Genomic DNA, 115,343 nt, shown 5'->3' on the forward strand with positions numbered 1-115,343 from the left:
GAGTTCGGCAAGATACAGCTTCCTGGTCAGGAAGGCAAGACCATCGCTCCATTCAACGTAAACAAGGGCGAGGCTTGATCTATAGGCTAATTACGGATGCGCCAATCCCCGTTGATGGCGGATGGATGGCATCGCGGAAAAAATAATGACGGATGCGCAGTAGAGATGATACTCGATGCGCATCCGTCTTTTTGTTTGTTTGTCAGCAAGGCTGGCGGTTATTTGCCGATATCCAACTTCCAGTTGCCGTCCTCATCCTTGCGGAGCTTGATGTCGTCGGTGGTCTCGGAGCCGTCGCCCATCACTATCTTCATCTTTACTATGGCAGTCTTGCCGTCCTCTGAGATCTCCTCGCTCAGAGCTTCGTATGACTTGATGCCGTCCTGCTTCTCAAATTTCTTCGTTGCCTTGTCCTTCATCATGGCTACGAGCATCTGCTTCTCGTCCTCAATCTCCTTCTTGTCCTTGCCCTCTTCCTTCTTCTGATAGATGAGGTCCACATATCCCTCGTAGTCGCCCTTCTGGATGCAGGCAATTGACTTTTCGGCAACCTTGGTAGGAGTGTTGCTGTTGCATGATGTCATCACGAGTGTCAGGATAAGGACACCTAAAATTGTCATTAGCTTTTTCATAATTGTAGTTGGGTTTAGTTAATAATGTTATTTAAATAAATAGTGTTGTCATCGTTCGTTCCTTTGATGCTGTTGTAACTTGTTCTCTTTTGAGAATGTCGTCACTCGCTCTTTTGTGGATGTCGTCATCGTTTGTTCCTTTTGCCGGTGCCGTCATTGTGTGTCCTGGAATGTGACGATTCTCTTCAGCCTGCGGCATCTGAGAAAGTCGGAGGGGTAGATGACGTGGCTGAATTTCACTCCCGGCAGTATTGCGTCGTGGCGTATGCCGTTGGTGATGTCGATGCCGCATTTCTGGTATACATGTGCCACGAGCTGGCTGCAATACATCTTCGTGGTGTCGCTGTCGTTGTAGTCGTCGTCGAAGAGCGTGCCCCGTTTGTATATCCCGTAGGCAAGGCGGGCGCTCTTCTCTGCCGTTTCCCTGTCTCGGTATCTCAGCACGCATCCTTTTGATGCCCTGATGGTGGAGAAGAAATCCTCAGGCCGCTCCATCTTTACCCTGTCAACGTCGCCCTCGAAGTCCGGTTCGTCGGGTACGGCATGTACCACCATCTTCCTGCCGCATGAGTCAACGATGATGCCGCAGTGGGAGAAGTCTGACCCGCCGTCGGCTATTCTCACGGCGCGGCTAGTGAGTCCTGTTCCTTTGCGCAGCACTATGTCGCCCTCTTCAAGAGTGGTGCCGGCAGGCATGATGCAGTGAGCCTTCTCGTCTTTCTTGCTGCATGCTGTCAGGATACAGACAATTACAAATGTCAGTAGCCCGAATTTCTTGGGTATTGATAGAAGTGCTTTCCTCATCAGCTTGCTGTTGGTTTCTGCAAATATACGCAATAGTCGGAAATAAACAAAATTTTTACACCTTATTATATATATAGGAGCGAAAAATAACTTTCTGAAGTGTTTGCCTGGGTGTTGTACCTATTTTTTTTGAAGCCATATCATCGGTGGTCGCTGAAAATGCAATATAGTCTGAACTTTTTCTTGAGACGTTCTGACTATCAGCTTTTGTCTGTGCCTTTTCCGTTTCGCCTTTGATGGCGGCTAAGGTGTATATGTGTGACGTGTATCTGTCGGCAGGACGTAGATGTTTTTTAATTTCTTCTTATTCAGCTTGTTATATTGCGTGTCTTAAGTCATGGTTTTGTTCTTGTTTTGCGTTACAAAACGTTAATAAAGTATATATCGTGTAAAATTATGAGTGTAAGAAAAGTTGTAAGACTCCATTTATTAGGTAATATAAAAAAAAGTTCCTACCTTTGCAACCCAAATTGGTCTTATGGCTGAGACCGTATTGTAATATCTTGATAATAACAAAATAATAAATATAAAATTAAAAATTAAAAACAATGCCTACAATTCAGCAATTGGTAAGAAAAGGCAGAAGGGTGCTTGTTGACAAGAGCAAGTCTCCAGCTTTGGACTCATGTCCTCAGCGTCGTGGAGTCTGCGTCCGTGTCTACACCACAACCCCTAAGAAGCCTAATTCGGCAATGAGAAAGGTTGCCCGTGTTCGTTTGACAAACCAGAAAGAGGTGAACTCTTACATTCCAGGAGAGGGACACAACTTGCAGGAGCACTCAATCGTGCTTGTTCGCGGTGGTCGTGTTAAGGACCTTCCTGGTGTGCGTTATCACATCGTTCGTGGTACTCTTGATACCGCAGGTGTAGCTAACCGTACACAGCGTCGCTCTAAGTATGGTGCTAAGCGTCCAAAGCAGAAGTAATCATAACCGAGAGGTTTAAAATCTAACATTTTAATCGTTTTGCTGGAGAATTGTTATAACAGGTTGAGTAAGCGGCTCAAGAGAGAGCACTGAAGAACATTGACAGCCCCAAGCAGAATTTATTTTCAAAACAAGAAATGAGAAAAGCAAAACCAAAGAAACGCGTGATCCTTCCGGATCCAGTTTTCAACGACCAGAAGGTCTCTAAGTTCGTGAACCACTTGATGTATGACGGAAAGAAAAACACCTCATACGAAATTTTCTACAAAGCATTGGATACCGTAAAGGAGAAGATGTCAAATGAGGAGAAGTCTGCCCTTGAGATTTGGAAGACTGCTCTCGACAATATCACTCCACAGGTGGAGGTTAAGAGCCGTCGTATCGGTGGTGCTACCTTCCAGGTGCCTACAGAGATTCGCCCAGACCGCAAGGAGAGCATCTCTATGAAGAACATGATCGCTTTCGCTCGCAAACGCGGCGGAAAGTCAATGGCTGACAAGCTGGCTGCAGAGATCATGGATGCTTTCAACAACCAGGGTGGTGCCTTCAAGCGTAAGGAGGACATGCACCGTATGGCTGAGGCTAACCGTGCGTTCGCTCACTTCAGATTTTAATTTTTTGATAAGGTAAAAAAGAATCATGGCAAAGCAAGATTTACATTTGACCCGCAATATCGGTATTATGGCTCACATCGATGCCGGTAAGACAACAACTTCTGAGCGTATCCTGTTCTATACAGGTAAGACTCATAAGATTGGTGAGGTGCATGACGGTGCCGCTACAATGGACTGGATGGCACAGGAGCAGGAGCGTGGTATCACCATTACCTCTGCTGCTACTACCTGTAACTGGAACTATGCAGGCAAGTCATACAAGATCAACTTGATCGATACTCCGGGACACGTTGACTTCACCGCTGAGGTGGAGCGTTCACTCCGTGTACTCGATGGCGCTGTTGCTACATACTGTGCAGTAGGTGGTGTTCAGCCACAGTCTGAGACCGTATGGCGTCAGGCTGACAAGTATAATGTACCTCGTCTGGGTTACGTGAACAAGATGGACCGCTCAGGTGCTGACTACTTCGACGTACTCCGTCAGATGAAGGAAGTGCTGGGTGCCAACCCTGTTTCTCTCGTAGTGCCTATCGGTAGCGAGGAGACTTTCAAGGGCTTGATCGACCTTATCAAGATGAAGGCTATCTTCTGGCACGATGAGACAATGGGTGCTGAGTATGAGGTAGACGAAATTCCTGCTGACCTCAAGGACGAGGCTGAGGAATGGAGAGGCAAGCTGGTTGAGTCTGCTGCCGAATTCGACGAGGCTCTCATGGAGAAGTACTTCGAGGATCCTGATTCTATAACAGAAGAGGAACTCATGGCTGCTCTCCGCAAGGGTACTCTCGCAATGGAGTGCACACCGGTTCTCTGTGGTTCTTCATTCAAGAACAAGGGTGTTCAGACTCTTCTTGACTATGTTTGCGCATTCTTGCCATCACCACTCGATACACCGAACATCGTGGGTACTAACCCTGATACAGGTGCAGAGGAAGACCGTAAGCCATCTGAGGATGAGCCTACATCAGCTCTTGCGTTCAAGATCGCTACCGACCCATACGTTGGTCGTCTCGTGTTCTTCCGCGTATACTCTGGTAAGGTGGTTGCTGGTTCTTATGTATACAACACTCGCTCACGCAAGAAGGAGCGCGTTAGCCGTCTGTTCCAGATGAACTCTGCTAAGCAGATTCCTATGGAGATTATCGACGCTGGTGACATCGGTGCAGGTGTAGGTTTCAAGGATATCCGTACTGGTGATACTCTCTGCGACGAGGAGCACCCAATCGTACTCGAGTCAATGACATTCCCTGATCCAGTGATCGGTATCGCTGTTGAGCCAAAGAGCCAGGCTGACGTTGACAAGCTCGGTATCGGTCTCGCCAAGCTCGCTGAGGAGGACCCAACCTTCACAGTACACACTGACGAGCAGAGCGGTCAGACTGTTATCTCTGGTATGGGTGAGCTTCACCTCGACATCATCCTCGACCGTCTGAAGAGAGAGTTCAAGGTTGAATGTAACCAGGGTAAGCCTCAGGTTAACTACAAGGAGGCTATCACCAAGACCGTTAACCTCCGTGAGGTTTACAAGAAGCAGTCTGGTGGTCGTGGTAAGTTCGCTGACATCATCGTAAACGTTGGTCCTATCGACGAGGACTACAAGGAGGGCGGACTCCAGTTCATCAACGAGGTTAAGGGTGGTAACATTCCTAAGGAGTTCATCCCATCAGTACAGAAGGGATTTGAGAACGCAATGAAGAACGGTGTTCTCGGTGGCTATCCTATGGACAGCTTGAAGGTAGTTCTCGTGGATGGTTCATTCCACCCGGTTGACTCCGACCAGCTTTCATTCGAAATCGCTGCTCTCCAGGCTTACAAGAACGCTTGCGCTAAGGCAGGTCCAGTTCTTATGGAGCCTATCATGAAACTCGAGGTTGTTACTCCAGAGGAGAACATGGGTGACGTGATCGGTGACTTGAACAAGCGCCGTGGACAGGTAGAGGGAATGGACGAGACTCGTTCTGGTGCCCGTATCGTTCGCGCTATGGTTCCGCTGGCAGAGATGTTCGGTTATGTAACAGCTCTCCGTACAATCACTTCAGGTCGTGCTACAAGCTCTATGGAGTATGACCATCATGCAGCTCTCTCTAACACTATCGCCAAGGCAGTGCTCGAGGAAGTTAAGGGTCGTACAGACCTCCTGTAAAAAACACATATTAGAGAGAGAGGACGCCATTTAGCGTATGACTCTTAATTGACGTGCCTCTCTCTTTATTTCTTATATTATTAATTTCAAAATTAAAAATGAGTCAGAAAATCAGAATCAAGCTGAAGTCTTACGACCACAAGTTGGTTGACAAGTCAGCAGAGAAGATCGTGAAGGCAGTAAAGGCTACAGGTGCCATCGTTAGCGGTCCTATTCCATTGCCTACACACAAGCGTATTTTTACCGTTAACCGCTCTACTTTCGTTAACAAGAAGTCTCGTGAGCAGTTCCAGCTCAGCGATTACAAGCGTCTTATCGACATCTACAGCTCAACAGCAAAGACCGTTGACGCCCTGATGAAGCTTGAGTTGCCAAGCGGTGTAGAAGTAGAAATCAAAGTATAGTTTAATTTTTTAATATTAATTGAAATGCCAGGATTAATTGGAAAAAAAATCGGAATGACATCCGTTTTCAGTGCCGACGGTAAGAATGTACCGTGCACTGTTATCGAAGCAGGTCCTTGTGTTGTAACTCAGGTAAAGACCGTTGAGAAGGACGGTTACCAGGCCTATCAGTTGGCTTACGGCGAGATGAAGGAGAAGAATACCACTAAACCTATGCTCGGCGTATTCAAGAAGGCAGGTACAACACCAAAGAGACACTTGGCCGAGTTCAAGTTTGACGAGGAGTACAACCTCGGTGACACCATTACGGTTGAGATCTTCAACGACACAAACTTCGTTGACGTTGTAGGTACCTCAAAGGGTAAAGGTTTCCAGGGTGTCGTTAAGCGTCACGGATTCGGTGGTGTAGGACAGTCTACTCACGGACAGGACGACCGCGCCCGCAAACCGGGATCTATCGGTGCTTGTTCTTACCCAGCAAAGGTATTCAAGGGAATGCGCATGGGCGGACAAATGGGAGGCGACAGAGTGACAACTCAGAACCTCAAAGTGTTAAAGGTAATTCCAGAGCACAATCTTATTCTCGTTAAGGGAAGTGTAGCTGGTTGTAATGGTTCAACCGTAATAATTGAGAAATAATGGAAATTAGCGTATTAAATATCAAAGGTGAGGACACTGGAAGAAAGGTTACGTTAAACGAATCAATCTTCGGAATTGAGCCTAATGACCATGTTCTTTATCTCGATGTAAAGCAGTACCTCGCTAACCAGCGTCAGGGAACAGCAAAGTCTAAGGAGAGAAGTGAGCATGCTGGTTCTACACGTAAGCTCGGACGTCAGAAAGGTGGCGGCGGCGCACGTCGTGGTGATATCAACTCACCTGTACTCGTTGGTGGTGGTCGCGTATTCGGTCCTAAACCACGTGACTATCGTTTCAAGCTGAACAAGAAAGTTAAGTCTCTCGCACGCAAGAGCGCTCTTTCTTACAAGGCTCAGGAGAATGCTATAGTTGTTGTTGAGGACTTCACTTTTGAGGCTCCAAAGACTAAAGAATTCGTAAATGTTGCTAAAAATCTTAAAGTTGACGGACGTAAGACTCTCTTGGTTTTGCCAGAAGTAAATAAAAACGTATATTTGTCAGCTAGAAATTTGCAGCGTACCGAAATCATGACTGCTTCGGCCCTCAATACTTACAAGGTTTTGAACGCTGATGTTCTTGTCGTGACTGAAAATTCGCTCAAGGCAATCGACGGAATCTTAACAAAATAAATTAATAGGAGACAGTAAATTATGGCATTCATTATCAAACCATTGGTCACTGAGAAGATGACTAAAATTACAGACAAGTCTTCTGTTGAGAAAACTTACAAGGTAAAGGGTGAGACACGCACAAAGAAGGCAGAGGCTAAGTATGGCTTCATCGTTCGCCCAGAGGCCGGTAAGCTCGAGATTAAGAAAGAAATTGAAAGTCTGTATAACGTTACAGTAATTAATGTAAATACGCTTCGTTACGCTGGTAAGCGCTCAAGCCGCTATACAAAGGCCGGACTCATCAAGGGTCAGAAGAACGCGTATAAGAAGGCAATCGTTACTCTGAAAGAGGGCGATACAATTGATTTTTACAGCAATATCTAAAATAAAAAATGGCAGTACGTAAATTTAAACCGGTTACACCGGGTCAAAGACACAAGGTTATTGGCACGTTCGAGGAGATTACTGCATCCGTGCCAGAGAAGTCTCTCGTTTACGGTAAACGTTCTACCGGCGGTCGAAACAACACCGGTAAGATGACTGTCCGCTATCGTGGCGGCGGTCACAAGAAGAAGTTCCGTATGATCGACTTCAAACGAGAGAAAGATGGTGTTCCAGCTGTAGTAAAGACAATTGAGTATGATCCAAACCGCTCGGCTCGTATCGCTCTCTTGTTCTACGCAGATGGAGAAAAACGTTACATTATTGCTCCCAATGGACTGCAGGTAGGTACTACCCTGATGTCTGGTAAGGATGCAGCGCCTGAGATTGGAAACACTCTCCCGCTCGCTAACATCCCAGTAGGTACAGTGATTCACAACATTGAATTGCGTCCTGGACAGGGTGCCCTGCTCGTTCGTTCGGCTGGTAATTTTGCTCAGTTGACTTCTCGTGAAGGCAGTTATTGTGTTATCAAACTCCCTTCTGGCGAGACTCGTCAGATTCTTAGTGCTTGTAGAGCTACTGTAGGTAGCGTAGGTAACTCGGACCATGCTCTTGAGTCGTCTGGTAAGGCAGGTCGCTCACGTTGGCTTGGTCGTCGTCCACACAACCGTGGTGTTGTAATGAACCCAGTTGATCACCCAATGGGTGGTGGTGAAGGACGTCAGTCTGGAGGTCATCCACGTTCACGTAAGGGCTTGTATGCTAAGGGACTCAAGACAAGAGCTCCAAAGAAGCATTCTAACAAGTATATTATTGAAAGAGCTAAGAAATAATCAAGTTAATTAGAGTAAATTATGAGTCGTTCATTAAAAAAAGGTCCGTACATTAACGTATCGCTCGAGAAGAAAATTCTCGCTATGAATGAAAGCGGAAAGAAGAGTGTCGTTAAAACATGGGCTAGAGCATCAATGATTTCCCCTGATTTTGTGGGTCACACTGTTGCAGTTCATAACGGAAATAAATTTATTCCTGTTTACATTACCGAAAACATGGTCGGCCACAAGCTTGGTGAGTTCTCACCAACACGTCGTTTCGGCGGACATGCTGGTAATAAGAAATAACAGGCAAACCATTGTAAAAAGAAATTAAAATGGGAGCAAGAAAAAAAATATCGGCTGAGAAAAGAAAAGAGGCCTTGAAAACAATGTACTTTGCGAAGCTCAATGGCGTTCCTTCTTCTCCACGCAAAATGCGCTATGTAGTTGACATGGTTCGTGGCATGGAGGTTAACCGCGCCCTTGGAGTTCTCAAATTCTCTAACAAGGCTGCAGCTGCAGACGTAGAGAAGTTGTTGCGCTCTGCTATCGCAAACTGGGAAACAAAAAATGACCGTAAGGCTGAAGACGGTGAACTTTATATCTCTAAGGTCTTCGTTGACGAGGGCGTTACAATGAAACGTATGAGACCGGCACCACAGGGCCGTGGTTACAGAATCCGCAAGCGTAGCAACCACATCACTCTGTTTGTTGATGCCAAAACTAATGATGAAAAATAATATAGTAGAATGGGACAGAAAGTAAATCCAATAAGCAACCGTCTTGGTATCATTAGAGGTTGGGAGTCAAATTGGTTCGGTGGTAAGAACTTCGGCGATAATTTGGTAGAGGATACCAAAATCCGTAAGTATCTTAACGAGCGTCTGGCTAAGGCTAGCGTTTCCCGCATCGTCATCGAGCGTACTTTGAAGCTTGTTACCATCACTATATGCACAGCCCGTCCGGGTCTCGTCATTGGTAAGGGTGGTCAAGACGTTGACAAGTTGAAGGAAGAGTTGAAGAAACTCTACGACAAGGAGATTCAGATTAATATTTTCGAGGTTAAGAAGCCTGAGCTTGACGCATCAATCGTTGCTAATAACATAGCAAGACAAGTTGAGGGTAAGATCGCTTACCGTCGTGCTATCAAAATGGCTGTTGCAAACACTATGCGTGCAGGTGCTGAGGGTATCAAGGTACAGATCACTGGCCGTCTGAACGGTGCCGAGATGGCACGTAAGGAAATGTACAAGGAGGGACGTACTCCTCTGCATACATTCCGCGCTGACATCGACTACTGTCAGGCAGAGGCACTCACAAAGGTTGGTCTGCTTGGTATCAAGGTTTGGATTTGCCGCGGCGAGATTTACGGCAAGGTAGATCTCACACCTAACTTCACACAGGAGAAGTCTAATGGCGGACGTCAGGGTGGCAAGCCAAGAGGTAACCGTAAGAGAAACAATAACCGTTAAAGTTAGAAACAAACATGTTACAGCCTAAAAGAGTAAAATACAGAAGACCTCAAGATGGACGTGGTAATAAAGGCAACGCTCACAGAGGTACACAGCTGGCTTTCGGATCATTCGGTATCAAGACACTTGAGGCAAAATGGTTGGATAGCCGCCAGATAGAGGCTGCCCGTATCGCAGTCAATCGTTATATGCAGCGTGAGGGTCAGGTATGGATCCGCATTTTCCCGGACAAACCAATCACTCGCAAGCCTGCTGACGTCCGAATGGGTAAAGGTAAGGGAGATCCAGCAGGATGGGTAGCCCCTGTTACTCCAGGACGCGTTCTTTTCGAGGTTGAAGGCGTTTCTTTTGACATAGCAAAGGAGGCTCTTCGTCTCGCAGCGCAGAAATTGCCTGTTAAGACTAAATTTATTGTTAGACGTGATTTCGATAAAAACGCTTAATTATGAAGATTAAAGAAGTAAAAGAACTCGAAACCAAGGACTTGGTAGAGAGAATAGAGTCAGAGGTTGCAAAGTACAATCAGATGAAACTTAATCATGCGATCACTCCTCTAGAGAATCCATCTCAGATTAAGTTGGCACGTCGTGACATCGCACGCATGAAGACAGTACTCCGCGAGAGAGAACTTAACAAATAACAATGGTCCAGATGGAAACAAGAAATTTAAGAAAGACAAGAACGGGTGTCGTTATCAGTAACAAGATGGATAAAACCATTGTTATTGCCTCTAAGTTCAAGGAGATGCACCCTATATATGGTAAGTTTGTCCAGAAGACAAAGAAATACCACGCTCATGATGAAAAGAATGAGGCTAACGTAGGTGATACAGTCCTCATTATGGAAACTCGTCCTTTGAGTAAGACAAAGAGATGGAGATTAGTTCAAATAATTGAAAAAGCTAAGTAAATATGATACAAGCAGAATCAAGACTTACTGTATGTGATAACAGCGGCGCCCGTGAGGCTTTGTGCATCCGTGTGCTTGGTGGAACACGCCGCCGTTATGCAAGTGTTGGTGACGTGATCGTAGTTTCTGTAAAGAACGTCATCCCGTCAAGTGATTTGAAAAAAGGTGCAGTATCTAAGGCTTTGATTGTTCGCACAAAGAAGGAGATTCGTCGTGCTGATGGTTCTTACATCCGTTTCGATGACAATGCTTGTGTTTTGTTGAACAATGCTGGTGAAATCCGCGGTAGCCGTATCTTCGGCCCTGTTGCCCGCGAATTGCGTGCAGTCAACATGAAAGTCGTTTCTTTGGCACCTGAGGTTCTTTAATATTTAAAGTAAGAGATTAATGAATAAGTTACATATTAAGAAAAACGATACAGTCATCGTTCTGGCCGGTGAGGACAAGGGCAAGACTGGTAAGGTGCTGAAGGTACTGGTTGACAAGCAGCGTGCTATCGTAGAGGGCGTGAATATGGTCTCTAAGAGCACAAAGCCAAGTGCTAAGAACCCTCAGGGAGGTATTGTAAAGCAGGAAGCTTCTATACATATCTCTAACTTGAGTTTGATAGATCCTAAGAGTGGCAAGGCTACTCGTATTGCAATTAAGATGAACGATGAGGGCAAGAAGGTCCGCATCGCTAAAAAGTCAGGGGAGGAAATCAAATAATGAATACAGCTGAATTAAAAACCGTTTACGCAGAGACAATCGCTCCTGCACTCCAGAAACAGTTCAACTATTCTTCTAAGATGCAGATTCCTGCCCTCAAGAAAATCGTTGTAAACCAGGGTCTCGGAGATGCGACACAGGACAAGAAGATCATTGATGTCGCTATCAACGAAATCACTGCTATCACTGGTCAGAAGGCAGTAGCAACATATTCTAAGAAGGATATCGCTAACTTCAAGCTTCGTAAGAAGATGCCTATCGGTGTTATGGTGACATTGCGTCGTGAGCGCATGTATGAGTTCCTCGAGAAACTCGTGCGCATCGCCCTTCCTCGTATCCGCGACTTCAAGGGTATCGAGAGCAAGTTCGACGGCCGTGGTAACTACACACTTGGTGTTACAGAGCAGATCATCTTCCCGGAGATCAACATCGACTCTATCGACCGCATCCAGGGTATGAACATCACTTTCGTGACATCTGCCAACACGGATGAAGAGGGTTATGCTTTGTTGAAGGCTTTCGGCCTTCCTTTCAAGAACGCTAAAAACGATAAATAAGATATGGCAAAAGAGTCAATGAAAGCTCGCGAGGTAAAACGTGCCAAACTGGTGGCACGTTATGCCGAGAAACGCGCAGCGTTGAAGAAGGTTATCGCAACTTCTAACGATCCTGTAGAGGCATACGAGGCAGCTCGTAAGTTGCAGTCTATTCCAAAGAATGCAAATCCAATCCGCTTGCACAACCGTTGCAAGATAACAGGTCGTCCAAAGGGTTATATCCGTCAGTTCGGTCTCTCTCGTATTCAGTTCCGTGAGATGGCTTCTGCAGGACTCATCCCTGGAGTTAAGAAGGCAAGCTGGTAATAAGCAGTTTCAATTTTTTAATATTGTCGGGGTAGGCCCGATTAATTAAACATTTTATATAATGACAGATCCAATAGCAGATTATCTAACGAGGTTGAGAAATGCAATCATGGCTCATCACCGTGTTGTAGAAGTTCCAGCTTCTAACTTGAAGAAGGAAATCACTAAAATCCTCTTCGAGAAGGGATACATCCTTAACTACAAGTTTGTAGAGGATGGTCCTCAGGGTTCTATCAAGGTTGCCTTGAAGTATGACCCACAGACTAAGGCAAACGCAATCAAGTGCCTTAAGAGAGTTTCCACCCCAGGTCTTCGTAAGTACGCTGGTTACAAGGAAATGCCGAGAGTTATCAACGGATTAGGTATTGCAATATTATCTACATCCAAAGGTGTAATGACTAACAAAGAGGCTGCCGACCTGAAGATCGGTGGTGAGGTTCTTTGCTACGTATATTAATTGGAGGATTGAATATGTCAAGAATAGGTAAATTACCAATTAGTATTCCAGCTGGAGTTACAGTAGCTCTTAACAACGGCGTTGTAAGTGTAAAGGGTCCTAAGGGTGAGCTTTCACAGAAGGTTGACAGCTCAATCATCGTTAAGATAGAGGATGGACATGTTGTTCTTTCTGTTGACGAGAACAGCCCTGTTAACTATAAGCAGAAAAATGCTTTCCACGGACTTTACCGTGCTTTGATCCACAATATGGTTGTTGGTGTAAGCGAAGGTTATCAGAAGGTCTTGGAGCTTGTAGGTGTTGGTTATCGTGTTTCAAACCAGGGAAACCTCATCGAGTTCTCTCTTGGTTATACACACCCAATTTTCATTCAGCTTCCTAAGGAAGTTAAGGTTGAGACTAAGTCTGAAAGAAATCAGAATCCTATCATAATTCTTGAGTCTTGTGACAAGGAGTTACTGGGACTTATCTGTGCAAAAATTCGTTCTTTCCGTATGCCTGAGCCTTATAAAGGAAAAGGTATCTTGTTCAAGGGTGAGGTTATCCGCAGAAAGTCTGGTAAGACAGCTGCAGCTAAGTAACTTTAATAATTTTCGATTATGACAACTAATAAAGTAGAAAGACGAATTAAGATAAAATACAGAATACGTAAGCGTGTCAACGGTACAACCGAGCGTCCACGTATGAGTGTTTTCCGTAGCAATAAGCAAATTTACGTTCAGATTATCAACGACCTGACAGGCACTACACTTGCCTCTGCTTCATCACTCGGACTTGAGGCTATGCCTAAGAAGGAGCAGGCTGCCAAGGTTGGCGAGCTCGTAGCCAAGAAGGCTATCGAGGCTGGCATCTCTAAGGTGGTTTTCGACCGTAACGGTTATCTCTACCACGGACGAGTTAAGGAGTTGGCTGATGCAGCACGTAAAGGCGGTCTAATTTTTTAATCGATTATGGCAATGAATAAAGTAAAAATAAATAGTGACGTTGAGTTAAAAGACAGATTGGTTGCTATTAACCGTGTTACCAAGGTTACCAAGGGTGGCCGTACTTTCACCTTCGCTGCAATTGTCGTTGTTGGCGATGGAAACGGTGTCATCGGTTGGGGTCTTGGCAAAGCAGGTGAAGTTACTGCTGCCATAGCAAAGGGTGTAGAGTCTGCAAAGAAGAACCTTGTAAAGGTTTCTCTTCTCAAGGGTACTATCCCTCACGAGATCGAGGCTAGCTTCGGTGGTGCAAAGGTATTCCTTCGCCCAGCAGCAGCCGGTACCGGACTTGTAGCAGGTGGTGCTATGCGTGCTGTATTGGAGAGTGTTGGTATCAAGGACGTTTTGGCTAAGTCAAAGGGCTCTTCCAACCCACACAACCTCGTAAAGGCTACTATCGTTGCATTGAGCCAGCTGCGCGATGCATACACAGTGGCACAGACTCGTGGTATTTCACTTGATAAAGTATTTAACGGTTAATAAAGGAGAATTTTTATGGCAACAATAAAGATCAAACAGATTAAGAGTAAGATCGGTGCTCCAGTTGACCAGAAGCGCACTCTTCAGGCGCTGGGCTTGACAAAGATTTCACAGGTTGTAGAGCATGAAGATAATCCTACTATCCGCGGAATGATTAGAAAGGTACACCACTTGGTAAGTGTTGTTGATTAATTACTCGTAACATTAAAAAAAGAACAATTATGAAATTACATAATTTACAGCCAGCTGAAGGCTCTACACATTCACGTCGTCGTATCGGCCGTGGTACAGGTTCTGGACTCGGTGGTACTTCTACTCGTGGACACAAGGGTGCCAAGGCTCGTTCTGGTTATAAGAGAAAGATTGGCTTCGAAGGTGGTCAGATGCCTTTGCAGCGTCGTGTTCCTAAGTCTGGTTTCAAGAACATCAACCACAAGGAATACTTTTCTGTAAACCTTTCTACTCTTCAGACTTTGGCAGAGAGCAAGAACCTCACTAAGATCGGTCTTGCTGAGCTCAAGGAGTTCGGAGTAGTAAAGGGTAGAGTACTCGTTAAGATTCTTGGAAACGGCGAGTTGAAGGCTAAGCTCGATGTAGAGGCAAACGCTTTCTCTAAGACTGCTGAAGAGGCAATCAAGGCAGTTGGTGGTAACACAACTATAATCTAAGTAAATGAAAAAGTTTATTGAGACACTGAAGAACTGTTGGAAGATTGAGGATCTGCGTCAGCGCATCCTCATCACGATCCTGTTCGTGGCGATTTATCGTTTCGGCTCTTTCGTAGTGCTTCCTGGTATTAACCCTGCAATGTTGGAAAAACTGCAGAATCAGACAAGTGGCGGTTTGATGTCACTGTTGGATATGTTCTCCGGTGGTGCGTTTTCTCATGCTTCTATTTTCGCATTGGGAATAATGCCTTACATCTCAGCTTCTATCGTTATGCAGCTGCTTGCTGTCGCTGTGCCTTACTTCCAGAAGATGCAGCGTGAGGGCGAGAGTGGCCGCAAGAAGATCAACTGGTACACACGAGTATTGACTGTGTTCATACTCGTGTTCCAGGCTCCTTCTTATCTGATGAACCTCAAGGCGCAGGCTTACGGAGCTTTGGCTCCTGGCCTCGACTGGGGATCTTTCATCCTCACAGCCACTATCATCCTTGCAGCTGGTAGTATGTTTGTTCTCTGGCTCGGTGAGCGCATCACTGACAAGGGCGTCGGCAATGGTGTTTCTCTTATCATTATGATCGGTATCATTGCCCGTCTTCCACAGGCTTTCATTCAGGAGACAAGTTCTCGCTTTACCGCCATCACAAACGGTGGTCTGGTAATGTTCATCATTGAGCTTCTCATCCTCTATCTTGTGGTTTGTGCTGCATTGCTCCTCACCCAGGGCACTCGAAAAGTTCCTGTACAGTATGCTAAGCGTATTGTCGGCAACAAGCAATATGGTGGCGCTCGTCAGTATATTCCTTTGAAGCTTTTCGCTGCAAACGTTATGCCTATCATCTTTGCTCAGGCTTTGATGTTCATTCCTCTCGCAGTGGTTCAGTATTCTACTGATGCCTCTAACGAAATCATCCGTTCTCTGATGGATCACCGTAGTTTGCTGTACAATATCGTGTTCGCAGTGCTTATCATTGCCTTCACATATTTCTATACAGCCATTACATTGAATCCTACTCAGATGGCAGAGGATATGAAACGTAATAATGGTTTCATTCCTGGCGTTAGGCCTGGTAAGGAAACAGCGGATTACATTGAGACGGTGATGAGCCGTATCACATTCCCTGGTTCTTTGTTCATCGCCTTCATTGCAATCATGCCTTCACTGGCAGCGTTGCTCAACGTGCAGGATGGATTTGCACAGTTCTTCGGTGGTACTTCTCTTCTGATTCTCGTAGGTGTCGTTATCGATACACTGCAGCAGATCGAGAGCCACATGATGATGAGACATTACGATGGTCTTCTCAACTCAGGACATGTTCGCGGTCGTAACGCTGGCGTTTCCGCTTACTAAGCACTGTGCAGATGAAAGTTTTTCTGAAGACTGAAGATGAAATTGAATTAATGCGTAAAGCCAATCAGTTGGTGTCCCAGACACTGACTGAATTGGCTAAACGTATAAAGCCCGGAGTAACTACTCTATACCTTGACAAGGTTGCTGAGGAATTCATTCGTGACCACGGAGCAATCCCGACGTTCAAGAATTTCCCGAATCCCTATGGCGACCCGTTTCCGGCTAGTATCTGTACTTCCGTTAATGACATTGTGGTTCATGGAATACCAAGTGAAGATACTGTTCTCAAAGATGGCGATATCATCTCCATCGATTGTGGAACATTGCTGGATGGCTTCAATGGTGACTCTTGCTACACGTTCTGTGTAGGTGAGGTTTCCGATGAGATAAAGCTACTGTTGTCCACGACAAAAGAAGCTTTATACAAAGGAATCGAGAATGCGGTAGCCGGTCGTCATCTTGGCGACATCGGTTCTGCCGTTCAAGACCATTGTGAGAAAAAAGGTTATGGAGTCGTAAGGGAGTTGACGGGCCATGGCATAGGAAGAGAGATGCACGAAGACCCCCAGGTACCCAACTATGGCCGGAGAGGTAACGGCATCCTGCTGAAGTCAGGAATGTGTCTTGCCATTGAGCCTATGATTACGATGGGAGACCGCAAGATTGCGATGTTGCCCGACCATTGGTCTATATGCACTCGCGACGGAAAGCCGGCTGCTCACTTCGAGCATACCTTGGCAGTGAGAAACGGTAAGGCAGAAGTTTTATCTTCGTTTAGTGAAATAGAAAAATTAGAAGCAAATTATTAAGTTATGGCAAAGCAAGCCGCAATTGAGCAAGATGGAACAATCGTAGAGGCACTCTCTAACGCCATGTTCCGCGTTGAGTTGGAGAATGGTTGTCCTATCACAGCCCACATCTCAGGAAAGATGAGGATGCACTACATCAAGATTCTTCCTGGTGACAAGGTAAAGGTGGAGATGAGTCCATACGATTTGACCAAAGGCAGAATAGTATTTAGATACAAATAAACTATAGAGATATATGAAGACAAGAGCATCATTGAAGAAACGTACACCCGACTGCAAGATCGTTCGTCGTAAAGGTCGTCTGTTCGTTATCAACAAGAAGAACCCTAAGTACAAGTTGCGTCAGGGTTAAAAAAGGGTTGGCACCCTGATTGTGAAGTCAGTCGTGTCGCTTTATTAACAAACAAATTTATTTATTTTATCATTTAACACAAAATGGCAATAAGAATTGTTGGAGTAGATTTGCCCCAGAATAAGCGTGGCGAAATCGCATTGACTTATATCTACGGTATAGGTCGAAGTAGTTCAGCAAAGATATTGGACAAGGCTGGTGTTAGCCGTGACTTGAAAGTCAACGAGTGGTCTGACGACCAGGCAGCCAAGATCCGTGAAATTATCGGCGCTGAATTCAAAGTAGAAGGTGATCTCCGTTCAGAGATCCAGTTGAATATCAAGCGACTGATGGACATTGGTTGCTATCGTGGAGTTCGTCATCGTAACGGTCTTCCAGTACGTGGTCAGAGCACAAAGAACAATGCTCGTACACGTAAGGGAAAGAAGAAGACTGTTGCAAATAAGAAAAAGGCTACTAAATAATAATTAGAGTTATGGCAAAGAAAACAGTCGCAAAGAAAAGAAATGTTAAGGTTGACGCTCTCGGACAGTTGCATGTTCATAGCTCCTTTAACAACATTATCGTGTCATTGGCCAACAGCGAGGGTCAGATCATCTCTTGGTCTTCAGCTGGTAAGATGGGCTTCCGTGGTTCTAAGAAGAACACTCCTTACGCTGCTCAGATGGCAGCAGAGGATTGCGCCAAGGTCGCTTTCGACCTCGGTCTTCGCAAGGTGAAGGCATACGTTAAGGGTCCAGGTAACGGTCGTGAGTCAGCTATCCGTGCTATCCACGGTGCCGGCATCGAGGTTACAGAGATCGTAGACGTTACTCCATTGCCACACAACGGATGTCGTCCTCCAAAGCGTAGAAGAGTTTAATCAAGAAGAATACCCAATCTGCCTTGCATCGCAAGTGGTTTTTTCTGGCGATGCAGGGCATCAACAAAGATTTTTTAAATATTATGGCTAGATATACAGGTCCGAAATCAAAAATTGCGCGTCGTTTTGGTGAGCCAATCTTCGGCGCAGACAAAGTTTTGTCTAGGAGAAACTTCCCTCCTGGACAGCATGGCAACAATCGTCGCAGAAAGATGTCTGAGTACGGTGTCATGTTGGCAGAGAAGCAAAAGGCTAAATACACCTATGGTGTACTTGAGCGCCAGTTCCGTAATATGTTTGAGAAGGCTGCAAAGGCTGAAGGTATCACCGGTGAGGTGCTGCTCCAGAACCTTGAGTGCCGTCTTGACAACGTAGTATTCCGTCTTGGTATAGCTCCTACACGTGCAGCTGCCCGCCAGCTCGTTAGCCACAAGCATATCGTAGTTGATGGCAAGGTTGTTAACATACCTTCATTTGCCGTTAAGCCAGGTATGGTTGTTGGTGTTCGCGAGAAGGCTAAGTCTCTCGAGGTTATCGAGACAGCGCTCGCTGGCTTCAACCACAGCAAGTACCCATGGATCGAGTGGGACGAGAACACAAAGAGCGGCAAGTTCTTGCACAAGCCAGAGCGTGCTGATATTCCTGAGAATATCAAGGAACAGTTAATCGTTGAGTTGTACTCTAAATAATCATTAAATTAATGGCGATATTAGCATTTCAAAAACCCGACAAAGTTGTAATGTTGGAGGCCAATGACAAATTCGGCAAGTTCGAGTTCCGTCCTCTTGAGCCAGGCTTCGGTGTTACCATAGGCAACGCGTTGCGCCGCATTCTGCTTTCCTCCCTTGAGGGTTATGCCATCAACACCATCCGCATAGCTGGTGTTGAGCATGAGTTCTCCTCAGTTCCTGGAGTTAAGGAGGATGTAACTAACATTATCTTGAATTTGAAGCAAGTAAGATTCAAGCAAGTAGTAGAAGAATTCGAGAACGAGAAAGTTAGTGTCACCGTTGAGAATTCCACAGAATTCAAGGCTGGTGATATCGGTAAGTATCTGACTGGATTTGAAGTGTTAAACCCTGATTTGGTGATTTGTCATTTAGACGCAAAAGCATCAATGCAGATAGACCTCACTATCAACAAAGGCCGTGGCTATGTTCCGGCTGATGAGAACCGTGAGTTCTGCACCGATGTCAACGTAATTCCAATCGATTCAATTTACACCCCAATCCGTAACGTGAAATATGCCGTTGAGCCATATCGTGTTGAGCAGAAGACCGACTACGACAAGCTCCTCCTTGAAGTCACTACGGATGGTTCCATTCACCCGAAAGACGCACTTAAAGAGGCTGCCAAGATCCTGATTTATCACTTCATGCTGTTCTCTGACGAGAAGATCACTCTCGAGAACACTGACGTTGAGACAAACCAGGAGTTCGACGAGGAAGTTCTCCACATGCGCCAGCTCCTCAAGACACGCCTTGTAGACATGAACCTCAGCGTTCGTGCCCTCAACTGTCTGAAGGCAGCCGACGTAGAGACACTCGGCGATCTCGTACAGTACAACAAGACAGACCTCTTGAAGTTCCGCAACTTCGGTAAGAAATCGCTTTCTGAGCTTGATGATTTGCTCGAGAGTCAGAATCTGTCGTTTGGAACCGATATTTCTAAGTACAAATTAGATAAGGAATAATATCCGCATACAGGCGAAGGAGCCATCCGGCTCCTCCTGCCGTTGCGAAACTCCTTAAAACAAGAAACAAAAAATGAGACATAATAAAAAATTCAACCATCTGGGTCGTACTGCTGACCATCGCAAGGCAATGTTGACAAACATGGCTATCTCCCTGATCAAGCACAAAAGAATCACTACGACCCTCGCAAAGGCTAAGGCCTTGAAGAAGTTCGTAGAACCTCTTATCACACGTTCAAAGAACGACACAACAACATCACGCCGTGTAGTTTTCCGTTATCTTCAGGACAAGTACGCTGTTACTGAGTTGTTCAAAGAGATTTCTACTAAAGTGGCTGATCGTCCAGGAGGATACACACGTATCATCAAGTTGGGCATCCGTAAGGGTGACGCAGCAGAGATGGCATTCATCGAGCTGGTAGACTATGATGAGAACATGGCCAAGACTCCAAAGGCAGCTGCCAAGAAGACTCGTCGTAGCCGCAAGGCTGCTCCAAAGGCAGAGGCTCCAGTAGAGGCACCTGCAGCAGAGGAGGCAAAGGCTGAGGAAGCTAAGGCAGAATAATTCTCCGAATATATCTCATAGGAATTAATCCGTCCCATCTCGGGGCGGATTTTTTTGTACGCTTACCCCAGATATTTATGCCGTTTGTTCCCATCGTGTTGCCGTTTGTTCCAAATCGGGGGAAATGACGTTTTCATGAGTGGCGGTTATTCTCTATTTTTGTAGTGCAATTCATATACGATTGCACAGCAGAGATAATCAATATTATGTTAACATCAATCCCCTAAAAACATTTGTGGATTTGACTAAAACAAGGAGAACAAGAACATGAACAAGAAATTTTTCGAGTATGGCAAGTCATTCAGCAGGATGGGAATGGCAGTAGTAGCAGCACTTGCACTTACAGCAGGTTTCGCATCGTGCGGTGATGACGATGATGAAGGCGGATCGGCTACACCCAATACCGAGTCAGGCGTTCTAGAGACCACTTCAGGTAAGAAAGTGAGAGTGACAGGTGCCGGCAACCTTACATATTCCTACAACAGCGACGGCACGCTGGCATCCTTCGGTTATGGCAGCCATCCGTATGAGGCAAGCTACAACCCATTCACCTTTACACAAGACAACTACGGCAACGGCTACAAAGATGTCAGCGTGGTCAGCAACATCCGTACGAATGGTAGCGGATACATCACTGGCTGCACCGAGAAATACGACTACGAAAGCTCCGACTCAGAGGAGCATGGTTCGGGCAGCGTCAGCGTGAGCTATAACGGCAATGGCAACGTTACGAGAATCAAGGGCAGCGGTTCCGGATATTACATCGAGGATGGAGAAAAGGAGAAATACAGTTCCTCATTCGATTATTCCTTCACATGGAGCGACGGCAAACTCTTGAAGGCAGTCTACACATTCGTTGAGGATGGTGAGAAAGATATCGAAACCTTGGTATTCGACTATGATGATGCCGAGGCAAACGTAACGCTCCAATACGTGCCTAACTTCCTCAACGAAGAGTCAGACTCGTTCCTCGCCGGCCTGTTCTTTATCGGTTATGTAGGCAAGGGCCCGTCATACTTCCCGACCGGTGTAGACTACACTATGAAAGATTATGAAGGCACAGAGAACAAATACTACAACCTCACATATTCACTGAATTCAGACGGCACCGTATACCGCTACGGAGGAATGGAAAGCGGTTATATGTCATATTCCAGCGTCAGCGGAACCACGCCACGAAGCGTTTCTATGGCTCCTGCTGCCTCAGACAAAGTGAAGAGAAGCATCTTCAGTAGTATCCACAGAAGATTCATGAACAGATAACCCCCGACTATCAAGCAGGTTTATCCCTTATGCCATATAATCCCGGCCTTCCAATGCGTAAGGTCGGGATTTTTCCGTCTCTAATCGCCAGGAAAGCCCCAAACAGGTGTCATTACCGGTATTTGGCTCCACTTTTATCAAAAAAAATGAATTTCCTTTGCCTCTCTCAAAGCTTTCTTATAACTTTGCCCAAAGTTTTGCGCCAGACTGTTCTGGCTGTTGTTTAACCTATAAATCTGAAATAAGAATATGCCATTTACGAACAATGTCATGATTGTCCGTCACAAGCTGTTGACCGAACTTGTGAAGCTATGGAAAAATGACGAATTAGTAGACCGCATTGACCGTCTGCCTATCCAATTGAGTCCCCGCCGTTCAAAACACGAAGGACGTTGCTGTGTACACAAAGAGAGAGCAGTATGGAGATATAAGTCACTTCCGTTGTTGGGCATGACGATGGAAGACGAAACCGACGAGCTGACACCTCTCTCAGAATTTGCTTTCCGTGCCATGAAGAGAGCCGGCAGCGGTGCTCCAAGAGAAGATATCCTTACCGTTATCGACGAGGCTTGTTCATCCTGCGTTCAGATCAATTATGAAATCACCAATCTGTGCCGTGGATGTATCGCCCGCCATTGTATGACCAACTGTCCCAAGAAGGCCGTCCATCTGAAGAAGAACGGACAGGCATTCATCGACCACGATGCTTGTATCAGCTGTGGTATCTGTCACGACAGCTGCCCATACCATGCCATCGTATACATACCCGTTCCTTGCGAGGAGTCATGTCCGGTAAAGGCAATCAGCAAAGACGAGCGTGGCGTAGAGCATATCGACGAGAGCAAGTGTATATACTGCGGAAAATGTCTCAACGCATGTCCGTTCGGCGCCATTATGGAGGTATCCCAGGTATTCGATGTGCTCTATAGAATCCGTAGCAAGAAGAAGCTCGTTGCCATCGTTGCCCCTGCAATCCTCGGCCAGTTCAAGGCAGAGAAAGACCAGGTCTACGGTGCACTCCGCGAGATGGGCTTTGCCGACGTCATCGAGGTGGCACAGGGCGCCATGGAGACCGTAGAGCGTGAGGGCCACGAACTGCTGGAAAGACTAGAAGAAGGCCAGCCGTTCATGACCACCTCTTGCTGTCCTTCATACAAGGAGATGGTGAAGAAACACGCTCCCGACATGGCGAAATACGTTTCCGACACCCGTTCGCCGATGTATTACACCGCCCGTCTGGCAAAGCAGCAGCATCCAGACGCCGATGTAGTGTTCATCGGTCCGTGCGTTGCCAAGCGCAAGGAAGCCCAGAGCGACGAAGCTGTAGACTTCGTTCTCACATTCGAGGAAATCTCTTCCGTGCTCGACGGACTGGGCATCGACATGGGCACAACCGCTCCATATAGCATGGCGGTGCAGTCGGTGCGCGAGGCACATGCTTTCGGAGAGTTGGGCGGCGTGACAGGCGCCGTGAAGGCATATCTCAAGGAGAAAGCCGAGTCATTGCAGGCAATCCAGGTTTCCAACCTGACAAAGAAGAACATCGCCATGCTGCGAGCTTACGGCAAGTCAGGAAAGGCTCCTGCCAAGTTCATCGAGGTCATGGCATGCGAGGGCGGATGTATCACCGGACCTTGCGTCCACAATGAGCTGAAAGCCGGAAAGCGCCAGTTCGACAAGGAATTGGGCAAGGAGACAAAGACCTATGATGATATGGATTGACAAACTACGCAGAGACCATGCTCTCGCGCCAGACGAATACCGGCAGCTGCTGGCAACGACAGACACCGATGCCGTGGAATATCTGCATCGGCAGGCGCGGGAGGTGGCTCTCAGGCAGTTTGGTCATGACATCTATATACGCGGACTGATAGAGGTGGGCAACCGCTGCCGCAACAATTGCTACTATTGCGGCATACGGGCAGCCAACATGTCGGTGGCGCGTTACGAACTGACAAAAGAACAAATCCTGACCTCTTGCCGGGAAGGCTATAAGCTGGGCTTCCGCACTTTTGTATTGCAAGGTGGCGAGAAGTCTGGCTCTTATGCTATGTGGGAAGACGTGGTCAGCGAGATACGCCTCGCCTATCCCGACTGTGCCATCACGCTCTCGCTGGGCGAGATGACGAGGAGCGAATACGAGGGACTGTTCCGTGCCGGCGCCAACCGCTATCTGCTGAGGCATGAAACATATAATGCCGACCATTACCGCAGGCTCCATCCGGAGTCTATGTCAAGAGAACACCGGCTGCAATGTCTGCAATGGCTCAAGGAAACCGGCTATCAGACCGGCACCGGCATCATGGTGGGCAGCCCCGGACAGACTCTGGACCATCTGGTGGAGGACATCTGTTTCATCCGGCGTTTCCAACCGCAGATGATAGGCATCGGACCCTTCATACCCCAGCATGACACACCCTTCAGGGATTGCCGTCGAGGAAGTGCCGACCTCACCCTGCGCCTGCTCTCCATCTTCCGCCTGATGTTCCCGTCGGTGCTGATACCGGCCACTACGTCGCTCTCCACACTCCTGCCCGACGGCAAGGCCCGGGGCATACTGGCAGGAGCCAATGTGGTGATGCCAAACCTCTCGCCGGCGGCATACCGCTCCAGCTATGCGCTCTACGACAACAAGGCGGCGATGGGCACGGAGGCAGCCGAAGGGCTGGCCCTGCTGAAACAAGAATTGGATAAAATCGGGTATCGTATATCTACGGCTCGTGGTGATTTTAAATGAATAATGACATGGACAAGATCTTTAATCCTGCCTCCGGTGAGGCAGAAGAGTTTATCAACCATCAGGAGATTCTCGATACGCTGCAATACGCATCGGAGCATAAGAACGATCGGGAGCTGATAGAGAATCTGCTTGAGAAGGCGGCGAAATGCGGCGGACTGACCCACCGTGAGGCTGCCGTGCTCCTGGAGTGCGACGTCCCCGATCTGGTAGACCGCATCTTCCATCTGGCAAAAGAAATAAAGCAGCGCTTCTATGGCAACCGCATCGTGATGTTCGCACCGCTCTATCTCTCCAACTATTGCGTGAACGGCTGCGTATATTGTCCGTACCACGCCAAGAACAAGACCATACCCCGCCGCAAGCTCACCCAGGAGGAAATCAGGCGAGAGGTCGTAGCCCTGCAGGATATGGGTCACAAGCGTCTGGCGCTCGAAGCCGGCGAAGACCCGCGCAATAATCCTATAGAATACATCCTGGAGTCTATCCGGACCATATACGGCATCCATCACAAGAATGGAGCCATCCGCCGCGTCAATGTGAATATCGCCGCCACCACGGTGGAGAACTACCGCCGCCTGAAAGACGCCGGCATCGGCACGTATATCCTCTTTCAGGAGACATACCACAAGAAGCACTACGAGGAACTCCATCCCAGAGGTCCCAAGAGCAACTATGCCTACCACACCGAGGCTATGGACCGCGCCATGGAGGGCGGCATCGACGATGTGGGCATCGGCGTTCTCTTCGGTCTCAACCTCTATCGCTACGATTTCGTGGGCCTCATGATGCACGCCGAGCATCTGGAGGCAAAGTTCGGAGTAGGTCCACACACCATCAGCGTGCCCCGAATCTGTCCGGCAGACGATATCTCAACAGAGGACTTCCCCGACGCCATTTCCGACGAGATGTTCGAGCGCATCGTGGCCGTCATCCGCATCGCCGTTCCATACACCGGCATGATCATCTCCACCCGTGAGTCAGAGGCCGTGCGCCGCCGTGTGCTGGAGCTTGGCGTGTCGCAGATCAGCGGCGGTTCGCGCACCAGCGTGGGAGGCTATGCCGACTCAAAGCCGGAGCATACCGAGCAGTTTGACGTCAGCGACCATCGCTCGTTGGACGAGGTGGTGGGCTGGCTGCTCGATCTGGGACATATACCGAGCTTCTGCACCGCCTGCTATCGCGAAGGACGCACCGGCGACCGCTTCATGTCGCTGCTCAAGGCCGGACAGATAGCAAACTGCTGCGGACCGAATGCCCTGATGACGCTGCAGGAGTATCTCGAAGACTATGCCTCGCCTGAGACCCGGGCGAAGGGACAGCAGGAGATTGCCAAGGCGTTGGAGCATATCCCGAACCAGAAGATAAAGGCGATTGCCACGAAGCGGCTGGAAGAGATAAAACAAGGAAAGAGAGATTTCAGATTCTGACATAGATATGGAGAATACACCACATGTTTCCCGCTTGCATATAGCCCTCATCGGACTGAGGAATGCCGGCAAGTCGTCACTGCTCAACGCATGGTTGGGACAGGAAGTGTCTATCGTGTCCAGCGTTGCCGGAACTACTACCGACGCCGTGAGGAAGGCTGCCGAACTCCCCGGACTGGGGGCTTGTGTGATTATCGACACACCGGGATTTGACGACACCGACCAGCAGCTGGGACATCTGCGCGTTGGCAAGATGCAGACTGCCGTGAAGCAGGCCGACATCGTCATCCTTGTGGCTGTCGGACCAGTGCTCACGCCGGAAGAACGGGAGTGGGCTTCTTGGCTCAAGCTCAAGAAAACCCCCTGGCTCCTTGTCCTGGGCAAGGCAGACACCATGGAGGATGCAGAACAGGCGGCAGACCGTCTGTCCGGCGAACTGGATGTGCCTGCCGTGGCTGTCAGCGCCTTGCGCCGCAGCGGTTTCTCCAGACTGATGCAGCTGCTGCTCCAGCTCCTGCCGCCCGATTTCGGCAAGGAGACCATCACGGGCAGTCTTGCCGCTGAGGGCGACAGGGTGTTGCTCGTGATGCCACAGGACAAGGAGGCGCCGAAGGGACGCCTTATCCTCCCACAGGTGCAGACCATACGTGAACTGCTCGACAAGCGGTGCATCGTTTCCTGCTGCACTCCCGACAAGCTGGCTGCTGCTCTCGCCTCGTTCCGTGAGAGTCCACACCTGATAATCACCGATTCGCAGGTCTTTCCGCAGGTGTACGGACAGAAGCCTGCCGACAGTCGGCTGACATCCTTCTCCGTGCTCTTCGCCGCCTACAAGGGCGATGCCGTGGCGTTGAAACAGGGAGCGGAGAGCATAGCTCGGCTTACAGACCGTTCTCATGTGCTGATAGCCGAAGCCTGTGCCCATGTGCCGGCGGGCGAGGATATCGGCAGGGTGAAACTGCCGCGCCTGTTGCGCAAAAGGGTGGGCGAGGGCCTTCAGGTAAGTTTCGTCAACGGGCGTGATTTCCCCGAAGACCTCTCGCCATACGATCTCGTTATCCATTGCGGCGCCTGCATGTTCAATCGCCGTTATGTGTTAGACCGCATCCGTTCCTCACAGTCACAAGGTGTGCCCATCACCAATTATGGCATGGCGATAGCCTATCTCACCGGCATCCTGCATAAGATCGACTTTGCAGGATAGTCTGTTGGAAATTAGAAAAAACTTGATTTCTCCAGAAATTGTCAGATTGTCTGGTTTTAGCTCTAACGCATTGATGCTCTGGTGGTTATCGACCAGACAGTTGTTTTGGATTGTCTGGACAATTCGTCTCCCTCAAGGGTGGAATGTCATTTGTCCACCAGTTCCACGAGGAATTCGTTGCCTCGCCATGTTCTCCTCGACGTCATTCCGGGCAGCGCCTTCAGCCGGCGGCTGAGTGTCGTGAGATTGGTAGAAGCCATTGCCGCCGCACCCGCCTTCTGGCGCAGATGCTGAAATATCGCCACCGTGGTCATATACTCACCCCTGCCGTTCTCCTTGCCGATGCGGAAATACTCTTTGAAGAAATCCTCCGCCGCCATCGTGCGCTGAAACCTGTCGTTGCTCATCGTCAGCAGCTCCGTTTCCAGTTTGTCGAAATACCAGCGGCGCCCGCTCTCTATCTCGCTCAGTGCCTGGGCATAGAGCTGGGTGTAGTCTATTGGCGTCGCCACGTCGATGGGCCGGTTGAAATCCACACAGATGAAGCGGCGGCTCCCCGACGGGTCGCTCAGCACATTATGCATGTTGCTCGTGGCGATGAACGATGCCCGGCGCGGCAGTTCCTCGATGGCAGTTCCCCACGGGCGCTTCATCTTCACCGCCGGCAGTTGCACCACATTCTTCAGAAAACCCTCCTGCAGCTTCGGCGAAATCTGGTTGAACTCGTCCAGATTGATGAGCAGCAGTTCCGACATCGCCCTCAACACCTGCTTCTTCTCTGCCAGCTGCAGACTGTCGCAATATCCCCATTTCAGTTCCGGCGGCAGCAGCCGGCGGCAGAACGTGCTCTTGTTGAAACCCTGGTCGGAGATGAGCAGCGGCACGTTGCTGTTGCCATACAGCTCCCCCGTCTTGCCCGTCCATTGCGCCACCATCCCCAGAAACCACGTGTGGAATCTCTCTCTCCACTCCGGGTCCTCCGTCGGCACCGTGTCGGCAAGCCTGCCGATATGGTCGTTGCCGTCCCAGCGGCCCTCACATTTGGCGAGGAAGTCGCCGATGGGGTCGAAACATCCGATGAAGTCAGACCCCACATAGTTTCTCACGTCATTAAACCCCACGGCGATGCCCGCCAGCTGCACCTCCAGCGTGATTCTCTTCAGTGCCCTCATGTCGAGCATCAGAAACGTGCCGTTGCCGTCCCTTTCCATATACTCCGTGCATTCTGTCACCGTGTTGTATCTCAACACATACCTCCGCCTGATATGCTCCACCATCCTCACCACATGTGAGCACCTCGTCGGAATCCTCTCCCCGGTCTCATTCTCCGTGTTCGTCACTTCCGTTTCCTCACTCGTTTGAGTACTGTTCATTCTCTCAAACCACTTCTCCGAGGTCTTGGCTGATATCCTCAACCTTCCTCTTTTGTTTGTTCTTATGCTTTTTGTTTTCATGGTATTGTCTGTTTTTTTAGCCAAATGGCCGATTTGGAATTTTAGTCTGTTTTGGTTCAGAATTGGGCACGGTGCTTGCCCAACATGGGCAAGGTGCTTTCTCAATAGGGGCAAGCAGCTTGCCCCGGTTGGGCATCTTTCCTGTCCGTTTCGTGCCCATTATTTATTCAAAAAGCTGACCATCTCTTCGTAGAAGTCAAACTCCACGTCGTCATACCCATAGTCGGCGAAAATCCTCTTTATCTTCTCCTGCTGGTTTTCCGTCAGTTTCCACGCCCCCGAGTCGTATCTCGAAAAGTCCCTTCTGTTGCTCATTGTCTTGATGATGTCGTGGCGTATGGCCTTATAGTCGCATGCCTTTACATTGCCGAGAGCCTTTTTGAATCCCCATGCCACCTTTATCTTCTTCATCTTATGAAACAGTTTGCATCCTTCCACCGGATTCGTGGTTGGCAGGATACATTTCCCACACAGGTCCTTCTGTTTCATCTTTCTGATGACATGCCATCTCGTGCATCTCTTCTTTATCTCGCAGTTTTCGTTCAAACAATGAACCCAATTGTACGGTGTCGTGAATTCTCCCTTCACGAAATCCGAATACTTGATCTCATAATGCATACTCAATGCTTTTTAAAAGTTTATGATTATATTATCCCGGTCCTTTGTTCAGCCCTGATGATTGATCAGAGCTTGGCGAGACAGTGATGCAGTCGTGCGCGCTTCGCTCCATCCCGTTTCCGCTTTCCGGTCCGTATGCCTATAAAATACGGTCCATTTTCCCCTCATGTCATATTCCATCCCCTTCCATACGATTAATTCTTCTTATTCCCCAACCATCCAGACAATCACCCGATGGTTTTCGCTATGCAAAAAATGCGGAAGCGTCTGAATTACAGATACTTCCGCATTGAAGACTAGATGGTTGACGGTTTTTTGAAAAAAGTGGATTAATTGGATATTATGACCGATTAGGGTTGAAACGGTCGGATTATCGGTCGGATTTCCGGTCGGATGATGGATATTCCGGTCGGATTATATTCCACATACTCTAATTATAGTCGAACAACTATTTCTCACTATCAATGCACTCTGTCTCTGCTGTCAGGGATAGCGCCACCACTTCCAAATCCGAAAATCTGGGAACAGAACCACGATGTGGAACATTACCCGATTCGTTGACGAGATTTTCAGAGAATTGCTTGCATATCTCAAGTATTTTGACGAATTTTGTATAAAGGTTGTACATACGATGGTTTGAACTTAATGTTTTGATCACCACTAAGTTGCTAAAAATCAGTGACATGTACAACCTCTTACTCATATTTATCAACTTGAATTAATTCCGCCAACGGGTATAAATTAGTTTTTTTGACAGACGCAGATTTAATAGAGCCTGACATTAAATTTCTACAGAAACCATAAAGTATCCGATTTAAAGCTGAAATACATAATAAGAAAATTATTATCAAAGAATATGACAGAGCAAGAACTACTACAAATGCGTGACTTGGCAGAGGATGGAAAGTTACAGTTTAAGGAGCGTGCGAATGATCGATATGACATAAGTTGCGAGATAGTGGCTTTTTGCAATTCTCGTGGTGGACAACTTGTCATAGGCATAAATGACAGGACGGGGATAATCAATGCTCTGTCATATCAAGAATTGCAGGAAACGACAAATCTGCTGACAAATATTGCATCAGAAAATGTTATTCCCAATATACTAATAGGAGTGGAGAATGTTCCAGTGAAAGGTGGTGGAGTTGTTGTCGCCACAATTCCAGAAGGTAAAAACAAACCATATCATGACAACAAGGGGATTATATGGGTGAAGAATGGTGCAGACAAACGTAAGGTGTTTGACAATTCAGAACTTGCAGAGATGATGAGTGAGTGTGGTAACTTTGTACCAGATGAGGCAGCTGTACCTAATGCCACTATTGATGATTTGGATGCAGATACTATCAAGCTTTATCTAATGAGCCGCTTTGCACCGGTATTTAAAGGGAAAGACATCGATGAGTTGAATATGAAAGATTATTCGCTTGATGCAATGGCCGAAACCATTATAAAAGGAACAACCATCGAAAAATTGCTCAGAAATCTACATTTCATCCGTCCGGATGGCAAAATTAATGTAGCGGCAATGCTGTTATTCGGCAAATATACGCAGCGTTGGCTACCTGTTATGACTGCAAAATGTATCAGCTATATCGGTAATTCTATTGGTGGTACACAATTCCGTGATAAAATGCATGATATGGAAATTGAGGGAAATCTGCTCCATCAATTCCGTACCATTATGAATTTCTTTACTCGCAATCTGCGTAAGGTTCAGGTCGAAAAGGAATTCAATTCTATTGGTGAACTGGAAATACATTACGAAAGTCTTACCGAGTATGTCGTTAATGCACTTGTACACCGCTCGCTGAATATTAAGTCTCCGATTCGTATTTTCATATTTGACAATCGTGTAGAAATTCACAGTCCAGGAACTTTGCCAAATGGGTTGACAATTGAAGATATAAAAAACGGCACATCAATGCCTCGTAATATGTTCTTGTTTACGAATGCCAACTACCTGTTACCCTATACCGGAGCAGGAAGTGGTGTGCGCCGTGCGCTTGAATACAATCCAAATACCGCTTTTTCCAATGGAGTAGAAGACAAAGAAATCACTCATGCCGCCAACGAATTTGTTATTACCATACCTCGCGAAAGTAACCAAGTTCAAGCAGAAAGTAACCAAGTTATGATTGCTAATGAGCGTAAAAGTAACCAAGCTAATGAAAAAAATAACCAAGTTCAAGTAGAAAGTAACCAAGCTATGATTGCTAATGAGCATAAAAGTAACCAAGCTGATAAGAAAAGTAACCAACCTCGTATGAACTTGGTTACTCGTAAACTGACAAAGAAGGAAGAGGATATTAGAAACTTTTGTTCCGTACCGAGGACTGCGCAGGAAATTATGGATAGGTTGAAAATTTCCAATCAATCTAAAAATCGGCAGAAGTATATTACTTCCTTAATAGAGCTCGGTGTTCTTGAACGTACTATTCCCGAAAAACCCAACGACCCAAATCAGAAATATCGTCGCAAAAAAATAACTACATAACAAGAATTTAACTTGCCGGTAATTTGCTGGCAAGTTAAAAACAGCGCAAATCTTGACTATTATTTGTGATTATTGCTGTCTGGTAAAACTTCAAAGAGCATAAATACCTCAGTTCGGGATTAAAAGTCCCTCCCCCTAACATCCACGGCTACATTCTTAATTTGAGCATGCGACCATTTGGTCATCCACGCGAAGGCGGATGACTAAAGGTCAAGATTTCCACAACAAATCAGGAGGGATGATCGGAACAGGCTCAACTGCTTCGTGTCCTCAATGGTATATCCTGAGAGCGCAGATGGCTTGTTGCCAAAGAAGCAGTTGGCTCCCAGGGCGGATATCAGTTTCATGATGAAATTCGAAACGGAACGAATAGCGTGAATGTACTATCTCCCCCTCATGTCATATTCCATCCCCTTCCATACGATTAATTCTTCTTATTCCCCAACCATCCAGACAATCACCCGATGGTTTTCGTCATGCAAAAAATGCGGAAGTATCTGAATTACAGATACTTCCGCATTGGCGACCAGATGGCTGACGGTTTGAGAGAGAAAAATTGCTTATTCGGGTAATTTGCAGTACATTATTCCCGTCTTGAAGTCGAGAATCCATTTGTGTCTATACATGAAAGAAGAAGACAGCATTCCGGATATCGGTGGCAATTCCTCCCCTTCAGAGTCCTTTAAATTTTCCATGATATGAGGAGGTTCATCAATCACCTGCACATTGTCCTCGTAAGAACAGAGTTTAGGATCGTCTTCTGTTCCGCCAACACTCAACAGACTGAATTCCACATTTTTGATTGTCGTTTTTATTTGTCTGTTGTTGAAAAGGGTGATAATCCCATTACTTATGGCGTTTCCATTAGGCAACCCGGCTTCATCTATCATGTGGCTTGTCATGACAGTCTTGTCCGCACCCGAATCGACAAGCATTATGAATTCGTTTTCTCCGCTGGAAATGCCCACCACAGGGATACCGTAGTTCTTGAACCCATACTCCATGGGGAAAAAGAATTCGCAGTTGTCGGGGTGGGTGTAAGTGCCGTCAGAGGTATAGAGCATTTCTTTGGCGTAGTCCAGAGTGAGTTGGTGTCTTATTAACCTGTTGGCGGAATTAATTTAGTGCATACTTAATTCTGCCAATGGGCTTGTCGTTAATGAAGTTTACGTATTGCAGAATGGTAAGTGCACTAATTTTGCCAATGATTCTGGCAAACAAACCATTCGTTATTTTCGCGTAGTTCCTGATGACCAGAAACTGGTCTGTAAGTTGTGAGAATATTGTCTCAATCCTCTTTCTTGCCTTTGCAAACGGGATGAATGTCGGTTTCCAGTCCTTTTGGTTGAGCCGATACGGACACTCCAGTCTTATGTGTGCGGTTTCGAACAAGTCAAGCTGTACGTCAGCTCCAATATACCCTTTGTCACCATAGATGCTACAGTCGTGATAAGTATGTTTTACATCCTTCATATAATGGAGGTCAGCCACACTTGCCTTTGACAGATCATAGGAATGGATAACTCCACTTAACCCACAGAGAGCGTGTAACTTATAACCAAAATAATACGTATTCTGCGAAGCACAGAAGCCGAAGTCGGGAGCTTGCGAGAAATTTCCGGTACGTCCCATCTTGCAACGTTTTCCTCTTGCAACCCTACAAACCTTTATCGGCTTGGAGTCAACAAAGAATTGTTCCTCTCCGCCATCCATTTCCATGGCAATCCTCTTGCGCAGTTCCTCACACAGGCCTGCCGTTTTCTTCCTGCGGTCATTGAACTGTCTCCTTGATATGAGATTGGGAATGTTGTCCTTGTATTCTTGCAATTTATAGTCGAACAACCACTTCTCACTATCAATGCTCTCGGTCTCTGCCGTCAAGGATAGCGCCACCACTTCCAAATCCGAAAACTTGGGAACAGGACCACGACGTGGAACATTACCCGATTCATTGACGAGATTTTCAGAGAATTGCTTGCATATCTCAAGTATTTTGACGAATTTTGTATAAAGGTTGTACATACGATGGTTTGAACTTAATGTTTTGAGCACCACTAAGTTACTAAAAATCAGCGATATGTACAACTTTTTACTCATATTTATCAACTTAAATTAATTCCGCCAACGGGTCTTATTAAGAATTTGCTGCCTACGATGCCTATCATTCCCACAAGTATCTGGTCGAAGTCTGATGCCTCACTCACATAAAACACGTCGCTGAACTCTTGATTGTTGCCCATCTTGAAAGTGAAGTCAACAGCATAGCACTCATTGCTCTCTCCTTTAATTGTGCTTATATGTTTGCTGTCACCCTTTCTGACAGCAGAATCATCCAGTAAATCCATTACGGATTTGTTGAGGATACAATCGAAAGAGCCGGTGTCAATCAGTATTATGCCAAAATAGACGTTGCCGTCTTTACCCTGAAAAGCTGCTTTTATGAGGGGTGAATTATTCGTTTTCAATGTTTTTAGTTTAGTTTCAAATTTCATTTTTTCCATATCGTAGATTTTTTTGTTTGATATTGAGGGTTTTCCTTTGGATAGAGGGGAAGCCTTGGGGGATATTGTTTTTGATTCTTTGGAACCAGATAGGTTGTGGCATCACGTATCCTTCAGGCAAGTCCTTCGTCAAACTCTTGCTTCTTGATTCGCATTATCAGATAGCTGACGGACTTTGGCGCTTTCTTGCGGGTGTACTTCAATAGATTGTCAAACTCTTCTTCTGTCATATCCGAATTGAATGCCTCTATCAGTTCGCTTTCTCTCGTAGAATCGAGCATGATGGATTTGCGCTTCATCAGCATGCGTAAGGCATGAATGCCACGGTCGTATTTCGGTTTCGCTTCAACCAGTTTCCTCATCAAGTCGAGACCGGGTTCGCCGATGTGCATTTCGTTGAGCATGGCAATATTGTAGAGCACCTTGGCATCAGGGGTCGCCATGTCGAAGACATCTCCCATTAGAACGTTCACTTCGTCAGCTTCGTTGTATCTGCCTGACATTGCCAATGCACGGGATTTCACGTATAGGGCTTCCTGACATAGATGCTTCTGAAGAACTGTATCCGCCAACATCAAAGCCTGTTCGTATTTTCCGGCATAGAGGCTGAGCAATGCCGCCAAGAACGTTGCTGGCCAATGATTGGCTTTTAACAGTTCTGTTGGAACATTCTCTATGCTTCCCATCAGAAAATCATCGCATACTACTGTGTCGAGGAATCTTTTGGCTTGCAGCATCGCCTCCTTGATATCTCCAGCCAGAGCCTTCCTGTTCACCAATAGCAGGTATTGCCTGGCGGCTTCGTCGTAGTCGTTCTGCTTGAGTGCCGCATATACTGCTTTGCCGCTCTCTATCTCGTTGTTTATGAGATGCTCGTCGTTATACCCACTGGCATAAGCAAGAATTTCACGGTTTGTATACGCATACTGCGGTATGACATCTTTGGAGAGGAACAGTCCGTCCAATGTCCTCACTCGGCTCAATGCTACATACAGCTGCCCTGCAGCAAAGAGACCATGGCTAAGGTTCAGCGACATCTTGTCGAATGTCATGCCTTGGCTTTTGTGTATGGTGATAGCCCATGCCAACTTCAGTGGATATTGTGTGAATGTGCCTGTGACATCCTTTTTCAGTTTTTGCGACTTGTGGTCATATTCGAAATCTACAGAATCCCATGAGGTGCAAGGCACGGTGTAGGTGTTGCCGTTGTTGAGACAGACGTGGATCTCGTCTTTCGTGAGTTTCACCACCTTCGCAAGTGTGCCGTTAGCCCATCGCTTAAGCTGGTCGTTGCGGGTGAACATCACTTGTGCGCCAACCTTAAGATGAAGGTTCAGATCTACAGGCAGTCTCTTGTCGTCGAACTTCCCTGAAACGGTTCCCTCGTAGACGAATTCCTCAGCATCAATATCAGAAAGACACTTGTGGTTTATCTCGCTGGCGGTCTTGTTGAGAGACGTCAGTGTGATGACCATTCCATCCTTGGCTTCAGGCTGCACCACGCGGCGGTTGAGATTCATGATGTTCTCAGGTGTTACCTTGTTCATGCGTACATTTTCAAGGATATGCAGAAATTGCTTGTCGTCATCCTGTCTATACACCTTCTGAAATTCAATCTTCACCATGCGCATGTTTTTTATGGCATTGGCTTTATAGAAGAAGAACTCGTTGGTCTGATAGATGTCGTGCATCAATTCCCATTCTGCTCCCTGTCTCACTATTGGAGGCAGCTGAAACATGTCGCCAACGAAGATTATCTGTTTGCCTCCGAAGGGCAATGTGGTGCGCAGAGTCTTGCGCAGCGTGTAGTCGATGGCATCCACTATGTCGCATCTCACCATTGACACCTCATCGATGATGATGGTGTCGGCATGCAGGAGCGTCAGGATGCGGGCCTCATTCAGTTTTCCACAGGTTCCAGGAGGACATACTTCCATCGGAAGACCGAAGAAGGAATGTATGGTGTCGCCGCCAGCCAAGATTGCGGCGACTCCGGTAGGAGCCAATGTTATAAACTGCTTGTCAACCATCTTCTGAACGTTGCGTAGAAAGGTGGTTTTGCCGGTTCCTGCACGTCCTGTGAGAAAAAAACTGCTGTTGGTGTTGGCAATTAGCTCGTAGGCGAGCATCTGCTGCAGGTTTTGGGGGTCTATCTGTATATTCTCCATATTATTTTTGTTCTATTGCTGGTAATATTTGTGTAAGGCGAGTATTGAAATCTGCATCAAGGAAACTCTTGTAGCATTTGCCGATCAGACTTTTTGCCTGTATCTCGATTTCTGCTGCCGGTACTGATGTGCGTTGTGATTTCAGTATGCCTGCGAGGTAATCCTTGACCATCCTTTCTGATTCCGCGCGTATGAACTCTTCGTTTCTGTGCACCTTGTCATAGTCTCGCTTCTGTATCAACTCAAGCTTCTTTCCGTTGAAGGCATATATCTCAATGCTGTCAATGTAGGTCCAGTTGTGGTAGAGTCCCACTTTCTCCACTATGACTATGCGGTCGCAGAAACGAATTCCCCGATAGTATCGGTTCCCGTTCCCACTTTCATATTCGTTACAGATGAACATCTTCTGTCCATTGTCCCATGCCGGAACGCTGGCTCTCTGATTGCCGAAAGTAGGTAGTATGCTGTCAAACAAGTTTTTGCTTATTGCCTTTGCTAATGAAGCCATGTTTTTTCCTTTCTTTTAAGGTTTTGTGAATTAGTTCTCGTTTACTCTCTTTCTGTGAGGGGCAGATCATGCAAGCATTTTACGCTGAGTCTGCTCAATCATCTCTTTTGAGAAAGATAATATCTGATGCTCGCTGATTCGCTGCCCGAGAGCTTTTGCCTGTCCTATGAGGAAGTCTTTTAGCATGAGAATGCTTTGCTCTTTGGCAAAGAACTCAGAGAATACTCTCCAGTTGTATCCTCCCCATGATTTCTGGGCAATGATTCTTGCCTTTTTGCCGTCCCATCCAAACAGTGTTATACCGTTGAGGAAGGTGTGGGTATGTCCTTGGCCGATGTTGTAGTACACTGCAAGACGGTCGGAGATACGGATCGCCTTGTAGTAGGTGTTGCCGGCGGCACTGGTGTAACCACAGGTCAGAAACACGTTCTTCTCTGGATTGTATGTTAGAGAACTTCCCGAAAGGGCTGGTAATGCCTTGGCGGCAATGAGTGCGAGTGTTGTGCTCATAGTCGTTTGTTTTTTTGTTTAGCGGAATAGGCCGCCACCTCTGTTGTGATGAAGAAATAATGTGTAAACAAATCCAACTCTCTCGGAATTACGATGCAAAGTTATAGCATTTTTATCGTCCTACCTAAGTCTTTCAAAAGTGTATTGGTTCCTCAGTATTTGGAACCAATACGATGTCCTATGTTAGACTATGCAGCAAACCTTTTCTTGCGGATAGCTTCCATGCAACGACTTGTGCCAGTAATGGAAATATGTATTGAAGTGAGGTCTTCTGTGCGACCAAATTTCTTGTGGTTTGCCTGAGCCTGACGCTTCTCGACGATTCGCCTTAGTATGCGGTTATGAATGCTCGGTGACTTCGTCTGGCTCTTGATGCTGAGGTTGAGAAGAATGCCGTCAAGAACTTCTATCTCAATCTTCCTTGTGATAGTATCACACACATATTTTGCTGATGCTGAGCGGTATCGTGGAGTGTGCTCCACCTTCTCCCTGCTCTTGTTGACCTTACGGCGTGCATTGGCTTCTGCTTTCTTGTTCTTCATAATCTGCTTTTGGCTTGCTTTCTTGTTCATAGTGTCCTTGCTGTTGTTTGTTGCCTGTTTCATAGTATGCTGATTGTTGTACCCCACAAACGATTTGCAGCGTCAACTCCGAGGTGGTGTCGAAGTTTGACGCTGCAAAGGTAATACGTTTCTCGCTAATAAAATCAAGTGGTCATGAGTATATTGGTTCCTCTCAATTTGGAACCATTCCGCTATTCATTCTTAGGGTATAAGTCAGATAAAGCACGCACTCGTTGTGCCATTTCATCACGTACAGATTCTGGTGAAATAATCTCCAATCCTGCCCCCATCTGAAGTATGCGTCCGTAGAATTCGTTGTTTGGCTCTACATCAACAGAGAACTCTGCATACTCTCCATCGTCATATATGCCAAATGGCTTAACAATGGTATAAGTCTGATGAAGAGGCTTTGTATCCATCAATTTATAAATATATAATGAACGCGCGCGAATGACTACATGCTCTTTCTTGGCATCTATCTTATGGCTTACGCCCACAATGTCCTTGAAGAACTCGTCATAGAAATGCTTTGGTGCTGGCACATATTCTACTTTTGACCTTTCGCGAGGTCTTGACTGAATTCTATCAAGAGCTATATTGTAGCCATATTCTGGTTCTCTTCCCTCTACATGACCGAACAGATGCCATCTGCCATTATATTCCTTCAGGTACTGAGGATGGAACATAAGTGTAACTTCTTCCTCATCAAATGGTTTGTAGTCAATCTCCAACACCATTTTGTTCATGATGGCTTCATACAACGATGGCAGATACTCTATGTTGGTCAGAATACGGTCAATACTTGCGCTTATTACCTGTTCTCCCTTTTGTCGCTTCGCTTTCATATCCAACAAGTCCTGGCAATCCTTGAAGAAATACTCTAACCATGACTTAGGAAAGAAACCGGCAGAATCTTGACAGAACTTCCAATACTGACGAAGATTATTGATAGCCTTTGCATTTCGCATATCTGCAAGAGGATCGTTGTCCTTGCCTATGTAACGGAATCGCCAGTTCTTATTATTGCCGTCTTCCTCGAAGCAGTCGTCAACATTCTTATTGTGGACACCCAGTTTCTCGCGGATGGCTTTCTTTACGATACAAACGGTCTTCTTTAGTTCGCCATAACCATCACAATTGGATAAGTTTGCGGGTAGCTCTTCTATAGAGCATCCTAACCTTTCAGCCATAATATCTGCATTAGTAACCCATCGGCGACTCATCAGCCACCGATAGGTTATTATAGCGAATTCGGCCTTATAGCTCTCGCCATCAAAGAGATTCTTTCTTGCCATTTATCTAGCGAACAATATAGGGCTGTAACGATATCATTTATGTTATCTGATAGTTACGTTTAATGCAATTTTAAATCTAGGGTTGTTAGAATCTGAGCTGACCACAAACTCAACTTCTGCGCCATCATATAAATTATCGATAGAAGATCTTACCTCATAGAAATATTTCCATTCCCCGGAAGATACAACTACACGATTTCTTGCGGCATCATATATTCCAACTTTCAATTGATCCGTTAGTAACTTTCTATCGCTTTCATATTTCTCTGGCGTAACTTTATTGCCATTTTCCCATTTAGCTATGTACTGAAGAATCTCGTCACAGTATTGTTTTCCTAGATTTATTTCTTCTTGGGTGAGTATTCCCGAGTTGTTGTGAGCAAATGGTCGTCTTATCTGAATCAATTTATCAAACTTCCTGGCCCATCCATAGAATGGATTAACCTTTTTGTTTAATCTTTGTGATTCTTCTATGTCTTCTTGTGTTTCTGTAAATACAGTAGAGAACCATAAGTTCCAGTATTTTTTGATAAACTGATAATATATATGGCCAGTTTCTGTAAAATCTATGGGCGAGGAAGTATGGTTATCGATATTAAGATCTTTATTCTCTTCATATCGAGTTTTCATCTTATCCCAATTTGCAAGCCATGTAGGATCATTTTGATTATCATTCTCTATTTCTTGAATCCAATGTTCTCCGTATCTGTTTTTGACAAAGAATAAGATGATTTCTCTAAGTTTGTTTTCAGTCTTTCCCCATAAAGGCCAATAAGGTACATCAAGGAAGTACTTAGTGTAAAATAATTTGGTGAAAAAATCTCCAAATAGCACATAAGACAACCTATCTTTCTCATAATCATTACAGTTTAGATGCAGTAACTTAGCCTTGGATTCGAAAGATATAAGATCAATTATTCCAAAATTTAACAGTCGATCTAATTGCTCCGCCCGAACATCCATAGGAGGACCAACGACCAATTGTATTGTAGCATTTATCAGTTCATCTCGTTTCAATATATCTATTATCTGATTGAATTCTGCATATATCTTCATTTTGAAATCCGAAGAAAACAGATCGTCAATTTGTTCGTTAAACAAATATTGAATACAACATAAATCCAAGAAATAAGGATGTGAGCCAACAATTTTAATAATGTTATTTTTTATGTCTTCGGGAATTGGAACTACAGAATCAAGTCTCGTCCAATAAGAGTTCATATCCTCCTCATTAAACAAGCCTAAGTACAGGTGTACAAAAGTCCCATGGAAATTAGATATAGCACCATCCTTTGATTCAATCTCCTCTATAGATTTTCTTGAAGTTGTTACAAAACTAACTCTAGCCTTGGGATTTATGGATAACTCTCTTAATAACTGGAATGTCGCCAATCCAAATATTTTTTGCGTGTGATCAAACTCATCCAAAATAAAAATAACCCCGAATTCAGCTTTTAAGCATAATTTTCTGAAGAATTTCTTGAAGATGTTGGCATTTTCAACAGGACTTTTATCTGCAGACAACATAGCTCCATACTGGCAAAGTTCATTTGTGTACACAGAGTCTAATTGAGAGCAGCAGGATTCTTCAGAAATAATATCTTCGATTTCTTGACATGTCTCATCTACCAATAGTTTGATATATTCAAATTCACTGGCAACACTTGCTGATTCTATGAATACAGGGATAAGCTTATAATCACCGACTAAACGACTCCTGTCTGTCATTAAACATTCCCAAACAAGGCTGGTTTTCCCGACACGAGGCATTCCAATTACAGAGATATTTCCATGACCTTCGACAACTCGATTCCGAATTTGTCTTAATGCGTTGGTTCGACCAACAAATCTATCGCCAAAAACTATTTTTCCAGTTCCTTTAAAGAGGCTGTTTCTGGTGTCTTCTTTTTTAATATCCATTTTTGAAATAGTTTAACTTGAATTCTATACATTCCTTCATTGATCTCAATAACTTCTCTCATCTCGAGGTTACGCAATATGTCAACGACAACGTTTTCTTCGCCATCAAGAAGTTCTTCTTTATAATAATTGACAATGTCGTGCCTTGTGCAGTATTCGGTCGTTTCTGTAAGTTTTGCAATTCTATACAAAACTGCCAAAATCTTAGTATCTTTAATTTCTCCAAATTCTAGAGAATCGCCACCACTAATCAGGTTGTCAAATTCCGAATCAGACATTGTTTGCACAAGTCTGTCTGCTACTTCTGATACATCCGCTGTAGTTGCTATAATGGCTTTCTTCTCATGCATGTAGTCGACCAAAGAACCACAAAGCATTTGTATATAATACGGATTACAAGCAGTATAATTTAAAATCAGTTCTGCTGCACCTGAAGCATATCTTGAATCTCCGTTCTCATCACGAATAGGTTCTATAATTAGTTTCAGGGCGTCTGTTTCTTTTAGGTAGGTTAAACGTTTTTTCTCTATGATTTGAAATGCATTTTTTGCATATGGCTCATTTTCAAAATACGGAACAACATCTTGGCCTACCAAAACTGCAGAGAATGTGGATTTTGGATCTTGAATAATACTCTTCCATTGTTTCATTATGGAGTCATCTATTCTACCTTGCTTAATGTAACTATAAATATATGTAAACTCATCAATCATAATTACAATGAGTTTATCTTCCCAACCGGCTGTAGCTTTACATGCTTGTTTGAAAGATTTCATATATTTTTTGAAGGTCAGCATTGGATTCGTAGGATTCTCGCTTTCGAACGATGAGATTGATTGTGGAAGTTCAAATATTGGAACTTCACCATCATAATCCTCTAAATCCTCCTGAATTTGATATAGAATCTGATAGTAGAAAGTGACCTCTCGCAAATCTGCAACTAAGTCTCCCATTGAAAATCTTGAGCAGAATGCGCCATTCTCTGTAAGCTTATTTTGCAACCAATAGAGTACAGAAGATTTTCCACTACGTTTCTGACCATAGAATATAAGTTGCTTTGAAGGCGAAGATAACATCACATTTACATAATTTTCTATGTCTGTATCTCGGCCAAAGAACATCCTTGGGTTAGTGACAGCATCACCAGCATTATAAGGATTCACAAAATCTTTATATTCATTTTCAGAGTAAAAGCGAAGAGCCAAATCGTTGGTTATTGTTTCGTCAATATTGTTTGAATTCTCATATGTACATGAAACGGTAATAGTCGCAGTCTTCTCTTTGACAGCCTGCTCACTAACTTTTACCTTCATGTGGAAAATGACGGGTTTGTCTCCACCTCTAACAATATCTGTATGAGTGTTTTCTTCGTTGTTAATGTAACTGACATCGTCAGAGTTGACTATCGACATGGAGATTCTACTGATAGGGGAAGAATCTTTATCATTTGATAAAGCAACCTGGAATGAAACGACATTGTTTCTATCTATTAATACAGAATCTCCTTGTAAATCAACAGTAACCTTTGGCTTACTTGTTATTACAATATTTTGCCATGCCTCCTCCAATAGATCATAGTAACGATTGATAAGAGGTAAAAGAGACTCGTAGGAAACTTTAGTTGGGTATCTTGATATTGCATCTTTTAATATCAATATCATTCTTTTTGCATCTCCGTAGTTGTCTTGTTTGCTAATATATCCTTGGGCAGAAATAAAAGCATCAATTTTTGGTATTAATTGCTTGAAGACCTCATTAATTCTTTCCTTATCTTTGTCAAAAATAGTTATATTTTCTGACTCATTTTTAAGTGAAACCGTACTGCTATTAATCTTTGACAATGTTGCATACGAAATTCTTGATAAATACGAATTGTTCAGACTTTTTTGAGCGGCATAATATTCATCTCTTAATTCACGCCAAACTTGACCAAATGACTCTAAAGAAATTGACTCGGTAACCCCAGTTCTTGACAATTCAACAAAACGGTCAATTGCAATTCTTCTCAATTGTGGTTCATTGTAGATTTCTTCTACAATTTTATTACATATATCCTCATTATATATTGAAGGCTGAAGAAGGATCTCGTCCCAATGATAGTCATTCTTGTCATTCACATGAAGTATCAACTCTTTAAGATCTTCCTTGAGGCGTTCGTTTATATTTTGTTCGGGCAGTTTTCCAAAAATATCGTCTCTTCTATGAGGAATATATGTTTCAATGTATTGAACGAATTGACGTCTTACCGCTGACCATGACGCAGCCAATGAAAACGATTCGTTGAAATAGAATCGGACTACATCCCATTGTATATTATTAGGATCCTGAAGCATAGTTACTCGCGCCATGTCATTACAATATAGCGCAAAATCTCTTTTGTCAAATGCTCCATCGTTAAGGCGCATTGATATTTTTATCTTAGTAAGCAAATATTGAGAACGTCGTAGTGAGTCAGAATTAATACCAGGGTCATTCTCGATATGATTGACAATTTTCTTATATGTAGATTCGCTATACAATCTTGTTTCGTCACCCAGAATATAATTTTCAACACCGAAGAAATCTTTATATTGATTAATTTTGTCTTGCAAATATGGACTTATAGGGTTATCAGATGCTTCAAATATATCAGCCAGAAGGGTTTTTACATCAACATTTGAAATAATCTGCTCGTGAATTTTTTTCGCATTGACGTTTTGTGAATCAATTTTAAGAACTTGCTCTAGAACGCTAAGCGCATCTTCCTTTCTACCCAAAGCCAATAAAGCAATTGCTTTCTTGTTCAGGAATAGCACTTTTTGAGAAGGCACTTTAACACGAATTATCTTATCAATTACTCCTAGGAACTTTTCATATTCTTGCAATACATAATATGAACTTTCCAAGGAATTATAACTTGATTGATCTTTTGGCAGTAAATAAGCATAATCAGAAAGGAACTTTTTGCCAGCTTCTCTGTACATTTCTGCTTGCTTAATTCGCTCTGGATGTCCTTGAATATACTTTTTTCCGCATAAGGAGCAATAGAGTGAACTGATATCCTTCACCAAAGTAATTGATTTCTGGCATTTAAATGCTTCCAAATAGTGAGACAAAGCTTCTTCATGCTTTTTTTCATTAATTAAGTCTTTGGCTTTTTTATATTCAACATTAGCTTTCTCTGCCTTTTCTTTATTGGCTTTGCTTGATTCGTTATGTTCTTTTACCTTGTCCTCTCCCGAGGTTGCGATTTCTTCTATATCTTTGAGGTTTAAAGGCTCCGTAACAGAATGTTTTGTCCTTTTAGTGATGTTTGTTTTAATTTGTGACTGTAGATAAATCGCATCTTCATTAGTAGGATAACAACTAATAATAACCTCCAGCAAATCGTATGCGCTCTGCTTAGTTTTTACATCATCCACGAGTTGATCGGCAAGTGCGAGTATCTGACAAATAGGTCTTGGTAGACATATGCCAATTGCTTTGGGACCTTTTGGACCATTAATTTTAATATACGAAACATGCACTCCCACCAAGTCTTCCATATCATATAATTGATCATCACAGATATCATCTGTTGAGAACCAAATTTTAGATTCAAGATTTTGATCCCAAATCCATCCATAATCCTTCAAGTCGTCTGTAACGAAACCTGAAGCATAAACACATACATTGTTGTCTTCTTCGGATGCAAACGATTTTGCGGAGCGTTCAATAGCTTTATCGCATTCTATTGTTGGCTGATCTTGAAGAGCCAATGTCCATGGATTGTTTTTGTGAACCGCTTTACGCACACCACCTTTTGGGTCTATAGCTTTTATATCTACATACCCTTTCACGAATGTTGGTTGATTCTCTTTTTGTATAATTGAAGATTTCTTCTCGTCTACATGTACAGCATCTCTTATTCCATGTTTTGGATCAGCTTTGTCTAAGTCAACAAAACCTTTGATAAAGGAAGGCTGAGTGTTCTGAGATTCGTCTTTTTTTTCTGGGCCTTTCACTTCTGGTGACTGCAGTGTTTCGTCAGAAGAACTATTTTGATTTGATGCAGATACAACACTAGGGGAAGAAATACCTATTGGTGGTATGCCCTCTTCAAAATCTTTAATATTTTCTTCAGAAATAGAAATCGGCTTTCGGCCTTCTTCAAATGGCCGAATCTTTATTCTATCCTCTTTGAAATCCATAATATAGCCTTCCTTAATGCCAAGGCTACATACAATACGAATAGGATCGCCGATACAATAATCCTCTCTTATTGACTCAATGTTGTTCATATTATCGATTGTTTGGGATATAATCAACTAAAAGTTCTCTAATGTTAATTTTTAATAAATCCGAAATCTTTGCCAGCGTCTGCAAATCGGGTTGTGTGGTGTTGGTGCACCACTTGGAAACCGTTACGGGATCCTTCCCTAATTGGCCAGCAAGCCAGACACCAGTTTTACCAGCATCAGCCAATGCTCCTTTAATTCTATTCAGATTTTCCATGCAAATTTCTTAATGTTTGATGTAAAGATACTGAATTATCTCGGATTAAATGGGGATTATTTGTGAATATTTTATGAAATAAGTAGTTTTTTGTGTTTTGTTAAGGAAAACAGCCCCCTTGGTAACTATTCAGCGATAGCATTGCACCTTAATCCACGATTGAAATATACTGCAAGAAGACCTATAAAAAGGCAAAACAAAGTGTCTCTATTTCTTGCGTATGTGGGATATTTTTCGTATCTTTACACCTGTGAAAGAGAAAGTTACGGACATATCAAAAGTGCTGCAAGACATGACGGCAGAGATGCGGTTGATGCGTGAAACATCAATCAGCAATATGCTGAGATTGCCAAACTGAACCGTAACATAGAAGCTCTGAATCGTCAACTGCGCAAGAAGAACGAAGAAAATGCAAGACTTAAAGAGTGTCTGTCCAAATACGAGAAGCCCAAGAAGAATTCCGGCAACAGCAGCACTCCGCCAAGCAAGGAGACTATGAAAGACGAGATAGTCAGAAGGACAAAAAGTCTCCGCAAACCAAGTGGAAAGAAGCCAGGTGGACAGGAAGGTCATGACGGGCACAAACTATCCTGCTCTCCTTCGCCAGACGAGACAATTGATGACACGCCTAACTATTGCACTAATTGCGGTGGCACGCTCGCAGACGCAGAGCGTGTGCTTGACTATGTAACGCAGGTAATCTCAATTCCAGAACTGAAGCCGGTAATCAAGGAGATACGTCACTATGTGATGATATGCAAGAATTGTGGCGGACGTATTCGTACCGCACCAAGACGCAAGTCTAACGATGTGGTCTACGATGCAAGCGTAAAGTCACTTGTCGTGTATCTCAGTGTCGTGCAATTTCTTCCATACGGCCGTATAGCAAGTTTTTTGCGTGAGGTGTTCGGGCTTGCTCCGAGTGAAGGTTCGCTTGTGAACTGGGTGAAGGAAGCGAAAAGAAACGCACAGCCTGCCATTGAAAAGATTAAGGAGTATATCATGTCGTCAAGTGTTGTCGGTTTCGACGAGAGCGGATGCTATTGCAACAAACGTCTTGACTGGGCATGGATAGCGCAGACAGTTTACTACACCTTACTCTTCCGTGCTGACGGCAGAAGCTCAGAAGTATTGACGGACAAGTTCGGCGACAGCCTGGAACGAATGACAGCCGTAACAGACCGCCATAGTACATACTTTGCACTTCAATTCCTCAACCATCAAGTTTGCATGGCACACCTGCTGCGAGAGTTGCAGTATTTGTCAGAATTGAACGACAAGCAGGATTGGTCCGACAAGATAGCAAGCTTGTTCCGTGAAGCCATACATGAGAGAAACTCGAACCCATCTGCGATAATACCCAAGGCATTGTGGATGGAACGCTTAGACAACCTTCTCAAACTGAATATCTGCAATTTTGGCAAGAAGTTTGAAACACTCAAGAAAGGATTGATAAAATGTCGTGACTACATATTCAATTTCCTTGAAGACCCAATGATACCATCTGACAATAATGGAAGTGAGCGTGGAATACGTAAGTTGAAAATCAAGTTGAAGAACTCCTGCACATTCCGTTCTGATTTTGGGGCAGATGCATTTCTTGAATTACATTCAATCGTTGAAACAGCTAAGAAACGCAACAAGACTCCGTTCAATGCAATTCAAGCCTTATTTGAGGCTTGATACCCCGCCATGCCCTTTCGCTGAATAGTTGCTTTCTCAAATTGCAAAAAACTTGAGACCGTTACTTTTAAAGGCATTTTGCCATATGCTGGTTCTGGTATATTTGACGAATGTTTAAACCTAAAGGAAATACATATTCCTAGAGGTAGCTTGGAGCATTATATAAAAATCATGCCATTTTATAAGGATAAGTTCGTGGAAGAGTGATGATAATGGCAGTTATGTAAAAAGAACTTGTTTGTTCTTATTATTCATATTATTGCTGTCTGCTAATACTTTTTTTGAGCATAAAGTAGGAGGATTCCTCACTTGGAAGTCCTTTAAGTTACTTTTGTTGTCTTGGACAATCCCCATAGTCTGGCATAGGAAAGTGTCTTTATACAAATTTTGCAGGTCGTTTTTTGCTGTCAGTAGCAGACAAGTGATAATGATTCCTATGAGTATATTGGTTCAGTACTCCTCAGTTCTTCTGTTTGCAGAATAAGCCTGTTTAAACAGGCTTATTCTGTAAACGGGTGTTTAGATGTTGATAATCAGGTGGTTGGAGGTGTAATTTAATTCTGAGAGGCACGGATTTGGGACTCTTTGCTTCTTATTATGCATTGGAAAAGGGCTGAAAAGGGCTGATTTTGCAAAATAAGCTTGTTTTTATAAGCTTATTTCCACAAAATTTGCAGATTAAGAGAAAATAAGCTATATTTGTAGCCTAAAATGCGATTGTTATGGAGTATACGGCAATTTTGGAGAAGCAGATATTGGGGAGATTGAAAGTTGACAATCCCTGGTGGACAGAAGGAAAGGTTCCATCTTTTTATGGAAAGATGAGTCCCAGACTATATCTTGATATCTTTTATCCCTTGGTGAAGGATGTCGACATTCAACGTGCTATTATATTGATGGGACCTCGGCGAGTAGGCAAGACCGTGATGATCTATCATTCGATAAAAAAGCTGATAGACGAAGGGGTCTCACCGCAGAATATCATTTATGTGTCGGTGGAAACTCCGATATATAACAATATTCTTTTGGAGCAATTGTTTAATCTGGCATGTCAGATTCTTGGCAAGGAGAAGGGCAAGGAGCAGTTTTTTGTCTTTTTTGACGAGATACAATATTTGAAAGACTGGGAGATAAATCTTAAGTCTTTGGTGGATACATACCACAATGTGAAATTTGTGGCATCTGGTTCTGCAGCTGCAGCACTCAAGAAGAGCAGCAATGAGAGCGGAGCCGGGAGGTTTACTGATTTCAATCTGCCGCCATTGCTTTTCTTTGAGTATATCCATCTGCGCGGCTATGATATTATCATGCGTGAATCCAAAGTGGAGTGGGGCGGCATAGAGAGTTCTGTATATGATTCCATTGACATAGGCCAATTGAATGAGCTTTTTCTGGATTATATCAATTTCGGAGGTTATCCAGAGGTGGCTTTCTCTGCTCGTATTCAGAAAGATCCCAGCCAGTTTGTGCGTCATGACATTGTTGACAAGGTCTTGTTGCGCGATTTGCCGAGTCTTTACGGTATTTCCGATGTGCAGGAACTTAATTCCTTGTTTACTATGATAGCTTATCATAGTGGGATGGAGTTCTCGTATGATGGAATGTCGAAAGAATCAGGGATTAAGAAGGAAACCATTCGTAGGTATATACAATATCTGGAGGCTGCTTTCTTGATAAAAGTGGTGAATAAGACCGATGATACGGCAAGGAGGTTTCAGCGCCAGACCACGTTCAAGATTTATCTGACGAACCCCTCTTTGAGGTGTGCTTTATTTGAGCCGGTGAAGATGACAGATGGAAATATCGGTGACATGATAGAGACGGCTGTTTATTCACAGTGGATACCGCGCGATGAGCGTATCGCATATGCAAACTGGAAAATAGGCCGCACTCAGGGAGAGGTGGATCTGGTAGGTATTAATGATGCCTTGCAGAAGCCAAGTTGGGCGGTGGAAGTGAAATGGACTGACCGTTTCTTCGACAGACCCTCAGAATTGTCTTCGTTGAAGTATTTCATGGAAAAGAATCATTTGTCTCAGGCCTTGGTCACAACTATAGGGCAGAGAGGCAGGAAGGATATGGATTTCGGCACACTGCATTTTATTCCGTCAGCCTGCTATGCCTATACTGTTGGCGAAAACACTTTGCGACAGGCGAAGAGAAGCTTTGGCTTGTGATATCCGTTAATGAGATTGGCGTGTTGCTTATCTGAAAATCCCCCAAAATCCAGTCAAGCTCTGATGAACGATTCTGGGTAAACGGTATAAACAAGGATTATATTCTAAAGAGTTAAAATCCGAGCAGGCTCTGATGGCAGATTCGGGGAAAAGCAGGACAAACAGAGATAAAAACAATAAAATCAAGATAAAAATATGACAAAGAAAAGCCTTCTTATCAAAGACACTACGGTGGATGAACGAATGGCAATCGTGAAGGAGTCGCTTAACTTCTGCGACGGTGATTGCGATGGAGTGGATATGGATGACATGTATGACGACTATATCTTCGGTCGTCGTGAACTTGCCGATATCAATCTGGAATTCAGTCGGAAACATGCCGGTGAGGTGGTGCCAAGCCGTCCTTCGGCACCTCGCGGCTGCATGGGACGGTAACCATTTGCATTGGCATGAAAAAACGGATTGTCTGGAGCGTTGTTGGCTTCGGACAATCCGTTTTTTTGTTTCAATTAAGGCTTTGGGGCTGAACTTCAAATGGTCATCAAAATTTGTTTTGCTAAACTCCACCTCGCCCATCAACCCGATTCTGACTGAATCACTTTATAGTCGTTTCATACACCGTTTCGGGGTCAGCCTTGCCGAAGTCCATGTCACGGTAGGCTTTGGGGAGGTCAGACATGTCGAGGGTTATCTCCTTGTTTACGGGGCGGTCGGGGTCGAGCAGGGAGTGGGAGAAGAGCCAGTCGTAGGTCTTGCGCATATAGAAGAAGCGTGCCGGAGCACCGTGGTTGGCGCCCTGCAGCCAGGTGTAGCGCAGACGGGAGTCGTTGCCGGACTTCTCGAGGTCGTTGACCACCGATTTAGACTGGCTTATGGATACCGCCCTGTCGGCAGTGCCGTGGATTATCCAGAGGGGCAGCTTGCCGAGCGGCGTGCGGTCTTTCTTCGAACAGCCGCCACACATGGCGAGAGCCGCCGCCACTTTGTCGGGATATGTGCAGGCGAAGTCGAGAGTGCCATATCCGCCGAGACTCATTCCGATGACATACACACGGGTGGAGTCGCAGGCATAGTTCTGTTTCGTCCATTCCAGCACGTCGTTTATCTTCTTCGGATTCCACGCTCCGCCGGGGTTTTGCGGCACCACCACCAAAGCGTCTACCTGCCTGCCCTTCACTATGGCGTCGAGCGGTCCGTAGCGTCTAACCCTGTTCAGGTCTCTTCCGCAGAGGCTCTGTCCGTGCAGGAATATTATCACCGGAGTCTCGTTGAGAGTGTAGTAATATTCCGTTGGGGTGTAAACCCAGAAGTTGTAGCCACCGGGTATGGCGTCTTTCACGGGGCGTATGAAGTCGTATTGTGCTTTAGTCTGTAATGATGCCGACATGATGAGCGTCAGCATGAAAATGATTCTCCTTATTATATTTGGCATGTCTTTATGTTTTGTTCTAAGAGAAAACGCAGATGAGTAGTGGTTTATTGTGTCGGGAGGGGTGTAATGTGGTGTTGTTATTGGAATTTTGGGTAGGAAACGCAAGATGCAAGTAGAAAATAATGACCGGTTTATGTTAAAAACAAAAGAATTTTTATTAATAATGGTTACAAACACCTTGTCTGTCCGTTTCTCAACTATAAGGAAGAATACAATTATTTTAAAATCTATTTTTATGAAGACAAGAAAGATGTATAATTCAAGTGCCAACTTGAAAAAGATGTCCATCACGCTTGCTCTGTCCTCTGCAATGCTTTGTCCTGTGGCAGCCAATGCCGCAGGCAACGGAAACGTTGCCCCTTCTCCACAAGCTGTTCAGCAAAGTGGGGTAGTGAAAGGTAATATTGTTGACGAGACAGGACTGCCAATGATTGGTGTTACCGTTATCCCTATGGGACAGACAAAGAACGGTACTGTTACAGACCTCGACGGTAATTTCACCTTGAACAACGTTTCGGGAAAGGTGACTCTTGAAATTTCATACGTTGGATACAAGACCCAGAAGGTGCAGGCCACCGTCGGCACCCCATTGTCGCTCAAGATGGTTCCCGAGTCAAACCAGCTCGACGACGTTGTCGTTATCGGTTTCGGTACCGTTAAGAAACGCGACCTCACCGGTTCGGTAGCCTCAGTGAAGTCAGACGTCATCCTTCAGACCCCTACCACCAGTGTTGCTTCAGCCATGCAGGGCCGTATCTCAGGCCTCGACATCAACGGCAGCGAACTCCGCATCCGTGGTAACCGTTCAATCAGCGGTGGCAACTCTCCGCTTGTGATCATCGACGGTGTGCAGGGCGGCAGCATGAGCGACCTCAACCCTAACGACATTGAGTCTATCGACGTGTTGAAAGACGCCTCCTCAACAGCCATCTACGGTTCGCAGGGAGCCAACGGTGTAATCATCATCACCACCAAGAAGCCGGAAGCCGGCAAGATGTCAGTGTCTTACGACGGTTACGTCACGGCAGCCTTCCGTCCCGACCGCGCCGACTACCGTTCGCCAAGCGACTACTACAACACCCGTCGTCTGGCAGCGCAGAACGCCGGACTCTGGAGCAGCGAGGCCGACGACCAGTCGCTCTTCTCAAGCAACGAGGCATACGCAGCCTATAAGGCAGGCGCATGGACAAACTATGAAGACCTCATGCAGAAGAAGACCACATGGAGCACCAAGCACACCGTGACCCTCTCTGGAGGAACAGAGAAGACGGCAGCCCGTTTCTCTGTGGGCTATGCCAACGACGGCGACAAGTGGAAGAAGAGCGGCGGCACCGACCGTTACACCCTGCGTGCCAACATCGACCACAACTTCCACAAGTGGATCAGTGCAGGAGTGACATTCCAGCTTGCCCATACCCGTTCAGAGTATTCACCATATATGAAGGCAAAGAACACCGGTCTTGAGCTGGGTTCACCTTATGGCGTATACAACAATGAAACCGGCGAGTACAGCATCGGCAACGATCTCGTGACATATCCGCTGGCAGCCGACGACTATGTTAACCCGCTGATCGACCGCATTGACGGCGACAGATACAAGAAAGAGACCTACGCTACAAACGTAGTGGCAAACGGATACTTGGATATCCACCCGATTGAGGGTCTCTCATTGCGCTCGACACTCAACACCCACATCACCAACTCCTCTTCAGGCGACTTCATTGCCGAGAACCACTCTACGCTTATCGAGAGCGGCAAGACAAGAAGCCAGTCTAACATGTCGAAGGGTTCTTCTACATACGTGGAGTGGAACAACGTGTTGACATACAACTTCAAGAAGCTCCTTCCGGAAGACCATCACCTCTCACTGACATTCCTCACCACATGGGGAAAGAAGGTAGCCGACAATCTGAGCGCTACATCTAATGGCCAGACACTGGCAAGCAACCTGTGGTGGAACATGGGCAGCAACGACGGCGGTGAGGGCGCCCTCTCACACTCAAGCTATTATCAGCAGGCACAGAACTTCTCTTATGCCGGCCGTGTGATGTACGACTGGAAAGGCCGTTACCTCTTCCAGGCATCCCTCCGTCGTGACGGTTCTTCAAAACTCGCTCCGGGTCATCAGTGGGAATGGTTCCCATCAGCAGCCTTTGCATGGCGTATCTCCGACGAGCCTTGGATGAAGCAGACCAAGTCATGGCTCGACGACCTGAAGCTCCGTGCCACATACGGTGTGTCAGGTAGCCAGAGTGTAAACGCATACGCTACATGGAGCGGTGTTACCTTCGCCGACTGGAGCTTCGGATTCCAGGATACACAGGCTAACCGCTACTTGCTCGGTGTCGTTGACAACGGTTACTACAAGATTGCCAACAAGACCACGAAGTGGGAGCGTTCAGCATCCTTCGACCTCGGTTTCGACGCAGTGCTCCTCAACAGCCGCTTGAACATCACCTTCGACTGGTATTCACAGAAGACCACCGACCTCCTTCTGCAGCGCTCACTGCCTACATCAGCAGGACAGGACGGTAAGTATGCCACTATGGTGAACATCGGTTCAGTGAAGAACCACGGTGTGGAATTCTCTATCAACAGCCGCAACATCGTGACAAAGGACTTCACATGGGGTTCTACACTCACATTCTCAGCCAACCGCGAGAAGATCGACGAGCTCTACGACAATCTGAAAGAACTGCAGACAGGTACAGAGAAGGAGACACAGACCTATATGGTAGGTCATCCTATCCACTCATACAAGACATTCAAGTATCTCGGCATCTGGACCACCGACGAGGTGAACGCCTGGACCGACGAGACAGCATACTACAAAGACGCAGCCAAGACACAGCGCTTCCAGGCTGGTGACATCAAGGTTGCCGACCTCGACGGCGACCACGTGATCGACCAGAACAAGGATATCGCTTATGTAGGTTCCACATCACCGGACTGGTTTGCTGGATTCAACAACGACTTCCGCTACAAGAACTGGGACCTCTCAATCTATTTCTATGCTCGCTGGGGACAGTGGGGCGAGAGCAAGGTGGCAAACTTCGACCCTTCTACCGGTGGCATCTACTCTAACTTCGACTACTGGGTGGCAGGCACAAACGAGGGCGGCTCTCTGCCGGCACTCTACAAGGGCCGCAAACTCTTCGACTACGTTGGCTACCAGAGCCTCTCTTACTGCGACAACTCATTCATCAAGCTGAAGAGAATCTCGCTCGGCTACACATTGCCACGCACAGCATTGAAGGCAATGGGCGTAAACAACGTGCGCATCTATGCCACAATCAACGATCCTCTCTACTTCGTGAAGAATGACTGGCAGAAGCACTTCGATCCAGAGGGCAACCAGCGCAGCGTAACCGTTGGTCTTAACGTAAACTTCTAATCACCGTCAATAAAGGAAACAAAATGAAGAATTTCAATAAATATATTATCGCGGCACTGCTCGGCGGAACGACGATGGGATTCACCTCATGCTCGCTCGACGAATATAATCCAAGCAATGAGGGTGCCGACGCGGTCTTCGTTACCGAGAAAGGTATGGAGAACCTCGTGAACCAGATGTATTACAACTTCCGTTGGAAATTCTACGGACGTGAGGACCCTTGCCTCTATATGGAGGGATCGGCCGACATCTGGCAGAACATCGGATCAAACTACGACTACGGTAAGCAGCTCACACGCTGCGTAGACCTGCAGGGCGACCGCGGACAGTTTGCCAACGTATGGAACCGTGTCTACGACAACATCAACGTCTGCAACACCATCATCGGCAGACTCGACGACTGCAAGGAACTGTCGGCAGACAAGAGAAGCGACTTCGAGGGCGAGGCAAAGTTCATGCGCTCCTACTGCTACTGGTGGCTTACTGAGTTCTTCGGCGACATAGAGCTCAAGCTCACTGAAACCAAGGACCCGGAGTTCACAGCCAAGCGCACCGACCGCAAGACAATCTACGACGAGGTGATCATCCCCGACGCCAAGTTCGCTGCAGAGAACCTGCCTGTCACTCCTTATGAGGGCAACGTAGGTCGTTCTACCAAGAAGGCAGCCAAGGCACTCCTCGCACGTGTTCTTCTGACCCGTGCACAGTATGAGGAGGCAGGAAGCGACGCTCAGAAGGCTTTCTATCAGCAGGCCCTCGATGCAGCCCTCGATGTGATAAACAACAAGGCAGCTCTCGGAATCAGAATCTATGACACTTACGATGAGATATGGCAGGCAAAGAATAACAAGACGAACACCGAGTATCTGTGGGTGGCTACGTTCTCATCAGTATCTTCACTGAATGCCGACTCCAAGCCAAACCGTCTGCACTCATACTTCTCTCCGAAGCTCGTGGGCAACGCCGGTATCCAGAACACACAGACATCGTTCGACTATCCGGCAGAGTCAACACTCCTCATGCCTACATATTATTTCATGAACCTCTGGGAGGATTGGGACGCTCGCTACGATGCCGACTTCCAGGAAGCCTTCATGAACCCGTCGAAGTATCCTTACAAGTGGAAAGAGGCTGAGGCCAACAAGTATAACCAGCCAGAGCTCAAGGACAAGAAATCAGCAGTGAACGACACTCTGCTCTATTTCACCCGCAAGCACATCAGCGACGAGACAAGCCGCAACTATGCCACTGTAGACATCGACGAGCTGTACGACACAGGCAACGTGAACGCTTATGGCGGCGCTCCTCTGCGCAACTACAAGACCGATGCTGCCAACTACGACTCCAAGACTTCGCAGTATATCGCCGCTTCATTCCCACGCTTCAGAAAATACCGTATCTGGGATGGTGATGAGAACGGAACTATTCTCCTTATGGACCAGAAGGCAAACCAGAAGGCAAGCCATGCCGACGTGCCGGTAATGCGCTATGCCGAGATGCCTCTCATCGCTGCCGAGTGCTATATCGCCCTTGGCAATCCGGGTGCCGCTGCCGACATGATCAACAACGAGATCCGTACGGCACGTGTAGTGAAGGCTGGCCACAGCCTGAGCGAGGCACAGGTGAATGCGTCACAGATGACAATCGATTGGATTATGGATGAGCGTGCCCGTGAGCTTTGCGGCGAGTGGCTGCGCTGGTTCGACATCAAGCGTGTTTACTCTCCACAGGGCAAGTTCGCTTCCACCATCATCGGCCGCAACCCGAGTATGACAAAAGACGACTGCATGCAGGAGTATCATGCCCTACGCCCGATTCCAAACACATTCCTCGACAAGCTCGAGAATGCGTCAGAGTTCGGTCAGAACCCTGGATACAATCCATATACGAAATAATGGCTGACGAGGAATTCCTCGTTGACTAGTAAAAAAATGCGGAGTGTCATGGTTACAACACTATCGGCACTCCGTCTTTTATTTAAATATAAACAAAGGACTATTTAAAAATTAAAGATTATGAAGAAAATTCTACTTTCAGCAATCGCCCTTATGGGTATGGTTTCAGCCAGCGCACAGGAGGCTACAACTCCTTACATCCTTTCTCAGGTTGAGGCAAACACTTATGCCGTTACGATGACAAACGATGAGATCACTGCCGCTTTCGATGCACAGTGGGTTGCAGACGCTTGGAATATCGGTGCCGCTCTTCCGGCAGGAACAGTGATGTTTGAGAACGACGACCTCGTCATCACAGCTGCCGTTGACAAGACTCCAGTATATACCGCAAACGGAAAGCTCTCTCAGATCAAGAAGGAGAATCCTGGTTATACTGGTTATGTTAATGCCGGTTCTACATTGGCTCAGAACAACTGGGAAGAAGGCATTACCATCCAGGACATTGCAGAGGTTAAGGCAAGCAACCATGGTATCGTTGCCGTTACACCTAAGAAGGCAGGTGTGTTGAGCTTCGGTGTTTATGCCGGCAACAACAGCCGTGAGATCGGTATCTACAAGCTCGCTACCGATGACGAGAAGGCAGAAGGCGAGTTCGGAGCAATGATCGCAACGAACAACTTCCGCAACGATGGTGAGAACGGAACCGTTGAGAATGCTCCAGCTTTTGTTGAGGCTCAGGTTGAGGCAGGTCGTCAGTATGCTTTGCTCGCTGGTGGCAACAAGAACCTCTGTCTGCATCAGATCAAGTTCGTTGCCCAGGGTGGTAGCGTTGACGGCATCAGTTCGGCAGAGACTACAACCGTAAAGAACATCACTGCCATCTACACACTGGCTGGCGCACAGGTGAGCAGCTTGCAGGACGGAGTGAACATCGTGAAGTATAGCGACGGCACATCAGCAAAGATCGTTAAGTAACAATCTCTCAATATGGACAATGTCCACACCGATTAGCGTATCGATGAAAAAACAACTCCCGTCAGGCATTTCGTCAGGCGGGAGTTTTTTTCGTCCTTCCTTTGAACTTGTCAGGGAAAATGCTATATTTGCAAAAAATACTTGGTTTATGACGAACGATGGTATAACGATACAAATGATTAGGGAAACGGCAAGTAAGATACTTCCCGTTGATGCCCGTGTAGTCCTTTTTGGGTCACGTGCAAGAAATACCGCACGTGAAGATTCCGACTGGGACTTGCTGATTATATTGAATAAAGACCGTCGCAGCGTGTCTGATATAGAAAAGTATGCATGCCCATTCATGGAATTGGGCTATGAGAACAATGAGGAGATAAATCCTGTCGTTTATACCCAAAAAGAATGGGATGAGCGTAAGTTGACTATGTTTCACCATAATGTAGAAAGAGAGGGCGTAGATTTATGGCATTAGATATAGAGTCTCAGAAAGAAATTGTCAAATATAGAGTAGAAAAGGCAGAAAAATAATACCCCTCCGGAGACCCAAATCTCAAAAAAAACTACTATAAACAAAACAATATGCTAAAGAAAATCAGAAATGCCGGTATCGCCGCTTTGGCGCTATTGGCGTTGCAGCCAGCCTATGCTACCATCGAGGGCAGTCTCGACCCCACGTCGGTAGTGGCGCAATGGAGCAACTCATCAACCTATCCGAAAGTCATCGACATTAATTTCAGCGACGCCACATGGCCCGACACCTGGAAGGGAGAGACAGGAGTAGACTGTCCCGACTTTGCCAAGGGCGGTTATGTCAATGCCGTGTTGAAAGTGGGAGCCAACAGCGGCACAGCCGTGCAGTATCCGGTGCTCTTCCACAACTGCACTTTCGCCACCAAGAAGTCATACAACGGTTTCGCCGGTGCCACGGCAGCCTTCTGCCGACAGTATTACCTCGGTCAGAACAAGACCGGCAACAGCACCGCCACATACAACGACTGGACCGTTGCCGGCCACACGCTCCATCTCGAAGACAACATCACATACGACGCCTCCGGCAACCCCAACTATGGCGAGGCAGGCTTCGTCCAGATGTGTCGCGACGCAGCTATCACAGATGCCGCCGGCAACAAGGTGTCGCAGCACGGATGGATAGAGATAGACCATATACCATACGTAGACCGTGTGCAGTGGTCGTGGTCGTCAACCTCCTGGGGCCGTGGCATAAAATGCGACTATAAGATTGGCGACGGCGAATGGAAACCGCTCGTATGGATGGGGTCAGAGAAACACAAGATGGGATGGACCGTCTTCTCCGACCAGGGCTATTTCATGGAGAACGTCATCAACGCCTCCGACGTGTCGCTCCGCTGGAGAGTGTGGGACGGCGAAGACCTCAAGAATCCCGTGCAGGTGGATGCCGACGGCAAATGTCCTTTCACCACCTCGCTCAACCCCTACGCCCAGATGCAGGCGCCACGCGTTCACAAGATACAGATTTTCGGCAGCGAGATAACCGCCGAACAGGCACAGTATGCCACAGACCATCCCGTATCTGACGTAGGCACCCTCTCCGACCTCGGCGGAGGCAGCGGTGAAGATGGTGAGACCGTCGCTCCCGACGACAATGCCGCCGTGGTGATATCCACCGTGGCACAAGACGGCACCGGCGACTACACCAAGATACAGGATGCCATCAATGCCATTCCCGAAGGTTCGCGTGGCATCATATACATCCGTCCGGGAGTGTATGAGGAGAACGTCTATGCCGGAAGGAAGAGCACGAAGAACAAATACTTCTCTCTCATCGGCGAAGACAAGCAGACCACCATCCTCACCTCTGGCGTAAGCCGCGGAAAAGGCAATGAGGACAATACCTACAACGACTGCGCCGCCCTCAATGTCTATGCCAGCCGCTTCTATGCCGAAAACCTCACCATCCGCAACACCAGCGGCAATGTGGGACAGGCAGAGGCGCTCTTCACCAACGGCGACGCCCATATCTTCAACAACTGCATCCTCAGCGGCTATCAGGACACCTATAAGGCAAATGTGGGAGCACGCGGCTATTTCACCAACTGCACCATAGAAGGCGCCACCGACTTCGTCTACGACGGAGGAATGGAATGGTTTGACAGTTGCCGTATCCACCTCCTCAAGGGAGGCGGCTATATCACGGCACCTGCCGAGAGCGGCATGCCGATGACCAAGGTGATGTATCCCGAGCTCAGTGCCGACAAGTTCTATCCCGGTCTCTTCTTCCGCAACTGCACGGTGACGGCAGCCGATGGCGTTGCCGACGGCGCATACTATCTCGGCAGACCATGGAAGGAAACCTGCGGAGCGATGTTCATCGGCTGCAAGCTCCCCAAGGCTATCAACGCCAAGGGATGGAAAGACTGGAGCGGCTCTGAAAACAAGGCATCGCTATACGAATACAAGAGCATCGATGCCGCTACGGGCAGTCTTGCCGACGTGTCGTCGCGTGCCAGCTTCTCACATCAGGCAACGGATGCCGAAGTGGAGGCATATATGAACCCTAAGTTCCTCTTTGCGAAATACAAGGATGAACCGTTCGACTACGAGAAAATTCTCCGTGGTGCGGCAGCGCCGATGAACTTTGTCGTGACCCCTAACGAGATCTCATGGGAGAGCGACGACAACGCTGCCGGATATATTATATATAAGGATGGCGCCTTCCTTCGTTTCACCACCGACCGCTCCCTCACCAAGGATGCTGCCGATGATGCCAGATACAGTGTGGCGTCGGTATCCAGGAAGGGAGTCGTGTCAAAGGCGGTCCTCGCTTCCGATGCTCTCCGCATTACGGCATTCCCTACGGCAGAAGGATTCGGGAAATATGCCACAGGAGGCCGTGGCGGTAGGGTGGTGAAGGTCACTTCGCTTGCCGACGACGGTTCGGAGGGCACCCTGCGCTGGGCGTTCCAGCAGTATCCCGGCGAACCTCTCACCATCGTGTTCGCCGTGAGCGGCGACATCCGTCTTGCCGACCAGCTCCGCATAAACCGTGCCGACTGGACACTCGCCGGACAGACAGCACCGGGCGACGGCATCGTCATCACCCACAACAAGATAAACTTGGGCGGATCGCAGAACTTCATCATCCGCAACGTGCGTTTTCGCTGCGGACAGAAGGATGTGAACGGACAGATTCTGCAGGACCAGGCACTCGGCGTGGAAAACTGCAACAACTACATCTTTGACCACTGCGTGGTGGGATGGTCGATGGAAGAGAACATGAACACCCAGGACTGCCACTTCCTCACCGTGCAGAACACCATCGTTCATGAAGGCCTCTACAATGCCGGCCACAAGAAGGGCAAACGAGGCTACGGCACCCAGTGGGGCGGTTCGCCGGCGTCTTATTATCGCAACCTGCTTGCCGACAACAAGTCGCGCTCGCCGCGTATCAACGGTGCCAGAGGCGAGGATTATGTTGTCTTCCTTGAGTATATAAACAATGTGAACTACAACTTCGGCGGCAACGGCGGATGCTACGGCGGCGAGAACACCGCCGACATAACATCATACAACGGTATGAACTCAGCCCACGAATGCAACTTCATCGGCAACTACTACAAGCCGGGACCTGCATCCAACAAGTCGGGTGTCGTGCTTGTCACTTCCAGCTACGCCCGAAGTGGCGCCACCTCCTGGGGACCGGCAAAATGGTATGTCAACGGCAACGTGATAGAGGGCGACGCCAACCGCACCGCCGACAACTGGAAGGCGATGAGTGCCGAGCATTATTCGCTCTCCGACATCAGAGTGGAAGAGCGCATCGTGCCGGAGCACAACTACTACAAGTATTCAAAGGCGGGCAACGTGGGCACCTACGACCCTGAGATGTATATGATATACAATGTGGAGAGTGGCGAACAGGCCTATCAGACCGTTCTCCGCACTGCCGGCACCATCCGTCGCGACGCCGTAGAGAAGCGTGTCGTTGAGGAGGCAACCACGGGAGTGAACCTCTACGGCGGTGCCACCTATGGTGCCAAGAAGGGAATCATCGACACCGAGGCTGATTGTGAAGGCTTCATACAGTATGCCACCGACTACACTGTGCCGACAGACACCGATGGCGACGGCATTCCCGACGACTGGGAGCGCCAGCATGGTCTCAATCCTGAAGTGGCAGACCAGAATATGGTCAATGCCCAGGGATACACGGCGCTTGAGGTATATCTCAACAGTCTGATGGGTGAGCAGCAGTCTTCTGAATTCCATGTCAACGCCATCCACTCCCTCCAGGCAGCTCCGCTTGTGGCATACGACCGCACTACCGCCACTCTGCGTGTCAGCCAGAATGCCGTGGGTGCAGTCCTCAAGGTGTATAACACCGCCGGACGCCTCCTTTCATCCCGACAGATCACGTCGGCCCTTACTTCCCTCTCCGATGTCAAGGCTCCCGTCTTCCTCGTCCGCATCGAGGGCAGCAAGGTGGCGCCACGTGTCATCAAGGTGGTGAAATAAGCTGATGTATCCAAAAAAAAGAATATCGCTCAGGTCTTTTTCTTGGGCGATATTTTTTTCCCATGCATTGGCAGAAGCCTGAAAGCAGGAATACGGATATTATAATATGCCATTATTGGGCAGCTGTCTGTCGTCAATTCTGCCCATCCGGGGTAAGCACCGTGCCCATGTTGGGTAAGCAGCGTACCCAAGTTGGGCAAGCATCGTGCCCATTTTTTGGTTAAAAGCCAGACAAAATCCAATCTTCTAAAAGACAAAATCCACGCAAGCCCTAATGACCGATTTGGGTTAAACACACGCTGAATTATTTCAGTCCAACAGATGTGCGTAATGTCTACACTCTTTCCGAAAAAACATCTTTTTGGCAACAAAATGTTATTTTTGTTCTAATTTTTTCTATTATTTTTTTGTTATATTAAAATATTTATTACTTTTGCATCCAGTACTATACAGATTGCTGCATGTTTTTCTATAAAAAACTAAAAACGGTGCATGTCCTATAGAAAGGAAGACGGAAACAGAAGGAAATCAGAGCATACCTTGTTACATCCCTATGGAATAACGAAGAAACACGACATATCGACATATTTGGAAAATAACTTAAACATATACTAATTTTTAAACTTTTTATTTATGAGAAAGACGTTACAAAGAACATTCGGACTTCTCTTCTTCGCGCTTGTTGGCGTGATGACGGGAACGGCCCAGAACTCTTTCCCGTATTCTGTCGATTTCACGACGGCTGGCGACCTCGCCGGCTGGACAGCCGTGGATGACAGTCCTACGAAGGGAGTTACTTGGGAGTATGGAACGGGAACGTACAGTCAGGCAGAAGCTACTTCTAAGATGTGTGCTATCATGAAAGAAGATGCTGCTTCTAAGCATGTTGATTATCTCGTTTCTCCAGAGTTTACCGCTACGGCAGGTGCTACCTATTATATTAGCATCAAGGCCCAGTATAAAGGTTATGCAAGGTGTGGCGTGCAGGCAGGCAAGAGCGCTACCGACATGTCGGCAAACGCAGTGATAAGTGATGACGTTTCGGGCTCGTTCGGTAAATATAATAATGGTTGGTTCGATTATAAGGGTGTTGAGCGCGCCAAAACGGCTAAGGTTGCTTATACGGCAACAGAGGACGGACCACTCTATTTCTCTCTCTATGCTCATTCTATGCTCGACGCTGATGACGGTGACTTCTTCTACGTTTACGGTATCGACATCGTGGAAGACAAACCAGGTCCTAAGGCATTGCCATATAGCGTAGATTTGGGCGACAACCAGAGAGGATGGGCAGCACTCGATGCAAGTGATGTTCCTGGCGTTACATGGGCAGCAGGTGAATTCTATGACAACACCTCTGATAAATATTTTCCTGGCGTTGTAAACAAGCACGACTGGGAAAACACATGGAACGACTACTATGTTTCTCCTGCTTTCACACTTGAGGCTGGCAAAAGCTATAAGGTGAAGACTCGTACATGGAAAAATACTGATCCGAGCGCATTCACACTCTCATTGATGCTTGGCACATCACAGACGGATGCAAGCACATTCCAGAAGATTACAGACCTCGAGATGCAGGCAGTCTACGATGCTACTGCTACTGAAGACCACGTGTTTGCCGTTGGAAAGGGCGGTGACTATAATCTGGCATTCCTCGCTACCACAACTACAGCTACCGACGAGGTGATAGCTCTCAGCTATTTCGATATCGCTGAGACTGATGAGACTCCAGAGATTACCATCGGTGGTGGCAGTGAAGGGCCTGAGACAACAGCTCTGCCATACAATATCACATTTGATTCTGCCGACAAGTTCGCTACATGGTCTACTCTCGACAACAGCGATGTTCCTGGCAAGACATGGGAGTTCAACACTTCTGACTTCGCTGGTAAGCCATCTGCATTCATGGGTCCTGACGCAGGTTCTGCAACTTGCGACTGGCTGATCTCTCCAAAATTCGAACTCAAGGAGGGTAAGTCTTATGTAATCAAGTTTGACGGTGCTACAGGTGCCGACAACAAACTCAACTTGCTGCTCGACTACTTCGTAGAGGAAATTAACAAGGACAACTTTAAGGCTATCGACTGGATTGGCGAGAAACTTCCTAAGATGGAAGGCGAAGAGGCTAAGACAGAATGGACTGTTGACATCAACAAGGATGGCGGATACTACTTCGCATTCCGTGCTCTCAACTGGACTCCAAACCAGGAGACCGACGCTATCAGCATCTATTCATTCAGCGTTGCAGAAGCACCGGAGGGTGAGCCGGAAACACCGGTTGCTCTTCCATACGAGACTTCATTCCTTGAGGAGACAGGCGCAGCAGGCTGGACAGCTATGGACCGCAGCGACAACGTAAGCTCTACATGGTCTTGGAACTCTTGGGGCTATACAGAGTATGACGAAAACTGGCAGCAAGTAGGTGATACCCACCCATGTGTTGGCTTTAGCTCAGACTGGGACACCAATGCCAACGATTATTTCGTTTCTCCATTGTTCACTCTCGAGGCCGGCAAGACATACGTTGTGAAGACTCACACTGCTACTAACAGATCTTGCTTCAACGGCAAGACAACTTCATTCTCTATGAAGCTTGGAACCAACAAGAAGGTTCAGGGCACATTCACACAGTCTATCGGCGATATCGAGCTCAACACAGTTTACGACCGTGATCCGAGCGTATTCGAGTTCTCTGTTGAGGAATCTGGCAACTACTATGTGGCTTACAACATCTCTGACCCTGACGGAAGCAAGGCTTATGGTTACATCTTCGACTTCTCTATCGCTGAGAAGGTAGTACCGGACGTGACAGCAGAGCTTCCTTACGAAATCACATTCGACTCTGCCGACAAGTTCGCTACATGGTCTACTCTCGACAACAGCGATGTTCCTGGCAAGACATGGGAGTTCAACGCTTCTGACTTCGCTGGTAAGCCATCTGCATTCATGGGTCCTGACGCAGGTTCTGCAACTTGCGACTGGCTGATCTCTCCAAAATTCGAACTCAAGGAGGGTAAGACTTATGTCATCAAGATGGATGGTGCTACAGGTGCCGACAACGCTACAAGCGTGATCCTCGACTACTTCGTAGGTTCTAAGGATAAGGACAATTTCAAGTCTATTACTTGGATTGGCGAGAAACTTCCTAAGATGGAAGGCGAAGAGGCTAAGACAGAATGGACTGTTGACATCAACAAGGATGGCAGCTACTACTTCGCATTCCGTGCTCTCAACCATACTCCAAACCAGGAGACCGACGCTATCAGCATCTATTCTTTCAGCGTTACAGAAGCACCAGAGGGTGAGCCTGAAACACCGGTTGCTCTTCCATACGAGACTTCATTCCTTGAGGAGACAGGCGCAGCAGGCTGGACAGCTATGGACCGCAGCGACAAAGTAAGCTCTACATGGTCTTGGAACTCTTGGGGCTATACAGAGTATGACGAAAACTGGCAGCAAGTTGGTGAGACCCACCCATGTGTTGGCTTCAGCTCAGACTGGGACAGCAATGCCAACGATTATTTCGTTTCTCCATTGTTCACTCTCGAGGCCGGCAAGACATACGTTGTGAAGACTCACACTGCTACTAACAGATCTTGCTTCAACGACAAGACGACTTCATTCACTATGAAGCTTGGAACCAACAAGAAGGTTCAGGGCACATTCACTCAGTCTATCGGCGATATCGAGCTCAACACAGTTTACGACCGTGATCCGAGCGTATTCGAGTTCACTGTTGAGGAATCTGGCAACTACTATGTGGCTTACAACATCTCTGACCCTGACGGAAAGAAGGCTTATGGTTACATCTTCGACTTCTCTCTCGCTGAGAAGACTGCAGAGGTTCAGCCGGTGGCTACAGCTGCTGTTACAGACCTCGCCGCTACAGAGGCTGGTGATCTCAAGACTATCAAACTGAAGTGGAAGAACCCGACCAAGGACGTTGACGGCAACGACCTCGCTGCTGACGCAGAGCTTTCAGTCAAGGTATTCGAGGGCGAGACTCTTCTTACTACTGTTGCAGGCGCTCCTGGCGCAGAGGGCAGCTATTCTTACGAGCCAGAGACATACGCTGGTCTCCACGAGTATAAGGTTGTCGTAGTTTACAACGAGCTTGAGTCTGAGGCTGCTACAGCTACTCTTACAGTGGTAGTTAACGGTATCAACGGTGCTATCGTTATCCCAGCCGGTGCTGAGGTTTCTGTACGCACACTTGGTGGAGCATTGGTTGGCAACAACTTCTCTACTCTCGCCAAGGGTACATACCTCGTTACAGTGAAGACTGTTGACGGTAAGGTGAAGACAATGAAGGTTACAAAGTAATGAAGGCAATGAAGGTTACAAAGTAATCTGAATTCCCATAACAAATGATTGCCGCCCGGCATCCCCTTTCGGTGGATGTCGGGCGGTTTTACAAATTCTGATGTTTATTATAAGCTGTCTTTTGGAGCATGTTCTGCCTTCGTGGTGTCGCGCTTTATCTCCTCGGCTTTCATTTTCTCACGCTTAATTTCCGTGGAGTCTGGTTGGGGGAAGAGTTCCGGATGAGCTTCGCGCCAGTTCACCTCCTTGTCTCTCTTTCCCGGCAATACTATCACCGGCATGCCTTTAGTGACAAACTTCACCAGTTCGAGGATATTCTCATTCTTTATTCTCACGCATCCGTGGCTGCGTCTGCCGCCCACCGACCATGGAGCATCGGTGCCGTGGATGCCCGTGGAGTTGAATCCCGGAGTCACGATGCGGAAGAAGCGCGGACCATATTGTCCCGGGTTCTCGCTGCGCACGCCATTCTCGTCGGTATAGTGCCAGTTCTCGCTGTTCTGCACCTTGCCCGCCCTGAAGAAACCCTCCGGCGTGCGGCAGTCGCCCCTGCTCCTCTTGTTGCCGAATCCCTTTCCGCAGGCACAGGTGTACGACTTGCGCAGCACACCGTAGCGGTCGAACAGCTTCACCTTCATGTCGCCCTTGTCCACGATGATGAAATATTCGTATTCACTGTTGAGCAGACGGTTGCAGTAGTCCAGACTGTCGTGTGCCATCTTGTGCATGATGCCGGCGGCATAGCGGTCTTTGTCCGGCGACTCGTTCATATATTCTATCGCCTCCTCGGCAGTGCTGAACTTATGCTTTATCTTTATCGGTTCTTCCTCAATCTCCTCAATCTCGTTGGCAGATGCCAGCGGACCGTCATCCTGGGCCATCTCGTTGCCTTTGTTCGACGGCGAGCAAGCCTGCATTATCAGAGTCAGTATCGTGAGGAATATGGATAGGCGTATCGCTTTCATGTTTGTTTGATAAGATGTCATGTCTGTTTAATGTTTATTTGTTTGGTCTTTCTTTTTATAAGTTACTGTCATATTTCTTTTCTTGTTCAACCTAAATCGGTCATTAGGCCGTTCAATGTAATATATTTGCCATCCCATAGACAGAAATCTCGGTTCCCATCTTTAAGTGGTTGGTGAAGGCAAGCCCTTCTTTCGACTGCAAAGATAATGAAAAAAGCTGACATTCTTTTCGTTTTCCTTTTCAAAGCGCATTTCCGTTATGTCGGAAAAGCCCTGATTTGCGGCATTTTACCGAATAATCCACCAAGTTTGTGCATTTTTCCCCGTGCTTAGCAACCTTAACCGCTAATTTTGCAGTCACTATTACTAACCAAATCAAAATCATACAACGAAGATGAAATTGAGATTCATTGCAGCAGCCGCTGTGGCTGCATGCACTGCATTATGTGTGCAGGCGAGAAAGGTGCATACCATAGGCGACAGCACTATGGCGACCTATGACCCGAACACCACCGTGACGAGAGGATGGGGACAGATGTTCCAGCAGTTCTTCAAGGGTGATGTCACCGTGAACAACCGTGCCAAGAATGGTGCCAGCAGCAAGAGCTTCTATAAGGAGAGCGCCTACTGGCAGTCGGTGAAGAAACAGATAGAGCCAGGTGACTACGTGCTCATTCAGTTTGCCCACAACGACGAGAAGAGCAACGGATGCGACGGCGACGAGCTGAAAGCTTACTATCAGAGCATCGGCGATGAGGCAAAGGCAAATGCCTGCGACTATCGTGGAACTACAGCCAGCGGCACCTATAAGGACTATCTGCGCAAGTATGTGGAAGAAACTCGCGCCTTGGGCGCCACACCAGTGCTGGTGGGTGCGATATGCCGAAAATATTTCGACGGGAGCACCATTCGCAGAAACGGACGCCACGACCTCGGCGACAAGTTCGACAAGATAGAAGGCGGTAAGCTCACTACCGGCAACAAAGTGGCTGCCGACGACCATACATACGACTATCCATACCAGATGCAGGAGGTGGCAAAGGAACTGGGAGTGCAGTATCTCGATCTCACCACAGCCACAAAGGAACTCTATGAAAGCTATGGCGACGCCAAAGCCAACGCCCTGCTCTTCGACGGCAACGGCAGCACCCACACCTCGGCGATGGGAGCCACGCTGATAGCCCGTCTGGCTGCACAGCTCATGCAGAAGGCTGGAATACTGACAGAGAACATCAACCTGACGAGCGACTTCAGCGTGAATCCCTCAACTGTAGACCTCGGACAGGCATACAAGGGACAAACGGTGGTGAGAGAAGTGTCGGTAAACGGCTTCGACCTCGTGCCAGCCGAAGGCAATGTGAGCATCACGGCGAGCAACGGACTGAAGGTTTCTGCCGACGGCAGCGACTATTCATCCACAGCAACTCTGACCTACAAGGAAGGCAATCTTATCGGTTCCTTCAAGACAAGCTATGAGTTCGCCACAGCCGGCGACATCAATGAGTGTATCACCGTGAGCTGCGGCGACAAGACAGTCACCATCCCTGTAGTGGGCAAGTGTGTGGAACTTGCCGACGGAGTGGCAGCATCGGCATATTGGAGACTCGAGAAAGACGACAACTGCACCGTTGAAGGTCCGGTAGACCCTATCGGCGAGACATACAGCGAGATGAAACTCCAGAAATATTCCAGTCCAAACGCTAATACCACATGGCCCGAGGGCACAGGCTTTGATGCCACCCGCAAGACGCAGCGCAACATCATCGAGGGCGAGTCGTGGCCGGCAGGCGAAATCGACGAGGTTTCTACACGATGGATAGAGTTCGCGGTGAAGCCAGCCAAGGGTACCACTTTCAACGTGAACGAGATAAGCCTCTATGTGTGTGGATGCGGAGGCAACGGAATGCACTGCAAGATTTACTACTCTAAGGAGGCAGACTTCGCCAATGCCGTTAATATCGCCGACTTCTCTGGTTCGATGAAAGCCAACGACATGATGGAGGTAAAGGCAACACCCGTGATAGAACTCTCTGAGGGCGAGACGCTACGCTTGCGCGTATATCCTTGGTATGGCAGCGCAGCAACTGGCAAGACCATCTGTCTGAGCGACGTAAAGGTGGCAGGAGTGGCAGTAAGCGCCACAAATGGAGTGAAGAGCGTGGAAAGCTCGGAGCTGAAACCGGAGAAGATATACTACAGTCTCGACGGCATTCGTCAGAACGGCATTCTTGACGGTCTGAACATTGTGGTGGAGAACGGAGTGGCAAGAAAAATAATGAAATGAACAAACAGATTCTCAATATGAAAAAGACCACATTATCCCGAATTATCGTCATGGTCCTCGTAGCATGGATGGGACTGGGCGGTGCAATGGCGGCAGACGTCATCGATGCCAAAGACGCCACTATAAAATGGGCGTTTGACAAAAGTGCCGACAATGCGTCGGCTGCAGAGATATCCGTAGACGGAGCCATCTCGACTTCAAGTTTCTCGCTGGGCGAGAAACTGTATTTCAACGGACTGCAAAGCGGACTCTCAAAACTGAATCCGACAGAAAAGATAAGCAATGCCCGCGACGATGCATCATACGTAGTATTCAGCATCGTGCCAAAGAAAGGAGTCACCTTCACACCGAAGAGCGTAGCCTTCAAATCGCAGAAATGCGGTACCAGCGGCGGTACGCTCGACGTGGTGGCCCGATGCGGCGAGAAGAGCGAGGAACTCGTGAAGGGTTTCGCCCCGGAGCGCAACAGCGTGTCGGAGTCGAAGCTCGACATCACTTCACTCACAGGAGAGAGCGACAAGGTTGAACTGTATTTCTATGTGTATAATCTCGCTAACAACAAGCAGCTCGCCCTTGGCGACGTGGTGGTGACAGGCGATCTGAACGGTACTCCGGTCACTGTGCCCGTATATACGCTGAGCGTAGGGACAGCCGACGAGGCTGCCGGCACCGTCACCGTGAATCCGGCAGGCGACAAGTTTGACGAAGGCACGGTAGTCACTGTGAGCACTACCGAGAACTTCGGCTATCATTTCTCAGGATGGGCAGGAGCCGACAATGCCATCGTGTCTACCGACAATCCATACACCTTTGAGCTGACGGCAAACACATCGCTCACCGCAACATATACGAAGAACAATGTATACGCCCTGAACCTGACACTGCAGGGAGGAGCAAATGCCAACCTCGTGACATTCTCGCCAGAAGGCAATGTGGTGGACGGAGTGCATCACTATGAAGAAGGAACCGACGTGAAGCTCACGGCACAGGACAACCGTATCCTCACCTTCATCAACTGGGACGACAACTCGACAGACAAAGAACGCGAAGTGAAGATGGACGGAGAGAAGAACCTTACGGCAAACTTCTCTTGCACAGACTATATAGTGGGCTGGGACCTCTATAGCGACACACCGTCGCAGGAGCGTGCTGCCGACTACAAGGCAGAGAGCGACAACGCCGGACTCCTCTCGCTGCGCAACGAAGCCGGCAATACCACATCATGGCTTGCATGCGGAGCAGGTAAAGGCGGACAGAACGGTAAGTATGCCGCACGCTGCTGGAGAAAACTCACCGACAAATATTATTTTGAACTGTCATTCTCAACACTGGGATACACCAACGTGGTGCTGTCGGCTGCCGTAGGCGACGACTTCAACGCACACAGTATCGTAAACGCACAATACTCTATCGACGGAACAAACTATACCACCTTCGGCACATATAACCTGCCGGCCCGCGGATGGGACTCTGAAGAATTCGCCCTGCCGGCAGAGGCAAACGGACAGAAGCTTGTGAATGTGCGCTTTCTGCCAGACTATGACTCACCGCTCGTGGGATCAACAGGCGACTACGACGGACTGGCTGTGGCGGAGATTTTCCTGCTCGCCGACAAGGAAATCGTGGAAGACAACGAGGCACCGAAACTCATCTCGACAATCCCTGCCAATGATGCAGCCGACGCATCGGCAACAGGATCTGTGATACTGACATTCGATGAGAAAGTGGTGGCTGCAGAAGGAAGCAAGGCAACGCTCAATGGAGAGGCTTTGAAACCGACGGTGAGCGGCAAGACCGTGGTATATCAGTACAGCGGACTGAGATATGCCACTGCTTATACTTTCACATTGCCGGCAGGAATGATTCTCGACCGCAACGGAAACGCTTTCTCGGGCACAGAGATACATTTCACCACTATGGAGCGCCAGCAGCCAGAACTGCGTGTCTATGACGCAGTGGTGGCACAAGACGGCACCGGAGACTACACCACTGTGCAGGCTGCCATCGACGCCGCACCGCAGAACAGAGTGAAGCCATGGCTCATATTCATAAAGAAAGGTACATACAAAGAGCATGTTGACCTGCCGGTAACAAAGCCATATCTGCACTTCATCGGACAGGGACGCGACAAGGTGTTTATCAGTGATGACAAACTTTGCGGCGGACCAAACGCACTGAGCGTGGACAAGGGAGCTACATTCGTGGCACACGCCGCCAACCTGTATTTCGAGGGATTGAGTTTCGTGAATTCATACGGAGTGGAGAAGAACGACGGTCCGCAGGCGCTCGCCCTAAACACCGAGAACGACCGCATCGTGTTCAACAACGTGGGAATGTACAGTTATCAGGATACGTGGATAACTACAAGCAAATCCAACTATCGCCACTACGTGAAGAACTCCTTCATCGAGGGAGCCGTAGACTTCATCTACAACAGCGGCGACGTTTATCTCGACAACGACACAATCAATATCGTGCGCAAGAGCGGAGGATACATCGTGGCACCATCACACCAGAAAGACGTGAAGTGGGGATACGTGTTCATGAACAACGTGATAACGGCTCCTGGCGTACCGTCAGAAACATCGGTATGGCTTGGCAGACCTTGGCACAACTTCCCGAAGACCGTTTTCATCAACACGAAGGCTGAGGTGACGATACCTGCCACGGGATGGTATGAAACGATGGGCGGACTGCCTGTGCTGTGGGCTGACTACAACACTATGGACGCCGAAGGCAACCCTGTGGATCTCTCTCACCGCCGTGATACCTATTATTATATGAACGGCGACACAAAGGTGGAAGGCAAGGCAAAGAACTTCCTCACCGACGAGGAGGCAGCACAATATACGGTGAAGAACGTGCTCAGCGGTTCTGACAATTGGCAACCGGAGCTGATTACCGAGGCTTGTGAGTCGCCAGCACCTGTAGTTGAGGGCGGAATGCTGAAATGGCAGCCTGTGCCATATGCCATCTGCTATGTGATAACGAAAAACGGCAACGTGGAAGGATTCACTACTGCCACATCATGCGAATATGAGGCAGGCAACGAATACCTGATACAGGCTGTGAACGAATACGGCGGACTGAGTAAGGCTGCCAAGGCAGACCAGACATCGGCAGTGGGCTCCGTAGAGACTGCTGGCGACACATTCAAGGCTACTGCTGTATATACAATCGATGGCAAAAGAATTGCTGATACGGCAAAAGGCATCAATGTCATTACTGACGGCAAGACATCGAGAAAAGTAGTGATGAAATAAAAAACAGTTGGTAGATTATTTATAAGTAGTCCAAATCTGGTTTCAGATTTGAGTAAAAGATTGTCTGGGGATTCCATGTGATGTGGCGTTCCCAGATTTTCTTATTCCAAATCGGTCACTATGGCTTGCTTGAATTTTGCTTTCTTTTATTCCAAATCGGTCGTTAGGGCTTGCTTGGATTTTGCTTTTAGAAGAGTGAATTTTGTTTGACTATTAATGAGTAATAGCGAGATGTTGCGGAATATGATTTTTTTTTCATACTTTTGTATTCGTAAAGTTCAATCCTCGCGCCACTGCTTACCTCGATGATGAAGCGGTAGCCGTTCAGTCCTACGATTGTGCCACGGTGGTAGCCTCGCCACGGTGTCAGCAACTCGCACTGGCGTCCGTATTCGGGAAAATCGGTGTCGTTCATACGCTTTTATCCTTTAGTTCTTTATATTCGGGGTCATAGATTTCATCGCCTTTCATCAGTGTGTCGTACATCATCGCCGCTCTCCGGGCTGCCGTTTCGTTCCGCTCGTCATAATAACCGGTTCGGTAGTTGACAGCGAGCTGACGGAAATATGCCACGCACACCTTGAAAGCCTGCGACTGCAAATAGCGGTGTATTGTGGCGAGTGCCTTTCCTGTGTTGGTTGCGGATTGCATTTTGCCGTTGACAAAGTTGTCAAACGCCACGACAAATTCCTTGTCGTTCTTGGATATTGCTATTCCGTTATAATTTTCCATATTCTTATGATTTAGATTGTTGCCTGATTGTAGATTGAGGGTTCGGAGGTAACGTTGTAGATATAGTTGCCACAGCGTACCAAAAGGCAGTTCTCGCCATAGTAGAGTTTTTTCATGCCCCTAATGGAGCCGGAGCGGTGAAAATTGGGGAACTGCCCGATATTGAGCCGTCTGCCCTCCACTACTTTCATTCTTTTTACTCGCATAGTCATTTGATGTTTGAGCGTTTGAGTTAATTTTTTCCCTTTTGTTTGAAGCTCTTTGAGCTTCTCCGGCAGGGCTGGCCGTTTTTCGTGCAGTCCCACAACTGCGGCCAAAAGGGAGGATAAGGCAAGTGTGTAGTCAGCGGCAAACGAGGGATACCCATTTTTTCGGAATTGAGGGAGAAAAAATGTGGAGGCTCACGAGCGCGGACGCCGACCACAAGCGCAGCGTCACTTGACGTTCCTCCCGGACGCAGTAACTTCGCACGCCAAAACGCCTGTCCCTGCCGAGGCTCAAAATCTTCAAGGGAAAGAACCGGCCACCTTTGACCTTTGCCGTTTCAAAGTGCCAGCCTTGAAGCGGCCATAGTCATCGTTTGCAGACTGGTATTCCAAAGAGAGGCGACAACGCGAGAGTCGAGCGAAGGCTTGCCCTCGCTTTGCTCTGGCGTTGTCGCCGCCTCCGGCTTCAGCCGGACATCATATCCAAAATCAGAACTGCCCGAAGCTGAATCGGTGTGCAGCACGGAATCAGCCGGGCAACCGGTAAACAGCACAAGGCGATGTGCCGTGCCTGTGGATCTGCGGGCCACTGACACGGCTTATCGCCTGAATTATCACATCATCTGGGAGCAAGCGGTGGTGATAAGGTTGTGTGAGGCAATACGCCCGGCGCACTGCCTCACGCTCCTGTCGCCACGGCGTCTTATATTAATTTCCTGACCACTCCATTATTTTGATGACATTGATTTTTGGAACATGAATAAAAGTTTATCTTTTTCGTTCATTCGGATATTATCAGAATAACCGCCTTTTGTTATTTGATACCCGCATGGCTTAACCATAAAAACACCTAAGCCCTTAGTGTATGAACTTACTTCTGAGGCATAGTCTTTACTTGTATTTAATGGAACTTTCCCTTTAATATGACACCACTCATTATTACAACTGATGTCTTCAATCTCAGACATCAGTTTTTGCAAATCTGTAATAGCTTTGGAACTTGCCGCTTGGGGTATCTGCAACTCAAAATAGAGCATCGGTTCGAGAATGTCCACACCTGACTGTTGCAAGGCCAGCCTGAAGACATAAGGGGTCAGCTGTCTGAAATCAGCAGGTGTACTTACCGGGCTATAATACTCGGCTTGAGTAAAAGTTACTTTCAGATCTGTCACTTCCCATCCATGTAAACCAGATTGGCAAGACATACGAATCCCTTCAAAAACGGCATTTTGAAAAGAATGGTTCAGATAACCATAGGAGATGTCACTTTCGATTTGCAACCCTGTCCCTAACGGCAAGGGTTCAAGAGTCAGCCCTATTGTGGCCCAGTAAGGGTTGGGTGGCACTTCGATCTGAATAATCTTATTGACCTTTTTTACAGGTCGTTCTTTGTAGATAGTCTTGATCTCATCAAAATGGACCTTTACGGAAAATCGTTCTTCCAGCAATGTCTGTATGATTTCCTTTTGGGTCAAACCATATAACGAGATTTCCAATTCATCACTATATGAGTTTATGGAAAAGGACAAAGACGGGTCTTCAATCCACAATGTATTCAGAGCGGATATCACCTTGCTTCTCTCTTCGGGCTTATTTGGCCGGACGGAGGATTTGAGAGCGGGATGCTGATGCGATAATCCTTGAATCAAACAAGGTTTAGCACCTAAATAATCTCCGATTCGAAAATCTTCTATATCTTCTACAATCGCGATATCATTGGCACCCACTTCATCAACATTTATCTCTCTGCCCTGATAAATAGTCTTTAGATTTTTAATCTTGATGAATTTTTCCGAATCGTTGATTCTTACAACGTCTCGAAGTCTCAGACTTCCGTCAATTATTTTAAGAAAACTTCTTTTATGCCCTTTGGGGTCATGCTCTATCTTATAGAGATAAGCTGAAAGTCTGTTTGAGACTGATGCCGGAGGAAGTATAAAAGAAGTGATGGCGTCCAACAACTCATTGATACCGATATTGAACATTGCTGATCCATGTAGCACCGGATAGACTTTGGCTTTTGCCACAAGAGCGATTATCGTATTCCAATAATCAGCCGGTGAAATTTCGCTATCCGCCAAATATCGTTCCAATATATCGTCGTCATGGTTGCATACAAATTCTTTGTATTCTTCCTTTATATATGTTTGGGAGCAAACCGGATAAACCGATCCATCGACAACAGTTTGCATAAACAGGACATCTTGCGACAGATTTGTTTTTATATCCATATACAAACGCTCCAAATTCACACCGGCACGGTCAATCTTATTGATAAATATAATTGTCGGGATTTGCAGCTTTTGTAAAGTACTGAACAGCAACTTTGTCTGCGCTTGTATGCCTTCCTTTGCGGATAAGATGAGGACTGCTCCATCAAGCATTTTGAATGTCCGCTCCACTTCCGCAATAAAATCCATGTGTCCCGGAGTGTCAATGATATTGCATTTCACTCCATTCCAGATAATAGATGTCGTAGAAGCCCGAACAGTAATTCCTCTACGTTTCTCTATATCCATAGAGTCTGTTATGGTGTCACCATTATCCACACGGCCGCACTTTTCCGTTGCTCCACTGGCAAACAGCAGATTCTCGGTTACGGAAGTTTTTCCTGCATCAATGTGAGCAAGAATTCCTAAATTTATAATATTCATTTGGATTAAGCAATAATATACTACAATAGATGCATTGTCGAAACGCACCTTTTAATACCTCCTCGTAGCATGTGAGAACTACAGGATTACTAACTCGTATTAATATGTATATTATTACTGCCGCATGGTGACCACAAAATTAGTTATTTTTTCCCACCCCAACAAATTATCGCCGGAATTATTTCGCAAATAAATATTACGCTTATATTTACGACTGCAAAATTACGCAATGTTTTTGAAATAAATGCATAACGGCAAGGAAAATGTTGGATAAAGAGCAAATTTTATGGTTCTGTAAGGAAAAAGAGAGCCCAAAACACAAAAAAAGCGACCCGATGGCCGCTCTTTGATGACGAGAAAGGTTATTAGCCCTTCTTTGTCTTGCTCTCCTGTGGAGCAGGAGTTTCTTCTTTCTCCACAGCTTCGTAGAACTTGGTTGCGACGAGAACAACACGATTGTGCTTAACTCCATCGGTATCCTGCCATTCCTCAGGCTTGAAGTAGCCTTCTACCGTAAGGAGAGTTCCCTTTACAAGGCGATCGAAGGAAGAGGTGTTCTCGTTTTTGCGCCATGTCTCTACATTCATGAAGGCTGATGTGCGGTTTGTTTCCTCGCTATTCTTCTCAGTACGGCTGATGGCCAGTGAGAAACGTGCAACGCATGCTGTTGAGAACTGATGGATGCTTGCATCCTTACCTACGAAACCGCTTACTACGAAAGAATTTTCAATCTTTTTCATAACTTTGATATTTTAGAAGTGAAACATTTATTTTTTACGTTGCTATCAGAGTTGGCAAGGAAAGCAGGCAAGCAAGGAATTACCGAATTATTTCACCTTGGCACAGAAAAGTTTTTTGGATGATGTCAGACGAAAAAGTTTTTGAAATAATTCAGGTAATAAGGCACTGATACTTGATACAATGCGGCTTGCACTAACTTTGCGACGGAAAAAGTAAGTGTGTCTGCTTCGTCCAAAATAAGAAGTGGAGAAAAGTGCAGAAAATCAAGTAATCGGTGTTAGGTAAAGGAAACAGGTATCTATATCAGATAAACAAGCGATGAACAAATATCGTGCAGATAGCCGTTGAAGGATGGGCGGAAACTGAGCAACAGCATGAAGAGATTGGGGGTGCAAATACGATGAAAAAGACGGAGAACGCACAAGGAAGGGAACAGAAGGAAGGCACATCTGGGGATTAGGATGTCGAGAATAAACGCAATACGGTTCTCGCAACGATTCACAGAAGTTAAAGAAAGAGGTAATTCAGCAAGGAGAAAAAAGAAGGACTGCCCCTGCCGTTAATGAGCAGCCATCGGGCTCAACTTATGGCATGTAAGTTTAAGTTTAGACTTACTCATGTATATATACATGTTCTCCAAACTCAAAAGTCATGACCTCAAATGGCTTAGAACAGGAACAGAGATTGAGTTTACAGGTTTATGAAAGCCATATATATGTATATGACGAAATAAACTTGTATGAATAGCTGATACTCCATTTTTTCTTTCTCTTTACTGAAGAAAGTTAAATTTTGAGGCGTTTTGACTGATTTCAGTATAAAAATGCCACAATGAAAAGTAATTGTGGTAATTTTGCATCATCATTAGAACAGGTAATATAGATTGCAACTCATACATCTTATCGGCAAGATGTCGAGCCAAGATAGAATTGCATTCTCCAAAAAGCATGAAAGCATATGCCAGAATGAACACATACAAGTTCTTCGAGGTGTTCATGTTGAACAACTGGATCTGCAGAACAAAGCAAGATTACGCTACGTTTTGATATGAGCACATAGCAATATCGTGTTATTGAATGTTAAATATGTTAATTTTACAATCTTCAAAATTAGGTTCAAAATGAAAAGAAGAGAAAGCAAAACTTAGACAAATAGCTGATAATCAAGCTAAAATGTTTTCAAAAGGACAACGGCTCAACTATCGTCCTTTTAATACGTAAAACACTGATAATCAGATGTGTTGAAAATCTGCGTGGGAAAGTAGAAAATGTTAATTAGAAGACATCTCCTCAATGGAAGGTCAAATCATGGCGAAATAGCGAAACCGCTGATATTCAAAGGATTAACAGGGAAGTACAGAGAGTATGACCAACGGCTCAATTACCGACCGTTATACACTATATACACTGATAGTCAGAGTGTTACACGCTCTGTATTGGAAAGTAGGACGTGAAAACAAGAGAAAACAAATAGGAATACTACGGCATATTGTATTGATAATCAGCGATTTGCAGAAGCAAGACCTCCGTTTCCAACAACGGCTCAAACTCTGTTCCTGCATTGTGTTCATATCTGATTATCAGCGTGTTAGATGCTCTGCATCGTAAAACCAGTTGCTCCACCAATCCAGACATTGGGGATTAATCTGGCACTGAATCTGTCAAAACAAATTGTCCCGAATATACAATGAGGCTTATAACACTTGTCCTGTCATTATCATTGTCGCTGCTGTCTGCCGTCTCTGCTGCAGCCACACCGATTTGTCATATCCAGCGGTATGATGAGAACGACGGACTCACCCAATGGCACGTCACTCAGATGGCACAAGACAGTCAGGGCATGATGTGGTTCTCGACATGGAACGGACTATGTCGCTTCGATGGTTACGAATTCCGTGGATTCAAAGGACGTGTAGGTGACGGAAGCCGATTGGCAACAGACCGCATGCGCAGCGTGTGGTTGTGTGATGACGGGAATCTGGGATGCAGGGTGGACGACGACATGTATCTTTTCAACCTCAAGCGTTACCGGTTTGAAAAAATCGGAGGAATGCAGCTGAGAGGGCGGAATGCCACGGCGGTGAAAGAAAACAGACCATATCGCCATCGCGATGGCGTGGGAAATCAGTGGAAGGTGTATTATGACGGCAGACTGACCTATACGCCAAGGGGAGGCAAGGAGACACCCTACGGTGACAGGAAAAGCCTGGAGGCAGCACGCTTCTGCCTCTCTGACAAGCAAGGCAATCTCTGGGTGGCTGCTACAAGCTGCATATACAAGATATGTTTTCCGAGACAGAACGGGAATGTGGTGAGAAACGGTAATGGCGCTGAAGTCAAGACCGTCTTCGTGGATAGGGACAAGAGATACTGGATAGCCACTAAGGAAGACGAGACAGTGAGGATTTTCGACCGTAGCAACAGACTTGTGGGGTATCTTGCGCCGGATGGCAGGATTGTGGCGGGCTACACTAAATTCCGCTGTCCGATATACTGCATCACTCAGACCCGAGACGGGAGCATCTGGCTGGGAAGCAAGCCGCAGGGACTCTTCCGCCTGACCGGATGTCATGGGATGCAGGCATACAGAATAGATAAAATCGGAGGATTGAACAGCGACAATGTCTATGACATCAAGGAGGACCGTTGGGGCAGACTCTGGATTGCTACTCTTGGTGGGGGAGTGTGTTGCGTTGAGAATCCGAGAGCGGAAAGACCTGTAGTGGTGAAACCTTTCTCCGGATTAAGAAACTATCCCCACACTCTGGCAAAGAAGGTGAGGATGATACATCTGACCAAAGATGATGTGATGCTATGCGCCACGACCGACGGACTGCTTGTGGCAAAGCTGGCAGCTGGGAATGGCGTCAGAAACATGGTGTTCCATTGCCACACTCGTGAGGCTGATCGCAAGGATGCCCTCAGTTGCAGTGCGGTGATGAACGTGGCTGAAGACTATAGAGGACGGATTTTTGTCAGTACGGAGAGTGGTGGAGTGAATATGATTCAGACGGGAAACCTGACGGCAGACAAACTGTCTTTCCGGCATTATGATGAGGCTAACGGGATGCCCACCGATGTGGCTCTGTCGGTTGTGGGGTTTTCTCGCCAGATGCTTATGGTGGGAAGCGACAGACTGGTGATGTTCAATCCCGACAATGGAGATTATCTCTCGTTCGGAAAGAATTTCTTCCAGTCGGAATGCAGGTTCTCAGAGGCAATTCCCGTGAGATTGCCAGATGGGCGTTGGCTGTTCGGACTGCAAGACGGAGAGTATTATGTCGCTCCGCAGCAGTTGCGCAAGAGCACCTTTGTGCCGAGTATCGCCCTCACAGGCGTCAGCGTGCAGGGAGTGGAAGGAAGCTGCTCCGTCAATGCCATGGACACATTGGTGTTGGCGAGCAACGAGAGGAGCTTCACGCTGAGATTTGCCGCTCTCGACTATTCCGCCGATGTCCGCCTTTCGTATGCCTTCGCCCTCTTGGACGACGGTGATGAGGAAGACGTAAAATGGAATGACATAGGCCATAACCATTCTGCCACACTGCTCGACCTGGAGCCCGGAACCTATGTCGTGCTGGTGAGATCTACCAATGCCGACGGCGCCTGGGTAGACAACGTGAGAAGGCTGACGATAGTAGTGACACCGACATTCTGGGAGACTACTCCCGCCCGTGTGCTGCTCCTCTTGCTTTTGTTGGCGTTCTTCGGTTCTGCAGTATATACCATTATATATATAAGGCGTATAAAGCGTCAGCGCCGTGAAGCTCTCGACGCATACTTGAATCTGCTCAGTAACGGTACTGGCGGTGATGCCCATGAACCGGCACCGGCAGACACACCGTTGCACCCTGAACTCACGCATGAGGATGACGTTATGATGAGGCGTGTGTCGGCATTTGTCGACGAACATCTTGGCGATGCGGAGATAGGAGTGGGCGACATGGCAGCGGCAGCAGCCATGAGCCGGTCGGGGCTGCAGCGCAAGATGAAGCAGATCATGGGAGTGACGCCACTCGACTTCCTGCGTGAGGCGCGTATGAAACGTGCGTGCCATCTGCTCTCGTCAACCGATATCCCGATAAGCGACGTGGCATATTCTTGCGGATACTCCGACCCTAAATATTTCAGCAGAAGCTTCAAGGCATCAAAGGGAAAGAGTCCGAAGGAATGGAGAAACGGAGATGCAGAAGGGTAAAACTTCCACAAAATTGTTTCTTTTGCTCAATTTAGGATGCAATGTAAATAATAATTCCTATCTTTGTATTGTGCGATGGTGCGCACCATCGACACATATATATATATTACGGACATAAACACACTATGATTATGAAAGGAAACGGATTATTTGCGGTAGTACTCAGTGCGGCACTGCTTGTGTCGGGCTGCGGTTCGATTAGCGACGGCGGCGCTTCGGGAGGATTTCTCGGAGCAGAGTTGGGAAGCATTCTCGGTTCCGCCATCGGCGGCATAAGCGGTGGACCAAGAGGCAGCGATGTCGGTACGATAGTTGGCATGGCCGGCGGTGCCGTGATAGGTGCCGTGGTGGGTGACGCCGCTGATAAGGCACAGCAGCGAAAGGCAGAACGCTACGACGGCAATTACCGTGGAGACAACAGAAACGGGAATTATCGTGGAGACGACAGAAACGGCAATTCCTCGTATGACAGCCGGTCTTATGGCGATTCAGACGATGACGCCACAAGTGATTTCGACCCTGAGAATGGCGGTGACGACGTGATACAGTTTGATGCTCCTGCCGATAATACATCCGTTGAAGAACCGGATGTAGTCAGCAAGCTCCAGTCAGATCCGGCTCCAGTCAGCGCTTCGCCCCTGGAGCTCCGCAGCGTGAGATTCGTGGGCAAGGGCAAAGGTCTTGAGCTGCATAGCGGTGAATTGGCAAAAGTGGTGGTGGAGGTATACAACAATACTCCGGAATATATGTATAATGTGAAACCCATGGTGATGGAGACTTCCGGCAACAAGCATGTCTTCGTTTCGGCTCCAATCATAGTGGAAAAAATCGCTCCCGGCAAGGGAATACGCTATACGGCGATGGTGAAGGCAGACAAGAAACTGAAAGACGGCAAGGTGCATTTCACAGTCTGCGCCCAAGAGTCGGCACAACTCCGCAAATCAGAAATCAGAGAGTTTGACGTCACTACAATAAGGTGAAAAAGCTCAGAAAACGAGTTTTTCGGTGCTATATCAGCAGATATTTAACAAATAGTAAGAACTAAAATAAAATTTTCTCGATTTTTCTTGCAGCGTATTTTGAAAATGCCTACATTTGCGATGTGATAATAAACACTTTGATAAAACACATAATTAACATAATCTTTTAAATAAAAACACATTACTATGGAAGTGGAGAAAATCATGCAACAGCTGGAGCAGAAGCATCCAGGCGAGTTGGAGTATCTACAGGCAGTTAAGGAAGTACTTATTTCCATCCAGGACGTTTACAACCAGCATCCTGAGTTCGAGAAAGCTAAGATTATCGAGCGCATCGTGGAGCCAGAGCGTATCATCACGTTCCGTGTGCCATGGGTTGACGACAACGGTGAGATTCATGTAAACCTCGGTTACCGCGTGCAGTTCAACAGCGCTATCGGTCCGTACAAGGGTGGTATCCGCTTCCATCCGTCAGTAAACCTTTCAATCCTGAAGTTCTTGGGCTTCGAGCAGACATTCAAGAATGCACTTACTACTCTGCCAATGGGCGGTGGTAAGGGAGGTTCAGACTTCTCTATCCGTGGAAGAAGCGACGCAGAGGTTATGCGTTTCTGCCAGGCTTTCATGACAGAGCTTTATCGTCACATCGGTCCTAACGAGGACGTTCCTGCAGGTGATATCGGCGTTGGTGGCCGTGAGATCGGTTACATGTTCGGTATGTACAAGAAGCTCACACACCAGTGGAACGGTGTATTGACAGGTAAGGGACTTGAGTACGGTGGTTCAAAGATCCGTCCTGAGGCTACTGGTTTCGGTGCTATCTACTACGTACATCATATGCTCGAGACTCACAATATCGACATCAAGGGCAAGACAGTCGCTGTCAGCGGTTTCGGTAACGTGGCATGGGGTGCTGTTACAAAGGCTACCCAGCTCGGCGCTAAGGTTGTTACAATCTCTGGTCCAGACGGCTACATCTACGACCCAACAGGTATCAGCGGTGAGAAGATCGACTATATGCTCGAGCTCCGTTCAAGCGGTAACGACGTTTGTGCACCATACGCTGAGAAATATCCAGAGGCTAAGTTCGTTGCTGGCAAGAAGCCATGGGAGGTTAAGGTTGACATCGCTCTGCCTTGCGCTACCCAGAACGAGCTCGGTGCTGCTGACGCAGACATGCTCCTCGCTAACAAGACATTGTGCGTAGCTGAGGTTTCTAACATGGGATGTACAGCTGAGGCTGTTGACAAGTTCATCGAGGCTAAGCAGCTCTTCGCTCCTGGCAAGGCTGTCAACGCTGGTGGTGTTGCTACTTCTGGTCTTGAGATGACTCAGAACGCTATCCACCTCGGTTGGACAGAGGCTGAGGTAGACGAGCGTCTGCATCAGATCATGAGCGACATCTATGAGCAGTGCGTTAAGTACGGTACTGAGGCTGACGGCTACATCAACTACGTGAAGGGTGCTAACATCGCCGGCTTCATGAAGGTAGCTCACGCTATGATGGCTCAGGGTATAGTATAATTCTTTTTGATGAGAAAATACTTCATAATACTGATTTTATTGATTACATTTGGATGTCGTCTCTCTCTCCTCGCTCAGGAGAGAGGGGTGGCATCCTATTATTCTAACCGTATGCATGGCAGACGAATGAGCAATGGGGAGAAATACCATAGCGACAGTATGACGTGTGCCCATGCAAAGTATGCTCTTGGCACTTTGCTAAGGGTGACAAACGTGAAAAACGGCAAGAGTGTTGTCGTGAGGGTTACCGACCGCTGTGCGCGTCATGCACGCAGGATCATCGACCTTTCGATGGCGGCGGCAAAACAGTTGGGGCTGGTGGCGGCAGGAGTGGGAACGGTCTTGGTGGAGCGTTTCCATCGCAAAAATGAAATTCCGTATCGTGGTGACGATGATGTGGAACTTCCGGAATTTGACTTGGAGGTGACAAAACCAGCTGACGGCTATGTGCCGGCATGGCAGCAGAAGAATGTGAAGAAGTAGGACGGCTGTTGTATTTGTCCTGGTGCAGAGTCTGGTCTCTTTTGTTTTTGTCAGCGGCTTGGAGTTTCTTTGTATTCCAGGTATTTCTTGGCATTTGGTTTTTCATGTGCTTTAGATCGGTTCATAAAAAAAAGTCCAGTATGCTCTCGCACGCTGAACTTCCACTAAAGCTATTTACCTTATGTCGCTAATTACATAAGTTTTGAAGCACCGATATCACATCGTTCTTTAGATTGTTGTCCTGCGAAAAACAGGCAATCCAGCTTCATGAATTTCTTTTAAACCTCTCCAGGTTTTTAAATAAATATGTAAGTCAATAAATTAATTAATGTTATGAAAAGTCTTTATTATGAATCTCTTGTCTCAGACAATCCGCTTGCCGCCGATGCCTGTTCGTTTCGCCGCTGCTTCGTTTCCTGACACGGCATAACATTCCCGACAATTATTTCGTGCTTCTGTCAGCCTTGTTTCTCAGGCATGACATACGCAGTCAATGTCATCATATAGGATAATCCCTTTTCCGCAAGATAAACAATCATCCCTGCATTTTTAAGTTTTGAGAATTAGACTGTTGAATAACGCCTTTGTCGTTCCTCGTGTTGGCGCATGTTGCAACCAACTTAGTTCATGCTTTGGATTTTTGGCATCAGGCTTTAATGATGCCTGTGCTCGTTGTGGTAAGAATTATCCATATACTTTCAGTGCAAATATACGTATTATACTCTTAATGGCGTAACTTTTCTTCTTGTATTCCTTTTCTTTTCACGTTTTTTAAAGGTTGGGTGTCGAATATCCCCTTTTGCTTTATAAAAATGTCCCTTTTAATGTTGTTCGGCCACTTTGTGGCAGACTTGCTTGTCGGCAAACCGGACCTGTGGTTTAAGGTTTAATATGTTGTCTTTCATTCCAAATTGTTGACATATTGCTTGTGATTTTATATATACTTAATTTGTGTGTTAGCGAGAAAATGGATATATTTGCATCAAGAACCGATTTCATCAGCATTGCTGACACATAACGGAAGCAGTGCAAAGATGTGAATTGCAGGCAATACAAACAAATAACACTCCAACCTATGAACGAACAAGCGCCCCAGCAATGGAATAAGTTTTATCTCAAGGATGTGTCATTCAAGAACCTGATGACGCATCGTATTTTCAATGTCCTCATCATCGCTAACCCCTACGACGCCTTCATGCTCGAAGACGACGGGCGAGTGGATGAAAAGATTTTCAATGAGTATACTGAGCTCGGCCTTCGCTATCCGCCCACCTTCACTCAGGTGAGCACCATGGTGGAAGCCTCCGAAGTGCTCTCCACCACGAGCATCGACCTCGTGATATGTATGCCTGGAAATGCCGACAACGACGCCTTCACCGTGGCGAGGGCGGTGAAGAGGGAGTTTCCGGATATCCCGTGTGTGGTGCTCACGCCATTCTCGCATGGCATCACGCAAAGGATAATGAACGAAGACCTCTCGATATTCGAATACGTGTTCTGCTGGCTCGGCAATACCAATCTCATCCTCTCTATCATAAAACTCATCGAGGACAAGATGAACCTCGAACACGACATCGACGAGGCGGGAGTGCAGATGATACTCCTGGTGGAAGACAGCATCCGCTTCTACTCCTCCATCCTGCCCAACCTCTATAGCTACATCCTTTCCCAGAGCCAGAGCTTCGCTACCGAGGCGCTCAACTCCCACACCGCCACGCTGCGAATGAGAGGAAGGCCAAAGGTGGTGCTCGCCAGAACATACGAGGAGGCGATGGACTATTTCGTGCGCTTCCCCGAAAACATTCTCGGCGTCATCAGCGACTGCCGTTTTCCGAAGGGAGGCGTGAAAGACTCTGAGGCAGGACTCAAACTGCTGTCGGAGTTCCACCGCCGTGCCCCGTTCCTGCCGCTCATTATGGAGAGCAGCGAGACGGAGAATGCCGAGAAAGCCGAGAAGTTGGGATTCCGCTTCATCGACAAGAATTCAAAGAAGATGAACATCGACCTGCGCAATATCATGGCGGAGCACATGGGATTCGGAGACTTCATCTTCCGCGACCCCAAGACCCATGAGGAGATACGCCGCATACGCAACCTGAAGGAGTTGCAGGACAATATCTTCAGCATCCCAAATGACTCCATGCTCTACCACCTGTCGCGCAACCACGTGAGCCGTTGGCTCTGTGCCAGGGCGATATTCCCCGTGTCGGAATTCCTTAAGACGGTGACGCTGGAGAAACTCAGAGACGTGGACCAGCATCGCCAGATCATCTTCGATGCCATCGTGCAATACCGCCACATGAAGAACGTGGGAACGGTGGCCGTGTTCAAACGCGACCGCTTCGATGCCTACAGCCACTTCGCCCGCATCGGCGACGGTTCGCTCGGCGGAAAGGGCAGAGGACTCGCTTTTCTGGACAATATCATAAAGACACATCCCGAATTCAATGAGTTTGAGGGGGTGAAGGTGTCGATACCGAAGACCGTGGTGCTCTGTACCGATGTCTTCGACCAGTTCATGGACAACAACAACCTCTATCAGCTGGCACTCAGCGATGCTCCCGACGAGGAAATACTCCAGGCATTCATCAAGGCGCAGCTGCCAGACCAGTTCATCGACGACTTCAAGACCTTTTTCGAGGCTATCCGCCATCCTATAGCGATACGTTCCAGCAGTCTGCTCGAAGACTCACACTACCAGCCCTTTGCCGGCATATATTCCACATATATGATACCCTATCTCGACGACAAGGACGAGATGCTGCGTATGCTCGCCGCTGCCATCAAGAGCGTCTACGCCTCGGTGTATTTCAAGGATTCCAAGGCGTATATGACTGCCACGCGCAACGTGATAGACCAGGAGAAGATGGCGGTAATCCTTCAAGAGGTGGTGGGCAAGCAGTATGGCGACCATTTCTATCCTAATTTCAGCGGTGTGCTTCGTTCCATCAACTATTATCCTTTAGGATATGAGAAGTCGGAGGAGGGTATCGCCAGTCTTGCCCTCGGACTCGGAAAGTATATCGTAGACGGTGGACAGACGCTGCGTGTCAGTCCGTATCATCCCGCCCAGGTGTTGCAGACGAGCGACATGGAGATTGCCCTGCGCCAGACACAGACGCAGTTCTATGCCCTCGACATGAAGCGCGTGGGAGTGGACTTCAAGGTGGACGACGGTTTCAATATTCTGAAGCTCAAGGTGAAGGATGCCGAAAACGACGGCGCTCTCAATTTTATCGCTTCCACCTATGATGCCAACGACCGGGTGATTCGCGACGGACTGTATGATGGCGGACGCAAGATAGTCAGTTTCAACGGTGTGCTGCGCCACGGAGTGTTCCCGTTGCCCGAACTGCTGAAACTGTCAATGCACCACGGCGCCGACAGTATGCGCCGTCCGGTGGAGATAGAGTTTGCCTGCACTCTCAATGATGACCGCACTGGAGAGTTCTATCTCCTGCAGATACGTCCTATCGTGGACAGCAAACAGGTGCTCGACCAAGACATCATGACAATTCCTGATGACAAATGTCTGTTGCGCTCGCACAATTCCCTGGGACATGGAGTGAGCGACGATATCGTGGATGTGGTGTATGTGAAGACCGACGAGAACTTCACGGCATCTGACAATCCCGTGGTGGCGATGGAGGTGGAGCGCATAAACAAGAAATTCCTTGCCGACGGCAAGAATTATGTGCTTGTGGGACCCGGCAGATGGGGCTCGAGTGATTCGTGGCTCGGTGTGCCGGTGAAGTGGTCGCATATCAGTGCGGCGAAACTCATCGTGGAGACCACGCTGAAGAACTACAGCGTGGATCCGAGTCAGGGCACTCACTTCTTCCAGAACCTCACCAGTTTCGGTGTCGGCTATTTCACCATCGACGAGAATAAAGGCATGGGATTCTTCCGCAAGGAGATTCTCGACGCTATGCCTGCCGTAGAAGAGACACCGCATGTGCGCCACGTTCGTTTCAGCAAACCGTTGCATATCATGATGGACGGAATGAAACAGGAGGGACTGGTAATATGCGATACGGAAGATGCGAAAGGGAATGGCGCACGATAATGGCCGCTTCTCCTCCTTGTTGGATAGTTGGAAGCAGATAGGTGCTGACAGGCTGAAATATACATTGGCATTGTTACACCCTATGTTGTTTTGTAACTTAAAAGCGAGGAATGCTGACAGTTTATTACATTATACCCTTGATGTATATCAAGAATTGAGTGTATTTCGGAACAAATACATGAAAAACACTTGCAATTTATTGTTATAAGCAATACCTTTGCAACGTGTTTTTCATAGTATTAGATTTAAGGTTAACAAGGTTGGAGTACAGCGGTACTCCTTTTTTTATGTCCTTACGTCTCGTGCGGCGCTTTTATGAAGTTCACAAATCTTGATTTTCTTCATGTGGATTGGTGTGTTTTGGATTACTTCTTCTTCAGCTACAATATAATAAACCCAAAACGGTCATTAGTCCGTTCAATGTATAATTTTAATAACTGCTTGCAGTCTTTTGCTTTTTATAAGGCGTCTTTTGCTTGTTTTTAATTCGCAATAGCTCGCTATTACTCATTAAAAGCCAAACAAAATCCACTCTTCTAAAAAAGCAAAATACAAGCAAGCCCTAATGACCGATTTGGGATAAAGTAACAAGGGCTAAAATATTGCCATGCAATATCCTAACCCTTGTATTGTCGGGATTACTGGACTCGAACCAGCGACCCCGTCGTCCCGAACGACGTGCGCTACCAACTGCGCTAAATCCCGTTTATTAAAGTGATGCAAAGGTAGTGCATTTTTTGATAATAGCGAAATTTTTCGGGATAAAATTTTGGAAGTACGAAAAAAAAGCGTACCTTTGCACTCGCAATCGAGAAATGGTTGAGATTTTTATTAAGACAATGGTGCCATAGCTCAGTTGGTAGAGCAAAGGACTGAAAATCCTTGTGTCCCCGGTTCGATTCCTGGTGGTACCACAGTTCACGAAGAGAGTTGCCTAATATGGTGACTCTTTTTTTATGCCGCCATCTCATAGTTGGTAAAGCAAAGGACGTCTCGATGGATTATTTATGGTGATTGATATGTCTTGAAACTTGTTTTGCTTTGTCTCCCGGTTCGATTTTGATATATAACCTCATTTTTCCAAAAAACCGTCAACCATCTGGTTGTGGGTGTGGAAGTCGTTGATATACAGGTGCTTCCGCCTTTATTTGTGCTCTGAAACCATCTGGTAATTGTCTGGATGGTTGGAGAATAAGGGGAAGGAATCGTATGGAAGTGGATGGCTTGCCTTACTACTGTCTGGTAAGACTTTTGCATGCAATATAAATTATGGCTTACATTTCTCTGGTTGCTTTTGCTTTGCCGACAACAAAGCCACAACCATGGGCAAGGATCGTAAAACTGCAATAAATGGGCAGCATGCTTGCCCATGTGGGGCAAGCAGCTTTCTCACTTGGGGCAAGCACCTTGCCCCAAGTGGGCACGGGGGGTGCCCAAAACTGTGCCCAAAGTTTCCATGGAAAGAAACGTTCGTTAAGGAGATGCTAAATACTGATTTTCTCTGCAAATGTGCGGTGAAAGATTCTGAACTATTGCCCCGTGCCGCGATTTTTTATCGCACATAGGTTTGGCGTTATTCAATAAATTCATAATTTTGCAGTTGAAACAAAAAGGAGACGAAAATCATGAGAGTGCTAATCGTAAACACCAGTGAGAATGTGGGCGGAGCCGCCGTGGCGGCAAACAGGCTCATGGACGCACTGAACAACAACGGCATAAAGACAAAGATGCTGGTGAGAGACAAGGCCACGGACAATATCACCGTGGCGCAGCTTGACAAGTCGTGGCGTCAGAGATGGAACTTCCTCTGGGAACGCTTCGTCATCTTCTGCCACCTGCGCTTCAAACGCGACAACCTCTTCCAGATAGACATCGCCAACGCCGGCACCGACATCACCCGGACACGGGAATTCCGCGAGGCAGATGTAATACACCTGAGCTGGGTGAACCAGGGCATGCTCTCCATCGGAGGCATAAAGAAGATCCTGGCAAGCAAGAAACCGGTGGTGTGGACGATGCACGACCTGTGGCCGGCTTCGTCGATATGCCATTACGCCCGCAACTGCCACCGCTATGAGAGCAGGTGCGGCAACTGTCCGCTGCTGCCCGGCGGCGGATCCAGGAACGACCTTTCTGCCAAGGTGTGGCGCCGCAAGCGTCAGGCCCTCGGCACCAACAGCATACTCTTCGTCACCTGCAGCCGCTGGCTCGCCGACAAGGCTAAGAAGAGCGGACTGCTCAGCGGCCAGAAGTTGATGAGCATCCCCAATCCCATCGACACCCACGTGTTCTGTCGGGAAGACCAGGAGAAGGCACGCATCTATGCCGGACTGCCAGCCGACAAGCGTCTGATACTCTTCGTGTCGCAGCGCGTCACCGACCAGCGCAAGGGAATGGACTATTTCATCACCGCCATGAACAAGATGGTGGAGCAGCATCCCGAGATGCGCCAGAACACCGGCATCGCCATCCTCGGCGGACAGGCAGAGGAACTCGCCGGGAAGCTGCCGTTGCCGTCGTATCCGCTGGGCTACGTGAGCGACGAGAAGAAGATAGCGAGCGTATACAATTCAGTGGATATGTTCGTGCTGCCGTCGCTCGAAGACAACCTGCCCAACACCATCATGGAGGCAATGGCATGCGGAGTGCCGTGTGTGGGATTCAACACCGGCGGCATCCCTGAGATGATAGACCATCTGAAAAACGGCTACGTGGCAGAATACAAGAGCGTTGACGACCTGGCCAAAGGCATGCATTGGGTGATGTGTGAGGCCGACCGCGAGGCGCTCGCCGCCGAGGCGCTGCGAAAGGTGAACACCTGCTATTCGCAGTATTCTGTGGCAATGAAATACATCGAGGCTTATAATGAGGCATTGGCCCTAAAACGCTATAAACTATGATAAAGATTACTCTGATCACCGTTACATACAATGCCGAGAAGCTCTTGCAGCCCACTCTCGACAGCGTGTTCCGGCAGAATTATGCCGCTCTGGAGCATATCGTCATCGACGGAGCTTCTACCGATGACACCGCCGTAGTGGCAAAAGACTATATGGAACGCTCGTTCGCCTCTGACAATGGTCATGAAGTGAGATTGCTCGTGGAGCCTGACAATGGCATCTACGACGCCATGAACAAGGGACTGCAGATGGCAACCGGCGACTATGTGTGCTTTCTGAATGCCGGCGACTCGCTGCCTGCCGACGATACCATCGCCGAACTCGTGGCAAACACGGGAGTGGACAGCTATGTGGCTGCCGATGGGGGAGAGGACGCACTGCCTGCCGTGCTCTATGGCAATACTGACATCGTGGACGGGAACCGCCAGTTTCTTGCCCACCGCCGGCTGTCGCCTCCAGAGAAGCTTACGTGGCGGTCGTTCCGCCACGGCATGCTCGTATGCCATCAGGCGTTTTACGCCCGCACCGACATCGCCAAGCGCACGCCCTTCAATCTGATGTATCGCTATTCGGCAGACTTCGACTGGTGTATAAGGATAATGAAACAGGCTGAGGACAAGAACCTGCCGCTCGCCAACAGTGGCATCGTGCTCGCCGATTATCTGAAAGAAGGCACCACCACACGCCATCACAAGGCGTCGCTCGGTGAGCGTTTCAAGATAATGGCGACATATTACGGTCTTTTAACCACTTATCTGCTCCACGCCTGGTTTGTGGTGAGGGCTGTGGTGAAGCGTTGACGTTTTTTATATCCTTTAGGTATTAATAACTAAAAATATTTCTCATTTATCTGACTAAAGGCTACATTTGCAGCGTGAACAGTGGATTGTTGCACGATGTCGCTGCCGTGGATACGGTGGCGGGTGGCAATAAGATTCCTGTTTCGTATCTTAACTTAATAATATAAACTAAAAAGGAGACAAAAGAAATGAGAAAATCAATTATCGCAGCTGTCGTGATGGCGGCTTTGAGCTTTTCGGTAAGCGCCAGCGCCCAGACCGTATGCCAGAAGAAGTGTGACGGCAAGACACAGTGTGACAAGGCAAAGAAGGAATGCAAGAAAGACGGCAAGAAGGACTGCAAGATGCAGTGTGACAAGGCAAAGAAGTGTGACAAGGCTGCCACCTGCTGCAAGGCGAAGACTAATGGCGTAAGTTCTGCCGCCATGAAGGATCCCAAGATGGCTTCCTGCTGCAAGGTGAAATGCGACAAGAAGAGCGCTACTTGCGACAAGAAATGCAAGACTGCCGCTAAGAAGTGTGACAAGAAGAAGTAATGATAAATTCCAAGCGGCCGCAGGCAGTTATAAATAACTGCATAATGACCGTTGGGGGATGAATATCTCACGATGAGGGCTATCGGTTTCCGCCGGTAGCCCTTGTTGTTTTTTTGAGGGTGTCATTCCGATTGTCCATGTCGGGCCCAAGGCGGTCTGATGACCGGTTGGAGTAGGATGATGCCGTGGCAAAGTGTGCAGGTTGACGCCAATAAGAAAGGCCACCAGGAATATTCCTGATAGCCTTTTCCTTGCCTGTGTTGTTTATACAGTTTCGCTATGGTTCGATAGTGTGTGAGCACCCTCGTTATGAGTATCTCAGGATCTGTCCCGGCTTCACGCGCATGTTCTTGCTGATGTGGTTGAGCTTGCAGATCTTGTCGATTGTGGTGCCGCGCTTCCTGGCGATGGCAGCGAGCGTCTCGCCCTTTGCCACTTTGTGGTAGCGCACGTCGCCACTCTCCACATTGTCTCCGATGTTGTTCGAGTTGTTGTCGTTTGCGGCAGCCAGATCGTCGTTCTTGCCGCGCTGACGTGTGGCAGCCAGCGACTCCCTGTTGTAAGACTCCTTGCGGAAGAGGTATGTGTCGCCAGTCACGTCCTGGTTGCGGAAGTCGAACATCAATGCTGGGTTGAGAGCCACTCCGCAGAGACGGGTCTCGAAGTGCAGGTGAGAACCGGTGCTTCGTCCGGTGTTGCCGCCCAGTCCGATAGGGTCTCCGGCACGTACCTGCTCGTTTTCTGCCACGAGATGCTTCGACATGTGTCCGTAGATGGTCTCCAGACCGTTGTTGTGGCGTATCACAACGTAGTTGCCGTATCCGTTTGCCTCATATCTCACGATGCGCACCTTTCCGTCGAATGCCGCACGGATGGTGTCGCCGATATATACCTTGATGTCGAGACCCTTGTGCATGCGTCCCCAACGGCTTCCGAAGTTGGAAGTGATGATTCTGCTGGATGTAGGCATGCAGAAATGTTTCAGGTTTATGCTGAAAGAGTCTGGAAGTTCTGTGGCGCGGTGTGCGTATCTGTTGTTCCAGTCTTTGTATAGCTGAGCTGAAGGAGCTCCAGCCTGTTCTCTTTGTATGAGTTCGCGAAGTGCGAGAGTGTCAACTGCTTTAAGTTTCTTGTCTACTGGTGCCTGGCGTGCCAAGAGGTCTTGTGCTGCTGCTGGTACTGTGGCCAGAGCCATGACTGCCGTTAATGCCAGTGTCTTGATTGTCTTTTTGAATTGCATAAAATAAATATTTTATAATGCAACGGTATGTCTTCCTGTCTGTCGCATTATGTTTGTGTAAGACTAATCATGATGACGGACTGTCAATCGCGCGTTCGTCATTGTGATTAAATTTTCGCTGCAAAGGTAGTAAAAAAATTTTAAAGTTGCTTGTCAGTTAACAGTTTTTAGGTCGTCGTTAACATATAGGCATGTTGTATAACAACTTATAAATGAGCACTGTTAAGCTCATTGTGTCGTCTCCTGCCCCTCTTTTCCCATCACAGTCTGTGATGTCGCCGGTCATGATATCGCTGCCCAGTTCACGTTGGTCTTTCTCAGTGCGGCAAGGCGTTGCCAGAGCATGCTGTTTTCCGTTTTGTTGCATTCCGGGTCCTGCTCTATTATCTTCTGTGCCTCCTCCCTTGCCATCTGCACTATCTGTCCGTCTCTCGCTATGTCGGCAATCTTCAGGTCGAAAGCCATTCCGCTCTGCTGGGTGCCCTCCAGGTCGCCGGGGCCGCGCAGTTTCAGGTCGGCTTCGGCAATGAGGAATCCGTCGTTGGTGTCACACATGATGTCGATGCGTTTGCGCGTCTCGTTGGTCAGTTGAGGCTTCGTCACGAGGATGCAGTACGACTGGCTCGCCCCTCTGCCCACACGGCCCCGCAGCTGGTGCAGCTGCGACAGTCCGAAGCGTTCGGCGTTGAGAATCACCATCACCGAAGCGTTCGGCACGTTGACGCCCACCTCTATCACCGTTGTGGCGACGAGAATCTGCGTCTCTCCGTTAACAAACTTTTGCATCTCCTCGTCCTTCTCAGCCGGTTTCATCTTGCCGTGCACCTTGCTGAGGCGGAATTCCGGGAACACCTCCTTCAGTATTTCAAACCCCTCCTCAAGGTTCTGTATGTCGAGCTTCTCGCTCTCCTTGATGAGCGGAAACACGATATACACCTGTCTGCCCTCTTTTATCTGCTGTCTGATGCCAGAGTACAGACTTGTGGTCTGGTTGTTGTATTTGTGTATCGTCACTATCGGTTTCCTTCCCGGCGGCAGCTGGTCGATAACGCTCACGTCGAGGTCGCCGTATATTGTCATTGCGAGGGTTCGCGGTATCGGTGTGGCGGTCATCACGAGCACATGGGGAGGGTTCTGGCTTTTGCTCCATAGCCTTGCCCTCTGTGCCACTCCGAAGCGGTGTTGCTCGTCCACCACCACGAGTCCCAGTTTGCTGAACTGCACCGTGTCTTCAATCACGGCGTGTGTTCCCACGAGGATGTCCACGCTGCCGCTGGCGAGTCCGCCGAGCACGGACTTGCGCCGTTTGCCCTTCACGATGCCGGTGAGCAGTTCCACCCTTATGTCCATGTCGCCCAGAAACTCGCGTATCGTGGCGAGATGCTGTTCGGCGAGAATTTCCGTCGGTGCCATTATGCAAGCCTGGTATCCGTTGTCGAGAGCTATCAGCATTGTCATCAGTGCCACGAGAGTCTTTCCGCTGCCCACGTCGCCCTGCAGCAGCCTGTTCATCTGCCGTCCGCTGCCCAGGTCGCTCCTTATCTCCCTCATCACCCTTTTCTGGGCGTCGGTGAGTGAGAATGGCAGATGGTCGGAATAGAAGCTGTTGAATATCTCGCCGATGCGCGGGAAGGCATATCCGCGGTATTTCTTCTTTTGGTCGGAGGCATAGCGCAGGATGTTGAGCTGCACGTAGAACAGCTCTTCAAACTTCAGTCTGAAGCGTGCGCTCTGCAGTTCTTCGGCGGTCTTCGGATAGTGTACGTGGCGCAGTGCCGTGTCCCTTTCCACCAGACGCAGTCTGTTGGCGATAAACGGCGGCAGTGTCTCCGGCAGCGGCTGGTTCATCTTTTCGAGCATCGCCTTCGTGATTTTCTCTATCGACCTCGATGTCAGTCCCGCCTTCTTCATCTTCTCCGTGGTGATATAGTAGGGCTGCATTCCCATCTGTGAGAGCTGCAGGTCTTCCGCCTTGTCGATGTCGGGATGTGCAAACTGGTATCTGCCGCCATAGAGAGTAGGTTTGCCGAATACGATATACTCCGTGTTCACCTTGAATTGCTGCGTGGCATATTTGATGCCGGAAAACCATACTATGTCCGCTATCCCCGTTCCGTCGGTGAAGTGGGCCACGAGGCGCTTCTTGCGCGGTCCGCTGCCAAACTCCTCGAAACCGAGAATCCGTCCCTTCACCTGCACGAAGGGCATGTCGCTGCGTAGTTCGTTGATGGTGTATATGCGGCTGCGGTCCACGTATTTGTATGGGTAATACTCCAGAAGGTCGGATATCTTCGAGATACCCAACTCCTTCTGCAGCATGTCCCTCTTCTTCGGTCCCACGCCCGGCAGATATTGTATGTCCTGGTTCAGTATGTCAAGCACTTGTGATGTTCTGTTGTGATAGGTTGAATTGGCTGTTTGTCGGCTTCACTCCCCCAGATTGGTCATCTGGAGTTGCCTGAAGTCTGTTGCTTCAGAATGATGGACTCCTGTTGCAGTATCACCTCCGCCACAGCCATGTCGAAAGGTCTTGTAATCTTGATGTTCTCCTGGTTGCCCTCCACGAGCGCCACCTCATGGCCGAGGTGTTCCACCACAGAGGCATCATCGGTGAAAGCCTCGGAATAGTCCTGTGCATAAGCCTCCTTCAGCAGTCTGATGCCGAATGCCTGCGGAGTCTGCACGATGCGGTATTCGCTTCTCGGCACCGTCTCCGACGGTGTTTCTCCGCCATCCTGAGAAGTGGCGGCGGTTGTCGTGGCGTCAGAAGCATTCTGCTTGTCGCTCTTCAGGAGATGTCTGAGGGTGTCCACCACAGGCACCACCGGTACGGCAGCCCCCATCTCCGCAGCTTTCGCGTATGTGCGGTGTATGGTGTCGGCAGATACGAATGGGCGCACTCCGTCATGCACCCCCACCGTTCCGCAGGCATCGTCGGGGATACAGCCGAGTCCGTTTTTCACGGAGTGGAAGCGCGTCTCTCCGCCGTCGGCAATCACAATCGGTTCGCAGAACGAATGCCGTTCGCACAACTCCTTCCAATACTCCTGCTGATGTTTGGGCAATACGAGGATGATGCGCATGCGGTCGTTGAAGTTCCTGAACCTGCGTATCGTGTGCATGAGCACAGGCAGTCCGCCTACAGGCAGGAACTGCTTTGGAACGTCAGCCCCCATGCGCATCCCCTTGCCGCCGGCAACGATTATCACATAGTCGTGATTCTCCATCATGCGGCGCTTATTTGTTTTCCATGAGATGCAGATACATCATTCCCTCAGCCACGCTCTCTGCTGTCTGCTTCGTGGTGAGCATTTCGAGCAGCGTGTAGGCATAGGGGAATGTTGCGGCAGGACCTTCGCCTGTCACCACATTGCCGTCAACGGTGCACAGTTCATGGGTATATTCCGCTCCGTCGAGATATTTCTCGAATCCGGGGTAGCATGTGGCACGTCTGCCTTTCACGATGCCCAGGCTTCCGAACACCATCGGTGCGGCACAGATGGCAGCAACGAGTTTCCCCTTCTCATACTGGCTGAGCACGGCATTGCGCACACCCTCGTGGTCGTTGAGGTTTGTGGCGCCTGGCAGTCCTCCGGGCAGCATCAGCAGGTCGGCATCCTCCAGCTTGGCGTCCTCGAATTTGAGGTCGGCCTTCACGGTCACGCCGTGTGCCATCTCTACTAACTCTGAGCCTGTGATGCTCACTGTCTTTATCTCCACTCCGCCGCGGCGGAAAACGTCAACGGGAATCAGGGCTTCTATTTCCTCTGAACCGTTGGCAAGAAACATATACGCTTTTGCCATAATCTTTTGTTGTTTAATTATTCTATTGATAGACCGTTTGTCTTTCTTGATGTATCGCTGGAATATGTCGGTAGTAGCCGTCTTGTCGTCTTTTTCCTGCGTGTCGCGCTTCAGCTTGTATTCTCGTGCCATAATTCTTTAATTTGCAAGTGATACCAATCCTGACTTTTCCAAGGGGAAGTGACAGGCTTCCTTGTATGCCTGTAGCCTTTGTCAGCTTCGGGGCCTTACTTTAGGCACTGGAGATACGCCTCGATAGTGTTCTTCAGTCCGATGTAGAGGGCATCGCAGATGATGGCGTGTCCGATGCTCACCTCGTCGGTCCATGGAATCATCCTGTGGAAGTAGGCAAGGTTCACCAGGCTGAGGTCGTGGCCGGCGTTCAGACCCAGTCCCAAATCGCGGGCAGCCACGGCAGCGTCGATAAACGGCTTGATGGCCTCCTCCCTGTTTTCGGCATATCCCGATGCGTAAGATTCGGTGTAGAGCTCCACTCTGTCGGTTCCACACTCCTTGGCTCCCCTCACCATTTCGGCAGAAGGGTCCACGAAGATGCTCGTTCTGATGCCGGCCTCCTTGAATCTTCCTATCACGTCGGTAAGAAACGCCTTGTTCTCTATCGTGTTCCATCCGTGGTTGCTCGTCAGCTGGGCGTCACCGTCGGGAACGAGCGTCACCTGTGTCGGCATCACCTCAAGCACGAGGTCGATATATCTGTCAATAGGATTTCCTTCGATGTTGAATTCCGTAGTGATGAGCGGTTTTATCTCCCTCACGTCTTGATAGCGGATGTGTCTTTCGTCAGGTCTTGGATGTACGGTTATGCCCTGGGCGCCAAACAACTGGCAGTCAATGGCGGCCTGCTCCACGTCGGGATTGTTGCCGCCTCTGGCGTTGCGCAGGGTGGCTATCTTGTTTATGTTTACACTTAATTTTGTCATGTCTCTTCAATTTGTTAATATCACAGTGCCCGAAATTCGGTAGAAAACCGTATATTTGCAGACACTTTCAAGCGCAAAGTTACGAAAACATTTGCAATGGAGGCTTATTAATTCGTCAGAAAGATAAAAAACTCCCAATTATGTCGTTGAGAAAACTCAGATTTGCCATTTTCGGCAATATTTACCAGGCCAGGAAGTCGGCGGACATACAGCGCTTGCTGTTGTCGCTCAATGAACGGATGGCGCAGGTGAGCATGGAGAGAAGTTTCTACGATTTCCTCTGCTCGTCCCACGGTTTGCCGCTGCATGGCGTCATCGTGTTTGAAGGAAACGACTTTGATGCCGACTTCGTGATATCCATGGGAGGCGACGGCACATTGCTGCGGTCGGCATACAGCGTGGGCAGCCGCAGCATTCCCATTATCGGCGTGAACATGGGGCGCCTGGGATTCCTCGCCGGTGTCGGCGTTGACGATTTCGACAGTGTGCTCGACAGCATATACGCCGACAGCTATATGGTAGACAGTCTTGCCATGGTGAAGGTGGAGAGCGATGGCGCCAACGGCGACGAGCGGATTTCGGAATGCGCCCTCAACGAGATTGCCATACTGAAACGCGACAATGCTTCGATGATTTCCATCCGTGCCAGCATCAACGGCGAATATATCGTAACGTTCCATGCCGACGGACTGATAGTGAGCACGCCGACGGGATCGACAGCCTATTCCCTGTCAAACGGCGGACCGATAATCGTGCCGCACACCGGAATATTGTGTCTCACTCCCGTTGCGCCGCATAGTCTCAACATGCGTCCTATCGTCGTTGCCGACGACTCTGTGATAACCCTTGAGGTGGAGAGCAGGAACCATAACTATCTCGTCGCCGCCGACGGACGTTCCATCAAATGTGGCGAGGGACAGACGCTCACCATACGCCGTTCCCCCTACGACGCACATATCGTGAAGCCCAAGGATTCTACATATTTCTCCACGCTGCGTGCCAAGATGATGTGGGGCGCCGACATGAGGATGAAGAACGAGTAAGCCAATGAGATATTTGAGAAAATTCCTGAAGATACCCAAGAGCCGGTATTCAGCCAGACAGATAATAGGATGGCTGTGGAGGGCATGGCGCGGCAACCGTCTGCAGGCGTCGCTCAATGCCATCCTCGGACTCGTCGATGTGGCGATAAGTCTGCTGTCGGTGTGGGCGGTGAAACACGCCATCGACGTGGCGTCGCATGCCGTGGAGGGTTCTTTGTATTGGGCGGTGGCAATCATGGCATTGCTCATCCTCGGCGGATTTGCCGTGAATATCGCTTCGATATGGGTGAAGAACATATTGGGAATAAAGGCACAGAACAGGATGCAGCAGCGTCTGCTCGCCCGCATCCTGCGCTCCGAATGGCATGGCAAGGAGAAATGGCACAGCGGCGACGTGCTGAACCGCCTGGAATTCGACGTCAGCAACGTGGTGGGGTTCCTCACCGAAACGCTGCCAAGCACTCTCTCCGTGCTCGCCCTCTTTCTGGGTTCCTTCTTCTATCTCTTCTCCATGGATCCCGTGCTGGCTCTGGTCATCATTGCCATGCTGCCGGTGTTCATCCTCTCGAGCAAGGCGTATATGGGCCACATGCGCAAACTGACACGCCAGGTGCGTAACTGCGACAGCAAGGTGCAGAGCGTGTTGCAGGAAACGATACAGCACCGCATGCTGATAAAGACCCTTGAGAAAGACGACGAGATGGTGGGCAGACTGGAGAACATGCAGGGAGAACTGAGACATAACGTGGTGAGACGCACCAGATTCTCGGTGTTCTCAAACCTCATACTCAATACAGGTTTCGCCATCGGATATCTCGTGGCATTCCTGTGGAGCGCCCTGCGGATGTATCACGGCACACTCACCTTCGGCGGAATGACAGCATTCCTCCAGCTCGTGTCCAAGATACAGGGGCCGGCACGCAACCTCACCAAGCTCGTGCCGGCATTCGTCTCCGTGTTCACTGCTGCGGAGCGACTGATGGAACTTGAAGAGAACCCTCTCGAAGAACAGGGCGACCCCGTGTCGATGGCGATGACGGGTGGTGTGGGAGTGAGGTTCGATGATGCCTCCTTTGCCTACGCCGACGACAGCAGGGATGTGATAGACCATCTCTCGTTTGATTTCCGTCCAAACACCTGCACCGCCATACTCGGAGAGACGGGAGCCGGAAAGACCACAATGGTGAGACTAATCCTCGCCCTGATACAGCCCACCAGCGGCCATGTATACATATATAATAAGGAAAGAGAGCAAGACATCTCGCCTCTCACACGCTGCAACCTCATCTACGTGCCACAAGGCAATACGTTGCTCAGCGGCACCATCCGTGACAATCTGCGCATGGGACGGTTCGACGCCACCGACGAGGAGATGATGCAGGCCCTCGACAAGGCATGTGCCGGTTTCGTGAGAGACATCCCCGGAGGGCTCGATGCCAGCTGCAGCGAGGCGGGCGGCGGACTGAGCGAGGGACAGGCTCAGCGCATCTCCATAGCCAGGGCATTGCTCAGGGAGGGAAGCGTGATGATATTCGATGAGGCTACGAGCGCTCTCGACCCGGAAACGGAAAGGCAGCTCCTCGCCAACCTGCTCCAGGAACGCCGGCAGACCATCATATTCATCACCCACCGCCCGGCAGTGGTGGACTATTGCGACCAGGTGTTGAGGATATGATGGACATCCGACGAACCGCTATGGCGCCTGACGACCACATCGCAAGTGTAAAAGAGAGTATAACATCAAAAAGAGAAAACGATATGAAAATAAAGAAACTATTCATCTTCGTGGCGATATTCCTCGCCGCAGTGGTCTCGTCGCAGGCTCAGAATGCGCCGGACCAGACAAAAGACCTCGACTCGCTCTATGCGCAGAAACTGTTGAAGCCCGGAACGGTGGCTCCCGATTTCATCCTTCCGATGATGAACAACTACAAGGTGCAGCTCTCCGAATTCAAGGGCAAATATGTGCTGCTTGACTTCTGGGCAACGTGGTGTCCGGACTGCCGCAAGGACGTACCTGCCGTGAAGGAACTCTACGACAAGTATGGCTCAAAGGTGGAGTTCATCGGTGTGTCGTTCGACGTAGACCACAACCGCTGGACAAAATATGTTGTAGACAACGGGATGAAATGGCGACAGGTCAGCGAACTGAAGAAGATGCGCGATGCCGAAATCTCCAAGGCATACGGAGTGGAGTGGATTCCGTCGATGACGCTCATCGGTCCCGACGGCAAGGTGGTGCTCTCCACGGTAGTGCTGGAGAGAATGGCAAAGGCACTCGCCGACATAGCGAAATAATCCCACACCATTTTCCGCAAGTCTTTCGGCTTGCGAACTTGTTGACTCGTCAAGACAAATCTCTTTGTCAACTTGTTTACTTGTCAACTCGTCAACTTTATAAAAATAAAACTCAAGACATACAGATATGCCAGAATCAAATTTCGTAGACTACGTGAAGATATACTGCCGCTCCGGTAAGGGCGGCAAGGGATCTATGCACCTCCGCCACGTGAAGTATCAGCCCAACGGCGGTCCCGACGGCGGCGACGGCGGTAAGGGCGGAAGCATCATCCTGCGTGGAAACCATAACTACTGGACCTTGCTCCATCTGAAATACCAGCGCCACATCAAGGCGGAACACGGCGGCAACGGCGGTAGAGACAAATGCCATGGCACCGACGGCAAGGACGTATATATAGACGTGCCTTGCGGTACTGTGGTATACGACGCCGAGACAGGAAAGTTCATCTGCGACGTCATGCACGACGGACAGGAAGTGGTGCTCCTCAAGGGAGGCCGCGGCGGACTCGGCAACTATCAGTTCCGTACCGCCACCAACCAGGCTCCGCGCTATGCCCAGCCGGGAGAGCCGATGCAGGAGATGACGGTCATAATGGAGCTTAAGCTCCTTGCCGACGTCGGTCTCGTCGGGTTCCCCAATGCCGGCAAGAGCACGCTGCTCTCCGCCGTGTCGAGTGCCCGGCCCAAGATTGCCAACTATCCCTTCACCACCCTCGAACCGTCGCTCGGCATCGTGGGCTATCATGACAACAAGTCGTTCGTCATGGCAGACATCCCTGGAATCATAGAGGGAGCGAGCGAGGGCAAAGGTCTCGGACTCCGTTTCCTGCGCCACATCGAGCGCAACTCCCTGTTGCTCTTCATGGTGCCGGGTGATACCGACGACATAAAGAAGGAATACGAGATACTGCTCAACGAGCTTACCAACTTCAATCCCGAAATGCTCGACAAGCATCGCGTGCTTGCCGTGACAAAATGCGACCTGCTCGACGATGAACTCATTGAGATGCTCAAGGAGACGCTGCCGTCAGACCTCCCCGTGGTATTCATCTCGTCGGTGTCTGGAATGGGAATCTCCGAACTGAAGGATGTGCTGTGGAAGGAACTCAACAGCGAGAGCAACAAACTCGCTGATATAATGGCTGAGGACACCCTCGTGCATCGCGACAAAGATCTCAACACCCTGCCCGAAGAACTGCGCAAGGAGGGAGAAGACGAAGTGGTGTTCCTCGACGAGGATGATATCGAGGATGTGGAAGACCTCGACGACTTCGAATATGATATGGAGGACGAGGACTGATGCAGAAACCACAACTCCATTATTACGATCTCAACGACAATGTGGTGGCGTTCAGCTCCACACGTCATGGAGGATACAGCACCGGCAGCCACGGTGAGTTCAACATCAACGAGCATTGTGGCGACGATGCCTCTGCCATAGCCCGAAACCGTCAGATTCTCTGTGAGGAGCTTGGCGTCGCCGACGCTAATGTCATTGTGCCACACCAGACGCATGGTGTGGAGGTGAGACAGATTGCTGCCGACTTCCTCGCCCTCCCGCTTCCGGTAAGGAAGATGATTCTGGATGGCGTGGATGCAGTGATGACAAATCTGGAGAACGTATGCGTCGGTGTGTCTACAGCCGACTGCATCCCCATTCTCCTTTCCGACTCCAGACATGGTGCCGTGTGTGCCGTGCATGCAGGATGGCGGGGCACTCTTTCGCGTGTCGTGATGAGAGCCGTGGCGGAGATGCGTCTTGCCTACGACACCAATCCCGCAGACCTCAAGGCTGTGATAGGTCCCGGCATCTCCTTTGATGCCTTTGAAGTGGGCGACGAGGTGTATGAACAGTTCGTGGCGGCAAACTTCGACATGCAGGGCATCAGTCGCCGGATGAAGATGAACGGCAGTGAGGAATACAAATGGCACATCGACCTCGTGGAATGCAACCGCCAGCAGCTGCAGCAATGCGGACTTGCCGCCGGCAATATACAGTCGTGTGGCATCTGCACATATTCCAATACCGACGATTATTTCTCTGCCCGTAAGCTCGGCATCGACTCCGGCAGGATATACTCGGCAGTGATGAGAAAATAAAACATCTCGTCAACCCGTAAACTTGTCAACTCGTCAACTGATATAACAACAAAGCCTCAAAGCTTGAATGCTTTGAGGCTTTATTATAGGGGGATGATGTGATTTAGAGATTGTCGATCACGGTGCAGATGTCACCGAAGATGCGGTCGAGCGCTCCCAGTCCGTTGATGTGGTGATGGATGTTCTCATTCTTATACCATTCGATGAGAGGAGCGGTCTGGTTGTGGTAAACGTCGAGGCGCTTCTTTATCGTCTCCTCGTTGTCGTCAGAGCGTCCGCTCTCCTTGCCGCGCTTCACGAGGCGCACCATCAGTTCGTTCTCCGGAACGTCGAGCTCTATCATTGCGGCAATTTTGTGTCCACGCTCGTCGAGCATCTTCTTCAGAGCTTCTGCCTGTGGGATAGTGCGAGGGAATCCGTCGAATATCACTCCCTCATGCTCCTTGCCGAAAGAGTCGTATACGCTGGCGAGAATGTTTACCATCAGCTCGTCAGGAATGAGCTGACCCTTGTCGATGTAAGCCTTGGCAGTCTTGCCCAGCTCAGTTTCGTTTTTGATTTCATTGCGGAGCACGTCACCAGTAGAGATGTGTCCCAGTCCGTACTTCCTGATAAGGAGATCGCTTTGTGTGCCCTTTCCTGATCCGGGCGCACCGAAAATAACAATATTCTTCATGTGTTTTGTTGATATGTAATTTATTGCTTATTCCTTTACTACGTAAATGTCTCTCAGGTTTCGTCCCAGTCCGTCGTAGTCAAGCCCATATCCAACTATGAAGTCGTTTGGAATCTCCATGGCGATATATTCGATGTCGAGATTCCTCTTCAGGTTGTCAGGTTTGAGCAGCAGCGTGCAGATGTGTATCTCTGCCGGTTTGAACTCCTTCAGATATTCTATCATCTTCTCCATGGTAAGACCCGAGTCCACGATGTCTTCCACGATGACCACCGTGCGTCCCTCGATATCCTCGTTGAGACCCACGAGTTTCTTCACTTTTCCTGTAGATTCTGTGCCCTGATACGATGTCATCTTCACGAACGAAATCTCGCTCTCTATGGTGAGCATCCTCATCAGGTCGGCGGCAAAAATGAACGATCCGTTCAAGACTCCGAGCAGCAGAGGCTTCTTTCCTTTCAGGTCGTTGCTGATCCTGTCTGCCACGGTTTTCACTCGGCGCATTATCTCCTCCTCGGGTATCAATGTCTCGAAGGTTTTGTCTTTGATATCTATAGTTGCCATAAGAATTATATTGTTTTTGCGCACAAAAGTAATAAAATTATTCAAACAATAAGTCAATCTATCCAATTAATTAGTATTTTTGCAGATATGAAGATTCTTACAGGCACACAGATACGTGAGCTCGACAAATATACGATAGAACACGAGCCGATAAAATCCATCGATCTGATGGAGCGCGCGGCAAAGGCATTGACGCGCGCCATAACGAGAGTATGGGACGACAACACCAGCGTGGTGGTCTTTGCCGGACCCGGCAACAATGGTGGCGATGCGCTTGCCGTGGCACGCATGATGGGAGAGCAGGGCTACAGCGTGAAGGTCTACCTCTTCAATGTGTCAGGCACCCTCTCCGCTGACTGCAGCGCCAACAAGGAGCGTCTTGCCGGAGCCGCCGGCGTTACCTTCATTGAGGTGACCAACGAGTTCGACCCGCCGGAGCTGCCGGCATCGGTGCTTGTCATCGACGGACTCTTCGGTTCGGGACTCAGCAAACCCCTAAGCGGCGGTTTCGCCTCGCTGGTGAAATACATCAACCAGTCGGAATGCCGGGTGGTGAGCATCGACATCCCGTCGGGCCTCATGACCGAAGACAACTCCTACAACACGCGCACCAACATCATACGCGCCGACTACACCTTCACCCTGCAGCAGATGAAGCTGGCGTTCCTCTTTCCTGAGAACCAGCGCTATCTGGGCCGCCTCGGTGTGCTCGACATCCGTCTCTGCGCCGAAGGCATAGAGAAGGCAGACGCCAAATACGAAATTGTGGACGAGAGCTTCGTCCGCACGCTGCTCCGTCCGCGTGGCGACTTCTGGCACAAAGGTGATGCCGGCACCTCGCTCATCGTTGCCGGCAGCTATGGCATGGCAGGAGCTGCAATCCTTGCTTCCAGAGCCTGCTTCCGTTCCGGAGCGGGCAAGGTGATAACCCACGTTCCGGCACGCAACAACGACATCATGCAGATTGCCGTGCCGGAGGCCATCGTCAGCCGCGATGCCGACGACAACCTGTTCACCGAACCCGTTGCCGACGACAGTTTCGACGCCATGGGCATCGGTCCGGGCATCGGCACCGACGAGGTGACAGCCACGGCATTCATCTCGCAGCTGCGCCGTGCGCAGGTGCCTACGGTGGTAGATGCCGACGGTCTCAATATCCTGGCTTCCCACAGGGCATGGTTCCAGAGAATCCCCGTGGGCACCATCCTCACACCGCATCCTCTGGAGTTTGAACGACTCGCCGGAGTGCGTTTCAACGATGGTTTCGAACAGCTCTCCAAGGCTGTCGAGATGGCGCAGACCATGCAGATATACATCATACTGAAAGGTCATTATTCAGCCCTCTGCATGCCCGACGGCAAGGTGATGTTCAATTCCACAGGCAATTCCGGAATGGCGACGGCAGGCAGCGGCGACGTGCTCACCGGTGTGCTCACCGCACTCCTCGCACGAGGCTACAACCAGAAAGACGCCTGCCTGATAGGCACATACGTGCATGGTCTTGCCGGCGACCTGGCGGCAGAAGAGCTGGGAGTGGAGAGCGTTACTGCCGGCGACATCGTGAGGTTCCTGCCAAAGGCTTTCAAACGCCTCGACGACTGATGGCGACACGGTAGTGACCATGGGGCAGGGCTGCTCCCTGTCCGACTTTAGAAAATCCATAATCCAAAACGAAACGACATAAAGAATTGATATGAAGAAATATATGAAATACAGGAATGTGATGAAGGGATTTGTGGCTGCCGTGGCAGTCACCCTTCTCGGTGCTCCACAGAATGCCGCGGCGCAGGACGACGTGCGCACGGTGGACGGTGCATCCTATTATCTGCCGAAGACGGAGCTTCGCTTCTCGCTCCTTGTCGAGAAGGCCACCTTTACTCCCGGCGACCTCGCTCCCTATGCCTCACGTTATCTGAGGCGCGACGATGTGAGTATGGAGCCGTCAACACAATACCGCATCGTGGGCATGCAGCTCTCGCAGAAAGCTGTGCCCGACACCACGAAATTCTTCACGGCGAAAATCGACGGCAAGCACAGTATCCGCACTCTCTCGCGTGATGAGAACGGGGTGCTGCTGGCGGTGAATGCCGAACCGAGGGAGGCGAAGACCCGCAAACCTTTCGTGGCGGCGCCGAAACCGGCTCCGGTGAACCCTCGCGACTATATGACCCAGGAAATCCTCAGCGCTGCCAACAAGGTGAAGATGGCGGAGCTTTGTGTGCAGGAGATATACGACATCCGCGAGAACAAGAGTCTGCTCAACAAAGGACAAGCAGACTTCATGCCGAAGGACGGTGAGCAGCTCCGTCTGATGATAGACAATCTGAACGCTCAGGAGAATGCCCTGCTGCAGCTCTTCGAGGGCACTACCGACCGTGACACAACGGAGGTGGAGGTGGCATTCGTGCCCACCCGTGAGGTGGAGAAGCAGCTGCTGTTCCGCTTCTCTAAGTATTTCGGACTGACGGATGCCGACGACCTCAGCGGCAAACCTTATTATATTAAGGTGGAAGACCTTCACAGTTCGCCCACTCTCAACGGCAGTATGGCTGACCCCAAGAAAGACAAGGACAACATCGGCATCTGCGTGAACCTGCCGGGTAAGATACGTGCCACGGTGTTCAGTGCCGACCGTGCTTTGGGAGCCTTCGAGCTGTATGCTCCGCAGTTTGGCACCACCGAGTCGTTGAGCGGTGAGATGTTCAGCAAGAAGTTCACCTCCCACCTCGTGCTCAATCCCGTCACGGGAAGTATCGAGAGCCTTGAGACAGAACCGCTGAAATGATATTCCGCCATACGATGGCAATGATATAGATTGATAGTATATGCCTTTAACCGATTCTCCTTTATCCGGTTAAAGGCATTTTTTTCACCACGGGATGACAATGTATGTGAGGATATAGTGGTCATCAGCCTGCGGCGATGTCCACTGGTCTAAAATAAAACACGGATATCACCGAGCACCACGGATCAATCATCACGGATTATTTTAGACCTTTTTAGTTTTGGATTAAATCTTGGATTTCCGTGGATTTGCGAGTGCTTGTGGCACTCCCTTTTTCTGGTAGGCATCAGTAATGACTGTAGTTGCCCGTCCTTCAACATCAGCCCCACCTAACCTCAAACCCATCCTAACCTTCCCAAAGGGAAGGAACTGGTTACTTCGATTATTGTCATCAGCCCCCACCTAACCTCCCCCGTAGGGGAGGGATTGGTTACTCTCAGTTGTGATTATCAATTGGTTATCAATATCCGGAGTAATCAGCATCTCCCCAACGGGGGAGAACGAGAGGGGGCTGAAGTTCATTGGCAGAGTAACCAGTTCTTTCCTTTGGGAAGGTCAGGATGGGTTTGAGAACGAGAGGGGGCTGAAGGCGATTGGAAGAAGATGTCCGATAACCATTGCGCATCGCAAGGCATATCGAAAAACGAAGTGCCCCAGCACTTGCAAATCCTGCTAAATCAAAAACCAAAATCCAAGAATCATTAGCTCAATAATATCAAAAAATATCCGTGAAAGACTAATCCGTGAATCTCTGTGCAATCCGTGTTTCATTTTTTGATTTGTGTCCCTGCTGAAGGCTGGGCACACAACGACAACAACACGGAATAGATATATTTGTGAGTCGATTAGTATCGACTTCTGATTCCTCATCAACAGGAAAGAGTCTGTTATGTTGGCGCTTTGCATCCCCTTACTGACGTTTCTTTCTATGGAAACTTTGGGCACAGTTTTGGGCACTACCCGTGCCCACTTGGGGCAAGGTGCTTGCCCCAAGTGAGTAAGCTGCTTGCCCCACATGGGCAAGCATGTTGCCCATTTCATGAAGCTTTTAAGACAAAATCCAGAACCGACAAGTTGTAACTACAATCAGACAGTCAATGGTATCTGTCCCTCCCCTTCGGGGGAGGCTAGGTGGGGGCTGATGACAGTATGCGGAGTAACTAGTTTCTTCCCTTTGGGAAGGTCAGGATGGGTTTAACCCAAAACGGTCATTAGTCCGTTCAATGTATAATTTTAATAACTGCTTGCAGTCTTTTGCTTTTTATAAGGCGTCTTTTGCTTGTTTTTAATTCGCAATAGCTCGCTATTACTCATTAAAAGCCAAACAAAATCCACTCTTCTAAAAAAGCAAAATACAAGCAAGCCCTAATGACCGATTTGGGTTTAAGGTCAGGATGGGTACCCTTTCAGACTGTCATGATACTTCAGTGATACTTCTATGATACATTTCTGTAAAGCAAAGAGAAAAGTCTCATTCCGGTATCTGCTTGCGTGTCAGACGATTATGGCCGAATGGAGGCTCGAAAATGATACTATGATACTTTCCAGGAGAAAAATCATTCATACGATGACCACCTTGCCTACACGTTAACATCGGTTAAAAACGGAAAAAACGTCGTCGTAGAGTGGTGAGTGTCTCGTTTTTTATCATTACATTTGCAAGCAAAGAGAAAAAACACGGGGTGCTGAGAAATTGGCTGAGATTATACCCACATTAACCTGATGCAGGTAATGCTGCCGGAGGGAATTGATATAACCTATAATAAAGCCCCTACTTCATGCGGAAGAGCATGGAATAGGGGCTTTTTCTTTTCCACTCACTTTCAGAGGCATTCCGTTAGAAAATAGATTTGGTCATCAGGCAGTTTTAATGTAATATCTTATAACTGCTTGTGGAAAATCCCCCAACCGTTCATCACGGTTTGACAAGGTTTCCATCGCCCCGTAGGGCACAGCCTTGACAGGTACTAACCATAACTAAGGAAAGCAAATGAAAGTAAACATCAACAACAAAGAGACAGAGACCGCCGCAAAGAGCGTTGCCGGCCTCGCCGAGGAGCTGCAGCTGCCGGCAAAGGGAGTTGCCGTTGCCATCGACAACAAGCTCGTTGCCCGTACCGACTGGAGCACAACGCCAGTGGAAGAGGGTGACAACATAGTGATAATAAAAGCGTTCTGCGGAGGATAGCCACATGATGAACAGAGAAGCAAAGGCAAATTTCAGTCTGCAGTTCATATCCCACACCAGCGGCAATACCACCTATCTCGACGGTATCAGGATGGCGCTCGAGGGCGGTTGCAGATGGATACAGCTGCGCATGAAGGGAGCCGCCGACAGCGAGGTGGAGCCGATAGCCGTCGAGGCACAGAAAATGTGTCGCGAGGCAGGCGCCACGTTCGTCATCGACGACCGCGTGGAGATGGTGAAGAGGCTGGGAGCCGACGGAGTGCATCTGGGCAAGAACGACATGCCCATCAGCGAGGCACGCCGCATCCTGGGCGACACTTTCATCATCGGCGGTACGGCAAACACCATCGCCGATGTGGAAGACCACTGGAAGAGCGGCGCCGACTATGTGGGCTGCGGTCCGTTCCGTTTCACCACCACCAAGGAGAAGCTCTCGCCGGTTCTCGGCATCGGCGGCTACGAGAACATCGTGGCAGAGATGAATCGTAGGGACATCGGTATGCCAGTGGTGGCGATAGGCGGAATAACCACCGACGACATCACCGCCATCATGGCTACGGGAGTCAGCGGCATTGCCGTGAGCGGCACGATACTCCGGGCTGACGACCCGGTGGAGAAGACGCAGGAGATAATGCGGCTGCTGGCAATTCATGAACGGCAGATGCCATAGGCAATATGATAAAAAGGAGAGACTACGACTGTCCTTTCCCGGGCGGTATGTCGCTCCCCTCGTCAATTCGTAAAACTTCAAAACAACATACAGAATGGAAAAATTAGTTATCGCAGGAAGGGAATTCAATTCCCGCCTATTCCTGGGCACAGGAAAGTTCAACGACAACACTCTGATGGCAGACGCCATCAAAGCGTCGGAAACGGAAATGGTTACGGTGGCAATGAAGCGCATCGAACTGGAAGACAAGAACGACGACCTGCTCGCCCACATCACCCAGAACCCTAACATCCAGCTGCTGCCAAACACCAGCGGCGTGCGCGATGCTGAAGAGGCAGTCTTCGCGGCACAGATGGCACGCGAGGCATTCGGCACTAACTGGCTGAAGCTCGAGATCCACCCCGACCCACGCTATCTGCTGCCAGACTCTATAGAGACACTGAAGGCAACGGAGAAACTCGTGAAGATGGGCTTCGTGGTATTGCCATATTGCCAGGCAGACCCCACACTCTGCAAGCACCTCGAAGAGGCAGGAGCAGCCACTGTGATGCCGCTCGCCGCACCGATAGGCACCAACAAGGGATTGAGAATGAAAGACTTCCTCAAGATCATCATCGACCAGGCCACGGTGCCAGTGGTAGTGGATGCAGGTATCGGCGCTCCGAGCCATGCCGCCGAGGCAATGGAGATGGGAGCAAGCGCCTGTCTGGTGAACACCGCCATCGCCGTGGCAGGAAACCCTGTGGAAATGGCAAAAGCCTTCAAGGAAGCCGTGGTATGCGGCAGAAGAGCCTACGAGGCAGGACTGGGAGCCATCAGCGACTGCGCCGAGGCAAGTTCGCCACTCACAGCATTCCTCGACAAATAAACCATATCAAGAATACATAACCTAATATCACACACTATGCCACAAGATAACAAAGCATACGCACAGAGAGAGAAAGCATATATGCAGGGTAAACTGTTCCCGGAGATAAGAGTGGGAATGACAAAGGTGAACCTCACCCCCACCGTGACCAAAGACGAGAATGGCATCCCCCACATGACGCCAAACGCTCCCGTGTATATCTACGACACGAGCGGCCCGTATACCGACCCAGAATACAAGGTGGACCTGAAGAAGGGACTGCCCAAGATGCGCCAGGCATGGATAGACAACCGTCCGGCATGCGAGGGCGGCACCACACAGATGGCATACGCCAAGGCAGGCATCATAACGCCGGAGATGGAGTATGTGGCTATCAGAGAGAACATGAACTGCGAGGAACTCGGCATCAAGACACATATCACACCGGAGTTCGTGCGCGACGAGATTGCCCGAGGCAGAGCGGTGATACCAGCCAACAGAAACCATCCCGAGAGCGAACCGATGATCATCGGCAGGAACTTCCTCGTGAAGATAAACACCAACCTTGGAAACTCAGCCACATCATCAGGCATCGAGGAAGAGGTGGACAAGGCGGTATGGTCGTGCAAATGGGGCGGCGACACCGTGATGGACCTCTCTACCGGAAACAATATCCACGAGACAAGAGAGTGGATTCTCCGAAACAGTCCGGTACCGGTAGGCACCGTGCCTATCTATCAGGCACTGGAGAAGGTGGACGGCAAGGTGGAAGACCTCAGCTGGGAAGTATACCGCGACACGCTCATCGAGCAGTGTGAGCAGGGAGTGGACTACTTCACTATCCATGCCGGAATCCGTCTGCACAACGTACACCTCGCCGACACACGCCTCTGCGGTATCGTAAGCCGCGGCGGAAGTATCATGAGCAAGTGGTGTCTCTACCACGAGAAGGAGAGCTTCCTCTATGAGCACTTCGACGACATCTGCGACATCGTGGCGAAGTATGACGTGGCACTCTCGCTCGGCGACGGACTGCGCCCAGGATGTATCGCCGATGCCAACGATGCGGCACAGTTTGCAGAGCTCGACACCATGGGCGAACTCGTGACAAGGGCATGGGACAAGAACGTGCAGGCGTTCATCGAAGGACCGGGCCACGTGCCGATGCAGAAAATCAAGGAGAACATGGAGCGCCAGCTCGACCACTGTCATGAGGCACCGTTCTATACCCTCGGTCCGCTCGTCACCGACATCGCCCCAGGCTACGACCACATCACGAGTGCCATCGGCGGAGCGCAGATAGCATGGCTCGGAACAGCGATGCTCTGCTACGTGACACCGAAGGAGCACCTCGCATTGCCAAACAAGGAAGACGTGCGTGTGGGAGTGGTGACATACAAGATTGCAGCACATGCCGCCGACCTCGCAAAGGGACATCCGGGAGCTATGGTGCGCGACAACGCCCTGTCTAAGGCACGCTTCGAGTTCAGATGGAGAGACCAGTTCCACTTGTCGCTCGACCCGGAACGCGCCCTGCAGTATTTTGAGGAGGCAGGACACACAGATGGCGAATACTGCACGATGTGCGGTCCGAACTTCTGTGCTGCCAAGCTGACCCACGACCTGAGGAAATTCAAGAAATGATGGAACTGACTTCAGAACAGAGACACCGCTACGACCGACACATCATCCTCGACGGAATGGGGCGTGACGGCCAGCGGCGCCTTCTCGATGCCAAGGTGCTCGTGGTGGGTGCCGGCGGTCTGGGTTCTCCCGTGGCGATGTATCTCGCTGCGGCGGGAGTGGGACATATCGGCATCGTGGATGGCGACTTCGTCTCGGTGGCAAACCTGCAGCGACAAGTGCTCTATACCACCGATGATGTGGGGAGCGGAAAGGCAGAAACCGCCGCAAAGCGGTTGAGGGCAATGAACCCCGATGTAGAGGTGGAGGTGTATGAGACGTATCTCAACGAAGACAACGCCACCGACCTTATCCGTCCATACGACTTCGTGGTGGAGGGGACGGACAATTTCGCCTCAAAATATCTCGTCAACGATGCCAGTGTGATGCTCGGCAAGGGATTCACCATCGGCGGCATAAACAGATATTACGGACAGGTGATGACCCACCAGCCCGGCACGGCATGCTACCGCTGCATCTTCCCCGAACCGCCCGCTGTGGCAGAGGTGGAAACCTGCTCCATGGTCGGTGTGCTCGGTCCGCTGGCAGGGATGATAGGCACCGTGCAGGCTACGGAGACGATAAAGAGCATCGCCGGAATGGGCAGTACGCTCACCGATGCATTGCTCACACTCGATGCGCTGACGATGGAGTGGCGGCGCTTCGACGTGGGGCGCAACGAAGACTGTGCGCTGTGCGGCAAGTCGCCGTCGATAACGACACTGAGGGAATATGCGTACAAACCGTGCGCAAAGAAATGATAACAAGAAAAAGAATATGTTTAGCGAAGAATTAAAAAATATAAGTTGGGACGAGACCACAGAGCGCATCGCTCACATGACCGACAACGACGTGCGCCGGGCGCTCGCCAAAGACCACTGCAACGTTGACGATTTCATGGCGCTGATCTCGCCTGCCGCCACGCCATATCTTGAGACGATGGCAAGGCTCTCTCGCAAATACACCGAGGAGAGGTTCGGCAAGACGATGTCGATGTTCATACCTCTTTATATCACCAACTCGTGTGCCAACTCATGCGTCTACTGCGGATTCCACGTGGAGAACAAGATGGCGAGGACCATACTCACGATGGAGCAGATAGAAAACGAGTATAAGGCGATAAAGGAACTGGCACCCTTTGAGAACATCCTGCTCGTGACGGGAGAGAACCCGGCAAAGGCAGGTGTGCCATATCTCGCCAAGGCAATAGACCTGGCGAAGAAATATTTCTCCAACGTGAAGATTGAGGTGATGCCGCTCTCGGCAGAAGACTACAAGACTCTTGCCGACCATGGCATGAACGGAGTGATATGCTTTCAGGAGACATACAACCGCGAACACTATAACCTCTATCATCCGCGAGGCATGAAGAGCAAGTTTGAATGGCGGTGCAACGGATTCGACAGAATGGGACAGGCAGGAGTGCATTCCATCGGTATGGGAGTGCTCATCGGACTGGAAAAGGAATGGCGCACCGACGTGGTGATGATGGCATACCATCTGCGCTATCTGCAGAAGCATTACTGGAGAACGAAATACAGCGTGAACTTCCCACGTATGCGGCCGGCGCAGAACGAGGGATTCCATCCCAACTGCTATATGTCGGACAGGGAACTGGCACAGGCTACGTTTGCCATGCGAATCTTCGACCACGACGTGGACATCTCTTATTCTACACGCGAACCGGCATATATCCGCGACAACATGTGTACGCTGGGAGTCACCACGATGTCGGCAGAATCGAAGGTGAACCCCGGTGGATACCACACCTATCCGCAGGCGCTGGAGCAGTTCAGCGTGAGCGATGAGCGCAAGGCATCGGTGATAAACCAGCGGCTCAGAGAACTGGGACGTGAACCGGTGTGGAAAGACTGGGATGCCTCGTTCGACCTCTTCGGCAAACTCGGAAAATAATGAAGACAATAGTAATAACTCTACCACACTTCTTCTCTGGAGAGGCTGCGCAGATAGTGCAGCTCCTCCAGGGACAGGTGGACCTCGTGCATATACGCAAGCCCGAAGCCACGGCAGCAGAAGTGGAGAAGCTGATAAGGGAGATTCCTGCCGGATGGCACGGCAGTCTCGTGCTTCACGACCACCATGAACTTGCCCTGCGGTATTCCCTCCACGGTGTGCATCTGAACAGCCGCAACCCGCTGCCTCCTGAAGGATGGACGGGGAGCGTGAGCCGCAGCTGTCATTCGCTGGAAGAAGTGGCGGAATGGAAGAAGCGGTGCGACTACGTGTCGCTCTCGCCAATCTTCGATTCCATTTCCAAGCGAGGCTATCATTCAGCATTCACGGCAGAGGAAATCAGAGAAGCCCGTGACCGGGGCATCATCGACGACAAGGTGATGGCGCTGGGCGGCGTTACCTTCGGGAAGCTCGACGATGTGTTGAGGATGGGATTCGGCGGCGCCATGATATTGGGCGATGCCTGGAAAGGCGTGTCTGCGGAGCTGACTCCCGTAGCACTGACGATAGCCGGATCCGACTCGTCGGCAGGAGCCGG

Annotated in this window: 100 protein-coding genes, 2 tRNA genes and 5 pseudogenes (2 of these 107 cut by a window edge); 75 read left to right on the forward strand and 32 right to left on the reverse strand. The window is 48.4% G+C overall.

The window, feature by feature from the left end; all coding sequences use genetic code 11:
* A protein-coding gene (locus ACDC99_RS11500) for a DUF3467 domain-containing protein (RefSeq protein WP_022315717.1) crosses the window boundary here: on the forward strand, window positions 1-78 show its 3' end. It extends 240 nt beyond the left edge of the window; the window shows 78 of its 318 coding nt (coding positions 241-318); its start codon lies beyond the left edge, outside the window; its stop codon occupies window positions 76-78.
* A gap of 140 nt (window positions 79-218) precedes the next feature.
* On the opposite strand, the gene ACDC99_RS11505 is transcribed toward ACDC99_RS11500, so the two are convergent.
* Window positions 219-620, reverse strand: a complete 402-nt coding sequence (locus tag ACDC99_RS11505) for a DUF4878 domain-containing protein (protein WP_197065801.1) — start codon at window positions 618-620, stop codon at window positions 219-221.
* Window positions 621-785: 165 nt separating this feature from the next.
* A complete protein-coding gene (locus ACDC99_RS11510) occupies window positions 786-1,436 on the reverse strand; it encodes a YiiX/YebB-like N1pC/P60 family cysteine hydrolase (RefSeq protein WP_288767787.1) in 651 nt (216 codons plus the stop codon).
* Window positions 1,437-1,984: 548 nt separating this feature from the next.
* Between ACDC99_RS11510 and rpsL the strand changes: the two genes are divergently transcribed.
* From rpsL to hydF, 38 genes are all read left to right on the forward strand, one after another.
* On the forward strand, window positions 1,985-2,362 hold the full coding sequence (rpsL, locus tag ACDC99_RS11515; RefSeq protein ID WP_022315720.1) for a 30S ribosomal protein S12: 378 nt from the start codon (window positions 1,985-1,987) through the stop codon (window positions 2,360-2,362).
* Window positions 2,363-2,499: 137 nt separating this feature from the next.
* On the forward strand, window positions 2,500-2,976 hold the full coding sequence (gene rpsG, locus ACDC99_RS11520) for a 30S ribosomal protein S7 (protein WP_022315721.1): 477 nt from the start codon (window positions 2,500-2,502) through the stop codon (window positions 2,974-2,976).
* Between the two features lie 25 nt (window positions 2,977-3,001).
* On the forward strand, window positions 3,002-5,119 hold the full coding sequence (fusA, locus tag ACDC99_RS11525; RefSeq protein ID WP_022315722.1) for an elongation factor G: 2,118 nt from the start codon (window positions 3,002-3,004) through the stop codon (window positions 5,117-5,119).
* A gap of 98 nt (window positions 5,120-5,217) precedes the next feature.
* The gene (rpsJ, locus tag ACDC99_RS11530; RefSeq protein ID WP_009228666.1) at window positions 5,218-5,523 is read left to right on the forward strand and encodes a 30S ribosomal protein S10; all 306 of its coding nucleotides are present in this window, start codon (window positions 5,218-5,220) and stop codon (window positions 5,521-5,523) included.
* 24 nt (window positions 5,524-5,547) lie between these two features.
* Window positions 5,548-6,162 (forward strand): 50S ribosomal protein L3, encoded by a 615-nt coding sequence (rplC, locus tag ACDC99_RS11535; protein ID WP_022315723.1) that lies wholly within the window; start codon window positions 5,548-5,550, stop codon window positions 6,160-6,162.
* Window positions 6,162-6,791 carry a 50S ribosomal protein L4 gene (gene rplD, locus ACDC99_RS11540; protein WP_022315724.1) on the forward strand — a complete coding sequence of 210 codons (630 nt, stop codon included), beginning with the start codon at window positions 6,162-6,164 and terminating at the stop codon, window positions 6,789-6,791. The genes rplC and rplD overlap by 1 nt, the downstream gene beginning before the upstream one ends.
* Window positions 6,792-6,812: 21 nt before the next feature.
* Entirely contained in the window at window positions 6,813-7,157 is a 345-nt protein-coding gene (gene rplW / locus ACDC99_RS11545; RefSeq protein WP_022315725.1) for a 50S ribosomal protein L23, read from the forward strand.
* Between the two features lie 8 nt (window positions 7,158-7,165).
* On the forward strand, window positions 7,166-7,990 hold the full coding sequence (gene rplB, locus ACDC99_RS11550; RefSeq protein WP_042519092.1) for a 50S ribosomal protein L2: 825 nt from the start codon (window positions 7,166-7,168) through the stop codon (window positions 7,988-7,990).
* A 21-nt stretch (window positions 7,991-8,011) separates the two neighbouring features.
* Window positions 8,012-8,278 carry a 30S ribosomal protein S19 gene (rpsS, locus tag ACDC99_RS11555; protein ID WP_022315727.1) on the forward strand — a complete coding sequence of 89 codons (267 nt, stop codon included), beginning with the start codon at window positions 8,012-8,014 and terminating at the stop codon, window positions 8,276-8,278.
* A 29-nt stretch (window positions 8,279-8,307) separates the two neighbouring features.
* Complete coding sequence (gene rplV / locus ACDC99_RS11560; protein ID WP_022315728.1) at window positions 8,308-8,712, forward strand: 50S ribosomal protein L22; 405 nt, start codon at window positions 8,308-8,310, stop codon at window positions 8,710-8,712.
* A gap of 9 nt (window positions 8,713-8,721) precedes the next feature.
* Window positions 8,722-9,444 carry a 30S ribosomal protein S3 gene (gene rpsC / locus ACDC99_RS11565; protein WP_022315729.1) on the forward strand — a complete coding sequence of 241 codons (723 nt, stop codon included), beginning with the start codon at window positions 8,722-8,724 and terminating at the stop codon, window positions 9,442-9,444.
* A gap of 14 nt (window positions 9,445-9,458) precedes the next feature.
* Window positions 9,459-9,887, forward strand: a complete 429-nt coding sequence (gene rplP / locus ACDC99_RS11570; protein ID WP_022315730.1) for a 50S ribosomal protein L16 — start codon at window positions 9,459-9,461, stop codon at window positions 9,885-9,887.
* A gap of 2 nt (window positions 9,888-9,889) precedes the next feature.
* Window positions 9,890-10,084 carry a 50S ribosomal protein L29 gene (gene rpmC, locus ACDC99_RS11575; RefSeq protein ID WP_022315731.1) on the forward strand — a complete coding sequence of 65 codons (195 nt, stop codon included), beginning with the start codon at window positions 9,890-9,892 and terminating at the stop codon, window positions 10,082-10,084.
* A gap of 2 nt (window positions 10,085-10,086) precedes the next feature.
* Entirely contained in the window at window positions 10,087-10,353 is a 267-nt protein-coding gene (gene rpsQ, locus ACDC99_RS11580; protein WP_082026239.1) for a 30S ribosomal protein S17, read from the forward strand.
* Window positions 10,354-10,355: 2 nt separating this feature from the next.
* Complete coding sequence (gene rplN, locus ACDC99_RS11585; RefSeq protein WP_009231165.1) at window positions 10,356-10,721, forward strand: 50S ribosomal protein L14; 366 nt, start codon at window positions 10,356-10,358, stop codon at window positions 10,719-10,721.
* A gap of 19 nt (window positions 10,722-10,740) precedes the next feature.
* On the forward strand, window positions 10,741-11,061 hold the full coding sequence (gene rplX, locus ACDC99_RS11590; protein ID WP_022315733.1) for a 50S ribosomal protein L24: 321 nt from the start codon (window positions 10,741-10,743) through the stop codon (window positions 11,059-11,061).
* A complete protein-coding gene (rplE, locus tag ACDC99_RS11595) occupies window positions 11,061-11,618 on the forward strand; it encodes a 50S ribosomal protein L5 (RefSeq protein ID WP_022315734.1) in 558 nt (185 codons plus the stop codon). The genes rplX and rplE overlap by 1 nt, the downstream gene beginning before the upstream one ends.
* Window positions 11,619-11,621: 3 nt before the next feature.
* Window positions 11,622-11,924, forward strand: coding sequence for a 30S ribosomal protein S14 (rpsN, locus tag ACDC99_RS11600; protein WP_022315735.1), 303 nt, complete (start codon window positions 11,622-11,624; stop codon window positions 11,922-11,924).
* 61 nt (window positions 11,925-11,985) lie between these two features.
* The gene (gene rpsH, locus ACDC99_RS11605; RefSeq protein ID WP_022315736.1) at window positions 11,986-12,381 is read left to right on the forward strand and encodes a 30S ribosomal protein S8; all 396 of its coding nucleotides are present in this window, start codon (window positions 11,986-11,988) and stop codon (window positions 12,379-12,381) included.
* Window positions 12,382-12,395: 14 nt separating this feature from the next.
* Window positions 12,396-12,962 carry a 50S ribosomal protein L6 gene (gene rplF, locus ACDC99_RS11610; protein WP_022315737.1) on the forward strand — a complete coding sequence of 189 codons (567 nt, stop codon included), beginning with the start codon at window positions 12,396-12,398 and terminating at the stop codon, window positions 12,960-12,962.
* 18 nt (window positions 12,963-12,980) lie between these two features.
* Window positions 12,981-13,325 (forward strand): 50S ribosomal protein L18, encoded by a 345-nt coding sequence (rplR, locus tag ACDC99_RS11615; RefSeq protein WP_370756780.1) that lies wholly within the window; start codon window positions 12,981-12,983, stop codon window positions 13,323-13,325.
* A 6-nt stretch (window positions 13,326-13,331) separates the two neighbouring features.
* Complete coding sequence (rpsE, locus tag ACDC99_RS11620; RefSeq protein WP_042519089.1) at window positions 13,332-13,844, forward strand: 30S ribosomal protein S5; 513 nt, start codon at window positions 13,332-13,334, stop codon at window positions 13,842-13,844.
* Window positions 13,845-13,859: 15 nt separating this feature from the next.
* Complete coding sequence (rpmD, locus tag ACDC99_RS11625) at window positions 13,860-14,036, forward strand: 50S ribosomal protein L30 (RefSeq protein ID WP_022315740.1); 177 nt, start codon at window positions 13,860-13,862, stop codon at window positions 14,034-14,036.
* Window positions 14,037-14,065: 29 nt separating this feature from the next.
* Window positions 14,066-14,512: a 50S ribosomal protein L15 gene (rplO, locus tag ACDC99_RS11630; RefSeq protein WP_022315741.1), complete on the forward strand. Its 447-nt coding sequence runs from the start codon at window positions 14,066-14,068 to the stop codon at window positions 14,510-14,512.
* 4 nt (window positions 14,513-14,516) lie between these two features.
* Complete coding sequence (gene secY / locus ACDC99_RS11635) at window positions 14,517-15,860, forward strand: preprotein translocase subunit SecY (RefSeq protein WP_022315742.1); 1,344 nt, start codon at window positions 14,517-14,519, stop codon at window positions 15,858-15,860.
* An 11-nt stretch (window positions 15,861-15,871) separates the two neighbouring features.
* Window positions 15,872-16,669: a type I methionyl aminopeptidase gene (gene map / locus ACDC99_RS11640; RefSeq protein WP_370756781.1), complete on the forward strand. Its 798-nt coding sequence runs from the start codon at window positions 15,872-15,874 to the stop codon at window positions 16,667-16,669.
* A 3-nt stretch (window positions 16,670-16,672) separates the two neighbouring features.
* Window positions 16,673-16,891, forward strand: coding sequence for a translation initiation factor IF-1 (infA, locus tag ACDC99_RS11645; protein WP_022315744.1), 219 nt, complete (start codon window positions 16,673-16,675; stop codon window positions 16,889-16,891).
* A 13-nt stretch (window positions 16,892-16,904) separates the two neighbouring features.
* The gene (gene rpmJ, locus ACDC99_RS11650) at window positions 16,905-17,021 is read left to right on the forward strand and encodes a 50S ribosomal protein L36 (RefSeq protein WP_006950529.1); all 117 of its coding nucleotides are present in this window, start codon (window positions 16,905-16,907) and stop codon (window positions 17,019-17,021) included.
* Between the two features lie 83 nt (window positions 17,022-17,104).
* Entirely contained in the window at window positions 17,105-17,485 is a 381-nt protein-coding gene (gene rpsM, locus ACDC99_RS11655) for a 30S ribosomal protein S13 (protein ID WP_022315745.1), read from the forward strand.
* A gap of 11 nt (window positions 17,486-17,496) precedes the next feature.
* Window positions 17,497-17,883: a 30S ribosomal protein S11 gene (rpsK, locus tag ACDC99_RS11660; protein ID WP_042519081.1), complete on the forward strand. Its 387-nt coding sequence runs from the start codon at window positions 17,497-17,499 to the stop codon at window positions 17,881-17,883.
* 83 nt (window positions 17,884-17,966) lie between these two features.
* Window positions 17,967-18,572: a 30S ribosomal protein S4 gene (gene rpsD / locus ACDC99_RS11665; protein WP_288575616.1), complete on the forward strand. Its 606-nt coding sequence runs from the start codon at window positions 17,967-17,969 to the stop codon at window positions 18,570-18,572.
* Window positions 18,573-18,583: 11 nt separating this feature from the next.
* Complete coding sequence (locus ACDC99_RS11670) at window positions 18,584-19,576, forward strand: DNA-directed RNA polymerase subunit alpha (protein ID WP_370756782.1); 993 nt, start codon at window positions 18,584-18,586, stop codon at window positions 19,574-19,576.
* A 73-nt stretch (window positions 19,577-19,649) separates the two neighbouring features.
* Window positions 19,650-20,141, forward strand: coding sequence for a 50S ribosomal protein L17 (rplQ, locus tag ACDC99_RS11675; protein ID WP_022315750.1), 492 nt, complete (start codon window positions 19,650-19,652; stop codon window positions 20,139-20,141).
* Window positions 20,142-20,408: 267 nt separating this feature from the next.
* A complete protein-coding gene (locus ACDC99_RS11680) occupies window positions 20,409-21,404 on the forward strand; it encodes a hypothetical protein (RefSeq protein WP_278841807.1) in 996 nt (331 codons plus the stop codon).
* A 249-nt stretch (window positions 21,405-21,653) separates the two neighbouring features.
* Window positions 21,654-23,126: a monomeric [FeFe] hydrogenase gene (locus ACDC99_RS11685; protein WP_044074773.1), complete on the forward strand. Its 1,473-nt coding sequence runs from the start codon at window positions 21,654-21,656 to the stop codon at window positions 23,124-23,126.
* Window positions 23,110-24,141, forward strand: a complete 1,032-nt coding sequence (gene hydE / locus ACDC99_RS11690) for a [FeFe] hydrogenase H-cluster radical SAM maturase HydE (RefSeq protein ID WP_370756783.1) — start codon at window positions 23,110-23,112, stop codon at window positions 24,139-24,141. Before ACDC99_RS11685 ends, hydE begins: the two co-directional genes overlap by 17 nt.
* An 8-nt stretch (window positions 24,142-24,149) precedes the next feature.
* Window positions 24,150-25,571: a [FeFe] hydrogenase H-cluster radical SAM maturase HydG gene (hydG, locus tag ACDC99_RS11695; protein WP_370756784.1), complete on the forward strand. Its 1,422-nt coding sequence runs from the start codon at window positions 24,150-24,152 to the stop codon at window positions 25,569-25,571.
* Window position 25,572: 1 nt separating this feature from the next.
* Window positions 25,573-26,775, forward strand: a complete 1,203-nt coding sequence (gene hydF / locus ACDC99_RS11700) for a [FeFe] hydrogenase H-cluster maturation GTPase HydF (RefSeq protein WP_370756931.1) — start codon at window positions 25,573-25,575, stop codon at window positions 26,773-26,775.
* Window positions 26,776-26,921: 146 nt separating this feature from the next.
* Here hydF and ACDC99_RS11705 read toward each other — a convergent pair whose 3' ends face one another.
* The 3 genes and pseudogenes from ACDC99_RS11705 to ACDC99_RS11715 form a co-directional block, all read right to left on the reverse strand.
* Window positions 26,922-28,229, reverse strand: a complete 1,308-nt coding sequence (locus tag ACDC99_RS11705; RefSeq protein WP_370756785.1) for a VapE domain-containing protein — start codon at window positions 28,227-28,229, stop codon at window positions 26,922-26,924.
* Window positions 28,230-28,388: 159 nt separating this feature from the next.
* A complete protein-coding gene (locus ACDC99_RS11710) occupies window positions 28,389-28,847 on the reverse strand; it encodes a DUF6078 family protein (protein WP_287071535.1) in 459 nt (152 codons plus the stop codon).
* A 454-nt stretch (window positions 28,848-29,301) separates the two neighbouring features.
* Window positions 29,302-29,550 (reverse strand): annotated as a pseudogene (locus tag ACDC99_RS11715) (IS982 family transposase); the annotation flags it as partial.
* A gap of 153 nt (window positions 29,551-29,703) precedes the next feature.
* Here ACDC99_RS11715 and ACDC99_RS11720 point away from each other — a divergent pair.
* Window positions 29,704-31,344 carry an RNA-binding domain-containing protein gene (locus tag ACDC99_RS11720; protein ID WP_370756786.1) on the forward strand — a complete coding sequence of 547 codons (1,641 nt, stop codon included), beginning with the start codon at window positions 29,704-29,706 and terminating at the stop codon, window positions 31,342-31,344.
* A 203-nt stretch (window positions 31,345-31,547) separates the two neighbouring features.
* Here ACDC99_RS11720 and ACDC99_RS11725 read toward each other — a convergent pair.
* The 12 genes and pseudogenes from ACDC99_RS11725 to ACDC99_RS11780 all read right to left on the reverse strand — a co-directional run.
* Window positions 31,548-31,734 (reverse strand): annotated as a pseudogene (locus ACDC99_RS11725) (hypothetical protein); the annotation flags it as partial.
* 170 nt (window positions 31,735-31,904) lie between these two features.
* Window positions 31,905-32,408: a hypothetical protein gene (locus tag ACDC99_RS11730; protein ID WP_370756787.1), complete on the reverse strand. Its 504-nt coding sequence runs from the start codon at window positions 32,406-32,408 to the stop codon at window positions 31,905-31,907.
* 52 nt (window positions 32,409-32,460) lie between these two features.
* A complete protein-coding gene (locus ACDC99_RS11735) occupies window positions 32,461-33,441 on the reverse strand; it encodes an IS982 family transposase (RefSeq protein WP_370755793.1) in 981 nt (326 codons plus the stop codon).
* A gap of 5 nt (window positions 33,442-33,446) precedes the next feature.
* Entirely contained in the window at window positions 33,447-33,845 is a 399-nt protein-coding gene (locus tag ACDC99_RS11740; protein WP_370756789.1) for a pepsin/retropepsin-like aspartic protease family protein, read from the reverse strand.
* Window positions 33,846-33,958: 113 nt separating this feature from the next.
* Window positions 33,959-36,013, reverse strand: a complete 2,055-nt coding sequence (locus tag ACDC99_RS11745) for an AAA family ATPase (protein ID WP_370756791.1) — start codon at window positions 36,011-36,013, stop codon at window positions 33,959-33,961.
* Between the two features lies 1 nt (window position 36,014).
* On the reverse strand, window positions 36,015-36,521 hold the full coding sequence (locus tag ACDC99_RS11750) for a hypothetical protein (protein ID WP_370756792.1): 507 nt from the start codon (window positions 36,519-36,521) through the stop codon (window positions 36,015-36,017).
* 66 nt (window positions 36,522-36,587) lie between these two features.
* Window positions 36,588-37,031, reverse strand: a complete 444-nt coding sequence (locus tag ACDC99_RS11755; protein WP_370756794.1) for a hypothetical protein — start codon at window positions 37,029-37,031, stop codon at window positions 36,588-36,590.
* 188 nt (window positions 37,032-37,219) lie between these two features.
* Window positions 37,220-37,636 carry a hypothetical protein gene (locus tag ACDC99_RS11760; protein WP_370756795.1) on the reverse strand — a complete coding sequence of 139 codons (417 nt, stop codon included), beginning with the start codon at window positions 37,634-37,636 and terminating at the stop codon, window positions 37,220-37,222.
* Window positions 37,637-37,785: 149 nt separating this feature from the next.
* Entirely contained in the window at window positions 37,786-38,889 is a 1,104-nt protein-coding gene (locus ACDC99_RS11765; protein WP_370756796.1) for a helix-turn-helix transcriptional regulator, read from the reverse strand.
* Between the two features lie 42 nt (window positions 38,890-38,931).
* Window positions 38,932-40,809 (reverse strand): ATP-binding protein, encoded by a 1,878-nt coding sequence (locus tag ACDC99_RS11770; protein WP_370756798.1) that lies wholly within the window; start codon window positions 40,807-40,809, stop codon window positions 38,932-38,934.
* On the reverse strand, window positions 40,752-45,068 hold the full coding sequence (locus ACDC99_RS11775; protein WP_370756799.1) for a hypothetical protein: 4,317 nt from the start codon (window positions 45,066-45,068) through the stop codon (window positions 40,752-40,754). Before ACDC99_RS11775 ends, ACDC99_RS11770 begins: the two co-directional genes overlap by 58 nt.
* Window position 45,069: 1 nt before the next feature.
* Window positions 45,070-45,282, reverse strand: coding sequence for a helix-turn-helix transcriptional regulator (locus tag ACDC99_RS11780; protein WP_370756800.1), 213 nt, complete (start codon window positions 45,280-45,282; stop codon window positions 45,070-45,072).
* A gap of 304 nt (window positions 45,283-45,586) precedes the next feature.
* On the opposite strand from ACDC99_RS11780, the pseudogene tnpC reads away from it, so the two are divergent.
* The 4 genes and pseudogenes from tnpC (at window position 45,587) to ACDC99_RS11800 (ending at window position 49,577) form a co-directional block, all read left to right on the forward strand.
* Window positions 45,587-46,965: pseudogene (tnpC, locus tag ACDC99_RS11785) on the forward strand (IS66 family transposase).
* Window positions 46,966-46,989: 24 nt separating this feature from the next.
* The gene (locus ACDC99_RS11790) at window positions 46,990-47,172 is read left to right on the forward strand and encodes a leucine-rich repeat protein (RefSeq protein WP_368075275.1); all 183 of its coding nucleotides are present in this window, start codon (window positions 46,990-46,992) and stop codon (window positions 47,170-47,172) included.
* Window positions 47,173-47,861: 689 nt separating this feature from the next.
* Entirely contained in the window at window positions 47,862-49,142 is a 1,281-nt protein-coding gene (locus ACDC99_RS11795; RefSeq protein WP_370756801.1) for an ATP-binding protein, read from the forward strand.
* 195 nt (window positions 49,143-49,337) lie between these two features.
* Window positions 49,338-49,577: a hypothetical protein gene (locus ACDC99_RS11800; RefSeq protein ID WP_288762916.1), complete on the forward strand. Its 240-nt coding sequence runs from the start codon at window positions 49,338-49,340 to the stop codon at window positions 49,575-49,577.
* Between the two features lie 160 nt (window positions 49,578-49,737).
* Here the strand turns inward: ACDC99_RS11800 and ACDC99_RS11805 are convergent, their stop codons facing one another.
* Entirely contained in the window at window positions 49,738-50,574 is an 837-nt protein-coding gene (locus ACDC99_RS11805) for a carboxylesterase family protein (protein ID WP_288768338.1), read from the reverse strand.
* A 235-nt stretch (window positions 50,575-50,809) separates the two neighbouring features.
* On the opposite strand from ACDC99_RS11805, the gene ACDC99_RS11810 reads away from it, so the two are divergent.
* From ACDC99_RS11810 to ACDC99_RS11835, 6 genes are all read left to right on the forward strand, one after another.
* Window positions 50,810-53,968 (forward strand): SusC/RagA family TonB-linked outer membrane protein, encoded by a 3,159-nt coding sequence (locus ACDC99_RS11810; protein ID WP_370756802.1) that lies wholly within the window; start codon window positions 50,810-50,812, stop codon window positions 53,966-53,968.
* A gap of 23 nt (window positions 53,969-53,991) precedes the next feature.
* Window positions 53,992-55,863: a RagB/SusD family nutrient uptake outer membrane protein gene (locus tag ACDC99_RS11815; RefSeq protein WP_370756804.1), complete on the forward strand. Its 1,872-nt coding sequence runs from the start codon at window positions 53,992-53,994 to the stop codon at window positions 55,861-55,863.
* Between the two features lie 120 nt (window positions 55,864-55,983).
* On the forward strand, window positions 55,984-56,838 hold the full coding sequence (locus ACDC99_RS11820; protein ID WP_370756806.1) for a hypothetical protein: 855 nt from the start codon (window positions 55,984-55,986) through the stop codon (window positions 56,836-56,838).
* Between the two features lie 43 nt (window positions 56,839-56,881).
* On the forward strand, window positions 56,882-57,310 hold the full coding sequence (locus tag ACDC99_RS11825; protein ID WP_231556887.1) for a nucleotidyltransferase domain-containing protein: 429 nt from the start codon (window positions 56,882-56,884) through the stop codon (window positions 57,308-57,310).
* A 107-nt stretch (window positions 57,311-57,417) separates the two neighbouring features.
* Window positions 57,418-61,332 (forward strand): pectinesterase family protein, encoded by a 3,915-nt coding sequence (locus ACDC99_RS11830; RefSeq protein WP_370756807.1) that lies wholly within the window; start codon window positions 57,418-57,420, stop codon window positions 61,330-61,332.
* Window positions 61,333-61,965: 633 nt separating this feature from the next.
* Window positions 61,966-65,658 carry a choice-of-anchor J domain-containing protein gene (locus ACDC99_RS11835; protein ID WP_370756808.1) on the forward strand — a complete coding sequence of 1,231 codons (3,693 nt, stop codon included), beginning with the start codon at window positions 61,966-61,968 and terminating at the stop codon, window positions 65,656-65,658.
* 107 nt (window positions 65,659-65,765) lie between these two features.
* Here ACDC99_RS11835 and ACDC99_RS11840 read toward each other — a convergent pair whose 3' ends face one another.
* The gene (locus tag ACDC99_RS11840; protein WP_052485431.1) at window positions 65,766-66,623 is read right to left on the reverse strand and encodes a L,D-transpeptidase; all 858 of its coding nucleotides are present in this window, start codon (window positions 66,621-66,623) and stop codon (window positions 65,766-65,768) included.
* A 394-nt stretch (window positions 66,624-67,017) separates the two neighbouring features.
* On the opposite strand from ACDC99_RS11840, the gene ACDC99_RS11845 reads away from it, so the two are divergent.
* Both ACDC99_RS11845 and ACDC99_RS11850 read left to right on the forward strand, forming a co-directional pair.
* Window positions 67,018-68,907: a rhamnogalacturonan acetylesterase gene (locus ACDC99_RS11845; protein WP_370756809.1), complete on the forward strand. Its 1,890-nt coding sequence runs from the start codon at window positions 67,018-67,020 to the stop codon at window positions 68,905-68,907.
* The gene (locus tag ACDC99_RS11850; RefSeq protein WP_022316508.1) at window positions 68,904-72,170 is read left to right on the forward strand and encodes a pectinesterase family protein; all 3,267 of its coding nucleotides are present in this window, start codon (window positions 68,904-68,906) and stop codon (window positions 72,168-72,170) included. Before ACDC99_RS11845 ends, ACDC99_RS11850 begins: the two co-directional genes overlap by 4 nt.
* 268 nt (window positions 72,171-72,438) lie before the next feature.
* Here the strand turns inward: ACDC99_RS11850 and ACDC99_RS11855 are convergent.
* The 5 genes and pseudogenes from ACDC99_RS11855 to ACDC99_RS11875 all read right to left on the reverse strand — a co-directional run.
* A pseudogene (locus ACDC99_RS11855) lies at window positions 72,439-72,585 on the reverse strand (glyoxalase); the annotation flags it as partial.
* Window positions 72,582-72,902: a sulfide:quinone reductase gene (locus ACDC99_RS11860; protein ID WP_195564456.1), complete on the reverse strand. Its 321-nt coding sequence runs from the start codon at window positions 72,900-72,902 to the stop codon at window positions 72,582-72,584. The gene ACDC99_RS11860 and the pseudogene ACDC99_RS11855, both read right to left, overlap by 4 nt.
* Before the next feature lie 11 nt (window positions 72,903-72,913).
* Window positions 72,914-73,108, reverse strand: coding sequence for a hypothetical protein (locus ACDC99_RS11865; RefSeq protein ID WP_195564455.1), 195 nt, complete (start codon window positions 73,106-73,108; stop codon window positions 72,914-72,916).
* A 728-nt stretch (window positions 73,109-73,836) separates the two neighbouring features.
* A complete protein-coding gene (tet(Q), locus tag ACDC99_RS11870) occupies window positions 73,837-75,762 on the reverse strand; it encodes a tetracycline resistance ribosomal protection protein Tet(Q) (RefSeq protein WP_370756810.1) in 1,926 nt (641 codons plus the stop codon).
* Window positions 75,763-76,127: 365 nt separating this feature from the next.
* The gene (locus tag ACDC99_RS11875) at window positions 76,128-76,502 is read right to left on the reverse strand and encodes a single-stranded DNA-binding protein (RefSeq protein ID WP_370756811.1); all 375 of its coding nucleotides are present in this window, start codon (window positions 76,500-76,502) and stop codon (window positions 76,128-76,130) included.
* Between the two features lie 1,687 nt (window positions 76,503-78,189).
* Between ACDC99_RS11875 and ACDC99_RS11880 the strand changes: the two genes are divergently transcribed.
* The 5 genes from ACDC99_RS11880 to ACDC99_RS11900 all read left to right on the forward strand — a co-directional run bounded on the left by ACDC99_RS11880 (window position 78,190) and on the right by ACDC99_RS11900 (window position 87,753).
* Window positions 78,190-80,700: a helix-turn-helix domain-containing protein gene (locus ACDC99_RS11880; protein WP_370756812.1), complete on the forward strand. Its 2,511-nt coding sequence runs from the start codon at window positions 78,190-78,192 to the stop codon at window positions 80,698-80,700.
* Between the two features lie 125 nt (window positions 80,701-80,825).
* Entirely contained in the window at window positions 80,826-81,680 is an 855-nt protein-coding gene (locus ACDC99_RS11885; RefSeq protein WP_370756813.1) for a hypothetical protein, read from the forward strand.
* 186 nt (window positions 81,681-81,866) lie between these two features.
* Window positions 81,867-83,204, forward strand: coding sequence for an NADP-specific glutamate dehydrogenase (gene gdhA, locus ACDC99_RS11890; protein WP_022316504.1), 1,338 nt, complete (start codon window positions 81,867-81,869; stop codon window positions 83,202-83,204).
* Between the two features lie 9 nt (window positions 83,205-83,213).
* On the forward strand, window positions 83,214-83,687 hold the full coding sequence (locus ACDC99_RS11895) for a septal ring lytic transglycosylase RlpA family protein (protein WP_370756814.1): 474 nt from the start codon (window positions 83,214-83,216) through the stop codon (window positions 83,685-83,687).
* A gap of 1,075 nt (window positions 83,688-84,762) precedes the next feature.
* A complete protein-coding gene (locus ACDC99_RS11900; protein WP_370756815.1) occupies window positions 84,763-87,753 on the forward strand; it encodes a PEP/pyruvate-binding domain-containing protein in 2,991 nt (996 codons plus the stop codon).
* A 632-nt stretch (window positions 87,754-88,385) separates the two neighbouring features.
* Here the strand turns inward: ACDC99_RS11900 and ACDC99_RS11905 are convergent.
* Window positions 88,386-88,458: transfer RNA gene (locus tag ACDC99_RS11905), tRNA-Pro, on the reverse strand.
* A gap of 136 nt (window positions 88,459-88,594) precedes the next feature.
* Between ACDC99_RS11905 and ACDC99_RS11910 the strand changes: the two genes are divergently transcribed.
* From ACDC99_RS11910 to ACDC99_RS11925, 4 genes are all read left to right on the forward strand, one after another.
* Window positions 88,595-88,667 (forward strand) — tRNA-Phe (locus ACDC99_RS11910).
* Between the two features lie 711 nt (window positions 88,668-89,378).
* A complete protein-coding gene (locus tag ACDC99_RS11915) occupies window positions 89,379-90,653 on the forward strand; it encodes a glycosyltransferase family 4 protein (protein ID WP_042518195.1) in 1,275 nt (424 codons plus the stop codon).
* Window positions 90,650-91,453 carry a glycosyltransferase family 2 protein gene (locus ACDC99_RS11920; protein WP_042518196.1) on the forward strand — a complete coding sequence of 268 codons (804 nt, stop codon included), beginning with the start codon at window positions 90,650-90,652 and terminating at the stop codon, window positions 91,451-91,453. The genes ACDC99_RS11915 and ACDC99_RS11920 overlap by 4 nt, the downstream gene beginning before the upstream one ends.
* A 188-nt stretch (window positions 91,454-91,641) precedes the next feature.
* Complete coding sequence (locus ACDC99_RS11925) at window positions 91,642-91,989, forward strand: hypothetical protein (RefSeq protein WP_044071977.1); 348 nt, start codon at window positions 91,642-91,644, stop codon at window positions 91,987-91,989.
* A 307-nt stretch (window positions 91,990-92,296) separates the two neighbouring features.
* On the opposite strand, the gene ACDC99_RS11930 is transcribed toward ACDC99_RS11925, so the two are convergent.
* From ACDC99_RS11930 to ACDC99_RS11950, 5 genes and pseudogenes are all read right to left on the reverse strand, one after another.
* Window positions 92,297-93,229 carry a peptidoglycan DD-metalloendopeptidase family protein gene (locus ACDC99_RS11930; RefSeq protein WP_022315627.1) on the reverse strand — a complete coding sequence of 311 codons (933 nt, stop codon included), beginning with the start codon at window positions 93,227-93,229 and terminating at the stop codon, window positions 92,297-92,299.
* A 282-nt stretch (window positions 93,230-93,511) separates the two neighbouring features.
* Window positions 93,512-95,617: pseudogene (gene recG, locus ACDC99_RS11935) on the reverse strand (ATP-dependent DNA helicase RecG); the annotation flags it as partial.
* Window positions 95,618-95,673: 56 nt separating this feature from the next.
* Entirely contained in the window at window positions 95,674-96,459 is a 786-nt protein-coding gene (gene ispD, locus ACDC99_RS11940; protein WP_370756816.1) for a 2-C-methyl-D-erythritol 4-phosphate cytidylyltransferase, read from the reverse strand.
* Window positions 96,460-96,466: 7 nt separating this feature from the next.
* Window positions 96,467-97,033 carry a DJ-1 family glyoxalase III gene (locus ACDC99_RS11945; RefSeq protein ID WP_044064525.1) on the reverse strand — a complete coding sequence of 189 codons (567 nt, stop codon included), beginning with the start codon at window positions 97,031-97,033 and terminating at the stop codon, window positions 96,467-96,469.
* 227 nt (window positions 97,034-97,260) lie between these two features.
* Complete coding sequence (locus tag ACDC99_RS11950) at window positions 97,261-97,974, reverse strand: pyridoxine 5'-phosphate synthase (protein WP_370756817.1); 714 nt, start codon at window positions 97,972-97,974, stop codon at window positions 97,261-97,263.
* 140 nt (window positions 97,975-98,114) lie between these two features.
* Between ACDC99_RS11950 and ACDC99_RS11955 the strand changes: the two genes are divergently transcribed.
* The 5 genes from ACDC99_RS11955 (at window position 98,115) to pgeF (ending at window position 103,418) form a co-directional block, all read left to right on the forward strand.
* Window positions 98,115-99,017: an NAD kinase gene (locus tag ACDC99_RS11955; RefSeq protein WP_370756818.1), complete on the forward strand. Its 903-nt coding sequence runs from the start codon at window positions 98,115-98,117 to the stop codon at window positions 99,015-99,017.
* Window positions 99,018-99,021: 4 nt separating this feature from the next.
* On the forward strand, window positions 99,022-100,692 hold the full coding sequence (locus ACDC99_RS11960) for an ABC transporter ATP-binding protein (RefSeq protein ID WP_370756819.1): 1,671 nt from the start codon (window positions 99,022-99,024) through the stop codon (window positions 100,690-100,692).
* Window positions 100,693-100,775: 83 nt separating this feature from the next.
* The gene (locus ACDC99_RS11965; RefSeq protein ID WP_042518269.1) at window positions 100,776-101,315 is read left to right on the forward strand and encodes a peroxiredoxin family protein; all 540 of its coding nucleotides are present in this window, start codon (window positions 100,776-100,778) and stop codon (window positions 101,313-101,315) included.
* 127 nt (window positions 101,316-101,442) lie between these two features.
* Window positions 101,443-102,618, forward strand: a complete 1,176-nt coding sequence (gene obgE / locus ACDC99_RS11970) for a GTPase ObgE (RefSeq protein ID WP_022315618.1) — start codon at window positions 101,443-101,445, stop codon at window positions 102,616-102,618.
* On the forward strand, window positions 102,618-103,418 hold the full coding sequence (gene pgeF / locus ACDC99_RS11975; protein WP_370756821.1) for a peptidoglycan editing factor PgeF: 801 nt from the start codon (window positions 102,618-102,620) through the stop codon (window positions 103,416-103,418). Before obgE ends, pgeF begins: the two co-directional genes overlap by 1 nt.
* Window positions 103,419-103,521: 103 nt before the next feature.
* Here pgeF and ACDC99_RS11980 read toward each other — a convergent pair whose 3' ends face one another.
* Window positions 103,522-104,094: an adenylate kinase gene (locus ACDC99_RS11980; RefSeq protein WP_022315616.1), complete on the reverse strand. Its 573-nt coding sequence runs from the start codon at window positions 104,092-104,094 to the stop codon at window positions 103,522-103,524.
* A gap of 27 nt (window positions 104,095-104,121) precedes the next feature.
* On the reverse strand, window positions 104,122-104,658 hold the full coding sequence (gene hpt / locus ACDC99_RS11985; protein WP_022315615.1) for a hypoxanthine phosphoribosyltransferase: 537 nt from the start codon (window positions 104,656-104,658) through the stop codon (window positions 104,122-104,124).
* Window positions 104,659-104,745: 87 nt separating this feature from the next.
* On the opposite strand from hpt, the gene ACDC99_RS11990 reads away from it, so the two are divergent.
* The 9 genes from ACDC99_RS11990 to thiD all read left to right on the forward strand — a co-directional run.
* A complete protein-coding gene (locus tag ACDC99_RS11990) occupies window positions 104,746-106,260 on the forward strand; it encodes an NAD(P)H-hydrate dehydratase (RefSeq protein WP_320874976.1) in 1,515 nt (504 codons plus the stop codon).
* Between the two features lie 91 nt (window positions 106,261-106,351).
* A complete protein-coding gene (locus ACDC99_RS11995; RefSeq protein ID WP_370756823.1) occupies window positions 106,352-107,443 on the forward strand; it encodes a DUF4831 family protein in 1,092 nt (363 codons plus the stop codon).
* A 1,990-nt stretch (window positions 107,444-109,433) separates the two neighbouring features.
* Window positions 109,434-109,631, forward strand: a complete 198-nt coding sequence (gene thiS, locus ACDC99_RS12000; RefSeq protein WP_044064504.1) for a sulfur carrier protein ThiS — start codon at window positions 109,434-109,436, stop codon at window positions 109,629-109,631.
* A 4-nt stretch (window positions 109,632-109,635) separates the two neighbouring features.
* The gene (locus ACDC99_RS12005) at window positions 109,636-110,301 is read left to right on the forward strand and encodes a thiamine phosphate synthase (protein ID WP_303222863.1); all 666 of its coding nucleotides are present in this window, start codon (window positions 109,636-109,638) and stop codon (window positions 110,299-110,301) included.
* A gap of 94 nt (window positions 110,302-110,395) precedes the next feature.
* Window positions 110,396-111,169: a thiazole synthase gene (locus ACDC99_RS12010; protein WP_042518217.1), complete on the forward strand. Its 774-nt coding sequence runs from the start codon at window positions 110,396-110,398 to the stop codon at window positions 111,167-111,169.
* A 36-nt stretch (window positions 111,170-111,205) separates the two neighbouring features.
* Window positions 111,206-112,792, forward strand: coding sequence for a phosphomethylpyrimidine synthase ThiC (gene thiC, locus ACDC99_RS12015; protein WP_022315767.1), 1,587 nt, complete (start codon window positions 111,206-111,208; stop codon window positions 112,790-112,792).
* Window positions 112,789-113,592 carry a HesA/MoeB/ThiF family protein gene (locus ACDC99_RS12020; RefSeq protein ID WP_370756826.1) on the forward strand — a complete coding sequence of 268 codons (804 nt, stop codon included), beginning with the start codon at window positions 112,789-112,791 and terminating at the stop codon, window positions 113,590-113,592. Before thiC ends, ACDC99_RS12020 begins: the two co-directional genes overlap by 4 nt.
* 16 nt (window positions 113,593-113,608) lie before the next feature.
* Window positions 113,609-114,745: a 2-iminoacetate synthase ThiH gene (thiH, locus tag ACDC99_RS12025; protein ID WP_022315769.1), complete on the forward strand. Its 1,137-nt coding sequence runs from the start codon at window positions 113,609-113,611 to the stop codon at window positions 114,743-114,745.
* Window positions 114,745-115,343 carry the start of a bifunctional hydroxymethylpyrimidine kinase/phosphomethylpyrimidine kinase gene (thiD, locus tag ACDC99_RS12030; protein ID WP_370756828.1) on the forward strand. It continues 733 nt past the right edge of the window, so the window shows 599 of its 1,332 coding nt (coding positions 1-599); it begins with the start codon at window positions 114,745-114,747; its stop codon lies beyond the right edge, outside the window. The genes thiH and thiD overlap by 1 nt, the downstream gene beginning before the upstream one ends.

The organism is Prevotella pectinovora (assembly GCF_041323955.1).
Classification (GTDB): Bacteria; Bacteroidota; Bacteroidia; order Bacteroidales; family Bacteroidaceae; genus Prevotella; species Prevotella pectinovora.

Coding starts and splice junctions, on each gene's coding strand:
- ACDC99_RS11505 (WP_197065801.1), bottom strand. CDS start 620: ATGACAATTTTAGGTGTCCTTATCCTGACACTCGTGATGACATCATGC.
- ACDC99_RS11510 (WP_288767787.1), bottom strand. CDS start 1,436: ATGAGGAAAGCACTTCTATCAATACCCAAGAAATTCGGGCTACTGACA.
- rpsL (WP_022315720.1), top strand. CDS start 1,985: ATGCCTACAATTCAGCAATTGGTAAGAAAAGGCAGAAGGGTGCTTGTT.
- rpsG (WP_022315721.1), top strand. CDS start 2,500: ATGAGAAAAGCAAAACCAAAGAAACGCGTGATCCTTCCGGATCCAGTT.
- fusA (WP_022315722.1), top strand. CDS start 3,002: ATGGCAAAGCAAGATTTACATTTGACCCGCAATATCGGTATTATGGCT.
- rpsJ (WP_009228666.1), top strand. CDS start 5,218: ATGAGTCAGAAAATCAGAATCAAGCTGAAGTCTTACGACCACAAGTTG.
- rplC (WP_022315723.1), top strand. CDS start 5,548: ATGCCAGGATTAATTGGAAAAAAAATCGGAATGACATCCGTTTTCAGT.
- rplD (WP_022315724.1), top strand. CDS start 6,162: ATGGAAATTAGCGTATTAAATATCAAAGGTGAGGACACTGGAAGAAAG.
- rplW (WP_022315725.1), top strand. CDS start 6,813: ATGGCATTCATTATCAAACCATTGGTCACTGAGAAGATGACTAAAATT.
- rplB (WP_042519092.1), top strand. CDS start 7,166: ATGGCAGTACGTAAATTTAAACCGGTTACACCGGGTCAAAGACACAAG.
- rpsS (WP_022315727.1), top strand. CDS start 8,012: ATGAGTCGTTCATTAAAAAAAGGTCCGTACATTAACGTATCGCTCGAG.
- rplV (WP_022315728.1), top strand. CDS start 8,308: ATGGGAGCAAGAAAAAAAATATCGGCTGAGAAAAGAAAAGAGGCCTTG.
- rpsC (WP_022315729.1), top strand. CDS start 8,722: ATGGGACAGAAAGTAAATCCAATAAGCAACCGTCTTGGTATCATTAGA.
- rplP (WP_022315730.1), top strand. CDS start 9,459: ATGTTACAGCCTAAAAGAGTAAAATACAGAAGACCTCAAGATGGACGT.
- rpmC (WP_022315731.1), top strand. CDS start 9,890: ATGAAGATTAAAGAAGTAAAAGAACTCGAAACCAAGGACTTGGTAGAG.
- rpsQ (WP_082026239.1), top strand. CDS start 10,087: ATGGTCCAGATGGAAACAAGAAATTTAAGAAAGACAAGAACGGGTGTC.
- rplN (WP_009231165.1), top strand. CDS start 10,356: ATGATACAAGCAGAATCAAGACTTACTGTATGTGATAACAGCGGCGCC.
- rplX (WP_022315733.1), top strand. CDS start 10,741: ATGAATAAGTTACATATTAAGAAAAACGATACAGTCATCGTTCTGGCC.
- rplE (WP_022315734.1), top strand. CDS start 11,061: ATGAATACAGCTGAATTAAAAACCGTTTACGCAGAGACAATCGCTCCT.
- rpsN (WP_022315735.1), top strand. CDS start 11,622: ATGGCAAAAGAGTCAATGAAAGCTCGCGAGGTAAAACGTGCCAAACTG.
- rpsH (WP_022315736.1), top strand. CDS start 11,986: ATGACAGATCCAATAGCAGATTATCTAACGAGGTTGAGAAATGCAATC.
- rplF (WP_022315737.1), top strand. CDS start 12,396: ATGTCAAGAATAGGTAAATTACCAATTAGTATTCCAGCTGGAGTTACA.
- rplR (WP_370756780.1), top strand. CDS start 12,981: ATGACAACTAATAAAGTAGAAAGACGAATTAAGATAAAATACAGAATA.
- rpsE (WP_042519089.1), top strand. CDS start 13,332: ATGGCAATGAATAAAGTAAAAATAAATAGTGACGTTGAGTTAAAAGAC.
- rpmD (WP_022315740.1), top strand. CDS start 13,860: ATGGCAACAATAAAGATCAAACAGATTAAGAGTAAGATCGGTGCTCCA.
- rplO (WP_022315741.1), top strand. CDS start 14,066: ATGAAATTACATAATTTACAGCCAGCTGAAGGCTCTACACATTCACGT.
- secY (WP_022315742.1), top strand. CDS start 14,517: ATGAAAAAGTTTATTGAGACACTGAAGAACTGTTGGAAGATTGAGGAT.
- map (WP_370756781.1), top strand. CDS start 15,872: ATGAAAGTTTTTCTGAAGACTGAAGATGAAATTGAATTAATGCGTAAA.
- infA (WP_022315744.1), top strand. CDS start 16,673: ATGGCAAAGCAAGCCGCAATTGAGCAAGATGGAACAATCGTAGAGGCA.
- rpmJ (WP_006950529.1), top strand. CDS start 16,905: ATGAAGACAAGAGCATCATTGAAGAAACGTACACCCGACTGCAAGATC.
- rpsM (WP_022315745.1), top strand. CDS start 17,105: ATGGCAATAAGAATTGTTGGAGTAGATTTGCCCCAGAATAAGCGTGGC.
- rpsK (WP_042519081.1), top strand. CDS start 17,497: ATGGCAAAGAAAACAGTCGCAAAGAAAAGAAATGTTAAGGTTGACGCT.
- rpsD (WP_288575616.1), top strand. CDS start 17,967: ATGGCTAGATATACAGGTCCGAAATCAAAAATTGCGCGTCGTTTTGGT.
- ACDC99_RS11670 (WP_370756782.1), top strand. CDS start 18,584: ATGGCGATATTAGCATTTCAAAAACCCGACAAAGTTGTAATGTTGGAG.
- rplQ (WP_022315750.1), top strand. CDS start 19,650: ATGAGACATAATAAAAAATTCAACCATCTGGGTCGTACTGCTGACCAT.
- ACDC99_RS11680 (WP_278841807.1), top strand. CDS start 20,409: ATGAACAAGAAATTTTTCGAGTATGGCAAGTCATTCAGCAGGATGGGA.
- ACDC99_RS11685 (WP_044074773.1), top strand. CDS start 21,654: ATGCCATTTACGAACAATGTCATGATTGTCCGTCACAAGCTGTTGACC.
- hydE (WP_370756783.1), top strand. CDS start 23,110: ATGATGATATGGATTGACAAACTACGCAGAGACCATGCTCTCGCGCCA.
- hydG (WP_370756784.1), top strand. CDS start 24,150: ATGGACAAGATCTTTAATCCTGCCTCCGGTGAGGCAGAAGAGTTTATC.
- ACDC99_RS11705 (WP_370756785.1), bottom strand. CDS start 28,229: ATGAAAACAAAAAGCATAAGAACAAACAAAAGAGGAAGGTTGAGGATA.
- ACDC99_RS11710 (WP_287071535.1), bottom strand. CDS start 28,847: ATGCATTATGAGATCAAGTATTCGGATTTCGTGAAGGGAGAATTCACG.
- ACDC99_RS11720 (WP_370756786.1), top strand. CDS start 29,704: ATGACAGAGCAAGAACTACTACAAATGCGTGACTTGGCAGAGGATGGA.
- ACDC99_RS11730 (WP_370756787.1), bottom strand. CDS start 32,408: ATGCTCTATACCTCTGACGGCACTTACACCCACCCCGACAACTGCGAA.
- ACDC99_RS11735 (WP_370755793.1), bottom strand. CDS start 33,441: ATGAGTAAAAAGTTGTACATATCGCTGATTTTTAGTAACTTAGTGGTG.
- ACDC99_RS11740 (WP_370756789.1), bottom strand. CDS start 33,845: ATGGAAAAAATGAAATTTGAAACTAAACTAAAAACATTGAAAACGAAT.
- ACDC99_RS11745 (WP_370756791.1), bottom strand. CDS start 36,013: ATGGAGAATATACAGATAGACCCCCAAAACCTGCAGCAGATGCTCGCC.
- ACDC99_RS11750 (WP_370756792.1), bottom strand. CDS start 36,521: ATGGCTTCATTAGCAAAGGCAATAAGCAAAAACTTGTTTGACAGCATA.
- ACDC99_RS11755 (WP_370756794.1), bottom strand. CDS start 37,031: ATGAGCACAACACTCGCACTCATTGCCGCCAAGGCATTACCAGCCCTT.
- ACDC99_RS11760 (WP_370756795.1), bottom strand. CDS start 37,636: ATGAAACAGGCAACAAACAACAGCAAGGACACTATGAACAAGAAAGCA.
- ACDC99_RS11765 (WP_370756796.1), bottom strand. CDS start 38,889: ATGGCAAGAAAGAATCTCTTTGATGGCGAGAGCTATAAGGCCGAATTC.
- ACDC99_RS11770 (WP_370756798.1), bottom strand. CDS start 40,809: ATGGATATTAAAAAAGAAGACACCAGAAACAGCCTCTTTAAAGGAACT.
- ACDC99_RS11775 (WP_370756799.1), bottom strand. CDS start 45,068: ATGAACAACATTGAGTCAATAAGAGAGGATTATTGTATCGGCGATCCT.
- ACDC99_RS11780 (WP_370756800.1), bottom strand. CDS start 45,282: ATGGAAAATCTGAATAGAATTAAAGGAGCATTGGCTGATGCTGGTAAA.
- ACDC99_RS11795 (WP_370756801.1), top strand. CDS start 47,862: ATGGGACCTCGGCGAGTAGGCAAGACCGTGATGATCTATCATTCGATA.
- ACDC99_RS11800 (WP_288762916.1), top strand. CDS start 49,338: ATGACAAAGAAAAGCCTTCTTATCAAAGACACTACGGTGGATGAACGA.
- ACDC99_RS11805 (WP_288768338.1), bottom strand. CDS start 50,574: ATGCCAAATATAATAAGGAGAATCATTTTCATGCTGACGCTCATCATG.
- ACDC99_RS11810 (WP_370756802.1), top strand. CDS start 50,810: ATGAAGACAAGAAAGATGTATAATTCAAGTGCCAACTTGAAAAAGATG.
- ACDC99_RS11815 (WP_370756804.1), top strand. CDS start 53,992: ATGAAGAATTTCAATAAATATATTATCGCGGCACTGCTCGGCGGAACG.
- ACDC99_RS11820 (WP_370756806.1), top strand. CDS start 55,984: ATGAAGAAAATTCTACTTTCAGCAATCGCCCTTATGGGTATGGTTTCA.
- ACDC99_RS11825 (WP_231556887.1), top strand. CDS start 56,882: ATGAAAAAACAACTCCCGTCAGGCATTTCGTCAGGCGGGAGTTTTTTT.
- ACDC99_RS11830 (WP_370756807.1), top strand. CDS start 57,418: ATGCTAAAGAAAATCAGAAATGCCGGTATCGCCGCTTTGGCGCTATTG.
- ACDC99_RS11835 (WP_370756808.1), top strand. CDS start 61,966: ATGAGAAAGACGTTACAAAGAACATTCGGACTTCTCTTCTTCGCGCTT.
- ACDC99_RS11840 (WP_052485431.1), bottom strand. CDS start 66,623: ATGAAAGCGATACGCCTATCCATATTCCTCACGATACTGACTCTGATA.
- ACDC99_RS11845 (WP_370756809.1), top strand. CDS start 67,018: ATGAAATTGAGATTCATTGCAGCAGCCGCTGTGGCTGCATGCACTGCA.
- ACDC99_RS11850 (WP_022316508.1), top strand. CDS start 68,904: ATGAACAAACAGATTCTCAATATGAAAAAGACCACATTATCCCGAATT.
- ACDC99_RS11860 (WP_195564456.1), bottom strand. CDS start 72,902: ATGGAAAATTATAACGGAATAGCAATATCCAAGAACGACAAGGAATTT.
- ACDC99_RS11865 (WP_195564455.1), bottom strand. CDS start 73,108: ATGCGAGTAAAAAGAATGAAAGTAGTGGAGGGCAGACGGCTCAATATC.
- ACDC99_RS11875 (WP_370756811.1), bottom strand. CDS start 76,502: ATGAAAAAGATTGAAAATTCTTTCGTAGTAAGCGGTTTCGTAGGTAAG.
- ACDC99_RS11880 (WP_370756812.1), top strand. CDS start 78,190: ATGAGGCTTATAACACTTGTCCTGTCATTATCATTGTCGCTGCTGTCT.
- ACDC99_RS11885 (WP_370756813.1), top strand. CDS start 80,826: ATGATTATGAAAGGAAACGGATTATTTGCGGTAGTACTCAGTGCGGCA.
- gdhA (WP_022316504.1), top strand. CDS start 81,867: ATGGAAGTGGAGAAAATCATGCAACAGCTGGAGCAGAAGCATCCAGGC.
- ACDC99_RS11895 (WP_370756814.1), top strand. CDS start 83,214: ATGAGAAAATACTTCATAATACTGATTTTATTGATTACATTTGGATGT.
- ACDC99_RS11900 (WP_370756815.1), top strand. CDS start 84,763: ATGAACGAACAAGCGCCCCAGCAATGGAATAAGTTTTATCTCAAGGAT.
- ACDC99_RS11915 (WP_042518195.1), top strand. CDS start 89,379: ATGAGAGTGCTAATCGTAAACACCAGTGAGAATGTGGGCGGAGCCGCC.
- ACDC99_RS11920 (WP_042518196.1), top strand. CDS start 90,650: ATGATAAAGATTACTCTGATCACCGTTACATACAATGCCGAGAAGCTC.
- ACDC99_RS11925 (WP_044071977.1), top strand. CDS start 91,642: ATGAGAAAATCAATTATCGCAGCTGTCGTGATGGCGGCTTTGAGCTTT.
- ACDC99_RS11930 (WP_022315627.1), bottom strand. CDS start 93,229: ATGCAATTCAAAAAGACAATCAAGACACTGGCATTAACGGCAGTCATG.
- ispD (WP_370756816.1), bottom strand. CDS start 96,459: ATGATGGAGAATCACGACTATGTGATAATCGTTGCCGGCGGCAAGGGG.
- ACDC99_RS11945 (WP_044064525.1), bottom strand. CDS start 97,033: ATGGCAAAAGCGTATATGTTTCTTGCCAACGGTTCAGAGGAAATAGAA.
- ACDC99_RS11950 (WP_370756817.1), bottom strand. CDS start 97,974: ATGACAAAATTAAGTGTAAACATAAACAAGATAGCCACCCTGCGCAAC.
- ACDC99_RS11955 (WP_370756818.1), top strand. CDS start 98,115: ATGTCGTTGAGAAAACTCAGATTTGCCATTTTCGGCAATATTTACCAG.
- ACDC99_RS11960 (WP_370756819.1), top strand. CDS start 99,022: ATGAGATATTTGAGAAAATTCCTGAAGATACCCAAGAGCCGGTATTCA.
- ACDC99_RS11965 (WP_042518269.1), top strand. CDS start 100,776: ATGAAAATAAAGAAACTATTCATCTTCGTGGCGATATTCCTCGCCGCA.
- obgE (WP_022315618.1), top strand. CDS start 101,443: ATGCCAGAATCAAATTTCGTAGACTACGTGAAGATATACTGCCGCTCC.
- pgeF (WP_370756821.1), top strand. CDS start 102,618: ATGCAGAAACCACAACTCCATTATTACGATCTCAACGACAATGTGGTG.
- ACDC99_RS11980 (WP_022315616.1), bottom strand. CDS start 104,094: ATGAAGAATATTGTTATTTTCGGTGCGCCCGGATCAGGAAAGGGCACA.
- hpt (WP_022315615.1), bottom strand. CDS start 104,658: ATGGCAACTATAGATATCAAAGACAAAACCTTCGAGACATTGATACCC.
- ACDC99_RS11990 (WP_320874976.1), top strand. CDS start 104,746: ATGAAGATTCTTACAGGCACACAGATACGTGAGCTCGACAAATATACG.
- ACDC99_RS11995 (WP_370756823.1), top strand. CDS start 106,352: ATGAAGAAATATATGAAATACAGGAATGTGATGAAGGGATTTGTGGCT.
- thiS (WP_044064504.1), top strand. CDS start 109,434: ATGAAAGTAAACATCAACAACAAAGAGACAGAGACCGCCGCAAAGAGC.
- ACDC99_RS12005 (WP_303222863.1), top strand. CDS start 109,636: ATGATGAACAGAGAAGCAAAGGCAAATTTCAGTCTGCAGTTCATATCC.
- ACDC99_RS12010 (WP_042518217.1), top strand. CDS start 110,396: ATGGAAAAATTAGTTATCGCAGGAAGGGAATTCAATTCCCGCCTATTC.
- thiC (WP_022315767.1), top strand. CDS start 111,206: ATGCCACAAGATAACAAAGCATACGCACAGAGAGAGAAAGCATATATG.
- ACDC99_RS12020 (WP_370756826.1), top strand. CDS start 112,789: ATGATGGAACTGACTTCAGAACAGAGACACCGCTACGACCGACACATC.
- thiH (WP_022315769.1), top strand. CDS start 113,609: ATGTTTAGCGAAGAATTAAAAAATATAAGTTGGGACGAGACCACAGAG.